Here is a 115,343-nt window from a genome sequence, read left to right as displayed (position 1 = left end):
GTACAGATTCAACAAAGCTTTCCGGTACACCTAACGCCATGATTTGTTTAGCGTTGTACACTTCAAACAGCGCCTTTCTAACCTCTGTCACGATAGCTTTCTGAACTGAAACTTCCTCGACGTGCTCTACATTAATAACCTGTATCGCACCTGTGGAGGGGTGAATCTGGCAATCATGCCTTCTGGCCCAATCATATGCATCATCATGATGCGCAACCCACATTAACATATACAAGTTGCCAGTTTCAGGTTTTAGAACAATACCTCTGTAAGTCTGATCAATTCGAACTGAATGGACATTCGCAGTTTTGGCGTCTCGGACTTTCTCATAGTTGATGCCAGAGCTCATTGGGTCTTGACGAAATTTACTAATAAACTCTTGAACTTTCTTTTGTTGCTTCTTGGGGATTTTTGCAAAAGCCGCTAAAAAATCACCGGCGATAGCCACTTTAGGCATTTCCATTACACTCATTCTCTACTTCCCCATTAAGTCTATTAAATTATTTATTGTCATTTCGTCTAGCTCACCAACTACAGTCTCCCAGCCTTGGCTTATAAACTCTGACTCAAAGCTATCCAACTCTGAAAGAATCAACGCCACTTTTCTATCCAGCCATGCAAATTCGGCTTCTGCGATGATCTCACCCATTGCATTTTTAATTTCCAAGCCTACTTCTGGAGCTGCTAAACCTTTAGATATCATTAACTCAACGAGTGTGTTCTCTACAAGCTCTAACTCAATAATTTCCTGCCAACCGTCAGAAATAGCACCCTCATCCCTCGTATTTTCTTTAAGTTTTGGCTTGGTTTTAACTACAGGTTCGTCAAGCAATGCTTTTCGCGAAGTGAAAGAGAAGTCAGACATAAACTGGCCAATATTCACTAACTTCCAATATCCGGCAAGCGCCTGCTCATAGCCGTCTTCATCGATGTAGCGATCATCGAAGCATAGGTGAAGCCTAGTAACTGACTCAGCATACTCCGCTGGTTCTAACCCTTTCACTTGCTGCTTCACTACAGAGATATAACACTGTGCTGGCATCACTGTTGCGACTTCAATCAGCCTTTGAGATGTGCTTGTTGCATCAAGTAAACCACCAAAAAAGAAAGGAGCATCCAAACACAGATCTTGCTGACGATATGTGTCACAGTTCTCTTTCATTTCATAAATGAACTTGTTTCTGGTAGCAGGATCTTTCGAACCTTTTATCGATAACCAGTAAAAGCTGTTCGCGAATGCGGCCTGCTTGAACAAAGTACCCATTTCTAATGGTTGGTGTATCCATTGTTTAAACAATAAAAAGTTGTTCTTACCATCATAAACATTACGTAACGTTTCGTAGTTTCGTTGATTGAACAGCGGATAGTGAGGCTCTTTTTGCTTAACTTCCATGCGATTCAGACCGAATACTTCCTTTAAGTGTTTCGAATCTGGGTTAACCAAATCATGCCAAGTAAGTGTCCAAACCTGATACTTCCCACTACTGATTACAGCAGTCCGTTTAAGTACGTCGTCATGCACACTATTTTGGTGGTGTTCGAAACCATCAAGATAAATCGCGGCAGGCTTTGCATTTAAGCTTTCTGATGCAGGATAAAGAACAAAATCAGGTCTTGTATCTACTGCAACTCCGTCTTTACTACTAAGGTGAACTTGCGGAACAAGATGCCAGCTCACTGTTTTGTTGAGTTTCGACAGTAACGACCAACCTGCCTTACCGTGAACGAAGTCTTTAGAAATAATGAACTCTGACGTCGATTGTTGCAGTGTATCGATAAACAGGCGTTCAAGCTCTGACTCCAACATTACATTAATCGAAATATCAGACAGCGATTTGATCGGTTTAAGTTCATTCTCATGATCCAAGATTGTAGTGAGCAGCTTTCTTGCATGATCACGAGAAATCGCCCTCATCTTTCCTCGATCACGATAGGCATAGACACACTTGTAACAGCCATCTTTCTCTTCAAAGTTACATTCACATTGATTGATGTGATCAAGTGCTTTCCTCAACAACTTCAGAAGGTTGCCTTCATCTTGCATCAGCTCTTTCAACGCACCTGTACCGCCCGGAACAGAATCATAGATCACCAAATAGTGACGATAGCTTTCGCCAGCATCTTCAGGTTCACGATAAATCGTACCTTTAATGTGATCTACACTACCCTTAAAGTATTCCTTCATGCCTAGCTGAAGCGCAGCACTTAACGATGCTTCAGTCACTTGGCCCATGCCATAATTACTCACAGGCAAGAGAATGCGAATGGCCTCTGACTCTAGTTGACGATAGAGATACAAGAAGTCTTCGAACTTTGTCTCTTTGGTACTACCTCTGTATTTACAACTAATGTCGTGCTTTTCTTCTGTGGTATATGGTTTTTGCACAAAACCACAATCCGAGCACACCTTAAATCCGGTTTTTTTCTTAATGTCACCCGCTACATAAAACTCTGTTGCGTCTTCCGCTACCGAACCAAAGTTAATATCCCTAAGAGATACTTTACTCAAATATTCAAATCCAAATGGTACTTCATCGTTGTCTACTTCATATGCGTATTGAACATCTTCAGGCTTATAGGAGACAAGCAGTTGACGCTGGAAGAACGATGGTGTGCGGCTGTCCGCATCATCGGTAATCCTTGCTTCTCGCGCATTGGAACGAGCATAAACCTGACGAAGCTTAAGCAACCTCATTTTTTGTTCTGCATCGCTCCAGCCTGGGTGACCACATTTAGGACAAGTTGAAAACTGATCAGCTTCTAGCAATTCACTGTGATTACAATGGCTACAAACACGCCAAGTTTCAGGCTCTGATACCTTCATATCAATTTGTTCGATCTCTACCTTATGTCCACCAGCATAGAAATGGTTTGTTGGTGCGAGCTCAGAGATCGCCGCAGCAGCTGGCCGCTCGTACTCAAAGGTTTTCGTAAGATACTGACTTTGACCGTCTTGTTGTTCTACATTTTCTTTCTTACGCCAAAGAACTGAGCGAAGAGTAATGCCAGCTTCGGGAAAAGAATAATTGGGCAGTAAACCCTCATCCGTCATAAAATTGAGGGCATCTTTACCGTTGATTTCACGAATCAGAGCAAGTAACGCATTCCTCTCATTCTCAAGTTCATTTAAATCATCCTGATAGTTCTTATCTTTTACCGGTGATTCTTTTAGCTTATTGATGCTTCTTTTGAGCTTCTCAGCACGGCCTTGCAAAGACTTACGATCCTTTACCAGCATTTCCAAGCTTTGCTGGATTTTTGCTGCTAACCCATATTGTTCGTCGCTACCTATAATAAATTCGCGCAACTTGGCCATCGAGTGCTCGGATATGCTGTTAAAAACCAATACAAACTCATTAAACAGGTTATCTTTATTGGATTCGACGTAATTAATGAAGTTAAAAGGATAACGCTCAGTCTGGTTTCCCTCACTGGCATCAAGCATTTGTTTTACGCGCTTCGATATTTGATCGCTACCAATCCCTGTCTGTATCCAACAGTCCATACAAAACGCAGTGAGTTGCCTTTCTAAAATAGCGGAAGCGTCAAGGAAACACCCCGGTGCTGAAACGCTACCCGACATCATATCTAATGGATCTTGGTAGAAATAGAGGTCATGTGGGTTACCCTCTGCTACCGTCATATTGAAAGCGTTGCCGTCTTTACGGCCAGCACGCCCGATACGCTGAAGATAGTTCGACTGCGCAGGAGGAACTGAACAAAGTAGTACTGATGAAAGATCACCAATATCAATCCCCATTTCCAAAGTCGGTGTTGCCGATAGCAAGTTCACCGACCAATTGGCCTCTCCTTTTATAAATGACTTCTCGGTATGTTCCCTAACGCTTCTCTCCAGAAGACCCGTATGTTCCTGTGCATTAACTCGATAAGCTTGGGAGTAAGACCACTCCTTGTCTTGCAAACGTTGTTCAACGACATAACGTCCTCTACAGTTTTCGTTGTGACAAGGCTGATTACGCCATACATTGACCGCCTCTTGTGCCACCGATACTGAGCTGGTGCAGCAATCGCAGCCAAGATTCGTAACTTGGTTAGTAATGAGGAGAGCACTGGGCTGAATACCCCATACCGATTGCCCCTTTGACTCAAATTCTTGAGTGACCCCCACTCTTCGCAGCGTCTTCATTAACAACGTGTATATGGTCACAGCGTGGCTACTAATCATGACATTACTGCCATTGTCGAAACAGCGTTCAACCCAGTTCTGATACCAGCTTTTTCTCGATTTTGAACCTATAAGTTCGTCGAAACGCTTATTTTTACCAAACGTCAAAAACGCCGGAGTGCGTGTTTTATTACTCCAGTTGGGCATGTACTTAGAAGTGTCTTTATCGATTTTAGTCAGGTAGTACGTTTCACCACCTTCTCGAATATAATGGCCCAGAGCTTCATGTGCAACTGCACCTTTGTGACGCATGCGATGCAATACGCCAAATGCGAAATGAATTACATCTGTATCCGTGACACCATGGAAATCCTCACCGAGCTCCTCGTGCAACTTGGTATGCAACTTAGATAGCTCGCTCATGAGATCACCAGAGCAGATATCAATGGTTGCCTCAGAGGTTTTTTCTAATGTTCGACCAATACTGGCACGCATCCCAAACTCCGCAAACACCTCCCAGCTGAGTCGCTTTCTGACCCAATCCGGTAGCTTGCTATTTGGTTTTAGCTTACCGTCATCACCCGCCTCTAACATGTCACGATATTCACCTAACCATTCCATATTAGGAGCGATGAAATTAGCAACAAATGACTCCAAAGAACCGGACTGCATCTCAGCATTTTTAATTACTAGATCTGCATACTCGCCAAGACTAAAGCCTTGGGCGTTTTGCGCCACGCTACCTAGATGGCTTCGCACCATAAGGGGCCAAGTTCTCGCTGCAAAGAATCCAGCACGATGAGCTGCATCTTGAACGGAATCTGAAAAAGTAATCAGTTTCTTGTTTTCGTTGTAACGACTACCGTATATTTGATTGATTGCGACACTCGATAAGGTTGCAGACTGTGCCCCGATGATCGATAGCCCATTTTTACTGTTGCAATAAGGGCAACTACTATCGAAATGGGGACCTTTCTTCTCACTTGTTTTAATGAGATCAGGAATAAACACGCGAATCGGCTTCTCATAGCCACACTGATTGCACTCATCTTTATCGCTGTCTTTATTTGTTGCTAAGCAGCGAGAACAAATACGTCGGATTATCCCTTTCGCAGGTGGATCTTGTTCCTCCTCCAATGGAATCGCAATGCGTACACTTTGATGACGGGCGAAAAAAAGGCGATAAAATACGTCTAGTTCAGTTTCTAATTGCTCACTGTACCCATGTACGTATGCTCCCCAGCCTGTCACATGACAATCACGACAGTTCACAACAGGGAGGTATTTTTCAGAGTGTTCTCCTGAAATATCATCACCAAAACTGAGTTTTGGCACAGCATCAACACTAGCGACCAAACGTCTCAACTCACGTAGCCAAAGTTGGTTTCTTACCTGAAGAAATGGCAATACTGGTCTTGGCTTCCCTCGATCTAAACGTTTCTGTGTCTGTTCTTCATCTTCAATGATTTCTCGACGTGCAATAGAGACAAGCGATACAAAGCTTTGCACCACTCGCTCTGCTTGTTGCTCAGAAATAGAGAATGCAGGGCTTATTTCGGCAACCAAAGACGATAGAGGTTTAATTTTCCCATCAAGCATTTGTAATAAAGAATGGAAAAAGCGATGAGACATTAATCTCTTACCAAGTTCAATACGACACAAGCGCCCATCATCAGACTCGATGTCATCGGGTAGCGAGTATTCAAACTCGGGAAACCAGCATCTTATTTGTTGGTTTAGAAAGCTAACTTCTGACTCAAAGCCACTCGGGTTCAGAGGCTCAACTTCATCAAACGGAGGATAAGAATATTCAGAGATATCCGCTTTGGACAGGTACTCTTCATACAAGTATCTATCTTCTTTAACAACAGATTCCTCAATGAATTCAGCATCAAAGATGTTCTCGGCGTAATTCAAAAGAGGATCAAGTTCGTCACCGACCGTCGCTGAGGTACCAATACATGCAAACTTGTCAGATTCAACTTGCAGGTGATACTTCAAACGGCGTATCAAACACGCGAGATCTGACCCTTGAGCACCATCAAAAGTATGCAGTTCATCTACAACCAAATAGCGCAGCATACCAGGCTGATTATACAACCATAGAGCTTGGTCCTCAGGGCGCATCATTAAATAGTCGAGCATTTTGTAGTTGGTGAGTAAGATATCTGGTGGGTTATTGCGTAGATGATGCTTGCACGTTATCACTTGCTCAGCGCTCATCGCAGTATTAGCGCCCTCTTTTTCTTGTCCTCCCACGAATAGTCCAACTGTCACCTTGCCTTTTAAGCCTTCGTTGGTATAGATGGTTTCAGCAAAACGCTTAGCTTGATCTGTGGCCAAGGCATTCATAGGATAGATGACTATAGCCTTAACACCAGGCATGGGTTCACCAGCACAATGGTTAAGTAGCGGGTATAGAAAACACTCTGTTTTGCCCGAGCCAGTTCCAGTCGCGATCAAGGTAGATTCTGGCTGCGGTTTACCTAAACGCTGATATGCAATGGACTGATGCGTATAAGGAGGAAAAGGTAACTCAAAGTGCTCAAAAAACTGTTGAGACAGGTTACTTTGTCGAAATGGCAGTTGCACCGACAGATAAGGTCCTTTGATAAGGTTTTTTGTATCAGACAGAAATACATCTATCATCGAATGGTTCTTATCTTCAAACCTCGGGCTATTCATGTTGAATGCCGCCTTAACGTATTTTTTAAGGCTCTTTACAACTTGATCACTCAATACTGACGGTAACATCGCAGAATTCCATACTTTTCTAATGTGTACTATTTTATGCAATCAGTGACGCAAGTTACACTCTAAAATCAAACTCTTGTTGAAAAATCAGATCATTAGGATGTTTTTTAGTCATACAGGATGCTTTAAAAGCATTTTTCGGCACCGTACGTTTACTGCGGCAGTATTTACAATGGCTCTGAATGCCCGTTGGATTGCAGCTATTGATGCGGGCCGTCGAACAACCAAACATCTCAGGTGCGGGATAGAAAACATGATAACCCGCGTCTTCTGAACAGCGTGGACACGACTTCATTAAGGACTCAGTTTCGTTGTCAAACTGGTATAGGCTTTGGTTTAGTGGCTTATCGCAAAATTGGCACATGATATTTACCTCACTTTAGTTATCTATACAGACTATTGCGAGACCTATGCCAATCACTAAGATACTGAAAATAAATGAATTTTACCATAAACAGCTTAGCTAAGCGTAATAATAATTACCAAATGTAATAAGTATTACCCAAACACCGAGAACAATAATATGTGCTCGGCGTTTGATAAATTACTAGGGCTAAAGATATTTAAGCATCCAACCAACTTAGATCTTCTAGCACCTCTTCAACAGTTTTGAACTCCCAACCTTGAAACCAAGGTTTGTCATCCCCTGTATAGACCCCTTTTTTGTGCTTCGGCCAAGCTAGTTCGAGTTCACATATGACTTCATGATAGGGATCTTGTAGTTCAAATCCCACATCTGGCATACCAACTCCAACCTCAGCACATTTGAAGTACAAATCTTTATGCTTTTGACAGTAGAAAAAGTCTTCATCAATCATTTCTTCCCCATCATCGCACTCTGCAGAACGTTGTCTGCCTTCACTCGATGAATTTTCAAAAACAACAACTTGTTCCGCTATGTGCTTCCAATTTGAGTCAAAACAATAAGCGTCTATTTTTTCTGCTGGGTTTATTAGTTGATAAAGTTTAGGTTCATTGACCACGTTTTCTACCACTATTAACCAATAGTTATCAGCGTAGTCTCGGCACTTCTCCATTTGAGTGTTTGAAAGTGCAAAACCCATCAGGCTCCAGGTTCCGAGCATACCTTTTACTTCAACAAAATAAGTCTCACCTGTTTTAGTATCTGTTGCTCGAATATCAAAGCCTGGATTATTGCCACCTAAATGCTCAACATCAAAACCCTCTCTCTGTAGCCATTTCACTACAATAACTTCGGCTTTGTCGCCTACTTTCTTGGCACGCGCCTTTTTGTCCTTATCACTTACTGATTGATGCTCATTTTTCTCCACATAGCTGACCATACGGTAGCTTGGTGACCGAGAAGACGTGCCATTTACCTCGTTATCATTTTGCCAACCCTCGCCGGACGATGCTCTTCGGCCATTAGAGTGCTTTCTTCCAGCTGTTGAACCTTGTGAGCTTTCTTCCCGATTGGGCTTCTCTGATGTGTTAGAACCCGCTCCTCTTGAACCTTCGTCAGTACCTTGAGAGTCAAATCGATTCGAACCGTCATTACTAAAAGCGCCACCACCCATAGAGGTACGCGAACCACCGTTGGGTTCCCCCTTATTTTCAGAGTCTTCGTTAGGATCTTCAGCGGAAAACTCATTGAAATCCGAATTCTCCCTTTCTTTACGAGTCCTTGTTTGATCATCAGAGCTATTGTCGCTGGAATTAGTATAATCGACCGTATCCTCGACTTCGGTCTCGTTGTCTTTCGCCTTAGATGGATCGTCATCTTCCGTTTGACGTCTAAGTGATTTGATTATCTGAACTTCTTTTTTAGTTAAAACATTCTCCCAATGCTTCTTCTCAATTCGTTTATCAAACCGCCTACGACTGGTCACATTTAACAGAGGCCGAATGTGGTCTTGTTCCTCAATGAATGCTTTTGTCACAATCAACTTGCTAATCTCTTCGGCTAAATCATCCACGAGATCTTCGGTATCTTTACCTGCGACGTTGTAAAGCAATACCGCTTGCTCATCATCGAATAGAACTTCTACGGAGTCATAAGCAACACGATCGATCAGCTCATAGGAAACCGAAATATCTTCTGAAATACAGTATTCGTTGACTGTTAGCAGATCAAAAATCTCTGGTTTGTTGTACCAATCTTCCACTACCGAGCCAGACTTGGATAAATACTGTTTATAATAGTAAGCAAGCAACAGTCGGCTATGGCTAGTCAAAATAGGCTGAGGGGGCGAAGTTAACTCTGCTGTGTCTAAGTCAACTTCTCGATACACTTCTTCACTTACGCCCTTAAGGCGCAGTGCACTATACAAAAGATCAAAATCAGCGTGTGTTTTGCCTCGAGTCCGCCAAAAGAACTCAACCCTGCCTTCAAAGAGCTTGGCAACTCTCCTGTCATCACTAATGTATGTAGTGAGTCTGCTTTCCCATCGATAGTTCTGTGTAAAACAGCGAGCTTGACTAACAAACTCTTCAAACCACGGTTCAAGATTATTAATACCTGTTACTTTTATATAAGAAATCAGACGTTCATAGATAGCAGCCAACTTGTTTCGAACATTTCTGCTTTTATCTTTATCAATAACTGGCAAGGTTTGAAGATGAAGCCACGCATCTGCAAAACTCCGAGGCTTAGGGTGCTGAGAGACTTTTACGGTGTTCAACCAAAACTGCGTTTTGTAGTCTGGATAGACATCTGACAGCCAATGAAACAGCTGTCCTAGCACCTCTTTTTGCGATTTCCAAATCGCCTTTCCTGACTTACACCAATTCCGCTCTCCTGAAGGGCAGTAAATCAATGCTTCTTTTGCAAACAAATTTTGAAGATCGGAGCCCGTGTCGGCAAGTCGGTCATAAAGCTTCATCACATCGTCAACATTGGCCTCATCATTATGGGCTGACCAGCTTCTCAACACTTTTAACACAGTTTTAGAGTTCACTTCAGAGGCCACTCCTAGCTTCTCGGCTAAGGGTTGGCTCAAGGTAAAGTCATCATCTAAAAAGTTGACAGCATTCCCATACAGCTCACGGCTCCCTTGAGTGGCGATGAAAGTTTCGTCCGGCCTTTTTAATCCATTTTGTGTCGGCAACCATTTACTATCTTTGAGCCATTGATAAAGCTCACCATCTGCTCTCTGCGCGTAGCTGGTTCGATAGAAATACCTAATTAAAATGGGGCTCAACAATTTGTTTTCTAATGCAACTAACCATTGAACAAAAGCCTTCCCTAACGCTTTACTTGAAAAGGCATCTGGAGATAAGCAAACTGCAGGTAGTTTGTAGCAATCGGCCCTAATCACACCCGTAGAGTCTAATCCATCAATCTTATTTCTTAAGTAAGTTTCATAGTTGTCACTGAAGATACCTTCAGGTAGTTGTGTACGACCATAGCGGGAGGATTTCGTTACCGTAAAAGTCTTTGGGAGCGGAGTCGCAGATACTCCAACAGCGCCATAAAAATCACCCTTGTTTACTTTTTCGAACTTATCGAACAGTTCCAAGTAGTCATTTGATAACACTAAAAAGTGCTCTTGCTCCTCTGAGTTAAAAAGAGTTTGCCAGACAAAAGAGCTTTCATCCCCCTCTGGCGTGACTAACTGCTTTTCTTCTTTTAACTCGAAGCTTCCTGCTCGGTTTTTGAAAGGTAAATTTTTATCAAGAGTTCTCTTGGTATGGTCATTGAGGCTAAACCAATGCTGAACAACAAAATAGTTCAAGTTCCAAAGAGATTCATGTTCTATTTCCTGCCAGTGATCCTCACAAAATGGCAACGCTACTTTTGCCAAGTACTCACTCTGGCTTAAAACTTCAATGTCGAAGTACTCTTTGACGAATGCCAACGTACCTGGTTGTTCTTGTAGTAACTTTTGGAAAGATGTCGAAATTAAACCGTGATTAGTCTTATGAGATGGTGTTGATAACACTGGATACTCGATATGAGTATTCGATGACAAAAATAGCGCTTGGTTATGGCTGGAAAACACTCCGTTTTCGGTAAGAAATAATGGTGCCTGATGCAAAAGCTCTAGCCCATTGTCATCGGTCTTGTAATGAAATTCGTCATCTTGACGTGATAACCAGTGGAGCATGGAAACAAACCAAGCTTCAGACAGAGCGGTTAATTCAACTTGAGCCGCGTTTAGATAGCTTAATATCTCTTCTGCATCGAGTTGAAGCTCATGAAATTGTCTCAACAACCACTCATAAGGTCTTACGGATTGAGACAAAACCCTAGCCGGTAATATGTCTTCGTTACTATTTAATCGTGACAGTAAGTCAGTCACTTCTTCATCAGCAAAGCAGATATCACTTGGTAGGTTTCTCACCCCTGTTAGTGAAGGAATGAAAGAAGTTTGTTCAAGGGACTCAAGAATTCTTTTGAAAATCGGCCGCAAAAAATCTTCAGTGCAATTGTCAAGATGTGGAATTTGAGAAAAGTAATCAACTGTCTTACTTTCTACCAATAATCTGGATATTGATTCTGAGGCAAAATCAGCCACCTCATCACGTATCCAATGGTTCCATTGCTTGTCTATCAAAACTGCTTCACGACTGGCGGGTAATAAAAAATCTGCGTTTACGAGAAATGGTAACCCTGTATGTAGCTCTGTTGGCAAATAGGCGTAGAGCTTATGATTTGGCTTATCCTCTGGCTTAAGATCCTTTCTAAACGCAATACAAAGGTCTCGCCTAACAACGCCGGCACGCTTCTCTTCCGTTAGAGTAGAAGGAACATCTATCGACTTCTTGACTACCAAATAGTCGGTTGATTCGATAGCCTCCCCCTGCTGGTTTATCAAGGTTGTAACTTCACCATCTAACTGCTTCGAGTAACGACGTAGCTTGCCATCGACTCTTACCGTTAACTCATCAAGCTTATTGAGAAAAAGTAATATCGACGCATCAAGATTGTTTAGTTCATGCTTGATCTTTTGCTGGATATCGCGCTCTTTATCTGCCCTTAGTGGTAATAGGATACAAGTGTTGTAATCCTGCAATTTCTTTCGCACCAAGGCAGGAACGTTATCAACCCAATATGGGATGATGTAGCCAAGTCCTGCGACATCGTCTTTATCTTTAAACAGAAAGTGATAGCCATTAGAAAAGATATGGGGACTTGGAGATACGCTAAAGACCGACTTAAAGCCGATGCCCTTCTCACCAATATAGCCCGCATCTTTATTGCCTGCCTTAGTTGATTTACCAATGGAAGAAACGGCCTTGATATTTTTAATATTGAAGCCAAGCTCATTGTTAAAGATAGCGAGACAACCGTTCGAACCATCAGTCTCTGTTGGATCCTGATCCAGTAATTCAAAATGGAGCTTTGGCGCTACTCCTTTCGCGTATTGGTTATCTTCGGCGTTTTGGATGAGCTCGAAAACAAAGTGAACATCTTTAGAGTAGAGCTGTTCGGAAATGATATTGACACTATTGTGCAGATCAGACTTCGCATCTTCTTGAAGCATGCTTTCGCCAGTCACCTCATTAAGCTGATACTTATCTTTTCTAAACTGTTGCAACTCTGCTTTTTGAGAACTCATAAAACTTTTTCCTTAAAAAACCTTTCACCCACCAAATAAAATTTGAGCCCAAAGATGGGCTCAAATTCACAGTGCAAAACTAAAATATCTAATTAGACAGCGCTTTTTCAGCAAACCGGCGCTCAAACTCCGCCCATACTACCTCGTAGTCCTGCTCTCGATCGCATTTATCGAATGGAGCCACATACTCGATAGTACGCTCGACTGGACCGCCTGGCTGAGTGTCATCCATGTAAGTTTTGTACACCTTGCCGGATTTCAGCTCGCGAATATCTTCCCAACCTAGTTGTAAGCTAGCGTCAGTCAGCGGTTCGTGTTCAGAGCCTACACCTTGAGATCGATCTGAGTAGACCCCTTCTTCGATAGCTGTAGTAAAGGTATTCTTCTTGTTGAACTTACGGTCTAGGCCAACACCAATTAAACCTTTGGATGAGGTAAACACAATACGTCCAGTTTGGTCGTACCAAGTATCCGCCTCATATTGGCGCATTACAGGGAATTGAACACGATAAATATTCTTTAATTCTTCAAGAGAGATTCCTAAGGACATTGCTGCCAATACATCAATCTCAACGAGTGCCTGTCGTCGAGTATAGTCTGTTCGAAGTGCAGATTTTCTTGTCCACTTTGAAGTTAAGTCTTGAAAGTAATCATTTGGTAAGCGAGCATCTTCTTTAGCCCACTTCTGATCATTAAAGCTACCCTTGAAAGATTCAGTCCAGAGAGAAGAAAAGCGGTTTGAAATACATGAAAGTGCCAGAACCCTTATCTCCTGAGAATCAGTTGATTTTCGATATGGTAAGATTTCCCAAATTGAGTTTAAATTTTCTTTACCAGTAGTTTTTACATAAAAATCAACTGGAATTGAAAACCACAAACTAGCAGCACTAAGTAACGAGTGAGTATCATTGAATGATATCGACCAAAGACCATTAATATGGCTAACCTCAGGCGGAATAATCGCACTAATAAAACTTCTCTCTCGGACTTGCTTAGTCATATTTCTAAATGCCAAGCGATAGTTATCTACATGCCTAGTACCGAATGGCGTGAGTTTAAGCCCACTATCAAAACGAGATTCATCCCACCTTCTATATTGACTTCGTGAAATATAGCCATCAGAAACTTGTTCCAAATCAATAATAGAAAAATCTGAGTTTTTATTACATGATCTATTTGGCGTCTTATAATTTGAGTTACCAACAAAAATCATTGAGCCACTTAAGATTAAGTCCTTTTCATTACCATGAAAACCAACATCACTCCTAATAACCTTGTCCTTTTTTTCTGCATTAGTTTGATCCCACATTCGACTGCCATATGCTCGATCGACATCAAGTGTTTGACCTGAATTACTTGTAATCTTATTGATTACATTTGAAAAACTTTTTAACTGAAGTGATGGCAATACTGTAGCATCATAATAATGAGCATCCGGACTGTATAGCTTTCGAAACGCTTCCAGCTCCGTTTTTCTGATTCTAATTAATCTTTCATTAAAGCCATTAATATTCCAATTATTATTGTTATCTTTCAGCCCCACGCCTGTATCTGGTGTACCTAGATTAGAAAAGCACTCATCGATAGTTTTAGGATGAAATAAATTTGAGATAGACAAAAAATCTGGAGTACTAACTTTCTTGCCAAAGATATTAATACAAAACTTTTTGTCATGTGCCACACCATTTGTATCAAACATTGGCCACTCGTTGAAAAACTGGAAATGACACTTTAATCTTTGGTATATATCCCTCCTAAAACCCCCACCTTCGGGGTCATCATACAATCCATTTTCATTTATTAACCCAACAGAACCAAGTTTGTTAGACACACTGAAGCTCTTTACTATAAAACATTTATATAAATTAGTTTGAATATTATTCAGCTCAGGGAAATTAGTGCACGAATTCAAATAATTTTGTGTACCAGTAGCTGCCTCATATTCACTCATATATGTAGCTTCCAACATAGAATTTTTCTTGAAAACTTCCATACGCAGGCTATTTAGCTTAGACGCAGTGAACTTTCTTAATACAAAAGATGGCTCAAAGTCGCCTAGTACTGAACCTTCCTGCCAACCAACTTTCAACCATGGAGGATTACCAAGAATCAGGTCAAAACCACCATTGTCTACAAACAGGTCAGAAAACTCGAGCTCCCAATGAAAAAACTTATAGCGTGATGCCAGCGCATCGACTTTGCGTAAGCGAGGAAATACATCATATAGGAACGCCTTATCCACTACACCTTTACTGTCAGTTTTGAATAGATCTTGCGTATTCTGGCTACCTTGCTCAAACATCGCCATTTGACCTGAGTTTTCTATGGTAACGGACTCTGTCTCGACATAACCTTCAAGGACTTGCTCCAACTCACCAAAGTACTCCGCACGACTTGGCAGGTCGTTGGCACTATCAATAGGCCAGAACCAAAGGGCACACCAGTAGTCCATCACCATTTTTAGACGTGGATAGACTGAGGCACTCGATTGCTGCGACTGAGATAGCAGCCTATCTTTATCGCTGGTCGAACTTTTTTGTGCAGAGTTGCTGGAATCTGGCCAAACTTTTAGCGCATCGGTAGTAATACCACGCTCTTTTCGACGTTGTTCTGTGTGCTGCTGCCATAAGTCATCAATCTTCGCTGAAATGCGCTTTAGTTGAGCCACTTCATCCAATGTTAATGACTTAACAAAGTCTTTGCGCCATTCATTAATGGTTTTGATTTCAGACTCTTTCAGCGCTTTGACGACTTTATCGTTGTAGTTCGCCATACCATTGTCTGGTAGAAGATAGTGATATATCTCCTGTTCATCACGCTGCTCACTATGAGCAAGACGTTTAGGTTCGCTATTGAGCCAACTTGGGTCTTTAGCTTTTTTGTAGCTTAGGTCACCCACCGAGAACACTTGACGACGCGCACCAATCAGTGAGTTACCGTTATACAGCTGATATCCAAACCAAGGTACGAACGCCTCATCACTGATGGCGTTCAGCCAAAGTGACACCTCTGCCAGCTCGACCGCGACTGGGTTTAAGTCGACACCGTAGACGTTGTTGTCAGCTATAAACATTTTCACTCGTTGCAGTTCACGAGTGTAGTTTTCTTGAGGGATCCGAACGTCTTCTGCAAGTTGTTTTAGTTCTAGATACTTTTCTGCCAGTTGGTTAATCGCTTCGTTCAAGAACGCTGCACTACCCATTGCGGGCTCGCAGACCCTTAGCGACAGAATTTTATCGGCCTTGGCATGCAAATCCTCAATCGGCTCTATCTGTTCTTTGTACAGCTCTTTGAGCGCATATTTTACTAACGATTGAGTCAGTACTTCCGGAGTATAGTAAGAGGCCGATTTCTCGCGATCTCGTCCTGCCATACGGTAGATAAAGCTGCCGCGAAGATGACGTTTGAGCACATCTCTTCTGCGACCATCCTCCCCATTAGTACTTTCTTCTTTAACGTACACTCTTTCATCTTCTGTGTACTCTTCTAGCTGATCCGCAGTGACGAAATAGCCTGTCTCAAGTTCATTGACTTCTTCTTTGGCCTTTTTGACTTCATAGAGGTCAGTTTTCGCAAAGAAACCACGGTAAGAAAGTAGCGCCTCGTAGACTGCACCTAATTGGTTAATACCCAATTGTGCGTAAGAGATTCGACCACGGCGTTTACCCCTGCCTTTTCCTTTGGCATTACTTGGGCGACTCAAGGACATGAGTTCAATGACACGCTGCAGTGTCTCGTTACGAAATACGACCTTACTCAAGTTAGGCATTCGTTTAGAGTCAAACAGATGACTCTCTAGTTTGCGAATTGAAAAGCTATGAGTAATTACGTGTTTTGCATCGCTATCAAAGAAGTCGGTATCTTGCTCACCATACTTTTTCGCCTGACGAGCGTCTTTCTTTTGCTTGCCGCTGAACCCTTCCGATACTAGACGGAAAAGCATTTGAAGGCTGTCATGAATGTAACGACCATTACGCGACTCTTCCGTGGTCAAATCAACCATTTCGAGTTCGCGAAGCGCTTCTAAGCTGTAGCCTTTCAAATAGGTTTCTGAGTCCGTAGGTGCGTACTGTAACTCGGGCCGGGCTTCGATATAGAAAAGAAACAACATACGATACATATAGCGCAAACACTCAAGACTGAGTTGATTTGGGTCTATATTGTTTTGGCCATCGTACGTAAAGCCCTTTTCGATGAGCTGCTTCGCGGCCTCGTCACCCAGTAATTCAATGGACTCACGTAGTGCATATTTCAGGTCTTCCGAAACAGCAAACGCATGCTTGTGTGAGTTCTCATCTAAGCTATCGAGGAGGTTCTGACCTTGTTCAGGGCAAATCGAATCTTTATGCAACAGAGCAGCCGTTGCCTTTAATGTCTCTACTTCTTTTCTGCCCAGGATTTCCTCAAAATCAAAGCGCAGGAGTCGGTTTTGCGCCCATTTTGTTCGGTCTAACAACAAGCATTGTCTGTTGCCCAGCAATAGGACCCACCTTGGTGGCTCTTCTGCGCTAAACACTTTCTTGGAAATAAGATCCTGCCACGTTAGCGCATCTTCGTTATTGCCTAGTGAAATTTGCTTACGGTGTTCTTCATTTATTTCAGCGAGCTGACTCGGTAACAGCGGCAACGATAGTGGATCGGCACAATCATCATTAGACAAATCGTGTGCTTCCACTATCCAAAGTAATGGTGACCCATTGGTATCTTGATACGCCGACAGTACTGGCAACTCCCCGCCCTCAATTAATACTTGAGTCGGTTTTAGTGCATAGCCTAAGGCTTCAAGAATCGGTGTCCAACGACTACGCTGGTTGCTTAGCCGCTTCTGCTCTGCCTTGATCTCTTTGTGCTTGTTTAGTTCGCGGAAGTACTCTGTTGAATAACTATTTAACGCCACATGTGGCGCACGATAGCCGGTACTAGGGTTTCCACCCTTGTCACGCTCTTGGCGCTCCGCTTCTCTAGCTTGCGTTTCTTTTTGTTGCCATACATCCAATACACCACGGATATCGGTGACGAAAATCTCACTTAGATAATGGTGTGAGTAGAAGTCATTTTCGTTGTAAATACCTACAAGTGCCATTTTAATAACCCTCTGTGCCGGTTAGAACTGCCACTACCTGGACGTATGGCGTTGTTTCCGTTGTCATGGTGTCTTCAATCCAATGTAGATATTCATCAAAGACTTGCTCAATCTCTCTTTCACGCTGTGCTTTGCGATCCTGAACAACTTTCTGAGCTTGTTTGCTATCGTCAAGATCCAGTTCAAGTTGACGCAGCTGCTTACCCTTCAATGCTTCAAGTTTCTCTATTTGATCACTCAACTTCTGGTTAAGTTGCTGGTCAACGTCATCGCGCATTGCCTTAAATTGCGGAAGCGCATAGTCAATAGCTTTAGGCAGCAACTGAGCCTGGCGTTCACTATTACGCTCGCCCCCTGGGTTAGCCAATGAGCTAACGTGGAACGGGTACTTTTCTACAAAGCGTTCGAACGTTTCAATACCGCAAAGCTCACCCTCTTCAAAACTGACCACCAGCCATGGGTTAACCATTGGATGAGACTTACGATTTGGGAACAAGCCGGACAAAATAAAGTGGTCTTCATACGATTCGAACATCTGTGTCATACGCAACACTGGGGCCTGATGACGACCAAACACACTCATCATTTTGTCACCGAGCCATTGAGCAACCGGGTTGATCTGCCACAAATATTGGATCGCTGGCCAAGCCGTTTGCTCGCTTCGGCAACGAACGATCTCTTGATTGATAATATCGAGTTTATTACTCAACCTAAGCGTATATTTATTCTCTTCACGCGGTTGAATTTCGGGTGGTAAGAATTTGAACCGCTGACGAAGATCGCGTGGCGCAAACAGCTCTAAAACACCATTTTTGTCCACATCAAAGATTAGATTTTTATTGGAATCTGTATGTTTCAGATATTTTAGAGCGTTTTGGCAATAATCAAGGTCATCCTGATACAGACTGAACTCTTCATATTGACCCGTTTCATCCTCAGATACTGGTGAGTCATCAAAAAAGTCGGCAAAAATATCATCGTCATCATCGCTAACATTGCTGTCATAAAAGCTGTCGAGGTAGGCTGCGGAGTCGAACTCTACGTCACTGTTTAACATGACGTTAGCAACTTGATATTCTTCGTCCTCTTGAGAATAGGCTCTGGTAAACTCAGAACTATCACCGATGTTCTTTTGTGCCTGGTCGTCTTTTTCAATCAGAACCTCTAAAACACGCATATCACCACGGATGCGTTGGTTAGCACTCTCTGTAAGCATGTAACGGATTTGTGGTTGATGCTGTTGGCCATAACGGTCAATACGGCCATTACGCTGCTGGAATACCATAAGTGACCATGGCACATCAAAGTGAATCATTTTGTGACTTTGGTGATGAAGGTTGATACCTTCAGAGGCCACATCAGAACACACTAACAGCCGAATCTTCGCGCTTTCTTTTCCGAAGTCTTCAACGACGTCCATGATTTCTGTATCTGACATACCACCATGAAGTTGCTGAATAGCATCTTCTTTCAATCCGAGATCTTGTTTAAGGTTTTGGTAAAGAAAATCCAACGTTTTCAGGCTTTCAGTAAAGATAACCAAGCGATCATCGGCTTTGTTTTTCTTCCACTTCAAGTCTTTGTTAATTGTAGATAGCAATGCTTGGTATTTACTGAAACTGTGTTTATCTATATTCCGTAATGAGCTTGCCAATATTTCTAGTTCTGAAATATCTTCTTGGAGCGCCAAATCGTTCTTGCTTTCCAAACGTTTGATTCGATTTTCAACCGTAGACAAACACGCCATAGGGCTAGAAAACAAGGTCTTTTCCAGTGTCACTTTGAAAAGGCGGCTGCTCTTGCGCTCGCCATCCATACCTTTCAAATGACTTTCAACCAATCGACGGTAAACTTCTTCCTCTTCGATACTTGCTTGCGCGTGAATGCGCTCGATATTTCGGTCAGGAAACTCACCCGCCATTTGATCTTTAACGTCTTTTTTAAAGCGACGAACGATAAGGTTTTTATCTTTGAAATCGTCATAGCTATATTCGCTCGGGTTCGCGATCGCCGTCGCATCGAGCATATTCATCAAGCTCGCGAAACTTTCTGGTTTACCATCGTGTGGTGTTGCAGAGAGCATAACCAAAGTATCGCTACGACGGGACAACAACTTCGCTAGTTTACTACGCTGAGATTGACTTCCGCGCTCCGCAACATTATGAGCTTCATCAATGATGATGATGTCCCAATAGGCACTCTCTAGATAGTGTCGGTATTCCACATCTTGCTTGATTGTATCGATGGATATAATCGACTTATCATAATAGTGGAACGGGTTGTGATTCGTTGGGATACGATTGCGAACCTTCTGCAAGCCAGCGGAATCTAAACGAGTTAGCGGAATCGAAAAACGGCTCCAAAATTCTTTCTGGAATTGAGTCAGCATTGATTTGACAGCAAGCACGAGTATACGTTTACCCTTACCGCGCCTGATGAGCTCAGACACCAAGATACCCGCTTCGAGTGTTTTACCTAAACCTACGGCATCGGCAATAAGAATACGTTGTCTCGGTTGGCTCAATGCCATTTTTACAGGGTCTAATTGAAATGGAAGTGGATCCATTGCGGCTTTATGACCAAGGTGTACATTTTCATCAGTCGGAACACGCTGCCTTAGCATGCTTTCAATGTACAGTTTGGAAGCACTATAGGCTGAAGAGTCATCTTCAACCAATTTAGTGCTTTTGGGATCAAGAATTTCGACATCACCTTCTAGCACGGTTAGAAATCGCCCTTCTTTACCACGAACTAATTCGGATATGCCCTCACAGGTGATCAAGTGACCACCATCCGAGCTGTGATCCACTTTTTGAATTACCCATTCTGCATCGCGAATGACAATTCGCATTCCCGGTGCATAATTAATTTGTTTTTGTGCCATTGCTTTCTCTTTTTAGGCTAGCCATAGACGCTACTGACGTTGTCGTCATATTATGAGATTTTGAACACTGCCTCTATGGCAGAGGCAGTGAAAACGAATCAAACGGTGATTAATGCAGCAGAATGTATTGAATTATCCGTTAACTCCGATCACCAAATAGCTTGAAAGAAAATTTGGCGCCACGAGTTTGTAGTTCATTGCCGCCAACCGCTCAGCTTGGGTCTCGGCGTCGACAAAGAAGTCAAACTTTGCATAGCCATCGATCTTCCAAAAACCCAACCCATAATCGAACAAAATATAGCCAACGGTTCCATCAATAAACTCAATCGAAAGCTCTCTGGCATGACCGATTTCCTTTTTACGAGGGTCACCTGCACGGAGTGTTACGGTTCCTTCCCAGCTAGCACCAAGATATCCTTCGGATAACAAGCTGCTAATCACACCTTTTCGATCGCTATCTTCACACCAATCATTGAACACTAGTTGCTGGTTGCTTGTACCGCTTTCGACGCTGTTTGCTGATACAAACAACTCAGCGTTGTAGCAACCTGTTATCTCGTTGAGTTTGGTGATGATTTCACCCAAGATTCGTACCGTAGATGGACTTTTCAAGAAACGGTCGTTATAGCTGACTTTTTTGATAGCCACACCACTTTTGATTTTGTGCATCAACGGTGGATGATTTTTTTCAATGAAGCCCCAAAATACAGTTCCGAATTCATCAATGTTACTGTCCAGTTGATCTTGAAAGTCGACACGCACATCTGCAGATCCATTCAAAATTTGAAATGATTCAAACTCAACCGATTGTCCAAGGTTTGCCATTGCACACTCTACCTGTCTTGCAGATACAACAATGCCTTGATGTGTGCTTCCCCAGCTCTCGTTGAGTGCTGTATAGGAGGTTTTATCGGTCGCCCAAACCTTGTATTCAGCCCCCTTGTCAAACCAAACAATACGTTTACCTTTATCAGTGTCTAGGTGTTTCTCATCAATGAGTTTTAACTCAATCGGGTTTCCCGGAAGATTCTGGTAGCTAGAGAGTTGAGCTTTAACTGTGTCATCTAAAGCCTTCATGTCTTTTTCCGTGAAGATGAGCTGCACCTTGCCATTAAAGTTCATTGCATAGCGAATAAGATCCTCTGCTAGCGACCATCGGTCAAGTTGCCATGCCTCTGTGTTACCGGAGATAAGAACACCACAGCGCTGTACATTCCCCTTACCCAATTCCAGTCTTACACGATCAACCAAAGGAAGCGTTTCGAACTGACTCTCATCACCTAGATACATGTGTTCATTCGAGAGTTCAAATCGATTGAGCATCAATGGACTTACCCACTTCTGCGCCGCACCATGGTCTAATTTATCAACGAAAAATTGAGTGTCATAGCTAAGGAGGCAATGGTGACAGGCTGCATCACAACCGCAAGAGAGAACATCTTTCGCTAAACCGAAGACTGATTTCCAACTCTCAGCCAATTGAATCGAATAACCTGCACCACCAGCTGTTTTATCAAAAATAAACAGTGAATAGGTAAATTCACCAAACTCATCTTGTGCTTGCTGAACAGACAAACCTAATTCTGAGGTTTCAACACCCAAATGTCTTGCCAATCCCTCACGAAGCGCTACGGCAAGAGACCAAGCTTCTGTCTCGTTTGTTAATGGCGTACCATCAATATCACGGAGCTGAACCTCCATAACATCAGTTTGAGCACTGTAACCCAACTGAAGATCGACCATTACCGAACCATGACACAGCTTGGCTTCTCTACCCTCGCCATCATTAACACTCTTACCACCACGGAGGCGATAATGTGTATTTTCTAACTCTGGCTTAACTAAAGACTTGGCTTTTCTACCTTTAATTGTTTGGGAATCGGCTCTACCACAGCTCAAACATACTGAGTATCCCTGACCAAACTCACCATCTGAATAATGGTAAAGCTCTCCTTTACTACTAAAGCGATAACGCCCCATAGTTGGATCAGGCAGCGGTAACCACTGGGAAGCAGGTAATAGCACTCGTGGCTGTTTGTAAGGCATTTGACGCGGTTGGTTCACATCATTATGGGATTGGTAACGAATGTCCGTTGCAAACCCAACCGGTTGTAAGTATCGGTGAATATCATCTTGCTTCAGCTTGGTACCACAATGGCTACACGCGGTAGGCCAGGTTTGCTGAGTTGAACCAGCACCACAACTTGAACAATGCCAAAAGTATGGTAGATGTTGCGAATCACCAGACAGCTCTTGTCCAGACGCTAATACCTTTCCTAGCATCACCCCACCACTTCGATATACCTTACCTCCAAGCACTACATCAGAGCCGGGAGCATACTCTCGCAATGCCGTCGGTAAATCTCGGCTAGGTAAACTGGCGAAAGTTCTTGATGATTTCTGTTCCGTGTCTTTACCAGAAATGTCTTTGGTGTCTTTGGCCGTAATTTTGCTCTTGCTAAACTCAAGGTCTTCGATGGTTTTGTAGTTAAAGTCGACAACGCCAACCGGGAATCCATGCCCAGGCAAGAACGCTTTCGTTGCCAGTGTAGAAATCAAGTACGCTCCACGGAAATCCCTCAACTGAAACAACACTGACTTACCTGCTGGCGACTTCTCCCAGTTTTTGTCATCATTTTTCAGCTGCTCTGCATTGTCTAGCATGATACTAAGTTGTTCTTCCCAGCTATTTTCTACGAAAGTAATCGCATCCAATACTCTGGAAATCAGCGCTTTTACAGACAGGTGTGCAAGAGATGTGCCCTTGATGATTCGTTTCACATCTTTTGCCCAACGACTTGAATCCCCTTGAACAGATAAGTCTTTTAACCACAAGATGAAGCGGTTGCACTGGCTGACATCACCTTCAAAGAACCACTCACAGTTAAGGCGCGTTGCATCTTTAGTTTTTTGATGTAAAAAACTCCCCAAGGCAAACGCATTCACATGGCGTTGTACAATAGACTCACTTTCCAGTCTCACTTGAGGAGGCTGACAACTCATAGTGAAAGGCCAAAGGGTATTGTGAAAGACCTCCATGCCATGAGCTGAATTTTTACACAAGGTCACCGCTGCTGCCGCTGTTTCCCCACGACGACCAGCCCGACCAGCTCTTTGAAGATAATTGGCAGGCGCAGGCGGAACATTATTCATCGCAACCAATGACATGCCACCAATATCAACCCCCATCTCCATCGTTGTAGAGCAGTTCAGTACGTTTACTTTTCCTTCTTTGAAAAGCCCTTCGTTATTTTTGTTTACCTCGGCATTTTGTTGAGCCGAATGTTCTTCCAGTCGATACCATGACTCTTTCATCGCGATACGGTCACTTCGGTTTGGCCACATATTCGCGCTGCGAGCCGAGAGCACCTTGCTATCACTCTCTAGCCAATCCTGACGAGCTGATTTGGGAACAAGAGAATCGTCGTCATTGCGCCAGTACTTTTTAGGCAGTAAAGGCATGTCTACTTGATGTGCTTTGAACACATCCCGTAAGTCTTTATTTGGTAGATATGGTGAATAGCCACACAGTGTTACATCCAGCGCTTTCCTAGTATATGGACAAATCCATACTTTTTTGGGTGCAGCGAAGGTCACTTGCGATTTCAAATCAAGTTGATAACCAGTTTCCAATGGATGCAGAAGTGGTTTGAGGTCGTTCCAGGCACTCTTCATTAGCGAGTTAACCAAGTCTTCCCAGTACTTGTCTCCCTTCTGAATTGCTGGAAATGCAGCCATTAACAGCTTAATGATGCGGTTTAAGGCAACAGCTCGAACCATAGGCCATAGTAGATCACGTTGTTGTTCTTTTGCTTCGACACCCGGCCCTTTAAGAATTTTCCGTGGGAATTTGGCGCCCATCCAGCGTTGATAGTGCTCGTTATCAAAAAACACTGCGCTATTTTCACGAATGTAAAAGTCCAAAATTATCTTGAGTAGGTTACGCCACTCAGAGACCTGCTCTTTTGGTTCTGTCACCAAAGCCTTCCATTCCGTTGGCACCTTCAAGACCTTTTCTAGTGCTGGATATTGCACAGATACTAGGCCTAAGCTTTCAAGCGACCAAGTTTTCTTCGGGCGTCGTCCAAATTCTGTATACAAACTAAAGTCTGCATACTGTTGTTTACTCAAGTTTAATCCCGACAAAGCATTTAGTTGCCCGCGCATGGTATCAACTTCTGCGCCGCTATTAGCTAACTGCTGTGCCATATTCTCCCATGAAAGCACCGCTGCTGATGTTTTCCCTGTTCCGGATAGTAGCCCTTGCAACGCATCAATGTACTCAGGTTTACCCATCATATTTAATATTGGGGCTAAGCCTTCTATAGCAGTTCGCTCTTCAGCTGGAAGATCTTCTCCAGATAATAACTTTCGAATAGGTGACGCAGTGGGTGCCATCATTGGATTAGCTTCAAGTTCCGCACATAACTGATCAACGAGGGTAGTATCTTCAGGAAATTGCCCAGCGTCACCATCTGTTAACTCATGATATGTCAGCGTTCTCATGGTATTTCTATCGGCATCTTGCTGTAACCGAGAAGAGATTCGCGCTGTACCTTGTCGAGAGTCAGTAAATGTCAATAAGCGCTTCCCATTGCTTGGATTCATTTGCTCAGCTTTTTTTGCGGGTGTTGGTGAAAACTCAAGCATTGTAGGTATCATGTCGCCGAGGAAAAAAGGCGCACCAAGCCGTGCATAGCGAAATAAGCCGCCGTTCTTTGACTCTTTCTCGCCACAGCAGCCACAACGAAAATGCGACCTGGTATCCCCATCTTTTTCGGATTGAACTGGCGCAATAAGAGAGATGCTGATCGCATCACCTTCATCTGGGTTTAACTTATTTAAGTTGCTCTGGCTAATTCCAAGATTCCAATGGTCGCCGCCTTCGCCGATTAGGCGTTCAAAGCCTGTGCCTCTGGTTTCTTCATCGTCGGCCTCATCCTCTGGCTGTTCGAGATCAAGTACAAACTCATCTTCATCCAAGTCCATAATTCTTGCACGAAGGTAGTTATTGCCATTGTGAAGGGTCTCCTCACACGCTAAATAAGAAGTGCCACAACCATGACAACTCACGAGCTCGAACACAGGAGCACCGCAAGCGCAGGTATTGCGATGTTCACTATAAACTTGACCAAAATACCAGTCCTCAGAATCGAGTGTCGGATGCTTTACGGAACAATGTTTATTGCTACAAGCCCAGAGCCCAGAGGTGGTTCTTTGGTAAGCGTGCATGCGCAATGGTACAAACGCATCTTCCGCCTTGGCAAAGGTCATCAGATCAAGCACTTTCAGTAACTGCGATATTGTTATTTCAGGTTCCAACGTTTTAGCAACACTATGTAATGTCGATAGTTGGTATGCTGGCATAGGCTTAATCGACATCTGGTCCAGCACCTTTTGATCATTAGCGAAAACCTGTCGCAGTAATCGAGTCAAAGAGTATTTGTTCAACTCTAGGTAGAGTTCTTCACGGCTTTTTGTCGCCAAGCTTTCCATATCATTCAAAGGAAACGTTGGGATGGCGATATCAATATCCGGCAACTGAGGAATATCTCGATATCCTCTGATGACTTTTACTTTTTCATCAAGCTGTGACTCCGATACGCCAGCCAAATCCCCCAGATAACGAGCTAGTTGTCGATTCCCTTTTTCTGTGTCTTCACCAATTGTCGCCGAAGTAGCGATAATTTGAACTTCATTTTCTGTGCCTGGGCCGACTCCAAATGCCTGCATTACGCGACGAAGTAAGAGTGCGAGCTCTGCGGCTTGAGAGCCAACGTAAGTATGCGCTTCGTCCAAGACTATGTACTTCAGCATACCTTTTGATTGCTGTAGGACAGGCTCATCTTCTTTCCTAACCAACATGTATTCCAGCATGGTAGCGTTTGTGACAAGAACAGAAGGCGGATTATCCCAAAGTTCTTCACGGCTGAAAATTTGCTCTGGATTTGTTTGTTGGTCCTCTTTTACCTTAGAGCGATAGCGTTCCGTTTCACTGTTAAACAATGCAAAACGAATATCCCCGCCGAACGCTTGTGTCCACTCAGATAGCCTCTCTTTTTGACTATTGATTAGGGCGTTTAATGGATACAAAAACAAAGCTTGCGTGCCCACCAACTTAGATTTTTTCTCATTACGTTGCCTAACCAAGTCTTCCAGAATCGGTACCATGAAACTTTCGGTTTTACCCGAACCGGTACCACTACTAACCAGCACGGATTTTGACTCATTCAAGACAGCATCCCACGCGGTTAACTGATGCTTAAACGGCGCTTCTATACCTTTCAGAACATCAACAAGGTGCTCTGAAAGCAAATCCCCTTTAAGACTAGACATCGACTTTGCAGCTTGCTGCCATGGAAACATGGCTTCAAACACAGGGTCAGCCATCAACGCGCCATCACTACCTGGCTCTGAAGACAAACTTTGGCGAAGAAATGATGTTAGCGCTTTGCTTCTAAATGCATATTGACTCACGACAGAGCGCTCAGCCCTTGTCTGAAGCTGTTCCAATAGCGGTGCGAATTCAAGATGTGTTCTTTGTTCCATTTACTTCACCAAGTTTTTTTGAAAATAGTTAAACAGCGGTCCAAGATGCTCAGGAGCCTGCTGATGGACCAAGTTTAAAAGTGGCTGTACGAGCTTAAAATTCTGTTCTGATTCTGAATCTAAAAGCGTCAATGCGGCAGCGACTAAGGTATGGTTGACCAAAAATTCTACTCGTTTGTCATAGTTCTTAGTTGACCAGTGCTTCATCACCGCCTGTTTAATTTCAGGAGTGCCATCAAAAGCACTGAAATAGGCCGACTTTGGAAACCCCTCCATACGCGGTAGCTTATCAACCAAACGAATTAAGTCCTGCCACGCTTGTTTTGCCTCTTGCTCTGATACCATATCGATACTTACAAGCGGGTGGTTGTTCGTTGATGATATATAACGTATTACTTTTTCTATGCCGATCCGGACTCTCCAATCCCTAACAGATAGGGCCCTCAATGGAGTGTCCATCATTAACAACATTTGCGGAGCGAGGCCAAGGCTATTAGTACAGTCCTTCTCGAACGCGACAATGGCTTTTGACCAAGCTTCTAGAGGAATACTTCCCCAGCAAAAACCAAGCTTATTTTCTAGATCCCAAATTCGATCTTGTATTCCCTTAAATATTGAATGGAAAAGAGTCCCTAACAACAGGTGGTCTTGTTTCGATAACACAGCCAAGATTGGGAAGCAGCGTGGATCAAATGTTGCGACTTCATTCAATAGACTCGCAAACTCCAACCAACTTTTGGAAGCCATTGAATTACCAAACTCTCGAATTAACTCTAATGCTGCACGCTTGTCAATAAAGGCTTTCTGCACAGGTGTGAGAGCTAACTGCTCATCACTACCGGATGAATGCAACAACTGATTTGTTACTATTTTTCCATCTCGTTCTCCACATACCAACCAAGCACCTGGTGCACGTCTTAAGACATCATTATCAATGACACCTTGTTGGCTTATTTCTAAAGAGAGTGGCTCTTTGCCGTGGTTAAACAACGCATATGCCTTAAAGGTAATACCATCTTCTAGTGAGTTAAGGCAGTCAGGTGAGAAACAAATCGTGTTTTCTTGGGCGTATATTTGAAGCGGGTATGGACAAGCTTTAACTACTAAATCACTGCACCCAACACCATAAACTCTCAAGTCTACAGATTCATTCTGCTCAACACTTGACAACAGCGTCTTTAATGGTTCTTGTAATGCACTTAGGTTGAATGATTTGATTGACTCACTCGGCTCGGCGAGCATCTCAAATTTCGCCTTAACGAGCTTCTGATTAGAGTGGATTAGCTTAGATGTCGGATCTTCGATCTCAACAAAAAACCGGTTATCTCCTCCTTCAATCTGCACGCCTTCAGCCCTTAATCCAAATAGCTCATTAACCGTAAGAGATTTTCTTAACCGATCCGCCATTCCTGTTATTCTGCAGCCTTGTGCAGGAAAAGGGATTGTCAAATCGGTAGGCTCCATGCCAGGCCAACTTAAACTAAGATTTAATGGCTGATGATTCGGCACTTTAGATGTAACCGATAACAACAACACGGAGTTGTCATATTCAGTTGAAGTAAACGCGAACTGTCCTGCATTTAAGTCAGCCACTGTTACATCGCCAAAGCCTAAAAATTTAACACACCCAGACTTTTCAGAGTTCGCAATCAGCTGAATTTGAGCTTGCTCGGGAAGTACCATACAACGAGTACTATGTAGTACTTCGTTATTTACAACTTGCCGGATCTCCAATTTCCCCATGGGCGTTGCTTCTGAAAAAGAAAGCCAGCTCGCTACTCCGCCACGTAATTTTCGCCAATATAGCTCTGCTTCATTTACACGAACATACTCATTGCCGCTTACCTTGTAGATTATTGGCGTTCCTCTAAAGATAGGGTATTTGCTTGTAATATTTTTGAACGACGCGCGACCAAATAGATAGTGAGGAGCATATTCTTGCTCCTGACCAGTTTTAATGACACAGCACTGACCATCCTCTAAACGAACGGTATAGTTTCCAGTTATCGGGACAAGAAAGCGGTCGCTTCCATCTAGTATCTCGGGTATGCCGAGCTCTCCATCAGGATCAAGCATTAACATGCTGTTGGACATTGGCATCGCTAGATAAACACTTTCAGCCGTAGTCGAAAGACTACCTACACCGATAAACCTAAGTTCATTAGCATACTCATTTGTCGCTTCTAGTACCCATGGTAACTCGTCTGATAACTCGACCCCTCCAGATGGAACATATGTGCCTACGTGGCTGGTGCCATCAAATAGTTCAAAACTTATTTGTTTTAGTGCACTAGTTCCCGTTAAGACGTTTCTCCACGCAGGGTATTTTTCAACAGTCCACTCTTGCTCTTTCCCTTTCGACAACAAAGCAATCACTTCACTATCTCGCTCAGAAACTCCTCGCAATGTCAGCCTTGTTGCCTTACTAGCAGGATCAAGATTAAAGAATTGCTCTAGTGAGCCATGTTTGAGATGTAGAGGTAGCTTATAGCTAGCTTCACAATACCAACATTCATCATCATCATTGAGCCATTCTCGCTGTACTTTTAATGTGGGCTGATGACTATGGCTGCGTTCAGACCCTGAATATACCGCACGAGCCAATACTTCAGCTCCCAGCTCATCCATCACAACTGGTAGCTGCTTAAACCAATCAGGCTTGAATTTTCTGATCTCGTTGACGGTATCTGTACGATAAGCGTCAGCTTCAGAAGCAAGCTCGTGAAGCGCACCACAGAATTCTCCTGCTAAAGCAAATACTGTTTTGTTTCTCAGAGACGTAGGCAACAGGTCTTCATAGTTTTCTGCAATCTCGTTACTCTGCACATAATGGTTTGTGTTTTGCCGGATACCCGTAAGTACTTTTTTAAAGTAATTGACTAGTGCGCCCTGGTTGTCTTCCATCATCCTTAGTGGAAGACCACCTTCCAAAACTAGGGTCAAAAGGTATGCAGGTTTGTTTCCTTTGGTTCGTAATGGACGGTTCCAATACTTAAGTCCGCTTTCAGTAAGGTAAGATAAAGTCGAATTGGTTAATTGAGGCCAGTTCAAAGAGTCTAAGACATCACACCAACGCACATGCCCTGTTTTATGGTTTCTACGAACCCACTCGGATACGTACAAGCAAAAGGCTTCATGTACAAAAACAGGCGCTTTTTTACCATGCCCCATTTCATCCGACTTTTGTCGTAGAAACGATTGAATTTTTTCATAATTTTCATTGCTACAGCGATAACTGTATAAGGGTCTACCTGGAGGTGTTTCAAAGCCCCCACCCCCGAATACATTCATCAGAACACTATGCAGTGAATTAACAGCCATTTAACTACCCTAACCTTATATTTCTAAACCGACTTTTTTTGCCCAATTCGACAATGTTTGGTGATTGCCTAGACCAAGTAACTCAGCTGCTTCTTTTTTTCTAAACTTAGTCTGAACTAGTGCTTGTTCGATATGCTTTTTCTTCACTTCAGCGAGATGATTGTTTAAATCAAACCCCTCAGCAATATATGAGACATCATCGCTAGTCGTATTGCTGTCTCTCCATATAATGGCCTGCCTTATGTGTTGATCCTCAATAAGGTCAATTTCAGACCATATTGACGCCCTTAACAGGGTGGTTCTCAACTCTCGCACATTTCCTGGCCAGTCATATGTATAAATAAGTTGCTTCGCCCCCTCAGATAAAGTCTTCGGGCTGAATCCAGGTTGCGTTGATGCATCTTGATTGATTTCCTTTAATAAGGCTTCTGACAAAGGCAGAATATCTTCTTTTCGCTCAGAGAGGCGCGGCACCTGCAATACACCTACAGCTAAGCGATAAAACAAATCTTCTCTAAAAAGACCATCGTCGACCATTGCCAACAAGTTTTTGTGGGTAGCGGCAATAATTCTGACATTCACTTTGGTCGAAGTATCGTCCCCTACACGTTGTATTTCGCCTTGCTGTATTGCCCTCAATAGCTGAACTTGAGCTGATAAAGAAAGCTCACCAACTTCATCCAGAAACAAAGTGCCACCATCAGCTTCCGCAAAAAATCCTTTTTTGTCGGACACTGCGCCAGTGAATGCACCTTTTTTGTGTCCAAACAACGCTGACTCGATAAGGCTTTCTGGTATAGAACCGCAGTTTACGATTACAAGCTTCTCTTGCGATCTGCTGCTTGCTTGGTGAATCGCATTTGCCAATACTTCTTTACCCGTTCCCGTTGGGCCCTGAATGACAACAGGTACATCTCTGATGGCGACTCGAGCGGCAAGTTGAATCAAGCTATTCATCTCTGAAGAGTGACTCGTAATCCCCGAAAATGAAGCCACTGTATTATCCGACATCAACTTGCTCAGATGACTATCTTGAGTTTGCAAATAGTGCAAAGATAGATCTACTGGTAAGCTTATCTCCTCAACGCCATTTTCTCGTGATGCTTGAATGCATTTGCAACCAAATACACCTTTTGCTAGTAGCATCCAAACCGTTGACATTGCGGGCGTTCCTGAACTCAACCCTATCGTGATCAGGCGCGTCTGCTGAGACAAGTACTCTAGAACCTCTCTTGCTTGTTCATAGATTGAATAATAATCGATAGGCGTTTTAACAGCTCTTTCAACCGTTTCGATAGAGGTATCGTTATAACGTTTTTGAGATGAAAGTGAACTTCTTAGCCACGACATGTAGTTGGAGACTTGAGATGACTTCTCCGTTGTAAGTAACACGACTGAGTCGTAGGCAACATCGGCTTCCAGAAGGCAAGTGAGTATTGCACCTTGCTGCTTATCATCTTTGGCTTTCAAATCGTTGAAGCCAATCCAACTTACGAAAATTCTGTTCATATAATTACATTCTTTAAACAATAACCAATTTATTACATCAATAGACGTGCCAATATCGATAACAAATAAAATCAATAAGTTACAGTATATCGATGAATTATTATGTGATTTAAATTACGAAATGTAATGAATCTTACGCACTTTAATTACTATTTTTCTAGTTGACAGTCACGATAACGCTTCTGGCAAGTAGACCATATAAAAATTTTATTACACGCTTTTGGTATTTGCTGTAACTAGATTGTTTACACATGGTAGGCCTCTCAAACTAAGTCGTTTCGTTGAGAAGCATAATATTTGAAGGGGTTTCGAAATGAGGTTTATTAGCTTGTGAAAAACGTGTCTACTAAAAGGAGGTTCATAAATGTGGCTAAAACCGAAGCCTTAGTTAGCTTTGATTATCGTGGTATTCAATATCCACGTTCATAACTAAACCTTTTACCATCGCATCCCATAACGCAGGAGCATATGTTTTAAGAATAACTACAGCTGAGTTTCGCTGATTACTGGAATCAGAGGCTCTATCAATTTCCAACCATTCTTCAATAGAATATACGTCTGCACCTTGATAAAGCCAATCTCCAACGTTGCGTCGAATAGAGTCTTCAGTTCCGATTTTTATATAGATATGTCGACCTTCTCCTGTCGCTATATAATCGATCACTCCAACTTTAAGCATATTAATCCCTTTAAAATCTCATTTATTTTTTAGTGACAACCGAAACGAACATTCGTGCAGAAGTAACAATAATATTTTAGCCCCTAGATTAACGCGAACATCGACGTTCTAGGAGCTATGAGCAATAAAGCTAAGCATTCAATTTACATATCGTTTTATTGACTTATCAATTGATGCTTCAATAACTTCAAGTACCCAATCAGAATCCCGCTTTAGAGGCTCATTCAAGCAGTGATGAAGCACCGTTACTACAACTTCCGCCACCTCACTCACAAACTTATGCTCTCTTACATAATGCATTGGGTGTAATGACGTTCTTTCTCTTACCAAACAATAGACTTCTTGATAGCTTTCATCGATATCCTGATGTGACATGGCTTTGAAATGTTGCCCTTGAATCACATCGAAGCACAAACTAGTGCAATGGATTGTCAAAGGAGAATACTTCATTTATCCCCTCCTAACCCACCACTATTAGCTTTTTTCAATAGACGTTCAAATGCACTTCCATCATTCCGCGTTAAATTAGGAACGAAACGGCTGTATGTCTGAAAAAGCATCTTGGTCGTCGTATACCCCATTTGCCTAGCTATCCACTCAGGGGCTTCACCAGCGGCCAGCATCAGAGTGGCATAAGTATGACGCGTTTCGTACGGACGACGATACTTTAACCCCATCTCTTTTAGCGCAGGCTTCCAAATTCGATCTCGGACATTCCCTTTATCCAAAGGGTTCCCTGAAGCATTAGTAAAAACGAACTCTCCTTTCCCTGTTAACTTGAATTGCTTTTCCAAAGCCTCATAAACATGAGAGTTCATTTGAATATCTCTAGCAGAACCTGTCGTCTTAACTGTATCCATTCGCCCATGCACATAAGTTTCACGAACAGAAATTGTTTTCAAATTAAAATCTACGTATTGCCACTTCAAACCATCAATCTCTGAAGTCCGCATACCAGTGAAGAAGCGTGTGGTGAAATACGTCTTGTAGTCATCCCTAATTTTGTCGAGAAAATGCATTACTTCCTCAAGACTAAACGGCTGAACGTCTCTTTTATCAATTCTCAACGCTTTAATATTTTCAAAAGGAGTTCTAAATTCATAACGATCTGCAGCTTCTGACAGCATCATCCTTAATGGCGTCATCACGTGATTAATAAACTCTGCTGATAGTTTCTTACCCGATTTTGGTTTAGCTAATTCGGCTCTGAACTTCAAAATATCTGGCCTAGAGATCTGATCAATAGAAGTACTTCCAAAGTGTGGAACAAGGTATCTGTAAAGGTATAAACGAATACTCTCCTTATAGCTTTCTTTCCATCGACTCTCGTTTTCTTCATACCACTCAACGGCAAAGTCTTCTAATGAAATAAGAGAAGTACCTTGTGCTTCGTGTATTGCACTTTTATAACTTCCCAACATTTCCTGCTTTACCTTTTCGGCCTTACAGTCCTCCTCAAGAAATCGAACAGCTCTGCTTGAGCTTGGAAAGTAATCTCTATAGACGAAAGACCCCAGTCTTATGTCGGCATCTATCTGATTGAGCAGCTTTTGCAACTTCCTGGTATTTTGAATGGTATTAGGTAAGGCTGTCTGTTCTCTGCATCGGATATCGTTGTACCTAAAATCCAAAAATAGTTTTCCATTTCGTTCTCGTACTTTACCCATAACAGATACGCCCTCCTGCCATTGGAATTATATTTTGATTTCGAGATGCAGATTGATACAAATCCCGCTCAATAGCTTCCCAAATGTAGAGAATTTTGCGACCATTGAAAGGTCGGATGTAATGCTTACCTTCGATGAAAAGAGAGTCTCGCAATGTCGCGTTAATATAGTTGGCGCTAAATTTGATACGACTTGCGAGCTCTTTTGCAGTCAATAATGTTTGGTCCATAATGACCTCCTTATTTGCTAGCCAAGAACAACCTTCGTCCTGACAAGACAAACTATAGAGTCATTAATTCGTCCTATCAAGACGATTTATATACCAAATAATTATATAGAAATGATTAAATATAAGATTAAAGAATTACTAGAGATTAAATCGTTACGCGAAAAACGTAAGATTACTTTATCTGAAGTTGCCGAAGCCGTTGGAGTTCAAAGCTCCGCAATGTCAAAGCTTGCTAATAACAAAGGTTATACAACCACAACGACCACTTTGAATGAATTGTGTAAATTCTTCGAATGCAAGATCGAAGAGCTTATAGAGTACATACCAGAATAAGAGCCAGTTAGATACGTATCTAGATCATAGCGATCTCTCAACTATCCCACTTCAATTTCCCCTTCCAGATGATCTATTGTTTGGAACAAGGACTTTATCTTAGGTTAATAAGCCCTCTCCTAATAGTACAGTTACTGCTAGTTTATTGAGCAAAGCAAGTCGCTAGCTTAGTTTTGCCCGTGCGACCTGAAGTCGTATGAAGCGTTGTTCACCACGACAAGAGTGAACCATCTGTATCACCAGATGACCCTAAGATCCTGAATAAAGTAGCGGATCTGACAATGTAACGAAACTTGGCCGTTAGGCTGAGTGGGAACAAAATCGTGAGAGGATGTTCCTCCTGAAAACCACAATTCGGGTAAGTGCTAGGGAGTCAATATGATGAACGTATGTGAATCCATTAAAGGTGCGTCATATGATGAAGCAGCGGAAGTGGTTAATACGCTGTGGCCAAAACGGCAACGAGAGTCGGAAAGGAGTTGGGTATTGGCCTTTCGTGATCAAAGTACTCTCCGCACTAGAGTGGGCATCTAAGTTGACATTTTACGTAACATACGGAACAGGGTAAGCCTGTATCGCTCCCTATGGGAAAGCCCTTGTGGCCGATAGTGATGCGGGTAAAGGAGGTCGGAGAAAGCGAAGGCTGCATTGTAACGATGCAGATACAGACTCGTGTCTGGTCACGAAAGTGAGCCCACTTCCGACTGGTCTTTCGTTGCGAGAGAGTTTGAAGAACTTTATTTAAGGAGAAACGCAAATGATGATTTCTAAAGAGATTAGTGCCTCTCCTGACAGTGCTCAATGGCAGTCTATCGACTGGAAACCTATTGAGTCGCATGTATTAAAGCTTCAGATGCGTATCGCAAAGGCAACTAGAGAAGGTAAACACGGTAAAGCGAAAGCCTTGCAGTGGATACTAACTCATTCTCGCTCAGCCAAGCTTCTTGCAGTAAGGCGAGTATCTCAAAATAAAGGTAGTAAAACGTCTGGAATAGATGGTGTCATCTGGAACACAGATGCACGCCGCATAAAAGCAGTTAATCAATTGAGTCGAAAGGCGTACAAAGCCCAACCGCTCAAGCGTATCTACATCCCTAAAAAGAACGGCAAGCTCAGACCATTAGGCATTCCATGCATGATTGACAGAGCGCAACAAGCCCTCCATCTTCTTGCATTAGAGCCTATATCGGAAATGCTTGCTGACCCTAATAGTTATGGATTTAGGCCAAATCGCAGTACTGCCGATGCAGTTGGGCAGTGTTTCAAATGTTTGGCATTAAAGAAATCAGCTAAATGGGTACTTGAAGGGGATATTAAAGCTTGTTTCGACAAGATCGGCCATCAATGGCTTCTTGATAACATCGTTATTGATAAGAGAATGTTGGAACAATGGCTAAAATCTGGCTTTATGGACAAAGGTCTGTTTTATCGCACCGATGAGGGAACACCGCAAGGTGGGATAATATCACCAACCTTGATGCTAATGACTCTTGCTGGACTTGAGCAGCATATTAAGTCTACGGCCCTCAAAAAGGGTAGTAGAGCCAATTTCATTGGATACGCCGACGATTTCGTCGTCACCTGCGCTTCAAAGGAAGTGTTGGAGAACGATATCAAACCGTTGATCGCTGAATTTTTAGCGGAAAGAGGCTTAACATTATCCGAAGAGAAAACGCACATTACACACATCGATAACGGCTTTAACTTTCTAGGGTTCAATCACAGAAAGTACAAAGGGAAATTGCTCATTAAACCGAGTAAATCTAATACATTGCTGTTCTTGAGTAATCTGCGCGAACTCATCAAAAAGCATGCAACAACCTCTGTAAACGATCTTATCAAACTGATAAATCCGAAATTAAGGGGTTGGGCTAATTATTATCGCCATTGCGTGGCTAAACAGGTATTCGGATATGTAGGTCATAAGCTATTTCTTGCATTATGGTACTGGGCAGTGAGGCGTCATCCGACAAAATCCAAAACTTGGGTGGCCCTTAAATACTTCGTCAACCGAAAAGGCCAATGGCATTTTCATGGTTGGCAGAAGATCATGGATATGGATTGCCAGTTCAATCTCTTCCAAATAGCCAAAGTACCGATCGAGAGACATGTAAAAATCCGAAGTGCAGCGACACCATATGACCCTCAACACCAAGAATACTTGGCTAAGAGAAAGTCAAAAAGGCAAGCTCGCAACTCTTGGAAGGAGCCTACTCTCGCTGCTTTATAAGCTGCTGGGTATCAAACGATGCCTTCGTGAAGGCTTGAGCCTAGTGCAGTGAAAGTTGCACGCTGGGTTCTTAGCAGGGCGCGAGCACACTTTGTTCAATTTATAACCCAAAGAAGACTCGTGCCCGATAATCATCGTTCCAAGCAGCCTTCTTCAACTTCACTTTTTGGCTTGGTGCACCACATTCGCATTGCTTCAGCATGTTCATCACAAAGCGTCTAAACAACGCTATATTTTCTACAGCACCATCTAGCGTGATCCGTGAGTAATCCTCTTTAAAAACAACATCTAATACGTAATGCTGGCTGTGGTGAGTAGACCGCAGGAACTCCCCCTGCAGCCTCTCGCAAAACGGTACGTGAACCTCTCAGTTCATACCGCTTCCATTAGGCAAACGATCCTCTCATTCCATGCCTCCAATGGGCAAACAACCACGGATTCTGCTTAGCTATCCTTTCCAAGAACAGCGTTGCTCGAGTCTTATGGCGACGAAGTTTTTTTGTATTTGCGTCTCGCCCACCTAATCAGAGCTTTGTTGATGTGTCTAAACACTGGGTATAGCGACGACCGATAGTACTTACCATAGTACCCAATCCAGCCATTTATCATTGGATTTAACCAACCTGATATCTGTGCGATGTTGAGATCTGTTCGGCTTCGTACCTTCAGCGTTTTAATTCTCCGCCTCATCGCTTTCAAAGCAACCTTACTCACCGCTGGCGTGAAGCTTACAAACATACTGTTTCGCTTGGTATTCTTCACTAATCGCCGCCTGAATGTATATCCAAGAAAGTCGAAGCTTGTGTGTTCATGGTTGCCTTTTCGGCTTCCGTCTTTGCAGTAAACTATTTTGGTCTTTTCTGGATGCAACTCTAGACCACACTCAGCAAAGCGCTCTCTCAGTACCTCTAGCAAGTGTTCGGCTTCTTCTTTGCTTTTGCAATGAACCAGCCCATCATCCGCATATCGACACCAAGGTATACCGCGGTAATGCTTGTGTAACCATTTATCGAAGACATAATGTAAAAAGAGATTGGCGAGAACAGGACTGATTACCCCTCCTTGAGGTGTTCCCATATCCCTTGCTTTCAACTCTCCATCTGGCATTTTCATCGGTGCTGTTAACCAACGTTTGATATATAACCTTACCCACTTTTCTGTGCAGTGTTTATCGACTGCTTTCATCAGTAGGCCGTGCGGTATTTTATCAAACAATGCCCTAATATCGAACTCAAGGCACCAGTCATAGTCCCAACACCGTCTTCGAGTTACACCTATAGCATCTAGAGCCGATTTCTTTGGTCTGTATCCATACGAATCTGGCAAGAAGTGCGGTTCTACTTGGGGTTCAAATGTCAGTTTGACCACCATCTGTGCGATGCGGTCACTGACGGTTGGTATACCAAGTATCCTCTCGCCTCCGGCTTTCTTTGGAATGGCTACAGCCAGTACTGGCGGAGGGAAGTAGGTTCCCGATGCCAATCGGTTCCAAATTTTATAGAGATTTCCTTTTAAGTTCCTGTCAAATTCGGCCAGTGTTTCATTATCAACCCCTGCCGCGCCTGCATTTGCTTTCACCAACTTGTATGCGTTGACTACTTGCCATTTTGAAATGTTGAATTGTTTTGTCTTAACCTCTGCCTCCTCCTGACTTATTGTCAGTTGGGCAGAACTTAACGACGGCCTAACGCTACCCCTTCGCTCCACAACCATTACAGCTGTTTCCTCACTACTACAGATAGCTCCGTCCCAGTGCTGTGCATCGGTACTCTAATACTCGCCAATTCAGTGGCTTGTATGTCTTCCTTAGGCATCACAACGACTGGTTCCCGCAGTTCCCAAAAAGAGCCTGATATAGATTCACGCCCACTATACGCCGGACACCGTCTATGCAGCATTCGGAGTTTACTCATAGACTTATCCCAAGAGATAGAAACGCCCTTGGTTTTGATGTCAATCTCTGGATTACGACGCGTCCACATGGGTTCGGGTTAACTCGTCTCTCTATATCGTACCTGCCGAACTTTCGTTCGCACTTTGACTCCAACGCTCATGACCATAGCTCTTAACTACAGCCACTTGGAGTGGTTTGAAGCCAGCTTCCGACAGCAGACTTCGGTGGGCCTACCACCATCTCTTCCTGAGCTTATGCCTTCAGTCATAGCATCTCCTTATGCTGCTAACTTCAGTGCCTGCGGCACACTTTCAATACGCCAATGCTGACGAATGTAGTGGCCTAGCATTTTGTGATTCGGCGACATAGAGCTTATGTAATATGAGGTGTCTACACTTCCTTTTCCGTTGATCACTCGATGCCGCTCCACCGCAATGATGCTTCGTACTGTCGGCCATTTCTCCGCAAGCTCTTTAGGTAACTTAGCCTTTAACTGAAATACATATCTTTCTTCACTGCGGCCATGGTGCTTCTCTTTGATTTCGGTAACTATTTTCTCTTTACCTGCTTCAAAGACAGCTTGAAATTGCTCCACAATAGCCACTCTCAATTTGGGCTGGTTGTTCTTCACTTGAACAACAACGTGAGCCTTTTTCTCTGCAATTTTCTCGAGCGTATCGCGCTGACAATGCAGGGCATCAATGGTGATGACACTGCCTTTTACGTTAATAACATCAAGCATTTGGCGTACAACGTTGATCTCGCCATTTTTGCTCTCAGTCGGCTTTTGACTCAAAACGAGGCCACGTTCAGTGTCGTAGGCGGTAACCAATTGTAACGCTGTTTTTTTGTCATTTCGGTATGAGCCACGCAGCACTTTTCCATCGAATGCGATTATCGGCTTGTGTTGACTAGTGCGTTGCTCGTTAATCCACAGGGCTAATGCCTCTAGCAAAGATTCTGCGACAACTGAACGTAAAATACGGGCTATTGTATGCCGACGTGGAATACCATGTTCAAATGTTCTGTATTTTCTCAGCCAATCTAGTTTGTCTTTCCCAAACAATTCAATATCTTGCCATCCTTCACATCCAGATGCGATGGCGCTAATTACAAGGAACATGACATCGATAAGATCATGCTTCTGATTAATGTCTGACCGAGTGTCTTGGACGACTGATAAGTGTTCGATTAAGTTCAAAATGGCTGTGTGATTGTGGATTTAGCACTATTAGATCATATTTGTTAACAAAGTGCGATCCCGCCCTGGGGTTCTTAGGGGGACGGCACTTGGTAACAAGTGTCGTCTACCCGACCATTGTTTGCTGATTGAGAACTTAATGTAAAACTTTGTTTCTGTTCATTGATCTATTTTTTCTAATCCCGGACTATCTTCCTTAAATAAGTACTAGGTGCTCGAAAACAGCTCACAAATAGAGAGCTAGGATGCAGCTGTACAACGGATTATGAGGTTTGGATATGAATAATTTTGTTTGGAATGATTTTGGTACATTAACTTCCGCTAGAAAGTCTGGCTCTATAGTGCTTATCGAAAATAGTACTGGTGATGTTCGTAAGATGAGTATTAACAAGTATAAAGAGACTGCTATTGAAGTCTTTGAGAAAGCACAAACGCTTATTGGTCAGACGGTATCAATCCGAACGAGCCAAAACACAAGTGATTGGAGTACAAACGAATGGTTTAGCGAGATTGAAGCTCGATGAGCTCTATGGAAATAGAATTGATCGCAGCGATCGTTTTAGGGTCATTAATCGCACCTGCTATTTATGCCTTCAAATCACATAAAAAGGTCTCGAAGAAGTTAGAGGCAGCAGAAAAAGAGGTTCAGCGTTTACGGCTCTTATATCAGAAACAAAATGGAGAGGTTATCCCACTTAAAGAAAATCTCGAAAATAGTGAAAAGAGTATTGATTTACTTGGTCACGTTATCAGGCAAAAAGATCGAGAGTTACTGAAACTTAAAACAAGTGAGCGTAGCAATGCTTCTGTTGCAGTAAAAGTTTCATCTCAACCTAGCGTAAAAAGCAAATCCAAACCAATAGGAAAACCTCAAAGTACTGTTGTTAAACGGATGTTAGAGCGTATGGATGATATTGATAACGGTAAGAGCATCCGACGAAAAGCCAGCTATGTCCCTAGCCCGTTAGAATTTAACGAAGAACCAACGCCTAGAACTGTGCCAACTTACAACAAAAATGTCTGGATAGAAGTAGATGGCAAGCTTGTTCTACGCGACAAGTCAAAAGAGGCAGAGACTCGTAGGAGAGACTCAGTTCGGAGTTCTCAAACTGATTCAAATGAGAAGCCGAAAGAGAGATTAACGTATCACCCGTTTGCGGTGAATAGTGACTAGTTCTAAATTAAAAAAACCATACGTATAGAAACACAAGCGGCACTAATGTAAGACCTGTCACAGCCCTCAGCTGAATCTATGCATTGACTCAAGGTGAATGATACAGCCCTTTAGTTATTTTCAATAGTAGACGTAGTCCGAAGACCATTAGTTGGAAGATTAAAAGTAAGCTGAGATTTAAGTTCTTAGTGGTGAGAGCGTAGCGACAGCCTAAACTTGCCGTGTTAGTTGAACGTGGGCACTGCATGGGCACGAAAGGAACTAATTGTGCCTAACCAGACAAGAGTCTGCTGAAACTAAACTATCGAGGCTGAAACGAAATGAATAACTATGTAAATATGACAGGCACAAAAAAGCCCACGCTAGGTGGGCTTTTTGCTTGTTCATAAAGAACGAATTTGGTGCCCGCTACTGGACTCGAACCAGTGACACCTTGCATGTCATGCAAGTACTCTAACCAACTGAGCTAAGCGGGCAATGTTCTAATTTCTTATTACTACCATTGTGACAAACTCAATAGTTATGCAATAAAAACTAAAGAAGGAATGGTGCGTCCGAGTGAACTCGAATCACCGACCCCCGCCATGTCAAGGCGGTACTCTAACCAACTGAGCTACGGACGCATTCCTTTAGAACGAGGAAGATATTAACGACTGATTTATTGCGGCGCAAGTAGAAATTACACTTGAATCAACCGTTTGCTCTTATTCGCACCAATACGTTGAATTTTTAGACGTGAAACGTAAATAAAGTTGAGTTACATCACACTAAGTATTGAGTGTTGCTTTACGTTATTCCTCATCCACATCGAACACAACATTGTAGTTCTCGGTGTAAGTACAATTAGGTTGACGGCTACATGTAAAGAAGCGTCGGCCTTTGTAATCGCCTTGGCTTGCCAGTTTGATGATCATCGGGCTACCACATTTCTTACAAAATCGAACTTCTTTGGATGGTTCGATTAAATCAATGTGCGCTGCCAGTAACCTCTTCAAACGGCTTACTTGGTAGCTGTGTTTAATCGAAGCACCAATCAAAGGTAAACCTGCCGATTTACAGACGTGAATCAGTAGCTTTTCGCGGTCGACCTTCCCTTTATTGAGCTCTTTACCGTTATCGAGTTCGATGATCACACGGGGTTCTAACGTTCGTGGGTCGCAGACGACAAAATCAAAGTAACTACGAGAGATCTTGTTGTTGGCGATAAACCAATTCTTCTTGTTGTTCGTCTTAGCAGGAACAAGTACGTTCGACATGCTGACTTTGGCAAACACTTCCCCATGGTTACCCACAGCGGATTTAAGCGCATTATAGAATGTCGCCTGTTGCGCCGACATCAACGCCCCTTTCTTCTGATAAGCATGGTCTTTGGTGTCATCATGTTTCACCACATACTTTTGAATAAAGTAAAAGAATACAACCAGAACAATTACAACGATAAAGATATTAGTCATTTTCCAACACAATCAAGTCTGTATAGGGATTAAGAGAGTGGCTAGCGTATGTAGAAAAGCATCACCTGGCAAGCAAAAGAGCGAGAGTTACCAACCAGAATCACGACCTTTGAGCGCTGCAATCACCGAGAGCTCGCTCCCACGCTAGACACATCTCTCCTATTTGATATTCAAATCATCAATTACACTCTAGATTGATTTAGATCAATTTACCTTAACTTGTGATCAACTAGTCTGAAAAACGTTAGGCAAATGTTAATAGGGAAATTGATATGGAACTCAAACAAGACCCAAGATGTTATACCGATGTATGTGTAGACGGTAAGTGGTTCCACTATGACCACTGCGGAACTCGAGCTTACATGTTAAAAGGTGGCGCTTCCGCTGTTATTGAACTAGCAAGAGAACCTTCTACAGAGGGCGAACTGGTTGAAATGCTGCAAGGCGTCGCAAAGTAAGTTAATACGTTCATCTATCACTGATACCAAAATTATCGCCTAGAAGTCATTCTTATCTAACCACGATCAGAATGGCTTTTTATTCCCAGATTAGAGATTAACTTTCAGCGATAACCACGCGGTTTCTACCTGCCTCTTTGGCTTGATACAGAGCATCGTCAGCAGCTTTAAGCGACTTCTTATAGGTTCCATTGTTAACTTGCTCTTGAGCGATGTTAACAGTGGCACCAATTGAACAGGTAAGACTCAACGTTCCAGCATGAGTATCAATGGGATGCTGGGCGATGGCTAGCCTGATGGTTTCTAGTTGTTGTTCTGGATCTTGAGAGCCTGAAAATAACAGAACGAACTCTTCCCCGCCCCAACGTGCAACAACATCATTTTTAAGTACTACCTGACCTAAACGCTTAGCCACTTCCACCAGCACTTGATCACCAACATCATGCCCGTAGGTGTCATTCACTTTCTTAAAGAAATCGAGGTCTAGAATCGCCAAACTCATTCCAAATTGGGTGTGACCGAATGGCATAGGTTGAGCTAGTAATTGTTCGAGATAACGCCTATTGAACAAGCCGGTAAGCTCACAAGTCGTTGATTGGGTTAACAAGGCGCTGTTCTTTTTTTGGATTGAACGCAATCGAATCATCAATAACAGTGCGCTAATACCCACCATAATGATCAATGCGACAACGATTCGATTCCTAAGTTGCTGCTTTTGCAGTAACAACTCATTCAGGTCTTTTTCCGTGTTGAGTAATTCGTTTTCCTTAGCGAGTGTCGCTGTTGCAAAGTCTTGTTCTAAAAGAAAGATATCACTCTGGCGCTTGTCAAAAAGCAGCGCTTTATTAGCTTTATAATATAGCTTGTAATAGTGTAATGCCTTATCAAGATTACCTTTCGATTCGTAATATTGAGCCAACCTTTTTAATCCGAGCACCTTCCAATTCCGGCTACCCACAACTTCAAAAATGTCGAACGCGCGTTGAAAATCTGCCAGGGTATCATCATCTTTATTCAGTCCGACTTTCGCCAACGCTCGGTTGAGGTAACACTGCCCATGTTGAAGCGTGTATTTCTCGACCCCAGGATAATGAATGCATCGATTCGTCACATTGAGTGCTGATTGGAATTCCCCTTCCGCAAGCAATACATCACTGTATGTTCTGAGCAATAGAACCTTGTATCGCGTACTTACTCTCTCACTATTCAGCTGCTTCGCTTTGTTATAAGCAATACGACCTTTTACGAGATCGCCACTGCTTAAATAGGTGAAGGCTTCGTTAATGTAGAGGATACCAATGGCCTCATCTTCGAGTAATCCGCTTTGATAATAGAGCTTTTTGGCTTTCTCAATGATCTTGAGTGCTTTCGGCCAATCTTCCAAATAGATGTAAAGCAATGCCATGTTAGACATGAGCTTGCTGTTATAAATATGCTTTGGGTACTTTTTCCCAAGTTGTATCCCTTGATGGAAAAAGTATTGAGCATCTTGTAGGTCGTTACGAACGTTATTGATGGCGCCCGCCGTATTATAGGCTTTGACCAACAGTTCTTCGTATCTTATGGACTCAGCTATATCGATTGCGGAACGAATTTGAACTTCAGAGGCAGCGAGTTCACCTTCTTTCAAATTCTCGATGGATAATTCAACAAGCGACTGGGCTTTCAACCACAACAAAGCTTTGTGGTCAGCCAATTCTTCAAGCTGTTGAATGTATCTCATGACGGCTTCTGTATCTTGCTGATGATGGGCGACATTTGACAGAATCATCAGACGGTAAGCTTGTTAAATAGCTGAAGGTTTTGTAGGTGAAGTTTCTGCAAGCTCAGTAAGCTTTTGTTGCGCGAGAAGTGGATCACCGCGAGATAGCTCAAGCAGTTTGATTAACTGGAGCCCATATGCGGACTTAGCCAGTTCGTTTTCTGGGGTGTAAGCATCAGTGTTCGTTGATTGCGCATGACTTAGGTCGTCGTCCTGCAATGGGTACAACAAATAAAGCCCGAGTACGGCACTCATTGTCACAACGAGTAGAAAGGATCCTAAAACGTTGTTTTTATTCATGTATCAAGGCCGTTCCAAATTGAATTCTCATATCACTGCTGTTTATCTATATTAGAAACGCATTATACCCGAGCCCTAGACAGATTAAAATGTTGCCAGCTCGACGATATAAATAAGATTTTTCTAATTAAATAGCATAATCAGGCAACTTTCTTGATTTAACACAGGCATTCATCTGGCACATTGGCGTTATAGTGATTTTCCTGTTCCTACCTCCGCGGCTTCTTTTCGAACAAGCGGAAGCATAATGAGAATTAACAATGACCCAAATTAATGAACAACGTCTAGTCGACCATTTCTGTGATCTTGTGAAAATCGATAGTGAATCACGCAACGAAAAAGCCATCGCTGAAGCGCTGGCTGAGCAGCTAGGCGAACTAGGCTTTGACGTACACAAACTGGCAGTTCCGGAAGAAGTATCGAACGGTTTCAACATCTACGCACGTTTAGATGGCACACTTCCAGGTAGCACAGTATTCAGCTGCCACATGGACACAGTAACGCCAGGTATCGGCATTGAGCCAATCATCGAAGACGGTATCATCCGTTCAAAAGGCAACACGATCCTAGGCGGTGACGATAAGTCTGGTATTGCGGCTATCATGGAAGCGGTTCGCGTAATCCAAGCTGAAGGCCAAGCACACAAAACGATTGAAATCGCATTCACCGTATTCGAAGAAGGCGGTCTATTCGGTTCTCTGAACTTCGATATGTCTTACATCCAATCTGAGCACGCTATTGTGCTAGATACAGGCGGTCCGATTGGTACTATCGTAAACGCAGCGCCTGGCCAACAAAAAATCGTTGCGAAGATCAAAGGTCGCCCTGCTCACGCTGGTTTAGCACCAGAAGAAGGCATCAGTGCGATTCAAGTGGCAGCAGACGCTATCACTAAGATGAACCTGCTTCGTATCGATGAAGAAACAACAGCAAACGTGGGTATTGTTGAAGGCGGTCAAGCAACTAACATCGTAATGCCAGAGCTTAAAGTCGTGGCTGAGGCTCGCTCTCTAAACGGTGAAAAACTAACAGCACAAGTTGAACACATGATCTCGACATTCGAAGAAAGCGCGAAACAGTTCGGCGCTGAAGTAGAAATCGAATCGACTCGTGCTTACGACGCATTCGTTATTGCAGATGATCACCCGCATATTCTTTCTATCAAATCAGCATTTGAGAAGCTTGGCGTAACAGCGAACACTAAACGCACTGGCGGCGGTAGTGATGCAAACAACTTCAACGCGAAAGGCCTAACAACAGTTAACCTTTCTACTGGTATGGCGAAAGTTCACACCACTGAAGAGTACATTGCAGTGAAAGACATGGTCGCTATAACTGAGTTTGTTGTGGCTTATGTAACGCAATAATCGAATCCATTAGTTAGGTAGTCACTTCTATCTAGCACAATGAAAAAAGCCGAGACATCATCACGATGCTCGGCTTTTTGCTGTTTAGGTGAACATAGAAGGTCGAACCTAAAACCCCCTACGCTTCCAGAATTGGCCTTCGTCTTTTGCTACTAGGTCGAATGTCTTGTCGGCGATGATGTTGCCTTTTAGCTCAACCGTCATACGCCATTTTCCTAGTTTGTTCGAGACAGGTGCCCAGATAGTGTCACCTAAGTAGAAATCCCAATCATTGTTGCCGACATACTCTTCACCATCAAACGGTTCGAGCACTTCACCTTTGTCTGTGGTGATGTTCGGGTGATAAATGCAGTAACGAATCTTCTCACCTTTGGCTTTTTTTATATTCAGGATATAGCCAAACTCCACGTCGATTTCAGCATCAACGATGGTGGTGAACTCTTGGATTTTTGGAAGATCTTTAGATTTGGAATCCCATGTGGAATAGATACCATAAGAAGTCATGTCGACCACAACAGAGCGCTTTGCCATTTCAATCGTTACCTTGGAGTTGTTCTATTAATTTAATTCTAGTTACCATACAGCCATGCAAGCAGAGGAAGAACGAGGCTATTCTTGCCAATCTTTCGCCATACGCTTAATCACCGATGGTTCGATGTCGTGAATAGTGCCATATTGCTCTCGGCAGACTTCGATAATCAATTCTGCTTTATATTTGCGTGCTAGTTGGCGGTAAACCTTCATTTCCCAGTGCTTAATAAAGGTATTTGAGACCACGACATCAAGACCTTGCTTTAGACCATTTTCAGCCGTGTTTTGGCACCACTCATGTGCCTGTTGCAGCTGTCTAGGGTCAAAGTGATATTCACCTTGCTCATTCACATAATACATATCGGCTTCAACATGCAATGCATCGTAGGTTTTTGCTTTTGTTGACTTGCCAGAACCAGGCAACCCTCGAATGAGTATTAACTTCATCTGTCACTTTACAGGCTAATTCGAAAGCTCAAGTTTATCTCAAATACCAACGAGTTTCTCTGATAACTGCCTTTGTTCAACATCGAAAACCAAGTACTTACACTCGACTCAGACAATCACTGAATGTTATGAGGCTCCCCTCTATGCCCGTGGATTGCTCCTGATAGAAAACACAAATAATTTACATCTATCCATTTTGCATATCGACAAGCGTATCAAACTACTATAGATTTAGATGTATAGACGTCTACATATCTAGCTTAGGGAGAAAGCTGTGCCTATTCGCATTCCAGACCAATTGCCAGCATCCGATGTTCTTCGTGAAGAAAACATCTTCGTTATGCCGTTATCAAGAGCATCGACACAGGAAATTCGTCCACTTCGAGTCTTGATCCTCAACCTAATGCCGAAGAAGATTGAAACCGAAACTCAATTCTTACGCCTACTATCAAACAGCCCATTACAAGTGGACGTAGAGCTGCTGCGCATTGATGACCGACCGAGCAAAAACACACCGACTGAACACCTTGATAACTTCTACCGCCAATTTGAAATGGTCAAAGGAAGAAACTTTGATGGATTGATCATCACTGGCGCGCCGCTTGGCTTGGTTCAATTTGAAGATGTTATCTACTGGGATCACCTGAAAACCATCATGGAATGGGCAAACAAGCACGTTACTTCAACGCTATACGTATGTTGGGCGGCTCAGGCTGGTTTGAAGTTATTGTATGATTTGCCAAAACGCACTCGTAAAGAGAAGCTGTCTGGTGTTTATAACCACGAGATACATAACCCATACCATCCTATTCTGCGTGGCTTCGACGATACATTTTTGGCACCGCACTCTCGCTATGCGGACTTCTCTCAAGAGTACTTAGCTGAACATACCGACCTTGATGTTCTTGCGACTTCTGATGTTGCGGGTGTATATCTAGCAGCAACCAAAGATAAGCGAAACGTGTTTGTAACGGGTCACCCTGAATACGACTCCCATACACTTCACAATGAATACATTCGTGATTTAGGTGAAGGCATGGAGCCTGTTATTCCAATCAACTATTACCCGAACAACAATCCAGACAACAAGCCTGTTGCAAGCTGGCGTAGTCATGGCCACTTGTTATTCTCTAACTGGCTAAACTACTGCGTTTACCAACAAACGCCTTACGATCTGGAGCATTTCAGCGAAGACAACTTTACCAAAGACGATTAAGTTCTCTCTTCCGATTCACAAACACATAAAGCCGTGTTCAATAGGTTGTTGATAAGACTCCAAATTGGACGCGGTTTTTTTATGGTGGTTGAGTCGCATTCCATAATAGATTTACCACTTCAATGGGTTTGATTTCATATGATGGGTTGGTGTTCATAAGGAGCTTCACATGCCTGCCAAGCCGTCATTCTCAAATCCGATTTCGTTGCACCGCCCCCTTTCGTTATCAAGTTTGGTACTACTCACCTCACTTTCGTTGGTCGGTTGCGTCTCTGTCACTGAAGGACCACCAAAAATTGAAAGCGATCCTATTGCGATGTCTGAATCTCGAATCGAATTAGGTTTGGGCTATATGGGACAAGGCAATATGGTAAGAGCGCGTGAAAATCTTGAGCTGGCTATCAAGCACGCACCTAGCTACTACCGTGCTCGACTTTCAATGGCGCATTACTACGAACAAGTGGGCGAAGTAGACGAAGCGAGAACCACTTACCGCAAAGCACTCAGTCTCGATTCTAGAAACGGTAATGTATTGAACAACTACGGTACATTTTTGTGTAAACAGGGCGAATACGAACAAGCCGACAAGTACTTCAATCGAGCCATCGACCAACCCTACTACTACTTGGTGTCTGCAAGTTATGAAAACGCGGCATTTTGCGCATTTAAGGCTGGCAATACTGACCAAGCGAAGTACTACTTCACTCGCGCCATTGACCATGACCCAAATCGAGTAAAGTCGATATTACAGCTTTCTAAAATCGAAGTAAGTGAAGCCGATTACAATGAGGCTCGACTTCGTTTATTCAAATTCCACCAGCGTTATGGCTATCAAATTCCATCACTTCAAATCTTGGTCGATCTCGAAAACAAAGCCGGGAACAGAGCCCTAGAGCAGAAATATCAGAGTAAGTTAGATGAGTTGCTTTCTGCTTAGCGAATATGCAAAACACAAAAAACGGGCTTGTTGCGTTAACAACAAGCCCGTTCATAATTTCGACTTAATATCTTAATTAAGTGCAGTCGTTACTTAAGCGCGATCCACTCTTGTCTTTGTTCATCGTCCATAAAGGTCCATGCGATAAAACGACTCACCTTCTGGCCTTGCGACATCTCGACAACTTTCACTTGTTTAGCTCGTAGCTTACCCAGCTCTGAACGAACCATATCGACGTTATCTTTCTTAGAGATCAATGTCGTAAACCACAAAACTTGAGTAGCAAAAAGCTGGCTCTCTCTCGCCATTTTCATGATGAAAGCAGCTTCGCCACCCGGGCACCAAAGCTCGGCTTTTTGACCACCAAAGTTTAAGGTTGGTTTATCTTGCTTAGTTGATTTATTTTGCTTGGCTGGCTTCTTGTTCATTTCTGGCTTAAATGACTGACCTGCCTTCTTAGCACGGTTCGCCGCTAGGTTATCCAGTTTACGTTGTGACCCCTTTTCCGCTTCTTCAAGGGAGCTATGGAATGGAGGGTTACAAATAGTGACATCGTAACGTTCATTACCCTTAATCACGCCCTTAAAGATAGATTCAGAGTCAGCTTGTAGGCGAGCTCGGATCTTACCTTTTAGATTAACGTTGCTTTCCGCAATGAAGTTCGCTGTTTTGATGGAAACAGGATCAACATCTGTACCTGTGCAACGCCATTTGTATTCCGTGGTGCCAATGATTGGGTAGATACAGTTTGCACCAACCCCAATATCTAATGCTTTCACAGACGCGTGGTTATAGGGTTCGCCTTGGCCATCGCTATTAAGGATGTCGGCCACTCTGTGAATGTAGTCTGCACGGCCAGGAATTGGCGGGCACAAGTAACCAGCAGGAATATCCCAATGTTTAACGCCGTAGTGGTGTGCTAACAGAGCTTTGTTGAGTAGCTTAACGGCCAATGGATCAGAGAAGTTAATGGTGTCTTCTCCTACTGGGTTCTTGATCAGGTGCTCTTTTAGCTCAGGCAACGAGGCAACCAACAACTCAAAGTCATAACGACCAGTGTGCTGGTTTCTTGGGTGTAATCCACCTTGAGGTTTTTCAGAAGAACGTCTTTTCTGAGCTGCGTTCTTGTTAAAAGCCGTTTTATTAAAAGAACCCTTATTTGATGATCCTTTATTCGCACCCTGCTTCCCTTTGCTATCTTTTGCAAAAGGTCGCTTTGCTTTGTTATTGCCCGTACCTTTCGGTGCACTACTCTTGCGGCTTTTATCTGATGTGTTCTTTGTAGAAATACGCTTGTCGCTGCTTGGCTTAGCTGTACTTGGCTTAACATCAGCTTGATTGTCTTTTGTTTTTGCTGATGAAGTGCTGTTTTTCGACAGGCTTAGCGTCTTTCTATTTTGTGATTGGCTCATTGGGCTACTTCTTTAAATCTAAATACATCATGAATAAACGGGCATCCAACTCAAGTTGATGATATTCCGGTTCCATGTGACAGCATAGTTGGTAAAAGGCTTTGTCGTGCTCTTTCTCTTTGATATGCGCCAGTTCGTGTACCACCAGCATTCTAAGTAAAGGTTCTGGTGCATTTTTAAAAACACTGGCAATACGAATTTCATTCTTTGATTTGATCTTTCCACCGTGATTCTTCGCAACGTAAGAATGAAGACCTAACGCATTATTGATTAGGTGTATCTTGCCGTCGTAAATCACTTTGCTGATCGGTGGTGTTTTTTTCATGTAGCGATTTTTTATCTCAATCGCATAGTCAAACAGGGCTTTCTCGCTTTTTATTTCATGATTCTTTGGGTAGCGAGCTTCAAACCAAGGCACCAATTTACCCGACTCGACAAGTTGAGTCACAGGATCAAGAATGTGCTTAGGATAGCCTTGAATATAGCGTAAAGAAGGATGCATGCTGAAAGACCGTACAAGTTACACCACGACAATACGTTGTGGTCTTGAAAATTGAGCCGCATAGTGTAACTGATCACACTTTTCTAATCACCTAGGATTCGTTACACTTTAACGAGATTCACCAAGAGAATGAAAAAATGAAACGTGTTGTATTGTACGTCGCAGACAAATGCCCGCACTGTAAAGATGCCCAAAGGTATTTAGACTCTAAGAAAATTGTTTACCGCCTGACGAATGCAAAGATGCAGCGTGGCCGTAAAGAGTTACAGGCGATGGGTGCTCGCTCTATACCAGTGCTTAAGATCGGCGATCAAGTGATGGTCGGTTGGAATCAGAAGAACTTCGATAAGATGTATAACTCTAAGAACACTTAACGTGATTTAAGAGACTTATATTTCTACAAACAAAGCCCGAATGTCCAACCTAGGATTTTCGGGCTTTGTTTATTTATATCTTACTAAATCATACATACCGCTTAACGAAATCAATAAAGGTTCTATCTGCCTTCGAAAGATATCCTTCCTTTCTCCAAGCCAAAGAGAGGTTCAGTTTCACAGGGTCTTTGAATGGCACGCCGACAACATCTTCCTCGTACTCTGTCACTAAGCTGAGTAGTGCGGTAATGGCGAACTCTCGCTTCACTATAGAAAGAATCATCGGGAGCAAGTTGGTTTCGAATGCGATGGTCATGTCTAGGTTGTACTTTTTGCAGGTCGCATCGATAAAGTCACGGTGGAAATAACCCGACTTGAACATGATCAGCTCTTGAGCGAAAAACTCTTCAAAGGTGATGGATGCTTGCGTTGCCAATGGGTGATCTTTACCAACGACGGCTAACATTTCAGAACTCAATAGATGATCAGTTTCGAGGTCGTCAGGCACGTTTTCATGATTAATCACGCCGATATCAAGCTCACCGTTTAATAACATTTCACGAATCGAAGCAGTACCAGCATCTATAATCGTCAGTTTTAGGTTCGGGTATTGGCTCTTGAATGCCATCACCACCTGTGGGAAAAAGTAACTCCCCATCATGCTTGGAGCGCCTAACCGCACTTCTCCTTTCTCCAACCCCTTTAACTCGTTCATTGCGAGTTGAGCATCATCGAACTGTTGAGTAATCCTCTTGGCGTGTTCGAACAATACTTTTCCCTCTTCCGTTAATGTTACGGATTTATCTCCTCGACGGAAGAGAATCAACTCAAGCGTCTGTTCGAGTTTTTTAACAGAAATACTCAATGCAGGCTGTGCGATATGCAGCGCTTTGGCGGCCTGGGTGAAGTTACCAAACTGCGCAACAGCCAGAAAATGTCGAAGTGGTTTTGATTCAAGCATGGCGATATATTAAATATATAGAGGTGATATTTTTAATATATTTCTTTAATCACACTTGTACTGATAACTTGTTCACAAATAGCTTACTAACTCGTGCAGGCACAACGTAAATGTTTGATAAAGGCAGTCCTCAATACAAACGCATCACCCAATCATTGGCGATTGGCTCGTTTATCATTTTCTGTAACCTTTACCTCTTTCAGCCAATCTTGCCGCACATGGCGGAGCACTTCCAAGTATCTGAAACTCAAATCAACTGGCTGTTTGCCGCGACAACACTTGGGCTTTCCATCAGCTTAGTGCCTTGGGCGATCGCTTCTGAAACCTTCGGTCGAAAACCCATCATTCTGTTCAGCTTATTTGCTATCCCGCTAATCGGGCTGAGCATGGTGTTCACAACCACTCTACTGCAACTTGTTATTGCCCGAGCATTCATGGGAATCGCAGTCGCTGCTTTTGCGGGCGTGGCGGTTGCCTATATGGTCGAAGAGTTATCACCCAAAGCATTCGCAGTCGCGATTGGAGGATATATTGCGGCTAATTCTTTAGGTGGCATCTTCGGGCGTGTATTGGGTGGCTTGATTACGGATTATTTCAACTGGCACGCAACGGTTTTGTTTTTCGTTGTCGGATCTTTGCTTGGCGCGCTCTATATCGCCTTTAGATTGCCTGATCAACAAAACTTCAAACCACAGAAAGGGTTGTTCTTTCAACATAACCGCTCGGTTGTGATGCACTTAAGAAACCGTACCTTGTGGCTCGCGATGTTGATTGGTGGTGCTAACTTCGCGTTGTTCGTTAACCTGTATTCGGTAATGGGCTTTAGGCTAGTATCTGCGCCTCACTCTGTGCCAGTGGGTTTAGCTTCGCTTATATTCCTATGTTACTTGGCCGGAACGGTAAGCTCTAAGCTCTCCAACAAATGGACACTTCGCTTTGATCCGTTAAACGGTATATTAATGGGCGTGTGTATTAGCCTGATTGGGATGCTAATTTCTGCGGTCGATAAAGTCCCGTTCATGTTAGCTGGCTTGTTATTAATTAGTGGCGGAGCATTCTTCGCCCACACTCTTGCCTACTCTTGGGTGAGCCAAAAAGCACCGAGCGCCAAAGCGACAGCAACGGCACTTTACTTAGTCCACTACTACATAGGTGGCAGTTTAGGAGGCTTCTTACTCCTTTATTACTGGCAACTGTTCGGTTGGAATGGCGTGATTGCAGGCGGCTCGATCTTCTATGTCGCGATATTTGCTTGGGTCTACCAGTTAAAACAGCGCCAAGTATCGGCGTCCAAACTCGCACAAGCATAAGTACGACTGAGGTTGTAACTCAATTATTGCTTTTGATTAACGTTCGTTCTGATATCCTACGCAAAATTTCATTTCGGAACCTGTTATGTCGAACACTCAAAGCTCAGATCTTCAAACCATCCACGACCAAGTAAAACAGTGGTTAGACGATGTCGTTATTGGCCTAAACCTGTGTCCATTTGCAGCCAAGCCACAACGTAATAAACAGATTAAGATCTTTGTGAGTGAAGCGAATACGGAAGAAGCGTTGTTGGAAGACATCATGACGCATTTCGTAGAGTTAGATAACACACCAGTCGCTGAACTAGAAACGACTCTGGTTGTGGTTCCTAACATGCTGCAAGATTTCTTCGATTACAACATGTTCATTGATTGGATTGAAGCGCTGATCAAGCAAGAAGATTGGGAAGGCGTTTACCAAGTGGCAACCTTCCACCCAGACTATTGCTTTGGCGGTGCAGATCCAGAAGACGATGAAAACCTAACGAACCGTTCTCCGTATCCGGTTTACCATTTGATTCGTGAAGCGAGTATGGAAAAGGTGTTGAAGCACTACCCTAACCCTGAAGCGATTCCTGATACCAACATCGCGAGAGTTGAGTCTTTAACGCCGGAAGAACGTCGTAAGCTATTCCCTTACCTGTTCAGTTAATCTCTAACATGCTGGCTCATATTCCTGAGCGCTCTTGATGATATGGACGAGAAAGAAACTGATCTCGTCCATTTTGTTTCGCAATGTACAGACATTCATCGGCAACTTTGATTAGCTTATCTAACGCCGACATCCTTTCCCCTTTGGTATCCCCTGTACTCAACTCAAAATGACACGCACCGATTGATATAGTAACAGGCTTTCTATCCAGCGTGATTTTCTTCATCTCTTGCAAAAGAGTCATGAGCTTATCTTCTACACAACTTGGTGTTTTATTTGGGTACCAAAGAATAAACTCTTCACCACCAAAACGCGCCACAAACTCACCCTCTTGAGTGTTATTACTTAGCACGTTCGCCACTTTCTTTAAGACAACATCACCCATTTGGTGGCCATAAGTGTCATTGACCTGTTTAAAGAAATCGATGTCGACAACTGCCAAGGTTCCTTTTCCTAAAGAGCCTTTTAACTGCTCGACTTCCGCATTCAACGTTTTGAACAAGCAACGTCTATTTGGTAAATGTGTCAAAGGATCGTACATAGCTTGGTACTCTAACTTCTCATTGAGCTCTTTGAGTTTTCGTTCTTGTTGTCTTCTAACCAGCTCTACTTCGATCCATGAGGCCATTAGCCTCATCACGTCGATATCGAACTCTTTGAACTCACGATGATAAGGCTCTGGGCTTGAAAAGTTTAAGGTGCCATAAAGCTCATCATTAACGAAAATGGGAATACCAATGTATGACTCCAAACCAAAAGACTGATAGGCAGGATGAGTCGCATACTTATCGTGTTTACCACAATGCTCAATGCAGATAGGACCAATCGATTTACAAGTAATTTCGCAATAAGTCGAACGATAATCGAAGGTGTCACCGCTATTGAGTTCTACCCCTTCAGGTGTAACGCAGTGCTCAACTAAATAAGAATTACCATCGACTTTCGATAAGATACCAATATCAAGGTTGAAGCGTTCAAGCCCCATAATAAGCAGCTGAGCGATCTGAATATCGAAGCCCTTTCGATAATCATTGGTGATTTGATACAAACGGCGTATAACAATTTCGCTTTCACTGGCTTGGTACATAACGGAGATCCCACTGCTGACGAGATAAATGACAACACCAATATTGAGGTTATTACTAATAAAGGGCAGAAAACATAATAATCAATCGGTTTGTATGCAAAATACCTCATTGGTCCAATGAATAAAAGTCGACTTCTTCGACTTTGCGTTAGCACCCTATTCCGAGCTTTGATAAAATAATCCATTAACGAAACAGAATGGATAGGAAAATGAACCTTTCTCAACTAAGCCAAGAAATCTACGATCACCTTTACCGCGACATTGAAGAGTTCCGCAGTACTTTTGATCTGCCTGTTGCTGCTCCTGAAACAATGGACGAAAAAGGCGATACGCTACATACCTCTCTAGCGATCGAAGAACTAACAGAACTTGCAGAAGCTGACTCTAAAATCGAACAAGCGGACGCTATTGTAGACAGCGTTTATGTTTTGATGGGACGTTTAGTCCACCTTGGTCAGTCGAAAGTAGAAGACAACCTAGCAATCAGCTACCTGATCGACCTACTGTTGAATGTTTCTAAAAACCGTTCAATCGACTTTCTACCTTGTTGGGACGAAGTACACTCAAGCAACATGAGCAAAGTATGTCGCAACGAAACAGAATACGCTGAAACGGAAGCTTTCTATGCTGAGCAGAGCATCAAACTGATGGCTGTTCAAAAAGGCGAATACATCATCGCGAAGTGTGCGGAAGATTTCGTATCTGAAGGCAAGACAGTTCGCCAAGGTAAAGTACTAAAATCAGTACACTACCGCCCTGCGAACCTTGAGCCTCTAACGGCTTAAGTAAGGCTACAACTGAAACACTTTAAAGCCTCAGTTGACTGAAATCGAAAACGCCACGTTATTTTAACGTGGCGTTTTATTATCTATTAGAAAACTCTAGCTGTGTTAATTGGAGCCTTGTATTAGAAGCAGAACACTATACCAGTCGAGCCATATGATAAGCCGCCACATATTCGCCATTTCTAAAAGCGAACCCTGCTGACTCACCTTCAATCACAAAACCAAACTTCTTATATAGGCTGATCGCTCTTTCGTTATCGGTATAGACAGTGAGCTCCAATCGCTTGATGTTAATCCAGTTATCACACAAGTCGATCGCGGTCGCGAGCAGTTGGCTACCGACACCTTTGCCTAATACATCATCTTTAACACCCATACCGAATGAAGCAACATGACGCCTTCTCGGGTTTACACACACTTCCATTCCCAAATTACCAACAATCTCATCGTCGATCATCGCGACATACGAGTACACGTTATCAGGTATATTGGAGATTCGTTTCTGCCAGCTTTCCAGAGATGGATTTGGGAGTTGCAGCGTACCGGTATAAGCATTAGTGCATTCGTAAACTTCTTTTATTCCCTTTGCATCTGACGGTTCAGACCGTCTCACTATAATACTCATCGCAACTCCTACTATTATTCTTCGCTAAATGTGATGCACATCCTCAATGTGCAACTAGACACATTACCAAATAGTAAATATTTAACAATAGGTTAGATGAAATTGTTTTTATTGGGGCTGACGTGAGGAATGTATCTGGATGTTCTGAAGAAGTAAATTCGTGGAATCAAGGTTAGTTAAACTCGAGGTCATTAGATATGGGCACCTCAGGTGTGCCCATATCGTGAAACCTATGGAGTTATTGAGCTGGACGCCAAACGCCCCATTTGTCATTTTCGTAGGTCGCTTTAGGGTTTGTACCACCTTGAACCCACCATTGCGCTTTCCATGACTGGTTCGAGTAAGTCACGACTTCGCCACCAAGGTAAGTCGCTGATGAGTCCCAAGTGCCATTGTCTGGGTCAGGAGTCGGATCAGGGTCTGGTGTCACGCCACTGCCATCAGCAATCACTTCGAACGTGAAGGTTTCAACACTGTCGTTTTCAATTGAGCTAGCCATAAACGATAGAGTTTCGTTTGCAGTGATGCCAGCGGTATCAACTACGATAGAAGCCGTGCCGTTATTCTGGATGCTTACTGAAGAACCTTGAGTTTGAGTCAATGTCGCCGCTTCGCTTGTTGCAATCACAACTTTATCGCCAGCATTCACAACATTGTCACTCTTCACTAGCTCGTAGATGTCACCTTTCAGTGGTTCAACACCACCGTCGCCACCATCAATCAGCGTTAACTGACCAGAAGCACGGCTATCTTTTGAGTTGAAGAAGTTACGTGAAGGATCGTTTTGGAAGTACATGTAGTGCTGCATTTCAGCGTGCCAGTCACCAATGAAGATCGCGCCATCTTTAAACTCTTCATGCCAACCATTGATTTCTGAAGCCAACAAACGAGCCCAATCGTTAATGTTTGAAGCATCGATGACGATGTCGAAGCTACGCGCTACTTCACCATACTTGTTGATGATGTCGTACTTAACTGTATCACCAACTTCTGGCGTTCCAAATTGGTCTGAAACAAACAGATCACCACGCACTAGATCGGGCTCTGGACCCGGCTCTGGTGGAGGGGTTGTGCCACCCGCGATAGTGATGTCTGAACAGTTGTAGAAGCCTTCGCCCGCAGCATCATCACGTTGCCAGCGAACGAATAGAATCGCATCGCCAGAACGGTCTGAAGGGATAGTGACGTTAATGCGGTACTTACCACCATTAACCGGAACGTTACCCTCTTCTTGGATAAGCTCTAAGTCTCCCCACGCTAAGCCTTTGCTTAGGTCTGCGTTTGGTTTCGTTAGGTAGAACTCCCAAAAAGAAGGGTTGTGTGGCGCAGTCGCATTGAATACATATTCAAACGTACCAGTATTTAGTTCAGTACGAGTCCAACCAGTATGAGGCGCACCCATACCGCGTTTTTGCGAATCATTGGCGTAACATAACGTACCGTCAGGAATCGCCGCTTTTACAGCATTGATATTATTGAAATCCTGAACATTTTTAGCGTATTCGTTACGTTGAACAAACGGATATGAACCAGAAATGTCTTTTGCTTGAGCACACGCAGCATTAGGTGGTGTACCCGACCAGATTCCGCCTTGCTCGTAACACGAGTTCTGACGCGCACTTGGAAATTCAGACCAACCATGAGCATTTGCCACTGAAGGCACACTCGATAGCATAGCCATACCTACTGCTACTTTTAGAATATTATTATTTATTGTTGTCACTTTCCCACTCTCTATTATTTTACCCTGCACATCACATCAATTGGTCACTTACCAATCAAAATTGCACTTCGAGGGTTTATAGTTTTTATTTGAAGAACAACGAAAAATATATACGTCAATTTTATCAATAACAGCGGGTTTTATATTGATAGGAATCAGAGTCACACAACTCAAAGAAATGCGTTGTCGATAGATGATGTTGCTTCGAATTATCGGATCTCAGTATTCCGTCTTGATTGACGCAACATTATTCAAAGTGAATAAAAAAGCGGCTTAATGATTAAGCCGCTTCCAATATATACATTAAGTATGCTGCACGAGTTGTACACAAGTTGAGTAATGAGAAGGTAATTAATAACGGCTATGCATGCCCATACGATGCGACATGTCATCGTCCATACGACCGCCCTTCCAACCACAGCCACCCAATAGATTGAGTACATCTCGCGCTGTGTACTCTTCTCCACCGAAGAAGTCATTAGACACATCTTTTCGCAGCAATTGAATGTTGGTCGCCAGTTCAGTGTTGAAATCTTGTGGATCAGCAAACAGCGCGAAAGCAATTTGTTGCTGACGCGTACTCAGGTCTTTAGAGCTAGTTTCTACTTGTCCGATAGAGAAGAAATCACGGCTTCCGTAGCTCTTTACCATCTTTGCTGACAAAGACTTAATCACCTTTTTGATTCTTCTTCTTTGGATGTATCTAAACATATTTGCTTCCTTTACTAACTCGTCTTGAACCCAAGAATCCGCTTAACCAAATAACCTTTTAGCAAATACTCTTTCTAGACAAACGCCCTATCTAACCAAACAGCAGATAGGTTTGATTATCGACTGAGATACTTTTGACTTCAGTGTTGAACACGGACTCTAGTTGTTCTGGAATAAGCACTGCTGTAGCGGTACCTGATGCTTGCAGTACGCCCTTATCGAGCAGCAACACTTGGTCTGCGTGTCTTAGGGTTCTGTTCAAATCATGGTTAGCCATGATAACTGCGATCCCCTTCTCTGCTACTCGTTCAATGAGCTTGTACAACAAGGCTTCTTGTGCAATATCCAACGGAGCGGCAGGTTCATCAAGGATCAGCAGCTTCGCGTAGGGGTTAAGTGTCGGCCAAATTTGCAGACACATGCCCGCCAAACGAACGCGTTGCCATTCACCACCAGACAGTGTCTGAATTGAACGATGAAGTTTGTCTGCAATGTCTAGCATCTGGCTAATTTCTTCCAAAGCTGCGTTGATTTCAGCCTCAAGGCCATGCGATGAACTTGGCAATGACAACGCAAGGTATTGGAATACTTCCAAGTTGAAGGCTGGCCTTGCGCTTTGGCATAAATAAGCACGATGTAATGATAAATCTTGTAGCGACAGTTGTGACAAATCCTGCCCGTCGAACTTTATATCACCTTTATAGCCATCACCAATGCCAGATATCGCTTCGAGTAAGGTACTTTTACCGCTGCCATTCGGGCCGATAACATGAGTCACCTGCCCTTGCTTGAGCTCAAATGATAGTGGTAATAAACGAGCGCCGACGCTCAGGCTCTTAATTTGAATCATGATTTTTAATTAACATCCAAATGAAGATAGGCGCACCAATACTGGTGGTCATCACACCCAAAGGCAGCTCTGCGGAATCTAATAAGGTTCTTGCACAGATATCAGCAAATACCAGCAATGCAGCACCAGCAACGGCAGACAAAGGAAGCAGATATTTGTTATCAGTACCAATCGCTAAACGCAATAAGTGTGGCACAACCAAGCCAACAAAGCTGATCACGCCACCTAAGGCAACCGCGCAGCCGACTAAAATTGAGACAGCGAAGATTAAACGCCAACGTAATCTCGGAACATTCACGCCTAACTGTGCGGCATGCGTTTCGCCTATCATCAGTTTGTCTAGTTTGCTGCCTTGCAAACACAACCAGATAATAACGGGGATCATCACTAACGTGAGCGAGTGTTGGTACCAAGTTACACCACCCAAGCTACCCATCAGCCAATACATCAACAAGCGTAGACTTAAGTCATCACTAAAATAGAACGCCCATGTCACCATCGCGCCAGAAAGAATGCCTAATGCAACACCCACCAGCAGTAATTTAGCCGTGGTGAGTCGCATCGTTTTTACCATGCTCACCAGTATCACGGTGAAACAGAGCGAGCCTAAAACCGCAGCAATCATGAACAGTTCTGGGGTCGGCGCAAACGGCAAGAAGAACAGCACAATCACCATGGCGAGGCTTGCGCCCCCAGAAATGCCGAGTACTCCTGGCTCTGCTAATACGTTGCCTAATAAGACTTGTAAGCTTGCGCCAGATACAGCTAGCCCTGCCCCGATCGCAATCGCTGCTAATAATCGAGGTAAGCGTAAATCAATCAGTAGTTTTTGTTCTAACGTGGACAAGGTGTCCAGAGGGGAAATGAAGAGATCGCCAACCATTAGGTAAATCGCACTCAGCGCGACAAGCAGTGCTGCCATCAGATAAATGGCTCGGGTCCATTTGCGCTGTTTCTGGTGAAGAAGTTGTTGGAAATCCATATCAAGCTACTTTGAAATTGTTCGCGTAACCTTACCTGTATCCCTAAATAAACTCAAGGCTCACACCGTAATGTGAACCTTGATATTTCAACCAGTTGAGCGGTTGTTTTCGTCGCTTTAACCCTGCTCGGTATTAATCGTACACAAGCTGACCATGGTCGAATCGTGTTTCAACTTCGCACACCATTAAGGCCGCTCGTTGACCGATAGCCACGTTGCGATTTGGGAACACTACTGCTTCGTTTTCATTCTTCGCCATCAATGGCTTATCGCCATCATGACCAAACACTTCACCGTGCTTGAATGCCGTAAAGTTCTCAACGTCATCAGAGAACATGAAATCAAAGTCATCGTGCAAACGAACTATGGTTCGGCTTACGCGATAAGTAATGGTTTTCTTTGGTAAATGCTCTGGTTCTATTTCAGCAATCAGATTGCGCATCGCCAAATCGAAAGCAGTAAGCTTATCAAGCCGGTTCTCACCAATTCTTGCTACCTGCCCTAACTCCATTGTCAGTGCTTGCGCTTCAAAGTTTTCAGCGCTGTACCAGCTGAAGGTGCTCGTTGGCGCATTCGACAACAACACAGCTTCAACGTGAGCACTGTTGATAAAATCGAACAAGGCCTTGCTACGTACTTCGTGGCGAACCTTCGGGCTCACGGCAAAAGAGTAATGCTTAGATAAACGGATTGCACAGTGCAGGTCTAAATGCCAGCGAGTGGCAGGTACCGTTTCTTTGTAAAACTCCGTAACCAAGTACTTTAGATTCTTCGCGATATCCACTTCTCGATTACTCTCGTGCTGCTTATCATCAAACAGACGATTCATATTCACATCAAGAAAACGAGTATGCGCGTTGGTCGCTTCAGGGTGTGCGATGATGAACAAACATCTTGCTGTCACCACTTGGAAGCCAGTTTCAATATCCTCAATGAGCTTATCAATCAGCTCCATTGGTGAGGTTTCGTCGCCATGAACACCGGTTGAAAAGATGATGTTCTTGGTTTCGGAATTATACTCCGCGGGAATCACTTCCAATACACCGCGTTGATGAAGCTTAATTTGAACACCGTTAGTCAGTACGGTCTGTCCTGCAACCACTTCTTGCTCAAGATCTAGGCTGTCAAAAAGAAATGATTGGCGAAAGAGGGTCTTCGTCATGCGCTACTCCTTAATTGCACGGCCGTATGTTAATAAATTGTACATAGAAATTGCGTTGCTAGGATCGCACTTATCAATAGAAACTCCGTTATCACTCACAAATACTACCCATATATTTTTATATTACCTGCTGACTTTACTAACCGACATCTGTTCCAAATAACTTTCTCTATTTAAAGCAACTTTTGGCTGTCTCAGCTTTTCTCAAGTCATGTCAGCAAGATAAGAGCCACGTAAGCTAACACAGCTCTTACCTGCTATGAACAGATTGAGATCAATTAATCTTCCTGATCGAGCAATCTTTCAAATTCATCGATTTGAACTTTGACCATGTCGATGCTTTGTTGCCAAAAATCCACTTGAGTCAGATCCATACCAAGGTGCTTTTGAACCACTTCTTCCGCCATCATGCTGCCCGTATCACGAAGCAACGAAACATAATCGCCATAGAATTGCTCACCTTTCGCATCGCGCTGAGCGTAAACACCTTTACTGAACAGGTAACCGAACAAGTATGGGTAGTTGTAGAAGCTTACTTGAGAGATGCTGAAGTGCAATTTACTCGCCCAGAAATAAGGGTCGGCTTCTGTCATTGCATCGCCGTACCACTCTTTCCAAGTGGTTTCCATCAGGTCACACAGCTGCTGAGCCGTGAGCTCACCTTTTTCACGCTGTTCGTAGAAGGCTTTTTCAAATTCGAAGCGAACGGGAATATTCACCATTAATGCCAAAGAAGAAGAAAGCTCTTCCCACAGCATTTCAAGTTTCTCATTACGTGTTTGTGCTTGCTTCAATAGATGGTCACGAACGATGTTTTCAGCAAAGATCGAAGCGGTTTCTGCTAGCGTCATTGGGTAGCGTGTTTGACACAACGGCATGTCTTTCATCACCCAGTTGTGGAACGCGTGGCCTAGCTCGTGCGCTAATGTCATTAAGTCTGAGCGGCTACCACTCCATGTCATGAACACAAGCGGGGTGCGTGTCGCAGCAAATTTAGTGCAGTACGCACCTAAACGTTTATTGGCAGCTGGAGCGGCATCAATCCAACCGTTCTCAACCATTAATGCGACGAAATCAGCCATCTCTGGATTTACTTCAGCGAAGGCGGTTTTGATCACTTCGATCGCTTCATCAAATGGATAAACCTTAGATTCGCTGTCACCCAGCGGTGGCATTGCTGCTAAATGGTTCCAAGGCTTCATTTCATCGAGCCCGTGAACTCTTGCCATTAACAGGCCTGCTTTCTGGCCTACTGCTCGATTAGCTTTGGCTACCGACATCATGGTGTCTAGCGTTTCTGGCACAATGCGGCTGCCGTGTAGGCTTGGATCTAGGAAGTGTACATCGCTAATCTTCGAGCGCTTTTTGTTTTCAGTCAGTCGCCAACCCGCCAATGCATTTAGGATCGAAGCAAAAGACTCTTGATGCGTTTTCATCGCGCCTTGAACGGCGCGCCATGCCGGTTCTTGTTTGTCGAATTCGCTACCGTACAACAGGCTCGCGGCTTGTGAAAAACCTAGAGCTTCGTCTTGACCGTCCAGCTTTAGCGACAGTTTTAAAGAACCGGTTAGGTTATCGTATAAACGACCCCATCCGTCACGCCCATCAACCTTCATAGCTGCCAATAACTGCTCTTCAGCAACACTGAGTCGACTGCTTGATAACTTACGTGAGCTTTCGATAGCAAAGCGTTGTCCTGCTACATCTGCGCTGTCATGCTCTAATACGGCATCAATAAATTCTGGTTCTGCGTGAATTAGCGTGTCTTCGTAAGGGCTGAACGCTTGAGACATTTCCGAGCTCAGCTTTGCGACACGGCCAAGCAGTGCTTTCGCTTCTGTGTGTGTCGCGTCTACCGATGCGTGGCAATTAGCGAAAGTGTTGATCGTGCTGAGTAGCGTGCCTGCCGCTTCTGAAGTCTGAATCGCGTTTTGCATCGCTAGAATGATGTGACGCTTTTCAACGTGTAAGTTCAACAGCTCAATACACTGCTGAATGAGTTCAATGTCCTGTTCGATTTTTGCATCATTAAGATCGCTGTAAGCAATGCTTAGATCCCAACTCGGTGTTGTCATGACTAAATTCCTTTCACGTAAGTAGTAATACCAATCAGGTATAACGGCTGTGAACGCCGCTTTATATTTCGATCTATTAGATCTGTGTCTATTTACAGATCTAATAGATTGTTAAGTCTTAAACTGTGTTTTTTGAACACTCAGAGAACAGGCAGCCCTATCGATTTAACGCTGATAAAACTCTGTGCAAACTGAGTGATTTGAATATGAGTTATCGACGCGTTTTCTATCGATAACTTCGAGTACAAACTCGGATTTTTCCAATCGATATCAAGGTAGTGCGCTAACAATATGCGAATCACACCACCATGGGTAACCAACAATATATTGTCACTTGAATCATGCAAAAGTTGCGACCAAGCTTGAGTTACTCTGTCGTGGAAGCCCTGTAAACTTTCTGCGCCAGTTAATTGATGATTAGCAGGATCTTGCCAAAAGGTTTCTAACATTCCCCACTTGTCTTTAAGTTCATCAAATGGGACACCATCTACTTCACCGAAGTTCATTTCCTGAAAGTCTGGTGCAATCGACAAAGGCACAGACATACGCTCTGCATACAAGCTCGCGAGATCACCACATCGTCTTAATGGCGAGGTAACCACGCTATCAAAGGTAATGTCTTGTGTAGCAAGCGCCTGACATATCTGTTCTTGAAGCTCAGGGCTCACCAATACATCAGATAAACCATTAAGTGCAGCTTTTCCTTCGACTTTGCCATGTCTTAGCAGATAGATGTTTTTGGTTGTTCCATTGACCATGTGCGTGACCTAGGCTTGAGTATCAAGCAAGTGATTGGATGGTTTTAAGCTCAGTGGTAACCCTGCTGCGACCAGAGTGACTCGTTCAACAACGCGAGCTAGCGCTTGGTTCATTCGCCCAGCATTGTCAACAAACAAGCGCGACACTTTACCCAGTGGCACCACACCTAAACCGACTTCGTTAGACACCATGATAATTTGCGCTGGGCTTTGCTCGACGCTTTTGACCAATACTTCAACCACGGCTTCAACCTGTTCATTGGTTGCGTCATCACCCAGTTCAAAGATGATGTTGTTCAGCCACAAGGTTAGGCAATCAATCAACACCACATCTTCTTTCTCAAAAGACTGCAGTTTTTCGGCCAATTCGACGGGAACTTCATGCTCAATCCACTGCTCGCCACGACGTTGTTGATGGTGCGCGATTCGTTCTCGCATTTCGTCGTCCAAATAAGTGGCCGTTGCAATATAGTTAAGGCGTCTATTTGAACATGCTTCAAGCGCACATAATGCTTGTTGCTCTGCAAAACTAGACTTACCAGAACGAGCTCCACCCAATACCAGATGACTGTTTCGCTGACTTGCTTGACTAATTTGATTCGTGTTTGTCATAGGAAACCGTTATAGAAAGCCATTGTAAAATGCAGTAATGAATACCAGGTAAATCAATAACTCCATCAATTGCTGTGCTGCCCCCAAACAGTCGCCAGTAAAGCCACCTATTAGAGCCGTTAACCACTTTTTGAAACCTGCTCTGAACAGATAGGCGACGACCGATAAAACCATAGCGAATTCAAGACCAAACCACAGGCTAGGCAGTACGCCCACAAACAATAAAAAGACAAGTTCACCTTTAGTTTGCTTGTTGGCCAATGGCTTACTCTTGCTCGTGTCCAAATCACTGACATAAGGCATGTCGTAAATCAGCGATGCTGCGATCGCTCGGCTAAAGGTGTAGCTCGTCACGATGACCATAAACAACCCAGTCAAGCTGACGAGTTCATTGAGCAGAGCCCACTTACCAAGCAATGCCATGATCAGCGCAGACGCACCATATGTACCAATTCGGCTGTCTTTCATGATGGTCAAGCGGCGTTCAAGTGTCATACCGCCACCGATGCCATCCGCCATGTCAGTCAAGCCGTCTTCATGGAAAGCGCCAGTGAGCATTAAGCTGAAACTCATCATCAAGAAGATGGCAATCGAACTCGGTAATACTGTATTAAGCAGCAAGAACACACCGCCACACAACAGACCAAGTAACAAACCAACCGTTGAAAAGTAGCGACCAGAACGATTCATTCGCTCTGTTGAATAAGGCGTGTTCTTTGGCATTGGCAATCGAGAAAAGAAACCCATCGCCAGAGCAAACAGCTCCCATTGATAAGTGACTCGATCTTTCAACGATCCTTCTGGAGTATCACTCATTAAACCGTGACTCCAGCGCTTTCGAAGCTCGCCATGTTGTTATAGAACTCGGCTGCCGCACGAATAATTGGCATCGCCAAAGCTGCACCAGTGCCCTCGCCCAATCTCAACCCAAGATCAAGCAACGGCTCAGCGTCTAGTAGCTCTAACAGAATTTTGTGCCCTGACTCTTCAGAGCGATGTGCAAAGATCATATAGTCACGGCAGTTCGGTTCAATTAAGGTCGCGACATACGCCGCAACCGACACGATAAAGCCATCGACTAATACTGGTGTTCTGTTTTGGTAAGCACCAAGGAAACCACCGACCATTTGAACGATTTCATAACCGCCGACTTGTGCTAGTACCTCTTTAATATCTTTAACATCAGTCGCATCTAAACCTTTGCAACGCGCAACACCTTGCTCAACCACAGCCACTTTACGTGCAAGCTGTTCATTGTTGATGCCAGTTCCGAGGCCAACACATTCATCTGCAGAGCGATTCGCTAACGCACTTAAAATCGCTGACGCGCTGCTGGTATTGCCGATGCCCATTTCACCAAACATGATGATATTGGTGCCATTCGAAATGGTTCTAGATACAAGCTCTGCGCCCAGTTCAATCCCACGTTCCACCGTTTCTAAATTCATTGCCGCTTCGTTGGCAAAGTTTTTGGTTCGCGTACCCAAGCGCTGAGAAATCAACATGCCACTATCAGATTCCACAGGCAACAATATCCCCGTGTCGACTACCGTGATATCGATATTATTCACCGCACAGAAGCAATTGATCGCTGCACCTCCATTTAGGAAGTTCAACACCATCTGCTGTGTTACCGCGCTTGGAGCAATACTCACACCTTCATCTGCTATGCCATGGTCGCCAGCAAATATAATGATACTTGGCGTATTCAATTCGATGTGTTCAACCGCAGCTTGTTTGCCTTGGCTCTGAATCAATGCCAGTTGATGCGCGACTTTTTCTAGTAAGCCAAGTGCGCCATGTGGCTTGGTTTTTTGGTCAATACGGTGTTGGATGTACTGCGAGTATTGGGTATCTAACATAGTTTTTATAAACGCTTATTCTGGGTACGGTTTAGTTAGGAAAGCTATTTAGGGCGTGCTACAGAGAACACATTAGAAAGCGTCGCGTATTCACCGCCGCCCAGTCGAGATAAAGGATCAAGTGCTAGTGCATCAATCTTCAAGCGATCGCTCTCTTTATCGATCACACCTTCAGAGATATACACCTGTTCAACTTGAGCAAAGATAAGGCTTTGCGGTACTTCACCGACTTCTTTAACTTCATACAATGTGCAGCCAAAAGCCACGGCGCACTCTTTCACTCTCGGTAAAGAAAAGCCCTCAAATTCAACCAGCTCAATATTATTCGCGGTTACTTCAGAATCACCATGATCGAGAGTGGCAGCTGTTGCCGTCATTATTTCTGCAGAACTTGAAGACGCGATATGGATCACCAGCTTACCCGTTTCAAGGGCGTTACGAGTGGTATCTTTGATTTCGCCCGTTGGCTTCTTCCCGACCGACAACATCAGTAGCGGTGGATTGCTGGAAACGGGTGTGAAATAAGAGAAAGGCGCTAGGTTGTACTCTTGGTCAGAAGATTCCGTCAATGCCCACGCAATAGGGCGAGGAACAACGGTTTGTGTCATCAGGTGATAAATCTGAGTGGGAGCAAGAGTATCAAGCTTGAAGTTCATAGCACGTCCTTGGTCTATGTGAATTACGACTCAGTTTACGTGTTAAGAAGAGTCGTATCTATGGCTAAGTACTAGAAACCGCAGAGAGTGTTCTTAATTTAGACAGATCACGTTGGTTTTTTCTCAAATTGACAATCAAATTGACGAACCCTATAACACCAACAATTCTGACAATAGATTTATCAATAACTTACATTTTGGCATCGTTTATGCTTTATCTAAAACACTTGTTAATCTCTCCATTGATAAGTACCCATACAGTGAATTCCCACAACACTGACGCTACACAAAGAAACACAAGCGATAGAAATACTCAACAGAACAGCGATTTAGGAGGTGTAATGATTCCGAACTCAAGTAAAAGAAAGCCAAATAAATCAAATAAGAAAACCAGCAAAAAGGTAAGGAAAATCCCACTGTCCTTCACCTAGTAAGCAGCAAAGCAAGTAACAAAGCCCGTCGCCCAGCGGGCTTTGTTATGTTTGAGACTCAACCAATACCGGATTCAGATCCCTACTATATTAAATACGTCATTAGCCACTCAGCATTCGCCCCTCATTTATCAAACTTTTATTCGCTTAAAATTCAAACACTGTTTATATTAAACAAGCACTTGTGAAGCGAGTAAGGGGTTAGGATGAGCATTTCTGGAGACAAAACATCGGTCGTAGTGGCTGGTGCTACTGGGCTAATTGGCCAACATGTGATGAAACTGCTCACCGACGAACCTGCCGTCGAGCATATCTATGCCCTATCTCGAAGAGCACTAAATTCACAGTTTGACTCCAACAAGCTCCACACGCTTATTCACAGCGACCTGCAAGTCACCAGTTGGGACGATAGCCAAGCCACGCCAAATCTTGGCGTTATCTGCTTAGGTACGACTAAGAAAAAGGCAGGATCAAAAGAAGCACTGCGCAAAATCGATGTGGAGCTGGTTAGCCAAGTCGCTCAGTCGATGAAATTTCTTGGGGTTCAACGCGTCGCGGTCGTTTCTAGCTATGGCGCTTCACCAGATTCCTATTCGCACTACCTTCGTTGCAAGGGGCAAATGGAGCAAAACTTAAAACGTATTGGCTTCAAGCAACTTTTCATCGCACGCCCCGGACCGCTGGTTGGTGAGCGTGATGAACCAAGAGCTGATGAAAAACTCCTGCAAAGTGTCTTTCCTCTGCTGTCTCCATTTATGTTTGGTAAGTTCAAAAACCTACGCCCTATTCAGTCGGAAGACGTAGCTAAAGCAATGTTGTTCCGATTATTCGAAAATAATTTCCAAAATATCGAAATTTACTCGTCAAGTGACATGCTCAATTTATTGGCAAAATATCGCTAAAAAGCTCACCTATTCATCACAATGTTGAATATCCACCCATCCTATTGAGTGGATATTACTAATCGTTCTATTAAATTACTTTTCCTTATTTTACGTTTTGTTACAGGTCGCTACTGTAGCTAACAGTATTTGCGCCCATATATCTAAGCGCCCTATCGATTTAAAGAAATTCATAAGGAAAACAAATGTCATTTTCAGCTATCGCTGCCTTAGCGGTATTCACTGGTATCCTCTTCTTTCTCTACGGACAGCAGAAAAAAGAAAACACGTTATCGCGCTTAGTTCTATTAGGTTTAGTTTTTGGTAGTGCTTTCGGCCTTGGTCTTCAGCTGCTATTTGGTGAAGGCAATCCTGTTATTAACGAAACGCTAGACTGGGTAAACATTGTTGGTCGTGGTTACGTTGGCTTACTGAAAATGGTCATCATGCCATTAGTACTAGTTTCAATGATTGCGGCGGTAGTTAAGCTTGAGAAAGGCGGTTCACTGGGCAAGATTTCTGGCATCACCATTTCTGTCCTGCTAGCAACCACAGCAATCTCTGCGATTGTTGGTATTGTTGTTACGCAAGCATTCGGCTTATCTGCGGAAGGCTTAACAGAAGGCGCTCGCGAAACAGCACGTATCGCAACACTAGAAAGCCGCATTGGCAGCGTTTCAGACCTAACAATTCCGCAGATGCTGATTAGCTTTATTCCGACTAACCCATTTGCAGACCTAACGGGCGCTCGCTCTACGTCTATTATCGCAGTGGTTATCTTTGGTGTGCTAACGGGTATCGCTGCTCGTAAAGTGATGGCAGAGAAAGAAGAACTAGAATCTCCAATCCGTACCTTCGTTGAAGCGGCTCAATCTATCGTGATGCGCTTAGTTAAGATGATCATGGCACTAACACCATATGGCATCGCAGCGTTAATGGCGAAAGTAGTGGCAACATCAAGCGCTTCTGACATCTTAAGCCTACTAGGTTTCATCGTAGCGTCTTACGTAGCGATTCTACTGATGTTCGTTGTACACGGTGTGTTGGTTTCTTTTGTTGGTGTGAACCCGAAAGAGTACTTCCAAAAGATCTGGCCAGTACTGACGTTCGCTTTCACGTCTCGTAGTTCTGCAGCAACGATTCCACTGAACGTTGAAGCTCAAATCACTAAGCTTAACGTACCACCAGCGATTGCTAACCTGTCTGCCTCTTTCGGTGCAACGATTGGTCAAAACGGTTGTGCGGGTATCTACCCTGCAATGCTTGCAGTTATGGTTGCACCTACGGTTGGTATTGACCCAATGGACATCAACTTCATTCTGTCTCTGATTGCTATTATCACAGTGAGCTCTTTCGGTATTGCTGGTGTGGGTGGCGGTGCAACATTCGCGGCGCTTATCGTACTGCCAGCGATGGGTCTTCCTGTAACGATTGCAGCACTGCTTATCTCTATCGAGCCTCTTATCGATATGGCACGTACAGCGCTTAACGTATCTGGTGCAATGACAGCTGGTACTATCACAAGTCGCCTATTGGGTAAGAAAGACAAGCAACAAGATCTGGAACAAGCGAACGCTTAATTCTGAATCAAACAGCTCGACCAACAAAAAAACCGATGCATGTGCATCGGTTTTTTATTATTACCGTTTTATATGGAGTGAATTAGATTTAAATAACCCTATTAATTTATATGCCAATATTTAGAAAGGTGTTATCGAACAATAAACAAGCGATTTTTAGAATGATCTCATTGATAATTGTGTTTAATAGAAAAAATCGTGCATTTGTTCAATAAAACAATGAGTTAGCTATGAACGATTAACATAACTGATATATCATGCACCGCTTCAGTATGTCACATCATTTTGGCACCAGTTCGATAACAGGATCCTCATGAGCTTTATTATACTTTTACTTCTTCTACTCTTCGTTTTCATAACACGCTTACTTCAATGGCGAGCAACTTCCACTTTTTTATCTCTTGTTCTTATATCGTCATTTGTGTTGATTGGTTCAGGTTTTATCCCTCGTTATTTATTAGATGACCTGCAAGCAAATTACGAAAGTAAGCCTGAGATCCAATGGTCGGATAATAATTCGATTGTTCTTCTGGGTGCAGGCACGCAGCTAATTAAAAGCAGACAAGAGTTCGAGCCTGCCTTTTTCTCTTATGGCCGAATCAGCGAAACAGCCAGCCAATATAAAGATTGTTCGGAAACGCAAGCCACTTGCAAAGTGATCATCAGTGGTGGCGATGCACAAAACAACGGTGTCACCGAAGCAGAAGTTTATCAACAACAATTGCTGAGACTTGGCGTTCCGATGGGTGACATCATTCAAGAGCCAAATAGCGTCAACACTTGGAAGAATGCACAGCTTACTAGTGACCTAATGAAGCATCATAAATTCGACAACATTGTACTGGTTTCATCTGGCCTACATATTCGTCGCAGCGAGCTCTACTTCAACCACTTCGGCTTGAATGTTGTTCCAGTGAGAGCCGATTATATGGCGGCTCAAATTTCATGGCTGCCATTGTGGTACAACTTTGCGGTCACAGATTTTGCTATGCATGAACAGATAGGATTTGCTCGTTACAACATCTACAACTTTATGGGCTGGAACAGCAAACGCGAAAAGCCAGGTGATGCGTAATAAGACACTTGCCGATTACCGAGGGCTGCTCTAAGTAAGGTAGTCAAATCACTATAAATGAAAATGCAGCGATAACCCTTGGGTTATCGCTGCATTTTTGTATCTGTTTTGTCTATGTTCTTTACCAACTATGCAAAACAATCAGTATCAACCTGTTTGTTGAACTCGCCACCTTTCATCATTTCATCGAAAGCTTTACACACACCTCAAAAGGTATCCCGTACCTGAGTACGCACCGCTCAATAAAAAAGACAGAGAATAAAGAGAAAAATCTTTATCAAATGATACTTTAATCATTAAATGAGCCTGAAATTAAAGAGAATTTCTTTTCAATTCAATTCAGTATTTTTGCGATCGTTTTATATGACAGAGTACACGCCGCTAGGAGCCCTCGGCTTCAAAATAACACATATAAATAATATCTAATAAAAAAGCCAAACAATGGCAATTAGGAACTCATTAATGTTCAACGTCAGTAAAACTGCGCTCTTTATCGCTGCCACATCATTAACGTCTTATTCTGTTAATGCCAAAATCTATTCAGACCAAGTCGTGTTGGATAACCTCGGTGAAGATATCTGCCGTTCCGATTATCGTCCGCTCAGCAATACAGAAGCTCAAGAACACAAAACCTCCCTACTATCTCGCATGAATGTATGGGACATTATTGGCCTTCAAAATGACTGGGTGATCATGGGGTCTGGCTACCACGGGCTCATCAAACATGGGCAACCAAGCGACAATACTTGGTGCTACCCCAACACCCCAGACGCAGGCCTGCCATACTACGAAGCGCAAGCCATTGAAACGAACAACAACCTTGATGTTCAAAACGCTTTAGTCAGCGACAACACGAACTTTATCAGACCACTGAGTTACTTAGCCCATAACCTGGGTTACGCTTGGGTTGGAGGCGATAGCGCGCGTTATGTGGGTCAAGATATGGCGATTAAACCGCTTAACAATGGTTGGGAGATTAAAGGCAATAACGATGGAAGCTGTGCCGGTGATCGCTGTAATGAGAAGGCAAGCATCACTGTTGATAACTTCGCTTACACGCTCGATAACACATCGTTTTTACACGGCTCTATCACAGAGACCGACCAAGAGCTGATTGAAACCGTCTCGGCTTATGCAATCAATGATGGAGATCAGCCTAAACAAATCATCGTTGACCTTCATTTTCAGCAATCCACACAATGGCGTAAAACACAGCGCTTCGACCTTGCTGATTCAGTCGTCATTGATGAAACTTTTCACTGGCCACAAGTTGGCAAAACAGAGGTAAAAGTCGCGCTAGAAGAAGGCCAACGTTTCTCTGATACCAATAGTGGCGCTCATTTTGAGCCGACGGATCTACAAGCCATCATTACCGTGCCTGCTCATTCCGTGCTGCCTTTTCAAGTCGAGTTCTTACGCTCTACCATCTCTTACCCATACCGTATCAAGACAAACATGAGTTACGACGTGAACTTTACAGGTTTCCTTCGTTATAGCGGCAACGCGCTAAGCTCACACCCAACCAACCGCCCTACTGTCTCACACACCTTCACCATGGGAACCACCAGCGAAGATCAAGCCAATATCCGTTACCAGTGGGATCACCGCTATATTCCTGGAGAGATGAAATGGTGGGATTGGAGCTGGGCAATCAACACCAATGGCTTGAATAGCATGCAGTACGCCGCAGGTGCCAGTGTGCGTCCTTTCTACACCTATGTTTCAGGCCAGTTTAGTGCGGAGTCACAATATTCTGGAATGATAGATATCGGCGCTGAGCACGCTGCTAATTCATTTGATGTCATAGAGGTATTAACTAACCACACAACCTACTACGCGGGTGATATTAAAGTGGTTACTGATTTCGACCCTGCGACTCTTGCTCGACTTGGGTATGAAGATGCTCATCTTGTGATAAACCCTTTACAGCAGTAAACAAACTCATATCTCCCCCCTTACCTAAGCTCATCACTCTGGTGGTGAGCTTTTTTTGTAATACCTCTATCAACACAACCAAACCTATCTTGAATCTCAGAAACCAAACAAGGCTCGTACCAGTTGGTGAGAAGCTATCTCGATAGATACAGCTAACTATCCAAAAAGAAATACTATGAAAAACAAAAACACGTTATGGCGGTTCGCTGCGATTATATATAGCCCCATATCTGTCGCATTTTGTCTTAGTGACGACGTCCAAGATACTCAATCATTAGATGCGATTAACCAGAATCGTATAACGTCATGGGCTCGGAACGAAGTTTATTCAGAGCCACAGTTTGGGATTGCACTAGGCGAACTCGAGCAAGATGCTCATACGAACTCTTTTTCGGCAGCTTGGCCACAAACAGAACAAGCACTAGCGAGCGTCCCTCAAACTTTTGAAAGTCCACTAAGCGAACAAAGTCTATTCAGTCGCCTCGGTAAAGCGGGCTCTTCTACGTTAGAAGTTTTAGGGCCAGTTGGAGATGCGGTCGCTGTGGGCTTTTGGCTAGACAACATGGTAAGTACATTCTCTCAGGAATCCTCTACCCGTCTTGATGAAGCCGCTTCTGTTTTTTCCATCATTCCTCTCGTTGGTGACGAGTTAAACCTATTGTCGAATGATATTAAGTACTTCGCAGCGAAAGAAAAAATTGAAGAGTTTGAAAGCCAATCACATTACGTGTTTAGTGATCACTCGTCAGAGTTTTATCGCTTCCATCACAAAAAAGAGGACGCAATTACTCTACTTAACAAATACGACAATCACGTATTACAGAGTGCCAAAATGTATGTCGACCACTTACTTCTTGAAGCTAACACAGAATATCGCCGACTGACCGCTGCATACGACAGGCAACTTTCTAAGCAAATGGCACGCATTGATTTAGAAATGTTGAAATCTATCGCGCATGTATCGCCTGAATCAAATCTGCACCAACCTCTATGCCACAACGTTCACTCCTCTTTAACAGAACTAGAACGCTGTATTCGCACTGAAGGGCCCTCACGTATTGGCAATTTAGTTAATAACCTAAACAAAGATGACTACCACGCGCTCGCTTTAAAATTACATAGCAAGAAAAGAGAGCTCGTTGAAATCGCTTTACGCCGACTATCCACGCACAGAATGAACATAGTTAAAAGGCTAATAGAAAGGTCAAAACCTCACGTCGCATCGATCATAACACACAGCAAAATCAACCGAAGTACATTGGAATTTCAAGTCAGGCAAAGTGGACTGAGAGAGTATGCAAACGAAGTTTGGGGGCTTGATTATCTCAGTGAAGAGCAACTTAAAACTGCTACCTTACTGATACGCCCAGCCAGAGAATGTTGGGGAGTTCCTGCCATTGTACCAGGAGGCATTAAAGCCTCTGTCGATGCGTGTAAAGACTCTGGTGCATTATACGATACTTACCACCCTAAAAAGGACCCAGAGTTATCAGAAGTGTTGCTAAGAAAGGTTGAACTTAATGTCGAACAGTATATTGCATCAAGAGTTATTGATGGTTGGCCAGCTGGCTTATTTAAAACTCACTTAATCAACACTGCTAACGCCTACATATCAGGCCAGTCGTCGAACAAACTATTTGAAGAGCTCCTGTCCAAGTTAGCAAACAAGGAGGCTCTCCCCTACCAAACGTCTTTCAATGATTACCTAGAGAGCAAAGGAGTTGACAGCTCTGACCCCAATAATCGCAACAGTTGGTATCAGATTAGCCGTTGGTACGAGTTGCTGCTAACAGAACGACCAAGTGGTGGGGTATTAGATCAAATCAAACAATATGAAATTTTTAAACACTTTATTCAGCCTCAATTCAAGATAGCTATTACCCTTTCTTACATACGCTCTCTCAATTACTCAGTACCCTACCCAAGCGTATACTCTGCAGCAAACCTTAGGTTTTATGCCCCTCAAATGGCAGACATACTCGATAACGTGATGTCGCAACCTGGCGCTCACTTTGAGCGAAACTTTCAAAGCGCCATTGACAGCATAACGGAAAAGGCGATGAAAGCGACAAATGCCAACCAACTTCAGTATTTATTGGGCGATCTTTCTCTCTATCTTCAAATCGCACAGCATCAACAGTCAGAATCAAATATATCAACCAACAGTAAACATCAACTGTTCAACAGCACGCTATCACCTCTTCATCTGAGCTACCTATCACAAGACCATCAAGACACCATTGCGTTTCAAATTGGGGAGATCTCTACCCACCAGCTTTGGTCACAACTTGCCGATATCAAGAGCACGTTAAGCCAAGGGGATATTCAAACGGCAGTTACACAACTAGGAGTCATCGTAAAGGAGGATGACTTTACTATGCTTCCACACATCAACCATCTGCTGCTTAGAGAGCTAGAAGATTGGATTGAAATCCAATTGGCACTAGAGGAATAAGTCTATGAAACATAACATTACACGAATCTTCTTGGTCTTGTTGCTGATCATTAATTCAAGCGGTGCATTTGCTGGAAAAGGTTCTGAATTTGGACTCTTTTATGATGATCCAGACGGCGTAAAAGTCATCGAAGGATACAATTCCACGGCTTATGGAAACCTCTATCGCATGTCCAGAAATCTATACGTGCAAACCAAGAGTGACGCCTACCTTGCAGACATGAGCGTGTTAATTCGCAACCTGCAACTATCGCCAACAGGGCGTGAGATTTTGCGACAAATCGCGACCTACGAACCAGTAAATGCACCCGATGATGCTGTTGAACCGTTAGTTGAACATACGGTTGGAGTCGATCAATCAAAGGCCACTGTTGTCACTGTGATCAGGGAGCCTGAAGGCCCAGGCCGACTATTCGAGACAGTACCTTCGATATTCGAAGATCAACAAAAAGCTTCACTGGCATGGCAACGACAATTCAATGGTAAAGGTGTATCGAATACAATACTCTTCTCCACCACAGAAATGGTTAACATTCCAGGAAAGAACACACCATTTGATCAAACTGTCGCTTTAGGACATGAGCTCATCCACGCTCGAGACCTTGCTTCTGGCGCTGTTCCACAAGGCAGTACACCTTTGTCTCATCGACATCCCGACACCAACCAAATCACAGAATATGTCATTCCGAATTATGAGTACCAAACGACAGGAATTACACACTACAACAATGCTGAAAATGGGCGAGATCCTGTAACGGAAATCAGTAGTGCCAGACAATCAATGATCACCCTTCGCGAAGAGATGTATTTCCATTGGAAAGCACTGGGACAAGAAAAGGCTAAGGCGTATTTAAAAAATGAAAAAGTAGTGAGCGAGTTTCATTTGGCTGATGATCTAGGAAAAACGAAGCGCAATACTTATTGGCCAAAAGAGCACTACGACTATCAACCCTATGCCCTTGAAACTAGACCATCTGCAACACCTCAGCATGCCCCTAAATGGGATACCGTAGAAGGAAAGCAAGCTCATATAGAAGTTAAACAAGCACTCCAAAAGTCATTAAGTGAAGGGAACAAGCCAGCGATTGTTATCGTTGACGCTACCGAACAGCGTCTTTCTCAAAGCCTGCAAAACTCGCCAGCGCTTACACGAAGAGGCCTTAGTAACCAAAGTTCCATTTTAAAATACGCAGCTCAGAACGACATTAAAGTGGTCAACCTATACAGTGCCGCGAATGAAACGCCACTGGGCTCGCTAAAGAAACGGAAAAAGAACCTGCTGTATCGAGCAATTTCCGGCCAAAGAACAGGCGAGACACAAGGTTATCGAGATGTTCAGTACAACGAAGGCAACCAAACAGCCCTAACCTCGGCACTGGAAGACAATGACGAAGTGTTAGTGATGGCCTACTCTGACGGCAAAGTAACAACCAATATTATCGACAATCTTTCAGAAAACATGCAAAAACAAGTAGTGGTATCGCGATACGCTAACTTGGATTACCAGCCATCAAACCTCAGCGCAGAAGAAAGCACTGCCTGGAAATCGCTAGGAAGAAAAGACAATGTAAGAATGCTTGGAGGTGGCAGTCGCTCTCGCTTCAATATATGTAGCATCCAATAAAAAAGGCTTAAAAAGCCAGTTTGCCATCAATAAACGTCGTATACAACTGGCCCTTTGTTAGTGATTAACCGCAATAGCAAAGGGCTGGTTTATGACAAATAAACCCGTTGCGTGACTTAAAAATGAAATCACAACGAAACAAAAGTTTGAGTTAATGGGGCCGGTTATACACTGGGATTCCATCAGGAGGATCTATGAAACACTGCCCATCTTGTTCAACTGAACTGGTCGCAAGAGACGATGTACAAATTTGCCCACGCAATGAAATCGGCGACTGCTATTTTGATGGTTATGAGCAATATCAGCTCGAATATCATCAGTTTAAAAACAACCAACAAGACTCAACGTTCGACATCGTAGACATTGTTGCCGATTAGCAGGCCAAAGCCTTAGTCGGTAACCTACTTGCTTACCTACTTACCTACTTACCTACTTACCAGTAAAGCGGTCGTAAGTGAGACACTGGCAATGAATTATTTCTCGAACATAGAGACACGACCGGTTCAAATGAACCCGCAAATAATTCTATGCAGTTGCCAACATTGAAAAAGCCCCGATGTGAGACACATCGGGGGCTTTTAATACTTCTTCACGCCACAAGTAATTGACGAATTAGATAGTGGTTTAGTCGAGGACTACCACATTAGATCATCTGGGATCACGAAGTCTTTGTACGGGTCATCTTCGTCAACTTCATCAGAGCTTGAAGCTTGAGTATCAACGATAGATTCTTCGTCACGCATGGCGATCTTGTTCGCTACCGCAGTAGGAATAACAACATAGCTTTCGCCTTGACGCGCGATACTTAGAATACCTTTACTTAGTTGCTTTTGAGTCAGATCTTCTACGTAAAGGTATTTAACTAGCGTACCGTCGGTGAAGTTGTATTTGATCTCACCATTCTTCTGTTCGATCTTGTTCATCTCAATCAGTTGCTTCACTTGAGCTTTAATTTCTTTGCTCAACTGCTGTTCTTTCAACTGTTGGTTTAACTCTTTGTCTTTCGCTTGCTGCGCCAGTTTAGTTTCTTCTGCTGCCGCTTTTGCTTCACGAGACTGAACGCGAGACTTTTTAGAGCCCTTCTTCGCCTTCTTTAATTTTTTCTCATTTACCAAGCCAGCTTTAAGCATTTGCTCTTGGAGTGTTAACTTTGCCATGACTTTCCCAGTTCAGGATTAAAAACGACACTATCATACCTGTTTTTGAGGAATCTGTTTACTGAACAATGGCAAAATTTATGCTGATAGAGCAAGGCGGTTAGCGTTTTCCCTTATCGTGATTCACAGCATCCATTTCTGGTTATTTACCGACCTATGATTTCCACAAAAACACACCACTAGTGACTTACCCTCAAGCCCAAATCGTTCCTCTATTTTTTAGCGTGCGCGCGTATCACTTATCATTCAGGCAAAGCAATATGTTAATTTTCAATGAGTAATCTAATTTATAAAACCATGGCATATATCTAATATTTGGATAATTCCCATAGAGTTATAACTCCAATGTCACAACTCTTTACTACGTTATTCTTTAAACCAATCAGTAAGGATAACGTGAAAATGAAAACTCAATGGACTTGCCTGAGTGCAATACTTGCATCAGCTTCATTCATTTCAACCTCGGCTATTGCAGATACCGATGTGTACCTGACCAATAACACGAGCCAAGTAATGACGATTCAAACCAATCACACGGGTACCGACCAGCTTCAATTCGGTGATGAGTGGCAGCAACATGTTGAACAAATTGGCCCGTGGGAAACCAAAAAGCTGATAAGTTTCAACCGCTGGACAGGCGTGAAGTCCGGTAAGACATACGAGTTTGACACAGTAGTCTCAAATTCTATTGGGGAGAGCGTCACACTTAATCAAATCATGGAAGGACATTGGTACAACTCAACACTGCAACACGGTTTGAGCGCAGCAGACGTCGACTTAACACTGCATGATGATCGTAATATTCACCGTAATTCAACCGATGCTTTTGATGTGAATACGGAGCTTGCCTCCAAAGCTGATAACACCGCTCGCTACGATGATATTTACTATACCATCACCCCAGAGAAAATCGATGAGCAACCAGAGCCAGATGCCAACATATTGAAAGTGATGACCTACAACATTTGGGCTCTACCCGCTATCGCTTCGCACATCGGTGATCGTTACGACCTCATCCCTCAATACGTTAAGGGCTACGACGTATTGGCGCTTCAAGAAGTGTTTGCCAACGGACGAGATGAGTTCCTGCGTGAACTGGCAAAAGAGTATCCTTACCAAACTAAAATGCTCGATAAAGAAGGCATCAACATCTACGACGGTGGCGTGATCATTGTGAGCCGCTATCCTATCGTCAACGAAGCACAATACGTATTCCCTGATTGTACGGGCACAGATTGTTTCGCAGACAAAGGCGTGAATTACGCTGAGGTCATCAAAAACGGTCAGGCTTACCACGTGTTCGGTACTCACACCGCTTCGTTCGATACGAACACAGCGCGTGACTATCGTCAGCGTCAATTTAGACAGATGCGTGAACTCGCTCAATCACTGAATATACCAACCTCAGAAACGGTGATTTACAGCGGCGATTTCAACGTGAACAAGCTGAAGTTCCCAAGCGACTACCAACAGATGTTCGCTAACCTACAAGCCGCTGAGCCGGAGTATTCAGGTTATACCGCTTCTACCTTTGACCCACGCATCAACAACTTTGCGGGTGCACCTATGTCGGGTGGTGAGAACGTCGAATACTTGGATTACGTGGTGGTGAGTTCAGAGTACGCACAAAAAACTCACAACAATAACCTCGTTGACGTTCCTCGCTCAACCAGCAGTGAATTATGGAAGCACTACAACCTTTCAGACCACTTCCCTGTTAGTGCTGTCATCAAGTAGCGCGGTGAACGGATAATGCATCGAGTTATATTAATCCTAATGCTCGTCGCGGTGACGAGCATTGTTGGCTACTCATGGTCATCAAAATCAATTGAAACACCGCAATCTTCTGTTCAACACACAGAAGCAAAAAAGCACGTTTCTAAAACAATTGAGGACAATAGTCCCACATCAAAGACGGCAAGCTTTTCAGACAATCCCGTTTCGCAAGGTAAACAAGTCCAAACTGAAAACCTGCACGGAAAAGTATATGCAGAAGACCTAATTGAACTTGAAGGTAAATCGCTGCTGAATGAACTCGATAAGTTTTGGACGCTTTGCCAACAAGTGGGCAATTGCACTGAACAACTCGCGCAGTTGAAATCTAAATTACCGATAGAATGGTTTGAACTATTAAGTGATTACCCCAAGCTATCTACTGATTGGCAAGTAATGGAAAGCACAATTCCACTTGAGTCCGTTGACTCTTTGGAAGCGCGTGTTGAGCTGTTTAAGCAGTCTGCACAAGAGGTTTGGGGAGAGTTAGCCCACCAGCTATTTGCCGATCAATTTGCGCATCTGAACTTTACGCTCAGAGCAAACACGCTTGAGGAAGTTGAGCCCACAGAATTTATCTCACACTACCAAGATTTACTCGCTGAGTGGGCAAACAAAACAGGGACATTAAATGCAGAGACTCCGGCTCAAAAATACGAGCTTGCTGTCTCACTGCTGCCAAACCGCTACAGTTCTGCCGAGCTAGCGACCATCAAAGTTGAACTTCAAGAGACATATTTAGATGCAGCACAGGCCGATAATATCGCCGCGCGTGAACAACAAGTGGTGCAACAACAGCAGACTGTGATGACGTATCACGAACAGCTGGATCAATTAAAATCGAGCTTAGACTCTCAACGCTCTGCAAGTCATGCCAATTGGGATACTCAGGAATGGAACAGTTACTATCAACAACAAGTAACTGAATTTCGTGAGCAGTTCTTCAGGAAATAAAGAGAGACAAAAGTTATAACCAGATTAAGTGAGGCCTTTACGAAACTGCGCCGGTGTTTTATTTAGCCAGCTTTTGAATGCTCGTCTAAAATTAGCGGGGTCGCTATACCCTAGCCTTTCACCGATGTCATCGATACTCATTGCTGTGCCGAGTAACAACTCTTTGGCTAATTCGACCCGGACTTCAGTAAGTAAGGCTTGATAACTGGAATTATGAGAAACCAGTTCTCGTCTGAGTGTGCGAGAACTGCAACCAAACTCTAGTGCGAGTTGCTCTATAGTCGGAAAGCTACCTGCGGTTTGATAAAAGATCGTTTTGATCTGATTCGTTAATAGATGTTCAGAGTCCAGAGTCTCCACTATCGACTGACAAGAAGCGAGATAGCGCTTCAGTGTCGCGGCATCATGAGTCAATAAGGTTTGCGACAAAACCGAGGCATCAAAACGTAGTTTACAATGGCTTTGTTCAAAAATCACCGGACACTGGAAACGCTCGTCATAGAGCTTGGCGTAATTGGGGCGAGCATAAGGCAAAGCCAAAGTGTGAATATCCAACTCATGACCAGTCAGTTCTTTGAACAAAGAGACGATTGAACTCAAGAAATACTCACTGCAAAAAGGCAGGAGATCGCCCACTTCCAGGGTGTTCTCAATCTGAATCACTGCTTGCTCGGAATCTAGAAACAATTTAACCGAGAAAATAGGCCCGTTTAAACGCAGGTACTTGAAGCCCGACTTGATGGCCTCCCCGACATTTTGACTGGTCGATAGCGCATAACCCAACACACCAAAGTGGCTCAGACTCGCGTGTTCTCCCAACCAAAGCCCTAAGCCATCGTGAGGAAAGTTCTGGTTGGCCGCACTGAAGATGGACAGTTTATCCGCGTAAGTCAGCTTCCCATTGGGGTTTTGCCAATCTAGGCTTTCTAACCCGGCACCAGCAAGTAGCGCTTCAATATCCACGCCTCTTTGCGCCAGTGTATGCAGCAATAACGCGACATCCAATGTGCCCAATTGGTGGCGATGCTCCGTTGGCATATACTCCGCGATAGTTTCCAATTAAATCCCCTTATACTGAGCCTATTCCCACGCTCATGACCATACAGATTCGATAACCCACACTGACAAAATCGTGATTGATAACCTGCTCTTGTCCGATTATGACCTCCCAATTTTACGTTACTCGTCGCACAATGCTGTTAATTGTTAAATTTATGTGAACCATCGCAATGATAAAAACAAATCCGGCTCCATACAGTTTGATTGATTCTAATGGTCAGCCGATCATTGGACATTTCGATGGCATCCCCAAACACCTGAACATCGAGAGCTTTGACTACCGAAACTCGATGGATTCAAAAGCAAACTCTTGGCAGAAGCACTTCCACTACAAACAATTCCAATTTGTCAGCATCGTCACCGACACACACATTATTGGTGTCGCTATCGCGGATATTCGCTACTTGGGCTCGGTATTTTGTTATCTGTACGATATTGAAAACAACCATCTAGAAGAGTCATCTTGGTTGAGGCCATTAGGGTTTTATAAACAAGTTACCGCTTCACCATTTGACGGCACGACAAACATTGCAGGCCAAAACATTACCTTTGAGATTGAAGGCGGACAATGGCAAGTTCGCTTGAATACCAAACTCATCAAGGCCGATATCGCTTTACAGCCTGAAGCCGACAGCTTGCCCTTGGCGATGTGCAGCCCAACCGGTTATTCAGGTTGGACTTACACCCAAAAGCACAATGCTTTGCGCATCAGCGGCGACATCCAAATCAAAGGAGAATCACTCGATCTCGAACAAGCTCGTGCCAGTTATGACTTTTCAGCGGGCTACATGAGGCGTGAAACCAGTTGGCGCTGGGCAAGCATTAACACGCAATCCAATGGCACAGATATTGGCCTAAACCTCGCGGCGGGCGTGAATGAAACCGGTACTTGTGAGAACGTATTGTGGGTTGATGGCTCTAGACACCTACTTAACCCTGTGCACTTTATGTTTAACCGAGATGATATCGACCAACCTTGGACAATCACATCGCAAGATGGGCGCATCAACCTGACGTTTACCCCTATTAACCAACGCAGTGAAAAGCTCAATTTATGGGTACTTAAAAGTAACTTCCGTCAGTTCATCGGCCACTTTTCAGGTTCAATTCAAGACAACGATGGGAGCATCCATCAGCTAGAGAATGTGCTTGGTCTTACCGAAGATCATTTCGCACGCTGGTAGCGCACCTAGTCACGAAGCAAAAACAAAAAAGGAACAGGAAATGGATATCGACTCACTGATCAATCACCCAGAATGGCTACTGCTTGTGTTAGCTCCGTTGTTCATAATCTGTATGTTGGCCGAGTATTTCATTGGTCAAAAGCAAGGTCGATTACCCGACAATTCGAGTTATAAATTGTCTGAAGTGCTCTGTAACTTTACGTTGGCGGGTATGCACCAGCTCTCCGATTTGTTAACCGGATTACTGATTGTTCAGCTGTATCTTTGGTTATTCGGCTGGCACTTAATGGATATCGAAATGGGCGTACTGAGTTTCATTGTTTTGATGGTTCTGCAGGATTTTTTCTATTATTGGTTCCACCGTGCAAGTCATAGAGTCCGTTGGATGTGGGCGGCACACGTGGCACACCATAGTTCAGAAAGCATGAACTTCAGTACGGCTTTCCGTCAGAGTTTAATGTACCCATTTGCAGGCATGTGGTTATTTTGGGTGCCTTTAGTCATCATAGGCTTTGACCCTAAATGGGTGATATTTGTGGTGCTTTTAAATCTCGGTTTACAGTTCTTTGTGCACACCCAATGGATAAGAAACCTAGGCCCATTCGAATACATTTTTAACACACCCTCTCACCACCGTGTACATCACGGCAGAAACCCGCAATACATAGATAAAAACTACGCTGGTGTTCTTATCATCTGGGATAAGCTATTCGGTACCTTCGAACCTGAAATCGAAATAGTGCGTTACGGTGTCACCAAGCCTGTAAACAGTTTTAACCCGATAACGGTGACCTTTCAAGAGTGGAGAGCTATATGGACAGACCTCAAGAATACACAGCTCTCGCGAATGCAGAAAATCAAACTGATGTTTTCCCCGCCTTCCGATTAACATCTGCAAGTTGATAGAATAAAAAAGCCCGCATAACGCGGGCCATCAATTCAGTTTATTTCCAACGCCACTGGCTACCGTTGATATCAGCACCCACCAGCCAAGTACGATCATTCCATTTCAGGGAGTTCGCCAAACCATTCTTCAGCTGGCCATTATCCCAACGCCATTGTTGAGTCTCGTGATTACGGCACTCCTCTAAACTGATATCTATGCCATTTTGGTCAAGGCAAATATCCGGTGCCGCTTTGTTGATCAACTTTCCATCCACATTCATTTTCCACTTTTGATTGTCCCCATCGTGACAACTCCAACCATAAATGAGTAAGCCTGAATTAGAGCCAGCAACTTCGGCATCCAGACATTTCAATCCATCTTCTGAATCAGTAACAATACCTCGCCATTCATCATCGGACTGAATACCGCTCGACGCTTCAAACAAAGCGTTTACGACCGATGTTAGTGGTTGAGTACTGCGCGATGCTCTGCGAGCGTTATCTTGCCAAGATTGAGGAACGGGCTGTGTAATATCCCACTGACCTTGGCCATCGTAGTAAGACTTAGCCACCGCTTGAGGAGTGGGTGTCCATAAAAAATCTGGATGTCGATTCTGGTACCATTCGCCACCGATTGCGTTGCCATTCTGATCAAGTTCCAGATCGTAGTAATAAGTGACGTTGGTAATGCCATCGAAACGAGGCGAATCACTATCTCTATGAGTTGGAGATGTCTCAACCACATAACTGACTACCATCTGAACCCCAACCACACTTTGAGCATTTGAAGAGCGGTAATTAGAAAACCTGTCTTTACGGTAATCCTGCAAATCAATGGTTACTGCTGATGGTTGAGAAGCTGTTTGGTTCGTTTCTGGGTTAAAATAGGTCACCTTGTAGCCAACAACGGGCTGATTCCAAACTTGATAATCATAGGTTGCGTCCATGATTAAGCTTCGCTTGGAAATGCCCAATTGATTTACGATAGATAGATGCCAACTTGCTGGATTTGTATCCGCGCAATTTGGATCAATAACACGCCCATTTTCGTCTCTCATTGGATCTTTTATGTTGCAGCGCCCACCAATAAAACGAGAATTAAACGGCGCTTCAGACCATAGCAATGTCCCGAGTGCTTTAATATCTGACGGGTAGAAAGTAAGGAGCTCACCATTTGCGTCAGGTACAATCAACGATTGCTTTGGTCGTGGAAGCATATATGCTGCGGGGGCCCATCCGTGACAAAGCCCCATCCAACGCTCCACATGTCCACGAGACTCATAATACCGCTTGCCAGAATCCCACGAACGTTGAGTCAGAGTGAAATCCCCATCTCCAACCAGAAGATCGTACTTTTCTGCTGGCGACAGGTCATCACGGTCTTGACCCTGATAGAACGCTAAGGGCTTTTGCGTATTACTAAAATCGAAATACGCATTCCAATTATTCGCTCTAAGTTCCTTATCTGCATAACGCCAAGCGAGTGCACCAGAATACAAAGGCCAATACGTATCTGACCACGGCTGAACATCGAGTCGTGTTTGATTTGGAGCCACTTGAGACAATTGGTTTAAATTGCGAATTAGACCATTCCCAGAGTCAACTAAACGAGCAGGGTTATCGTTTTGTTGAATCGGTGATAATAAAAATTCTGATATTCCCGAATTTATCTCTCCCCTTCTAATTATGGATTCTCTCATCAAGTCTCGGTGACTACTCATAAATTCAGAATTCTTGGAAAAGATAACATGGCCACTTTTTTCAGGAACAACATCCATAACCGCCTCGGGCGATCCATGAAACGCCTCCATGAAATCGGTTACTTGTGAATCACTAGCGGCTACAGCATATGGGAGCATCGCTGACAATAAAGTTACGATCGTTTTCATTAAAATTTCTACTCACTCAGTTACTATCATTAGTGATAATAATTACCATTAACAGGACAAGGTAAGCAGAATGGTTCGCTTTAAGGGATAAATCAATTTCACGATCGTGCCAGTAAATAAAACTGTGATTCGCTTTCAAATAACACGTCCAATTATCTTCTTTACTAATTAGAGCGTAAATTATCTATAAATAATCAGGTAGATACGGAATATTTATTATTAAACAGAGGGCATATCACATATAATAGAAAGCTATTAATACAACAATTATAATTACTAAAATGAAGAATTTGCACATTCGCTACTTACTTGCCCTTTGCCTTACGGCGATACCTTTTACTTCTCTTGCTGAACTCAAATATAACGCTGAGTTCTATAGTGCCGATAACATTGAAGCCATTATTGAAGATATGTCCGACCCAGGAATTGAATCGAATTATGGGGACTTTGCTAAGATTCGATCGCAGCTTTATCAGCAAGCAGGAATGCAAAATCAAGAGCTGAGCTATAGTGAGATCGAAGCCTTAGAAAGGTATCAATACGATGCTTACCAGCCAATAAGAAGGGGCTTAGCACAAGGTAGGATGGATGAGGAAACAGAATCGTTAGTGAAAGAAATCGATTCTGCGTTCAAAAATGGTATCAAATACCAAGGGACGGTTTTTCGCGGTGAGAGCTTACTCTCTCCTTATGGATCGAACGTAAAGGTTGGAGATATCGTCAGCCCCTCTTCCTACTTATCGACGTCTATCTCGAAAACATCCTCTTATACTTTTCATAATGGGCAACTTTCGCGCTTTGAGCTCAATCTTGGTCAACACGGTATCGTGATACCCACGGTGCGCGATGATGAACTAGAAGTACTCATTAATAGAAACTCTCTGTTTGAGGTCACTGCTATCAATACCACGCCGGAGGGAAATCAGGTGATCTATCGTGAAATGTCAGCAGAACAAGTCGGCATGCGCCCTATAAAAGATCTCCATTCAGGAGAAACCCTCACGGTAGCGGAAGCCTGCGTCTACTAGTGAGCGTTAAGATAAAGGCTGAGAACATCGATTCTCAGCCTCAACTAGCATTAATAGACCTTATGAAAGTCGATCAGCTGGAATGTTAAGTCGCTTACCCAAAAGTCCCCTTCTAGCTCGGCACCTTGCACGTATCTTTTGTCGCCCATCTCTAAGGTGATAATGTACTTTCCAGCGATCAGCCCTTCTACCATGTAAAAGCCATCGCTCTCGATTTCGCTCGAATACTCAGTCCCTTTCTGAATGTGTTTGAAGTGCAGATATGCATTGCTCTCGATAGCGCCCTCCACTATGCCATCTACCCCAAATGACACCACCATTTCGATATTCGCATGAGTTAATCCAACCTGTTTGGTATTCACAAACACAGGGTTTTGAATCGGTGTGAGGTTTAGGTCTAACGCCCCTTCATCGATATAGATGGGCAGATTGCTTCGAGCAGGAACACTCGAAAATTCAAAACGCCCTTTTGCATCGCTCACCGCACGTTGGTCCAGTATTTGTAAGCTTACACCCGCGATAGGCTGCTTGTGGTGGTCATAAACAATTCCAGTCAGCTTAGAATGGTTGTATCGGTTCCATTCGACAAACTCACCGAAGTCTTCATCAAAATAGGTTTTAGCGCCAAATTCAGTGGTCACCTCCACACCATAACGGTCTTCGTTTCCTTCCAATTTGAAGAGCAGATAAGGGTTCACCCGCGCTTCTAGAGAAGCCGAAAATGACACCTCTTGCTTTTGATATCTTGCGGATACATTAGTCGTAAGTTCTTGAAAAGCATTAAGTGGGTCCAATATGCACTCTTTGCACGCGTTCCTTAACGAAAACTCGGTTCGTTCATGGTGTCCAGAGCCATTCACTGTGCCCGAGACATTCCAAGATGTGTCTGAAAATCCGCTCTTGGCTAACCCTATTGTGTGTAGATAATCGTCTTTATGGGAGCTCTTGATATAACGATAGTCGCCAGCATAAGAAAGAAATAAGTTGGGAGATACCTTGGTGTTAAACTTGGGCTCGACACTCAATTCTTTCTCGTCATCTCTCACCGTCAAAAATGCGGTTAGGTTGGCTAGAGAAAGGTTATATTTGAAGACGTGGTACTCCATCGACTCCAAATCTAATTCATCAGTTTTATTGAGCTCTATCAAAGCGGATTGGTCGCTTCCCAACAAGATATCAAACTCCATTGGAAAGCGGTCGAAATCAGGTAACCAACCGATGTGACCTGCAAACCAATGGGTGGGCAAGTATCGCCCCTGAAAACCAATCAGGTCCTTACCGTCTTGTCTCATAAAGGCGCTGCCTACGGTGAAGTAATCCGCGAGTCCGTACTCCAAAGAGACGGCGCCCGCTCGATCTGCTCCTTCATTCCCGACGACTTGAACGCCCCATTCATTACTAGGAAGAAAGGCATCTTCTAAACCTGCTACCGTGATCTCTTCTTCTCTCCAAACTCCCTTTGATAGGTAGTAACGAAACTTGATGGTGTCACCGGGTGAGATGTTGTCTTCTTCAACAACAAAGCGTCCAAACTCATCAGAGCGATACGTGGTTTGATAGATGCCATTCACCAACACATCAATACTAATATTAGGCTGGGTGGTACGTTCTAATTGCAGGTTACCAAACTCAGGTTGTCGCTTTCGATTAGTGTAATAAAGGCCGTCTTCCAATGTTTGATTGACGGTAAAAACGCTGCCATCCAATAACACATGACCTATTTCTAAAGAGCCTTCACCTTCATGAGCTTCTACCGCAATGTTGTAGTAAACGATGGGGTTATCTTCTCGTGAGTCTATAGACAAGCGAGATAAGGAATGTTCGGTGCTTAGGATAGTGTCGGAAATGGCGTAAACATCGCCGCCGGTTTCACTATCGTGATAAACAGCAGCCGCCACTCTTGTTGCCAAACCCACGGTCGCAAGTGGCTCTATAACTGGAGTATTACTGGCACGCTTCAACTCTTCGGCTTTCTTACGGGATTCATTTTTGATCTTAGAGATCACTGCTTCCAACTCGGTTAACGAACTGAATTCCGGGGAAACGGTTAGCCGATAGTCATCAATGTCCCATCGGATTTTGGCAGGGATACAGGCTTGTAAGCTGTACCAGTGGATGTAGGTTTCTGAGTCAATCACTTCAAATTTGATCGACTGGATATTGTTGTCATCGCGATAACAAAGCGCTTGCTCAGAGTCAACAATATAAGGAGGTGACTCTCTGCCTACATCTTGTGGCAAGTAGATTTCGCAATAGCCGTTCTCATCGCACTGCCCATTCATCTCTAGCAGAGAAAACGCGGCATTTGATATCGAAATAAACGGCTCTTCGTAATCATCCATCATGACACGATAGAAACTATCACCGACTTGCCCTACTCGAACTTCGATATGAGCAGGATAAAGCTCAATCGCCTCACTTTCCCCTTCTGACTGCGAAAGAACGACAAATGGAAACAGTGAACAAAGCAAGGCAAATCGACAAGCCAAATGTTGAAACATGGATCTTGTCGTCACTCAGTTGAGCGCACAATCACTGGCAACACACAGTTCAAGCTACAGAACACATTCGTACAAAGGCTGGTCGTTCTGCACCAATGAAACTTTCGAGCCCTTTGGTAGCGGTTTGGTTAATTCTGCATTTCGAAGTAACACCACCTTTTCGCTGTGTTCGTCGACATTCAGTTTAGCGCTGAACTGGAAATTACCGTCATTCGTGATCTTGAGGTTCTGATCATCACATTGAAACTTCACATCTTGTACCTGCTCACCTTTTTGTACATAAACCGGGACATAACTGTTGATATGAAAGTTGAGTTGAAACGCAGAACCGTTGTTAGAACGAACCTTTCTGGATAAATCAGGCGGTGAGGCTTCAACAGCCTTCGCGATAGGCGAAAACCATAGGTAAGCTCGATATTCGCCATCTGGCATGTCGTCTGGCAATGCGTTCATGCGTAAGCGAACAGTGCGTCTTTGGTTGGGTTTCAATTCACGAATAATCGGCGGTGACACTTTAATCCAATCAGCGATATTTTCAGACTCAGCAATATTCGCGTCGGTACGAACTAACCCACTGGCCTTGACTGGTCGATAGATTGGTTTGATCTCCAATCGAATCGGTTCATCCGAATTGTTCTCCACCACGATTTTTTCCGTCACAGAGGTATCAGCATCTAAGACAAAACGAGTTGGAGCGATTAGGAGTTGAGCAGAGGCTTGTGCCGTGAAAAGTAAGCCGAGAACACATGAGATAAACAACTTCATTTATAATTAACCTCAAAAGGAATTGTACTGGTATAAACGCCAGCGGGATGATTAGCGCCGATTTTCACTCGTGCACCAATACACAGTAGTTTGCTTCTTCCATTGCCTTTGATTTTGGCTCTGCCTCGCTTTGATAAGCCGCAACCAAAATAGAACTTTTTAATACGAAGACGTTTGGATTTACGAGAATGGTTGAGGTACTGCTTAGAGGGGAGCGAAACCACGATCTTTTTACCAGGCTCGCCTTCAACATAAAATCGAACTACGTAAATCTGACTATTAGCCGGATTAGCATCAGCATTTTGCCCCGAGCCAGAGATATACATACCCGGAAATTTCACCTCCATATTTTCAGGAATGATTTCCAGAGCATGAAACGGGCTTGAATAAAACGTCAGACCGATATAAATCGCGTATTTGAATAGAAACTTCATCGTAAAAATGGCTGCTCTACAACAGCCACAATATTATACTGATTTCATTTGATTACTGGTAAGTTACATCTACTGCAACGTTTGCAGTATAAGTACCAGAAACTAATGTTGCACTTGAAGTACGTGCTGTGCCACCAATATTAAGATCCGCACTACCACCAGTAAGAGTAATAGCGTTATTAAAGTCGAATTCTGCTGCAATCGTATTTACACCGTTAACTAAGTTAGTATCAGAAATACTTACTGTTACTGCATCACCAGACTCTCCTGAAAGCGTAAATGCCGCAGCTCCTGCATCACCTTGAGCGATAACAACATCTGTTGTGTTATCTGAAGTGATGATACCAAAGTCAAGATCACTGGTTTTTGTCATCGTAATTGCTTGTTTTACTTCTAGTGTTGCATCAAAAGTGTCACTCACAGCGAAAACGTTCGCTGAAGAGATAGAAAGTGCAGAGACAGCAACAACCTTAAAAATTTTGTTCATTTCTTTAATCCTTTATATAAAATCGGCTTTATTATTAGGGTTACCTAATAGTTAATCAGAGTTAACAATTAAGTAACAGCAATCCTATTTAGAAAATATATACATTGACACTAATTTATAAAGAAATGAGGCGCAGTGAGAATAAGATCACGCAAATTGACACAAATAACACTAGCAAAAATAGTGGTATTTAGGTGTTTTTATTAATTATATATAAAACTGGTTTTACACTTAATCCCTTTAATTTTATACGTCATTATTTTTATAAAAAACGTTTTATTTAAAATGTCTGCACAATAAACAAAAGTAATAACCAAGCATTTTATTTAAATGAATCACTATATAGATCACCGTGTTGCAATATAGTCTCACAAATGAAACAAACCAGTATTAACATTGATCTGTAATAAAAATGAAATATTAAGTTTCTGTATTAGCCACTTTAAACATAAGTTTTAAACAGTATTAAAAATGAGACACGTAGAACTATCCAACATGATTACCCCTACACTCATAAATACTCAATAAATCGTCAAAGCTAAGTGAGTTATATTGCCGAAAGACAACTAAATTGGGGAGAGCATTAGGCATGAAGATGTAACGGTTTAAACGGTCGTCTGATAGCTTAAACATCTGTACCTTGATAGTGACCCTGACTCTCCACCACCGCCGCTCATCTAAACCGTAAACAGGCAGAACCGTTACGAAGAAATTGCCACAATTCGATTCAAAAGCTTCCCTGTTGACTCGATTGAATAGTAAAGCACCGTTTTCCGGCAATTTATTTGTGATCTGGGTTGCACGCGTACCGCATACTATCAGATACTGAACAAAACTAACCTTCAGCCACAGTAAACGTCGTCCGCTTACTGTTCAGGAAATTCAATGAGTTCAGATAATCAGCCAACCTACTTCTTTTTCGATTACGAAACATGGGGCGTGAGCCCAGCGAAAGATCGTCCGAGTCAATTCGCAGGTGTTCGTACCGACCAAGATTTCAATGTTATCGGAGAACCTTTGGTTATCTACTGCCAACCTCCTGCTGATTATCTTCCTGCACCTGAAGCTGCGCTGATCACTCGCATCACACCACAAAAAGCCATGTCTCAAGGCTTACCTGAGCCTGAGTTTATCGCCAAGATTCATGCAGAGCTTGCAAAACCAAACACCACAAGCCTTGGCTACAACAGCATTCGATTCGATGACGAAGTAACGCGTTACACCTGTTACCGTAACTTCATCGACCCATATGCGTGGAGCTGGCAGAACGGCAACTCACGTTGGGATCTACTGGATGTAATGCGCGCTGTTCACGCACTGCGCCCTGAAGGCATTGTTTGGCCAGAGAATGAAGAAGGTTACCCAAGTTTTAAACTGGAACACCTATCTGTGGCAAATGGCATTGAACATGAGAACGCGCACGATGCGATGGCCGATGTTATCGCAACTATCGAACTCGCGAAAAAGCTGAAAGCCGCACAACCTAAGATGTTTGATTACCTCTACAACATGCGCCACAAGCGTAAGTTGAATGAGCTTGTCGACATCGTCAACATGACACCGTTAATGCACGTGTCAGGCATGTTTGGTCGTGACTGCAACTACACAAGTTGGATTGTTCCTATGGCTTGGCACCCGACCAACCAAAATGCCGTTATCGTTGTGGATTTAGCGAAAGATCCTAGCCCTTTACTGGAAATGGATGCGGATGAACTAAGAGAAAGGCTTTATACCAAGCGCAGCGAGCTTGCTGAAGACGAACTGCCAGTACCAATCAAACTGGTACAACTCAACAAGTGCCCAATTCTCGCACCAGCAAAAACCCTGACAGCTGAAAACGCAGAAACGATCGGCATTGACCGTCAGCAGTGCTTGAAGAACCTAGCTCTATTACGTGAACATCCAGAGATTCGTGAAAAGCTGATTGGCTTGTACTCACAAGAACGTGAATACAAAAAAAGCGATGATGTAGACACACACCTTTACGATGGCTTCTTCTCTCCAGCAGATAAGACCGCGATGAACATCATTCGTGAAACTGACCCGAACAACTTGGCCGCTTTAGACATCACTTTCAGTGACGAGCGTATTAAGCCGTTGTTGTTCCGTTACCGCGCTCGTCATTTCCCATGGACACTTGATGAAGCTGAGCAGCTGAAATGGGCGAACCATTGTCGTGAGTTTTACGAGAGTCGCTTAGAAGAGTACATGCTGAATCTAGAAAACCTCGCGCATGAACATGAAAGCGACGAGAAGAAAATGGCTATCTTGAAAGCGGTTTATCAATACGTAGAAAAGCTAGCTAGTTAATTCATTATCAAGAGATGTGACACTTTGAAAGAAAGATTGATCAAACTCGTTTACTGCTTAATCTCCTTCACCTTAATCATAGGTGCTCTCACTGCAGGCAACGCGTTACAACAATATCTAGAGACCTCAATTCCAGGCAGTATTTTTGGCATGTTGATTCTGTTTACCGCCATGGTGATAGGTATTGTTCCATCACACTGGGTACAACCCGGTGCCAGTCTGATTATTCGTTTGATGATCTTATTGTTCGTCCCAATCAGTGTTGGGTTAATGGATCACTTCGACATGCTTATTGCCAATGCATTGCCAATCATGGCCAGTGCCGTTGGCGGTACGCTCATCGTATTGGTGTCTTTATCATGGTTCTTAGACCGCTTGCTTTCGAGAGGTAAATAATCATGTGGATTCTACTGACCATCGTGGTGTTCCTGTTTGCTCGCTGGGTAAGCCAAAAAGTGAACTCACCACTGTGTAACCCGTTATTGATCAGCATTGGCATCATTATTCCAATTCTGTTGTTCTTCAAAGTCCCTTTCGAGACCTACTACGCAGACAACACTTGGATTACTTACATGCTTCAGCCTGCGGTTGTGGCGCTTGCTTATCCGCTATATGAACAGTTACCTCAAATTCGAGCGAACTGGCGCATCATCACCTTTGCTTGCACGCTGGGCAGTGTGATGTCGATGACAACAACAGCACTGATTGCGGTCGCCTTTAAAGCAGATCTGAGCCTAATTGCCAGCCTACTAGGTAAATCGGTCACTACACCTATAGCAATGGAAGTCTCAAGTCATTTAGGTGGTGAAGCGGCTATTGCTGCGATTCTGGTTTTGATTGTTGGTCTGTTTGGGGCAATTTTTGCTTACCCAATCTATAACCTGATTGGTATTAAGAGCCCAATCGCCAGAGGGTTAACAATGGGAACGGTATCTCACGCATTAGGTACTGCGACATGTGCTGAAAAGAATCAAGAAGATGCGGCATTCAGTTCTCTAGCGCTTGTTCTCTGTGGCGTCATTACCTCGATTATCGCACCGAGTATATTTTCGCTTGTAGTTTGGTTCTACTCTTAATCGAAACAATCACTACGCGATTCAGCCCAACCAGAATGCTGTTACTTACAGTGTCTGTTTGGGCTTTTTATTCGCATTTATTCAGCAAGAGCAGTCAAGTCACGGTCTTTTACGAGCAATAAGTGCGATATCAACTGTATAAATGGCTCTTGTAATCGATTTCAAGTGTGACCTCACTCTAATTATGCAAACCAATGTAACAACAGCAATTCAATAGTGATCCTTGTCACAGAAAATTCCTGAGTATTGCATAAACTTAAAGCCTAAGGTCAATTAAGGATTCAACATGAACAGTCGTATTACCCTGGCGCTGGAAAGTGCTCCAACAGAAATCAAAGCACTTTTGAGTGACATCGTATTAGCAGACAACTTTGACGCGACATTGTCTCCAGAACAATTTGCTAGCTTACTGCAAGCAAGTGGTTTAGCGGATGACGAGCTACGTATTGCGCTACTTCCTTTTGCCGCAGCGTATTCTTACGCTCCGTTATCTGACTTTTATGTTGGTGCAATCGTGCGCGGTTTGTCTGGTACTCTGTATTTTGGTGCAAACCTTGAAATCGCCGGAGCTCAACTTGGTCAAACGGTTCACGCAGAGCAATCTGCAATCAGCCACGCTTGGATGAAAGGCGAACAAGGTATCTCAGATATCACGATCAACTTCAGTCCTTGTGGTCACTGTCGTCAATTCATGAACGAACTGACAACAGCAAAAGAACTTAAAGTTCAGCTTCCACAGCGTGATGAAATGTCTCTGCAGGAGTACCTGCCAGACTCGTTCGGCCCTGCAGACTTAGGTGTAACAACTGGCCTAATGACTAAGCTTGATCATAAGTACACGACCGAAGAAACAACGCCTATTGTTGTAGAAGCGCTAGCAGCACTAAACCGCAGCCATGCTCCTTACACCAAAAACCTAAGCGGTGTTTCACTACAACTAACGTCAGGTGAGATCTTCACGGGTGCTTACGCAGAAAATGCTGCGTTTAACCCGAGCCTGCCCCCTCTGCAAGTGGCACTGATTCAACTTAAACTGGCGGGCTTCGATTTTGAACAAATTGAAAGTGCTGCTTTGGTTGAAATCGCAGAAGGTAGCATCAGCCACCTAGCGGATACGCAATCTACATTAGAAGCGATTAATCCCGACATTCCAGTGACTTACTTAGCAATCTAAGTACATCTAATTAACAAAAATTTAAATAAGCAGCCCTATTTAACAGGGCTGCTTTTTTTATATCTGTAATTAACGGAACAACTTGCGCAAACGTTTGCTTTTGTCATTGAAATAAGTATGATCACCCCGTTTTCAATCAATCGTTCAAAAGATCGGAAGGAATTTCTATGTTTGGTACTGCTACTCGTGAAAATGCTACTCGTGTACTTCTATTAGGTTCAGGTGAACTCGGAAAAGAAGTTGCTATCGAGTGCCAACGTTTAGGTTTGGAAGTTATTGCTTGTGACCGTTATGCAGACGCACCAGCAATGCAAGTTGCGCATCGTAGCCATGTATTAGACATGTTAGACGGCGATGCACTTCAAGCTATCATCGAACGAGAAAAACCTGATTACGTGGTTCCTGAAATCGAAGCTATTGCCACCAGCAAGTTAGTTGAGCTAGAAGCACAAGGCTTAAATGTCGTTCCAACGGCCAATGCAACCAAGCTAACGATGAACCGAGAAGGTATCCGTCGCTTAGCTGCTGAAGAGTTGAAACTGAGCACTTCTCCTTACCGCTTTGCAGACACCTTTGAAGATTTCTCAGCCGCTGTTGAATTCGTAGGCATGCCTTGTGTTGTGAAACCAGTAATGAGTTCTTCAGGCAAAGGCCAAAGCGTTATCAAAACCGAAGAAGACATCCAAAAATCTTGGGACTACGCACAAGAAGGTGGTCGTACTGGCGCAGGTCGTGTGATCGTCGAAGGCTTCATCGACTTTGATTACGAAATCACACTGCTTACCGTTCGTGCAGTCGACGGTGTTCATTTCTGTGCGCCAATCGGTCACCGCCAAGAAGACGGTGATTACCGTGAATCATGGCAGCCACAGATCATGTCAGATAACGCTCTGAAAGCTGCGCAATACACGGCTGAACAAGTGGTTAACGCACTAGGTGGTCGCGGTATCTTTGGTGTCGAGCTGTTTGTTAAAGGCGATCACGTAATCTTCAACGAAGTATCCCCTCGCCCACACGATACTGGCTTAGTAACATTGATGTCTCAAGATTCATCGGAATTCGCACTGCACGTACGCGCCTTTACCGGTATGCCGATTAAATCCATCACGCAATACGGCCCGTGTGCTTCAGCGGTTATTCTGGGCCAAGGCACTTCAACTAACATTCGTTTTGAAGGTCTTACAGAGGCGTTAGACGCGCCACAAACGCAAGTTCGCCTGTTTGGTAAACCTGATATCGATGGTCGCCGTCGTCTCGGTGTAGCGCTTACTCGTCGCAACAGCACTGAGACAGCGATTGAAGATGCTATTGAGAGCGCGTCAAAAGTAAAAGTGATCTACTAGCTAGCTATTCAACTCTGAACAATCGCGACTTCAAATCTCAACAATAAAAAAGACGGGCTATCGAGCCCGTCTTTTTGTTGGTGTTATCTTATTTATTTGAGCGCTCTTTTCGCTTGAAAGCTTGCGGAATTTAAGCGTCTGACTCAATCAAATACACTTCTTCACTGAATCGAGATAAGCCTTTCTTTGCAATCTTAGGATGTTCATCGTCTGCGATGTCCTGATTCAACAATGTAATCTTGTAGCCCGCGAATAACTGATCGATCTCTAGTTTAGGTACGCTAAACGGAGGCCCCGCCATCTCGCTTTGGTCGTAATCCAGCGTCACCAGGAGGATCTTACCGCCCGGTTTCAGCAGTTGTTTCAAACGCTCTACATACTGCACTCGCATCTCTTCAGGCAATGCGACCAAAGACGCTCGATCATAAATGGTATCGACAGGCTGGATTGGCGCTGTGAAGTAGTCGCCTGTATAGATGTTCAATTCATCGAATTGGTACAGCTCGTGCTGACCGCTAATTTGAGTCACAGTCGGCGTGTAAAGGTGCTCGGCAAAAAATGCGCGAACCGCAATCTGGCTTAACTCGACACCTTGAACATCTTCATGCTTTGAAGCTAGCCAAATTAGATCTTCACTTTTGCCACAAAGTGGAACAAACACACTCTTCTCGTAGCTAGGCTCGGTCTTTTCCCAAAATTTAATCAGAAGTGGGTTTACATCTTCGAGGTGGAAACCAATTTGGTTGGCTGCCCATTTATTGTGCCAAAATTCAGGATTATTCATCTTTCGTTCATGTTAAACAGTCATAATGCAAGGGTACAGTATAGAGAGGTAAGAGCAACCTTAGCGTGATTTAAAGTACCACATTGGTTTCGATAAAATCAGAAACTGGCTAAGTTCAAAGTTCTGATAATTGCGGAACTAACGGTTGGATTATTTGTCTATATCTTCACATTTTAAAGCAATATTAAACGTTAGAGTTGGTTTCTGTCTTAGCTAGCCCCATTTAATATCTAGTGAGTTTAGTTAAGCTGTTTTTACTCTTATGCGTTACTGGTTACCCCTTTTGACTACCCGTTTTTTGTAACCTTGTATTTTGGAGTTTGAATGAGTGTATTTCTCCGTACGACGGCCCTAATGCTTCTGGTATTGAGCCGAGCGCCTGCATTCGCAGCAGCACCTGTTTCAACAAGTTCAACTGATCAATCACGCACAGCGTCATCGCAAAACCAAGTTTCATCAAATGTATTCCGCCATAGCCTAAGCGGCTTGTATGGCATTAAAGCATTCGACTCACGTCCGACTCAACCTTATACCGACTTCGATATTCTGTACAGCAAAGCGCATCAAGGCCAAGCTGAACTAGAAACTATCTGTAAAAGCACAGCCCTACTCACCAATTCTGAAGCGCTCTTTGCTGGCGTTAAATCTCAAGCTCGTGCAGAAGAAAAAATCGCTCTTGAGCTTGATGGTGACGTAACAAAAATTACCGACTTAGCCCGTGCAACTATCATCGCGAACGATGTAGAGAGCTTGGTTGAAGTTTACGAAGCGCTGAGCCGCGAAGCAGACGTTGTTAAGCTGAAGAACAAGTTTAAATCACCGGCTGATTCTGGATACCGTGACCTTAACTTATTGGTTCGTTTGCCAAAAACCAACATCATTGCGGAGGTTCAACTTCACTTAAAAGCGATTGCTGATGTGAAAAGCGGCCCTGAGCACGAGCTATATGAAATAATCCAAGGCATTGAGCGTCACGCGATTGCAGAAAAACGCCCAATCAACGATATCGAAGCGGCGCAAATCAATAGCCTAAGACGCCAATCTTTAGAGCTTTACCAACAAGCATGGCAACCGTACATTACAACGCACATCAAAGCAGCTTAGTCACTGGCTAAGCAATTATCATAAACAAGAACGACAAAGGGCTGCATAATCGCAGCCCTTTCTTGTTATTGGTGTTCTCGATTTGCTTTCCTTACTCCATTCCTATCAGACAGCAAAATATAGAGATGTCACTAATGGTAATTAACGAGGAGAGCAACGAAAAAAAGAGAATAAGGTCATGCTACTAAGGGGAACTAGCGACAAAAAAGTCAACAGACGATGTATGAACCGCAAAAACAAAAAGACCACGCTTGGCGTGGTCTATTGCTTGGCTACTTCTCGATTTTAATATTCTCGACTCGGGCCTTTAATTTTTGTCCCGGTCTAAAAGTAACAACACGTCGAGCAGAAATTGGAATGTCTTCACCAGTTTTCGGGTTACGACCAGGTCGCTCGTTTTTCTCGCGAAGATCAAAGTTACCAAAACCAGACAGTTTTACCTGTTCGCCATTTTCGAGTGCTTTACGAACTTCTTCGAAAAACACTTCCACCGTTTCCTTGGCATCCCGCTTGCTGTATCCGAGTGTCTCAAACAGGTTCTCAGCCAAATCGGCCTTCGTGAGTGCCATAAAACTTTCCTCAAAGCTATGTTAAACATTGCTACTATCGCCAGTAGCGCCAAAGCATTTACCCTATTCAATCAATGAGATAAGGTCATTTACAAGGAAAGTGTATGCCAAGCTTCTGATTTTCGCCAACTTTTTTATCTGAACTATTGAATTATTCTTTCAAATCAGAAAGATAACTCGCTCCTAAATTCACACATATAGCTGAAAAACCTCTACTTCTCGGCCATCAAACAGAGTTATACTCCAACCAAACTAAATTAGCCAATATTTAAAACTTTAGTTTTCTAAATATTAATTTCTGAGACTTTTCTCCGATACCCAATAAAATCAGCCACTTGATTTGATATCGAACTCAACAGAGGTTACTAAATAAGCGTTATTAAATATGAGATTCGTATCATTTCAGCATTTAATTCGATTGTGTCAATATCGGAATGCAGATATGCGTCACGCTCGTTGACGTTTTAAAACGGTATTACCCAACGGAAACTCCGTATCCAACCTAAAAACGTCGCATTTCCTTACTTCATTTAAAACTAATAATAGTCACACTTAGTACTAACAAAACCAAAAGTACGTTTCACCACTCAAATTGTTATGTTATAACATCTCTATATTATTTTTAATTTAGTGGATTGAATGCGAGACGTCGAAGCGATCATTAAGCATGTAAAACACGGCTGCAAAACCAATGGCAAACAGTTTACGGCAAAGAGACTGTTGATATTGCGTGCGTTGGTACACGCTGACAAAGCGCTGTCTGCCTATGAAATTGTCGATTACTGTAAAGAGCACTTTGATCAGAATGTTCAGGCGATGTCGGTTTATCGAGTGTTGGAGTTCTTAGAAGAGCACCACTTGGCGCATAAACTGAAAGTCTCCAATAAATTCATACTTTGCGACCATATTCTTTGTGAACATGAACATGGCATCCCCCAATTTTTGATCTGCTCCAAATGCGACAAGATCAGCGAGCAAACCATCCACCCTGCCATTATTCGCGACCTTCAATCTCACGCTAAGCAAGAAGGCTTCACTGTTGTTAGCCCTCAGTTAGAGATAAGTTGTGTGTGCGATGAATGCGCTAACCAAGATGCGACCGCTTCCACTTAATGATGCTCCTACTCTCTTAACCATTCCCAATAGTATTTGCCCCATCAACAAGGAGAAAGTGAAACGTTATGTCTGCAACGCTCATAAAGAATGCCCGCGTGGTTAACGAAGGCATCGTCACCGAAACGGATGTATTGGTCGTCGACCAGCGAATCGAAAAGATCGCAAACCACATTTCACCGAGCCCAAACGATGAGGTCATTGATGCTCAAGGCTGTTACTTAATCCCTGGAATGATTGACGACCAAGTTCACTTTCGTGAGCCGGGTTTAACACACAAAGGCTCAATCGCCACTGAGTCACGAGCTGCGGTTGCAGGCGGTATTACCAGCTATATGGAGATGCCAAACGTAAACCCTGCCACAACGACCATTGAAGCCTTAGAAAAAAAATTCGATATTGCAGCACAAAGCTCGCTGGCAAATTACTCGTTTTATCTCGGAGCAACCGAAGACAACCTAGAACAAATCAAGCAACTCGCCCCAACCAAACACTGTGGTGTAAAGGTGTTTATGGGCGCTTCAACGGGTAACCTGTTGGTTGAAGATCCTCAAGCACTCGATGCCATATTTCGTGATTCTCCCGTCCTGATTGTCACCCATTGTGAAAGCGGGCCTGTTATCGCTAATAACCAAGAAGAATTGAGAAAAGAGAAAACGGTTTTCACGATTGAAGATCACCCTATTCTAAGAGACGACAACGCCTGCTATGCCTCTTCTTCTTATGCGATTGAGCTAGCTACAAAACACAATAGCCAACTTCATGTGTTGCATATCACGACAGAAAAAGAACTCGCTCAGTTTGAAGCCGGATCCATTCAGGGAAAACGTATTACCGCAGAAGCTTGTGTCCATCACTTATGGTTTAGCAATAAAGATTACACAACGCTCGGTAACCAAATTAAGTGTAATCCAGCCGTCAAATACCCTAGTGATAGAGACGCTCTATTAACAGCGTTGAGCACGGGCCAAATCGACATCATCGCAACAGACCACGCGCCACATACATGGGAAGAGAAACAAGTTCCTTACGAACAAGCACCAGCAGGGTTACCTCTGGTACAGCACGCCTTGTTGAGCCTATTTGACCACGTACATGCTGGAACCTTGACTGTTGATCAGGTGGTCGAGAAAACCGCACATAACCCAGCGACCCGTTATGCGATACAGGAACGCGGCTATATCCGTGAGGGCTACTTCGCCGATTTAGTGTTAGTCGACCCACAGACACCAACTCTAGTCAGCAATGAAAATAGTTTGTATCAATGTGGATGGTCACCGTTCGCAGGGCACGAATTCTCAGCTCAGATCAAGCACACCTGGGTCAATGGCGCCAAGGTATATAGCAATCCAGAATCCCCTGAGAACCAAGATATGCATACCGCTGATACATCAAAAGAAATATCGAGTGACATGGTCACTCCTGCAATGAGGCTCTCATTTGAGCGTTAGTTCAGCAGTTATTACCATCAATAAAAAGAAATCAATATGTTAAGAAGAAATCCAAGCGGTCACATGCCAGAAGTATCGGAGACCGCTTTCATTGACCCGACTGCCATTATTTGTGGCAAGGTAATCATTGAAGACAACGTGTTTATTGGCCCTTACGCTGTGATTCGAGCTGACGAGGTCAACGAACAAGGTGACATGGAAGCCATCGTGATTAAGCGCGACACCAACATTCAAGATGGTGTGGTTATTCATTCAAAAGCTGGCGCAGCCGTCACTATTGGTGAACGCTCATCCATCGCTCACCGATCGATCATTCATGGTCCTTGTCAGGTCTGTGACGACGTATTTATTGGCTTCAACTCAGTCGTCTTTAATGCGGTGATTGGCAAAGGTTGTGTAATTCGCCATAACTGTGTGGTGGACGGGAACGACTTACCTGAAAGCTTCCATGTACCACCAATGACCAACATCGGTTCAGGGTTTGATTTGAACAATATCTCAAAGGTACCACCTGAGTATTCTGCGTTTTCAGAGTCTGTTGTTTCGGCCAACCATACCCTTGTGCAAGGTTATAGGAGAATTGCCAATGAGCTCTGATAACAAACCTCTCTTGGGTATTCCAACCAATATCATTACCGGTTTTCTCGGCGTAGGTAAAACTACCGCGATTCTCAACCTAATGAAGAACAAACCCGAAGATGAAAACTGGGCTATTTTGGTAAATGAATTTGGAGAAATTGGCGTCGATGGAAGCTTATTCGAAGGCAATCAAACCAAACAGCAGCGAGTTTTTATTCGTGAAGTACCCGGTGGCTGCATGTGTTGTGCCGCAGGGCTACCGATGCAGATAGCACTCAATCAATTGCTTTCAGAGGCGAAACCAGACCGCTTACTGATTGAACCTACTGGACTCGGCCACCCAAAAGAAGTGTTAGAAGTATTGTCTTCAGAGTATTATCGTAAAGTGCTGTCACTACAAAAGAATATCACCTTGGTCGATGCTCGCAAACTGTCTGATACAAGTTATTCAGAGAATGATACTTTCAACCAACAAATTACCATTGCCGATACGATTGTCGGTAATAAAGTAGACCTATATAACAATGGCGATGCAGAAAAGCTGGCCGAGTACATTGCTCAGGTTTGTCACCCTGACACTAAGCTGATCTTTGCTCATCATGGTAAGATCCCATACGACGAGTTTGATGGAAACAGTAATTTCTATCACCACCAAGCTCATGGGCACCATCACCACCATCATAAGCAAGATAAGCCACTCGCTTCAGAATTACCGATGCCAGAGAGCGGTATGATAAAGGCGAGCAACCAAGGTGAAGGGTTTGAAAGTATTGGTTGGCGATTCGCGGCTGACAAACTGTTCGACCACCAGCGTTTACGACGATTTCTAGTCGGCTTGAAAGTAGAACGCATGAAAGCAGTGTTCATTACTCCAAATGGTATCTTTGGCTACAACTTAACAGAGGATGGTTTGACCGAATCAGAACTCGATGAGTGTGCCGAAACTAGAATTGAAGTGATCGGGCACCAAATGGATGAAGAACTAGAGTGCCAATTACTCAAGTGTATGGTGACTTGATCGCTTAGTTAATAGAGTTATTAATTAAGAGCTAGTTCATTGAGAGCAAGTGAATAGAGTGCTGTTAATTAATTCTTTAAATAACTTCACTTCTTCGACATAGAGTAAGACCTCGCAAGTGCGAGGCCTTATTGTTATTCAAAGCATTTGAACTCTATCCGTTTCATTGAATACTGTCCGATTATCAATCACTTTTGTTCTGCGAGTTTCGTTGTAGCTTGAGAATTAGAAGCCTTCGCAGGCTTCACTATCAAACCAATCCCGACTAAAAACAGCACCGATGCAACCACTTGAGCGACTGACAATACTTCGTCATACATAAAGTAACCGCTGATCAATGCAAAGATTGGTACTAGTAGGGTTAACGGTGCCGTTGTGCTTAACGGATATTGGATTAACAACTTATTCCACACCCAGTAACCAAACAATGTGGTTGGGTAAGCCTGAAACAGAACAGCAATCGTCGTATTCCAATCCCATTGTTCGATGCCCTGCCAGATAATTTGATCACCGTGTAGCATCACTGCAAATAACACCAATGGAACCGGCGCAAACAACATTCCCCAGACATTGAACGCAAAAGCTTGAGTGGTTTTAGATGCCTTAACAATCACGCCCATTAGAGTCCAACTGCACGCTGCTATCATAATCAAGATCACGCCATTAACGGTGATATTACCCTGTGCCGCCGAGACTAAGACTGCGAGTGCAAACATGGCTAACATCGCACCAATTAACTTACGAACCGACGCACTTTCTTTGAAAACCCATACCCCAACGGCCATACCAATTAATACGTTGGTAGAAAGCAATACCGACGACAACCCTGATGAGAGCCCCGCTGTGATTGACCATGAAGCCATACCCCAAATACCCACACCGAACACAAAGCCATAACTGACTAAATAGCGCCAAGCGACATTCGGTCTCGCCACAAAAAATATCACTGGAATCACCGCTAGCGAGAAACGCGCAGCCGTTGCCAACAAAGGGTGCACATTGGTCACGCCCATTTTGATCATCGAGAAATTGAATCCCCAAATTGCCATGACGAACACCGCTAACAACAAATCATTTCTTTTCATACTGACCCCTCCTTTGTTTTAAAAGAGTATCCCTTGAACAATAAAACCGGTACAGATACAATTTTTACAATAAAAACCAGTACAGTTAATAACGGTCGTGACAATGAGCATCTACAGAAAGCTAGCCAATCAGTTTATCGATGAGATAGAAACAGGCAAAAGACCCGAAGGGGGGCGCATGCCTTCACTGCGCCAATTAGCTAAGCAACAGGCGATCAGCATGTCGACCGTAGTAAGCTGTTACCAAGAGTTAGAATCACAGGGTTGGATTCATTCTCGCCCGCAAGCGGGGTATTTTGTCTCGCCTCACAAGCCTGTTCATTCAACACCTGAATGGGCGCAGTTTGAAAGTAAGATTTCCAAAGTTAAGCAAACTTCATCGACTCACAACTCAATCAATGGGCCTTTAGGGGTCTCTAGCACCATTAATGATGAACAATCGATTGTTGAACTAGAACGCAGTTTCCGCCGTTCTATCAAACGTATGGGCGACAGGCTTAATCACTACCCTGATACGCAGGGCGAGCCGATGTTAAGACAAGCTTTGTCCACCCACTTTTCCAAGCTTGATGTCCACTTTGGACCTGACGAAATGGTGATCACGGCAGGCTGTATGTCGGCGATTAAAGCCGCTCTCGAATCCTGCACCAAAGAAGGTGACACCATTGCCATCAGCTCTCCTTGCTTCAACGGTATTCTGGAGTTGCTCGGCAAGATGTCACGCCAGATCATCGAGATCCCGTCTTTGGATGACGGTGTCGACCTAAAACAGCTAGAAACACATCTGAAAAACAAACGTGTGGATGCAGCAATCTTCTGTACCTCCCATATGAATCCTCAGGGGATCAATATGTCTGCCAGTCAAAAGCAAAAACTGGCTGAATTAGCGAACCACTATCGAGTACCCATCATTGAAGACGATGTGTATTTGGAGCTGTCATACTCATCACACACGCCTGTGCCAGCAAAATACTATGACAAAGGCGGATACGTGATGTGGTGTGGGTCGGTATCGAAAAGCCTTTCACCCAGTTATCGTTTAGGCTGGTGTTTGCCTGGCAGATACATAGACGAGTACAAGGCTCAGTTTTCTGCTGCTAGCTATGGCGTCGCCCTGCCGACTCAACTCGCGGTTGCTGACTTTATCGAATCAGGCCAATACGCCAAACACGTTAGAAGAAGATGCTCTCAAATCCTCTCTTTGCGCCAACAATACCTCAGCTATTTAACTCAACACCTTCCTCAAGATGTGAAGATCAGTAACCCACAAGGTGGCATGGTACTTTGGTTACAAATACCCAATCTAAATCAACAAGCATTTACTCAAGCGGTCGCCGAACAAAACCTTGATATCAGGCTTGGGCATCTGTTCAGCACTCTTGATCTCTACAGCAACTGTCTACGCATCAATTTTGGTTATTCGTTAGAGGGAGAAGCCAAACAGCAGTTGGATGACTTGATTAAACTTATCCATCAATGTGTCAGTGGTTAGCCTTTTCTAAGAGCTTTCTCTCACGGCTTTGACTCTTAGTCCCTTCATCGCTATTTGTTATAAAAGAGGCGGTTATTATTCTGATTGGAATTGGGTTAAAGCTCGTTACCGTAAGGAAATCCATTCGCCTCAAAACCCTTAAATGCTGAGTTTGCAAGCACCCACAAAATTATGCAACTTGGCTAATGACACACCACTTTTTATCTTCAATATACAGCCGTCAGCGCTGGCGTTTTCCTATATTTGAAGAGAACTATTATGAGTGATAAAACCAAAAACAAAACATTACCTTCCTTTATTGAAGAACGCTTGAGCTTCTATATTCAAGACCTAATCACCCAGAACCAAAGCCAAAAACACTTGGTTTTGGGTAAACGTCCATCGCGCGACTCCGTTGTCATGCAGAGCAATGATTATTTGTCTTTGTCACATAACAAAGCAATCCAACAAGCTCACCAAGCGGCGATCAGCGACCACGACGACAATGTGGTAATGTCTGCGATTTTCTTACAAGATGCAGAGTCTAAACCTGCGTTTGAAACCAAACTCGCCAACTATGTTGGAATGGAAAGCTGCCTGCTTTCTCAGTCTGGTTGGGCAGCCAATATTGGGTTGCTTCAAACGATCTGTCCGCCAAATACGCCGGTGTATATCGACTTCTTTGCACATATGTCGCTATGGGAAGGTATTCGCGCAGCAGGCGCGGCAGCTCATCCATTTATGCATAACAATATGAGTCACTTACGTAAGCAACTGGAACGTCATGGTTCTGGTGTGATTGTTGTCGACTCGATTTACAGCACCATTGGTACCATTGCCCCGCTCCGCGACATCTACGAAATGGCGCAAGAGTTTGATTGCGCTGTTATCGTCGATGAATCGCACTCTCTGGGGACTCATGGCACCAAAGGTGCTGGACTCGTTGAAGCACTTGGGCTCACTAACCAAGTCGATTTCATTACTGTCAGCTTGGCCAAAACTTTTGCGTACCGTGCTGGCGCGATCCTAGGCCCCAAACAATTGTCTGAGACACTGCCCTTTGTTGCGTACCCTGCGATATTTAGCTCAACCGTATTACCACAAGAAGTGATTCGTTTAGAGAAAACATTGGAGGTGATTAAAGGTGCAGATGACAAACGAGAAGCCCTGTTTAAGCGAGCACAGTCGCTCATTACGGGTCTAAAACGGATTGGCTTTAACATCCGTAGTGAATCTCAAATCGTCTCGCTAGAGTGTAGTAATGAAAGAAATACAGAGCGAGTGCGCGATTTCCTTGAAGAACGTGATGTGTTCGGTGCAGTATTCTGCCGCCCAGCGACAGGGAAGAATAAGAACATCATCCGATTTTCAGTGAATGCCGACATGACTCCACGAGACATTGACCATGTGCTCACGGTTTGTCATGAGGCGTACCATCACCCAGAGTTAGAATTCGTATAGCTCTGAACACACTAATTCTTTAACTAAAAACGGCAGGACTGAATGGACGCTACCATGTCGCTAAACAAAAAGAGCCCAGCAATTCGCTGAGCTCTTTCTTGTATTTGAGTCGCCGACACGATGGTCGTGTAGTTCAACCTATAACATTCACTAGATCCAGTGAGCAATCTTATCGAACAGTCGGTTTTTATCTGCGGGTTTGACGATGAAATCAGACATGCCTGATGATTCCATTTTCTCCAAAGTGACGGGCGAACTGTCACCGGTATGGGCAATAATCGGCACTGAAGAGTATGCCTTGTTGGCACTTCGAATTCGGCGAGACGCTTCCACACCATCCATGAATGGCATTTCGATATCCATGAGAATCAGGTCAATATCGTCGCAATCCAACGCATCTAACGCTTGCTGACCATCTTCTTTCTGCACCACATCAAAGCCCTGCTTTTCCAATAACATCGCAGTAAAACGGCGCAAAGATTCATTGTCATCCACCACCATAATCGTACGTTTGTTCGCAGCCTCTAACGGTTTTACTGGCACAGGCGGCATCACGTAATTGGAATCGAACATTAAACGATCGATGGTCGCTTTGGTATTGAGTAGCCAAACCTGCGTTTCCACCCAAATAGGCTCGAAAGAGACGTTACGTACACGCCTAATCGGATGATGTTCATAGAGATAAATGATTCGAGCTTCAGTAAACGAAAGCAGTGATTCAATCCTCTCCAAGCAGCTAGCTCGTAGATCCAAGCTCTCCATATCAACGAGAACCAAATCAAATTCGAACTGATATTCCTTATTTTTAAGCGCAGAAGCGACATCCATAATAGTGAGGTCAAAGCCCATAAAACGCGACATCTCGGTCATTTTACTGGTCAGAACCTTCTGATCACTGATCATCACCACACCCTTTAACTTAGTCAGTTCGCTCTTAATCTCTTTCACTGAGTTGGATGTCAGAGCTGGGAACGTCATCGTGAATTGCGTCCATTGCTCCACTTCCGACTGACATTTGATTTCGCCACCAAACGAGCGCATTACCTTCTGACAAAATGGCAAGCCTAAACCGTAGTTACCCGATTGGCCTGTGGTGTAGAAGTCTTGGAAGATACGGCGAATCACATCACTTGATATGCCAGAGCCGTTATCCGTCACCATGATTTGATTGGTTACTTCATCACTGCACATCGTGACATGAATATGGAAATCTTCAGGGCTGCGATGATGGAATGCGTTCTTGAACAGGTTATACATCACGTACTTCAACAAGGTATCGCTTCCTAAGAAGTCAAAGTCGCTTTGTACGTCTAAAGAAATGGCAGATTTATCGGCTGCGCGCTTGTAATTAAAGCTGGCAATCGAACCCTCCACGACCGCTTGCGCCGAATGCTTTTTAAAGGTCGAGCGAGAGACTCGGTTTTCGTCAATTGAAGTCAATAACAGATCAATCGTTTCGTTACCTGAGTGAATGATCTCCATCGCTTCATCACCCACTTCTCGCAACTGGATAACGTCTTCATTACTCAGCGCATATTGCCCTTTGTGGTCGCCACTTTTTGGGTCCGGCAATATGGATTGCATGACATCAATAGAGGTCAACAAACCACTTAATGGGTTTCGCATTTCGTGGGCAATACCAGCACCAAAAGACTTCGCCAGTGATACCTTGTTCTCGTGTTCCACCTGATTACGGAAGTAGAACAAGTTGCCGAACAGGTAGATAAACAAGAAGATGGGTACATGCGTCCAATCCATTGTGATTTCGAGGTAGAAGCCTTGTGCCACCCAAGCACATAACGTCGCAATTCCAATTCCGACAAAAGTTTGAGCGAACATGACTTTAGTGACGTGCACCAACAAAATATGCAGAAATATAGCCGACATAAAAGACATGACCCAAACGTTGGACCAATTGTTCATCAGCAGCATGTAAAAGAAGAAACACGGCAAACAGAGGGTTACCGCAACTTGGTAATAAGCCGGAAGGTATTTGCGCCATTCAAATGGCACACGATTACGGGAAATGATGCCTAAAAATAATACCGAACACGCTAGACGCAGCGGTAGGTTTTCATATGGTTGAGGGAACAAAAACTCCCATATAATGTAGTAAATGGGAAAGCCGACAAAGCCCATCCAACCTACAAGGGTGAGATTAGGTTCTGCGTATTGATAAACTTTGCGAATAGCGTTCATACGAAATACTTTGTTCTCTAAGCCCTAACGTTTACTGGTTCTATGGTTTAATTTTTATTCTTATATTTAGGCGCCGATTATATTACACATCACCTCCGAGCAGTGAGGTTTGAATCAAATATATATCAAGGTTTTTGCTTTTAAACTTGAATTTGGAGTCAGTATAAATACTGACAAAAGTAACAAAAGCCTTTAGCGGATTCAGAATAACTAAAGAACCTTTGGTCATGCGTGCTCAGCGATCACAGCCGAGCACACACAACTCATCAATGTTATATCGAGTCAACTGGCGAGCGCAGCTAACCAAGATTTTTAGCAAACTAACACGCGCAGCTAATTGAAATTTACAACTAATTGAAATTTACAACTAACTGATATGTAAAGCTAACTAAGCTCCAATTTCATATTGATAGTTTCTATTTCTTGCTGCCATTTATGTTGAAGATCTGGCTTTTGATGTTTTGCTTTTCGAGACTGGTCTTGTGTCAGTAACTCTTCCAACTCCAACAGCCTTTCCAAAAGCAACTCTTCATCGTTTTGTGCCGTATTTGAGTGGTGATTTTCGATAAACTCAGATTTGGATAACAACACCGAGCTTGGCGCTGTGTCATTCGCCTCTAAGCTAACGACCGGATTACCGACAGACATCGCCTCATACACCGCATCTAAGTAAGTCATTTCCACAAGTGGACCATCATTGATGTACCAGAATCGATTGCATGATTTTTCAATCAACTCTCGATCATGGCTGACCAACAGTAGCCCCCCTTCAAATTGAGTTAAGCAATTCACCAGCTCTTCCTTACCTTCAATATCAAGGTGGTTAGTGGGCTCATCCAACAACAGGAAGTGATACTTCGCTAGCGATAGCCCAACAAACAGCAGTCGAGAACGCTCGCCACCGCTAAGCTCTGCGATCTTTTGCTCGTGTCTTTCATAGGAAAAACCCGCGCTAATCAAAGCCATTTTTCTAGCTTCCTCCGAAACAGGATAAAATGAGTAAAGTGAATCTATTAGTGAATGGTCATCACGTAATTGGTGAAGGCTTTGGTCGTAATACCCGACTTCAGCATTTGGGTGAAAATAACCATTATCTCCAAGTTGAGACGCCTGATAATTCGCCCACAATACTTTCAGAAGCGATGACTTACCCGCCCCATTTTTGCCTAGCACAGCAACACGGTCACCGCTCTTTATCTGTTGGAACAGCACTTCAAACAGTGGCGCTTGGTCGTCAGCGGCGGTAATTGGCACCTCCGACAATTCAAGTAGTCGATTGGCCTTCATGGATTCACCGGACAAGCTTAGTGTCCATGGTTCAACGGAATCTAAACGAGTCATGGTCGAGCGTAACCCTTCAGCGCGCTTTTCCATGCTTTTTGCTTTTCGTGACAGACCTTCATTGTCAAAGTCACGCCCCCAAATCGCTAAACGATGAGCGCTCTTTTCGATGCGGTCGATCTCTTTCTTTTCTGCTTGTTGCCTTTCAGCATCCGTTCGATCTTTATCTTCCAGTGCTTTTCTAGCTTCGGTGCATTTTTGGCTAAAGCTAAGTATCCTTTTGTCACGTAACACCCAAGTAGAATCGGTGACGTGGTCGAGTAATCGTTGATCATGCGAAACCATGACAAACGTCCCTCTCCAATCTTTCAGAAACTGCTCTAACCAAAGTAACGTCGGTAGATCTAAGTGGTTACTTGGTTCATCTAGCAACAGGACATCTGGCTCAAGAATCAATGCTCTCGCGACTAACACTCGCGCGTATTGACCGCCACTTAAAGTGCCTACCGGCTGGTTCCAATAGCTTTCATCAAACCCTAAATTAGAAAGAGTAATTTGTGCACGCCATTGCTCTGTTTGCTGCATGTTTAAAGTAAGGTTGTCGGTCACAGCATCGAGCATTGTTAGGCTTAACAGTCGCTTAGGTAAGTGTTGCTCAATCAAGGCAACTACGGCATTCGAGGCGAAGGAAACATTCCCTACACAGTCAGGTAAATCTTTGTTTAACAGACGTAATAAGGTGCTTTTGCCACAGCCATTACTGCCAATAAGGCCAATGCGGTCACCTTTCTTAATGGTAAAGGAAAGCCCATCAAATAATCGGCATGATGTTAGATCGTAAGAAATGGATGATGTAGATATTAATGTAGTCATTTGTTTACTCAAGTTTCAAGCGCAAAAAAGCGCTGTCGTCATTCGCTGACAACAACCAAGTAAACTAGAGTGAAGAAACTCTATTGAAGGTTATATTGAAATGCTTCGCTCAAGTTTTGGTTATCGCAGCACGATAGTGTTAAAACTTGAGTTTTGGTCGTACCAAAAAATAGGCGCGAAGTTAAATTCACACACTTTCATAAAAATCCTCCTTATGTTTGTCTTGAGTTGAACATTAGCGCTAAAAATAAATCACATTAACCGATGAGTCAAAATATTTAGGCGCTTCGACTTGTACTTGATTTACAACCTTAGGTCACTGTTACTCGGTGCATTTTTCTTGGCGTATCACCGTAATCAATCACAGCATAATGCTGAGTGACCCTGTTGTCCCATATCGCCATTGAGCCCCTGTTCCATTTGAAACGCACTTGATACTCTGGTCGTCGTGCAATTTCAAAAAGCTGGCGAAGTAGTGAATCACTCTCTTCACGTTTGAGTTCATTGATGTAACGGGTAAATTGCTCGTTGATATATAGCGTCTCTTTGCCCGTTTCTGGATGAACTTGTACTAAAGGATGTTCTACTGGAGGATTTTCTTGCGCGGTTTTCAGCAACGACTTATGCCAATCTAGCTCAATTTGGTCCGATTCAATACCCTCAAACGCGACTAACGAATGCGTTGCCGATAAGCCTCTTAGCTTTTCTTTCATGCTTTCATCTAATGAATCGAACACTGAGGTCATCGAACACCAAATCGTGTCGCCACCGACATCCGGTACATGTTGAGCATGCAATAGAGAGGCTTTAGATGGTAGCTCCCGCCAGGTTAAGTCGGTATGCCAATAACTCTCCATTGGCGCATTACCTCGAGTAGTTTCTATCACACTGACTTGCGGGACTTGTTCTACACGCGGAAAGAAGGGATGAGCGGGTTCGAGCTCTCCGAAACGCTTGGCAAGCGCTAAGTGTTGTTCAGGCGAGAGGCTTTGTTCATCCAAGAAAATGACTTGATAAGTAATAAGCGCCTTGTACACATCATCAAGTTCATACTCACTGCAATCCGAAAGATTTAATCCATGAATACGAGCGCCAATGTGAGGGGTAATAGGTTCAATTTTCAACATACTTTCGCTTATCGGTTAAGAGATATTAATAGGGAGTCATTTAGCTACTCGTTATTAAACCGGACAAAACCGATTTTTCTTTCCTTACCATGCAAAATAAAACCGGTTTATTCGAAAAACAAAAGAAAAGAGCCCCTACACTGGAGCTCTTTTTGTTTGTTGTGTACCGTCCTAAATATGGTTGACACATTTCCAACATGGAATTGGAGAGTGTCATGAAAACAACAAGTAGACGTACTCAACGAGATTATTCTCTTGCCTTTAAATTGGCAGTCGTAAGCCAAGTTGAAAAAGGCGAAATGACTTATAAGCAAGCTCAAGAACGTTATGGGATCCAAGGTCGCTCTACCGTTTTAGTTTGGCTTCGCAAACATGGTCAACTAGATTGGTCTAAAGGAACAGAACAATCGAGAGCATTAGGAGCGACTATGTCAAACTCTTCCTCAACTCAAACCCCAGAGCAACGAATCAAAGAACTCGAGCAGCAATTAGAAGAGACTCA

At 43.6% G+C, this 115,343-nt stretch carries 81 protein-coding genes, 2 tRNA genes and 4 pseudogenes (1 of these 87 running past the window's edge); 37 read left to right on the top strand and 50 right to left on the bottom strand.

The features are described 5' to 3' along the window. The 12 genes from CWO08_RS11545 to CWO08_RS11485 all read right to left on the bottom strand — a co-directional run. Window positions 1-463, bottom strand: the beginning of a protein-coding gene (locus CWO08_RS11545) for a UvrD-helicase domain-containing protein (RefSeq protein WP_108020471.1). 1,670 nt of this gene lie to the left of the window's left edge; only the first 463 of its 2,133 coding nucleotides appear in the window; the start codon lies at window positions 461-463; the stop codon falls past the left edge of the window. Between the two features lie 12 nt (window positions 464-475). Then, a complete protein-coding gene (locus tag CWO08_RS11540; RefSeq protein WP_258185324.1) occupies window positions 476-6,775 on the bottom strand; it encodes a DEAD/DEAH box helicase in 6,300 nt (2,099 codons plus the stop codon). 668 nt (window positions 6,776-7,443) lie between these two features. Then, window positions 7,444-12,402 (bottom strand): sacsin N-terminal ATP-binding-like domain-containing protein, encoded by a 4,959-nt coding sequence (locus tag CWO08_RS11535; protein ID WP_108020469.1) that lies wholly within the window; start codon window positions 12,400-12,402, stop codon window positions 7,444-7,446. A gap of 88 nt (window positions 12,403-12,490) precedes the next feature. After that, window positions 12,491-17,485, bottom strand: a complete 4,995-nt coding sequence (locus CWO08_RS11530) for an Eco57I restriction-modification methylase domain-containing protein (RefSeq protein WP_108020468.1) — start codon at window positions 17,483-17,485, stop codon at window positions 12,491-12,493. A gap of 1 nt (window position 17,486) precedes the next feature. Next, the gene (locus tag CWO08_RS11525; protein ID WP_258185322.1) at window positions 17,487-20,369 is read right to left on the bottom strand and encodes a DEAD/DEAH box helicase; all 2,883 of its coding nucleotides are present in this window, start codon (window positions 20,367-20,369) and stop codon (window positions 17,487-17,489) included. Between the two features lie 132 nt (window positions 20,370-20,501). Next, complete coding sequence (locus tag CWO08_RS11520; protein WP_108020467.1) at window positions 20,502-26,918, bottom strand: DEAD/DEAH box helicase; 6,417 nt, start codon at window positions 26,916-26,918, stop codon at window positions 20,502-20,504. After that, entirely contained in the window at window positions 26,919-30,239 is a 3,321-nt protein-coding gene (locus CWO08_RS11515; protein WP_146161762.1) for an STY4851/ECs_5259 family protein, read from the bottom strand. Between the two features lie 15 nt (window positions 30,240-30,254). Then, window positions 30,255-31,748 carry a sigma-54 dependent transcriptional regulator gene (locus CWO08_RS11505; RefSeq protein WP_108020464.1) on the bottom strand — a complete coding sequence of 498 codons (1,494 nt, stop codon included), beginning with the start codon at window positions 31,746-31,748 and terminating at the stop codon, window positions 30,255-30,257. A 388-nt stretch (window positions 31,749-32,136) separates the two neighbouring features. After that, entirely contained in the window at window positions 32,137-32,427 is a 291-nt protein-coding gene (locus CWO08_RS11500) for a hypothetical protein (RefSeq protein WP_108020463.1), read from the bottom strand. Window positions 32,428-32,565: 138 nt separating this feature from the next. Continuing rightward, the gene (locus CWO08_RS11495) at window positions 32,566-32,877 is read right to left on the bottom strand and encodes a hypothetical protein (protein WP_108020462.1); all 312 of its coding nucleotides are present in this window, start codon (window positions 32,875-32,877) and stop codon (window positions 32,566-32,568) included. Continuing rightward, the gene (locus CWO08_RS11490) at window positions 32,874-34,094 is read right to left on the bottom strand and encodes an Arm DNA-binding domain-containing protein (RefSeq protein ID WP_108020461.1); all 1,221 of its coding nucleotides are present in this window, start codon (window positions 34,092-34,094) and stop codon (window positions 32,874-32,876) included. The genes CWO08_RS11495 and CWO08_RS11490 overlap by 4 nt, the downstream gene beginning before the upstream one ends. Next, window positions 34,087-34,323, bottom strand: coding sequence for a hypothetical protein (locus CWO08_RS11485; RefSeq protein ID WP_017070423.1), 237 nt, complete (start codon window positions 34,321-34,323; stop codon window positions 34,087-34,089). The genes CWO08_RS11490 and CWO08_RS11485 overlap by 8 nt, the downstream gene beginning before the upstream one ends. A 111-nt stretch (window positions 34,324-34,434) precedes the next feature. Here CWO08_RS11485 and CWO08_RS11480 point away from each other — a divergent pair, with 111 nt between their 5' ends. Together CWO08_RS11480 and ltrA (CWO08_RS11475) are read left to right on the top strand one after the other, a co-directional pair. Continuing rightward, complete coding sequence (locus CWO08_RS11480; protein WP_108020460.1) at window positions 34,435-34,656, top strand: helix-turn-helix transcriptional regulator; 222 nt, start codon at window positions 34,435-34,437, stop codon at window positions 34,654-34,656. 757 nt (window positions 34,657-35,413) lie between these two features. Next, window positions 35,414-36,886: a group II intron reverse transcriptase/maturase gene (gene ltrA / locus CWO08_RS11475; protein ID WP_108020459.1), complete on the top strand. Its 1,473-nt coding sequence runs from the start codon at window positions 35,414-35,416 to the stop codon at window positions 36,884-36,886. Between the two features lie 100 nt (window positions 36,887-36,986). Here the strand turns inward: ltrA (CWO08_RS11475) and CWO08_RS11470 are convergent. The 3 genes and pseudogenes from CWO08_RS11470 to CWO08_RS11455 form a co-directional block, all read right to left on the bottom strand. Next, window positions 36,987-37,196 (bottom strand): annotated as a pseudogene (locus tag CWO08_RS11470) (transposase); the annotation flags it as partial. 170 nt (window positions 37,197-37,366) lie between these two features. After that, a complete protein-coding gene (gene ltrA / locus CWO08_RS11465) occupies window positions 37,367-38,599 on the bottom strand; it encodes a group II intron reverse transcriptase/maturase (protein WP_258185321.1) in 1,233 nt (410 codons plus the stop codon). 488 nt (window positions 38,600-39,087) lie between these two features. Beyond that, window positions 39,088-39,981, bottom strand: a pseudogene (locus tag CWO08_RS11455) (ISAs1 family transposase); the annotation flags it as partial. Between the two features lie 278 nt (window positions 39,982-40,259). Between CWO08_RS11455 and CWO08_RS11450 the strand changes: the two are divergent. Further along, window positions 40,260-40,505, top strand: coding sequence for a hypothetical protein (locus CWO08_RS11450; RefSeq protein WP_258185320.1), 246 nt, complete (start codon window positions 40,260-40,262; stop codon window positions 40,503-40,505). 5 nt (window positions 40,506-40,510) lie between these two features. Then, entirely contained in the window at window positions 40,511-41,155 is a 645-nt protein-coding gene (locus CWO08_RS11445) for a hypothetical protein (RefSeq protein ID WP_146161761.1), read from the top strand. 399 nt (window positions 41,156-41,554) lie between these two features. Here CWO08_RS11445 and CWO08_RS11440 read toward each other — a convergent pair. The 3 genes from CWO08_RS11440 to CWO08_RS11430 form a co-directional block, all read right to left on the bottom strand. Then, window positions 41,555-41,631 (bottom strand) — tRNA-Val (locus CWO08_RS11440). A 70-nt stretch (window positions 41,632-41,701) separates the two neighbouring features. Next, a tRNA-Val gene (locus CWO08_RS11435) sits at window positions 41,702-41,778 on the bottom strand. Window positions 41,779-41,946: 168 nt separating this feature from the next. Further along, window positions 41,947-42,609: a DUF2726 domain-containing protein gene (locus CWO08_RS11430; RefSeq protein WP_048658548.1), complete on the bottom strand. Its 663-nt coding sequence runs from the start codon at window positions 42,607-42,609 to the stop codon at window positions 41,947-41,949. 272 nt (window positions 42,610-42,881) lie between these two features. On the opposite strand from CWO08_RS11430, the gene CWO08_RS11425 reads away from it, so the two are divergent. Then, entirely contained in the window at window positions 42,882-43,067 is a 186-nt protein-coding gene (locus CWO08_RS11425; RefSeq protein WP_048658547.1) for a hypothetical protein, read from the top strand. 97 nt (window positions 43,068-43,164) lie between these two features. Here the strand turns inward: CWO08_RS11425 and CWO08_RS11420 are convergent. Continuing rightward, window positions 43,165-45,129 (bottom strand): annotated as a pseudogene (locus tag CWO08_RS11420) (diguanylate cyclase). A 260-nt stretch (window positions 45,130-45,389) separates the two neighbouring features. Here CWO08_RS11420 and CWO08_RS11415 point away from each other — a divergent pair. After that, entirely contained in the window at window positions 45,390-46,496 is a 1,107-nt protein-coding gene (locus CWO08_RS11415; protein ID WP_019824125.1) for a M20/M25/M40 family metallo-hydrolase, read from the top strand. 108 nt (window positions 46,497-46,604) lie between these two features. Here CWO08_RS11415 and CWO08_RS11410 read toward each other — a convergent pair whose 3' ends face one another. Both CWO08_RS11410 and CWO08_RS11405 read right to left on the bottom strand, forming a co-directional pair. Beyond that, window positions 46,605-47,027: a DUF3859 domain-containing protein gene (locus tag CWO08_RS11410; protein ID WP_048611912.1), complete on the bottom strand. Its 423-nt coding sequence runs from the start codon at window positions 47,025-47,027 to the stop codon at window positions 46,605-46,607. Between the two features lie 78 nt (window positions 47,028-47,105). Continuing rightward, entirely contained in the window at window positions 47,106-47,474 is a 369-nt protein-coding gene (locus CWO08_RS11405; RefSeq protein ID WP_108020457.1) for an ATP-binding protein, read from the bottom strand. A gap of 274 nt (window positions 47,475-47,748) precedes the next feature. Between CWO08_RS11405 and metA the strand changes: the two genes are divergently transcribed. Together metA and pilW are read left to right on the top strand one after the other, a co-directional pair. After that, window positions 47,749-48,690 (top strand): homoserine O-succinyltransferase, encoded by a 942-nt coding sequence (metA, locus tag CWO08_RS11400; protein ID WP_048658543.1) that lies wholly within the window; start codon window positions 47,749-47,751, stop codon window positions 48,688-48,690. A gap of 169 nt (window positions 48,691-48,859) precedes the next feature. Continuing rightward, complete coding sequence (gene pilW / locus CWO08_RS11395) at window positions 48,860-49,627, top strand: type IV pilus biogenesis/stability protein PilW (RefSeq protein WP_048658542.1); 768 nt, start codon at window positions 48,860-48,862, stop codon at window positions 49,625-49,627. A gap of 89 nt (window positions 49,628-49,716) precedes the next feature. Here pilW and rlmF read toward each other — a convergent pair whose 3' ends face one another. After that, a complete protein-coding gene (rlmF, locus tag CWO08_RS11390) occupies window positions 49,717-51,039 on the bottom strand; it encodes a 23S rRNA (adenine(1618)-N(6))-methyltransferase RlmF (protein WP_048668595.1) in 1,323 nt (440 codons plus the stop codon). Between the two features lie 4 nt (window positions 51,040-51,043). Beyond that, the gene (locus CWO08_RS11385) at window positions 51,044-51,541 is read right to left on the bottom strand and encodes a YgjP-like metallopeptidase domain-containing protein (protein WP_004734935.1); all 498 of its coding nucleotides are present in this window, start codon (window positions 51,539-51,541) and stop codon (window positions 51,044-51,046) included. 137 nt (window positions 51,542-51,678) lie between these two features. On the opposite strand from CWO08_RS11385, the gene CWO08_RS11380 reads away from it, so the two are divergent. Beyond that, window positions 51,679-51,915 (top strand): glutaredoxin family protein, encoded by a 237-nt coding sequence (locus CWO08_RS11380; protein ID WP_016786183.1) that lies wholly within the window; start codon window positions 51,679-51,681, stop codon window positions 51,913-51,915. Window positions 51,916-52,003: 88 nt separating this feature from the next. Here the strand turns inward: CWO08_RS11380 and CWO08_RS11375 are convergent, their stop codons facing one another. Then, entirely contained in the window at window positions 52,004-52,876 is an 873-nt protein-coding gene (locus CWO08_RS11375) for a LysR family transcriptional regulator (RefSeq protein ID WP_102479101.1), read from the bottom strand. 110 nt (window positions 52,877-52,986) lie between these two features. Between CWO08_RS11375 and CWO08_RS11370 the strand changes: the two genes are divergently transcribed. Next, window positions 52,987-54,186 (top strand): MFS transporter, encoded by a 1,200-nt coding sequence (locus tag CWO08_RS11370; protein WP_102530321.1) that lies wholly within the window; start codon window positions 52,987-52,989, stop codon window positions 54,184-54,186. An 85-nt stretch (window positions 54,187-54,271) separates the two neighbouring features. Further along, window positions 54,272-54,838: a DUF1415 domain-containing protein gene (locus tag CWO08_RS11365; RefSeq protein ID WP_081228582.1), complete on the top strand. Its 567-nt coding sequence runs from the start codon at window positions 54,272-54,274 to the stop codon at window positions 54,836-54,838. A 16-nt stretch (window positions 54,839-54,854) separates the two neighbouring features. On the opposite strand, the gene CWO08_RS11360 is transcribed toward CWO08_RS11365, so the two are convergent. Continuing rightward, window positions 54,855-55,925 (bottom strand): diguanylate cyclase domain-containing protein, encoded by a 1,071-nt coding sequence (locus CWO08_RS11360; RefSeq protein WP_108020456.1) that lies wholly within the window; start codon window positions 55,923-55,925, stop codon window positions 54,855-54,857. Between the two features lie 209 nt (window positions 55,926-56,134). Between CWO08_RS11360 and CWO08_RS11355 the strand changes: the two genes are divergently transcribed. Further along, window positions 56,135-56,710 carry a nucleoside triphosphate pyrophosphohydrolase family protein gene (locus CWO08_RS11355; RefSeq protein WP_048664881.1) on the top strand — a complete coding sequence of 192 codons (576 nt, stop codon included), beginning with the start codon at window positions 56,135-56,137 and terminating at the stop codon, window positions 56,708-56,710. Between the two features lie 136 nt (window positions 56,711-56,846). Here CWO08_RS11355 and CWO08_RS11350 read toward each other — a convergent pair whose 3' ends face one another. From CWO08_RS11350 to CWO08_RS11295, 12 genes are all read right to left on the bottom strand, one after another. Next, window positions 56,847-57,335 carry a GNAT family N-acetyltransferase gene (locus tag CWO08_RS11350; RefSeq protein WP_065103620.1) on the bottom strand — a complete coding sequence of 163 codons (489 nt, stop codon included), beginning with the start codon at window positions 57,333-57,335 and terminating at the stop codon, window positions 56,847-56,849. 238 nt (window positions 57,336-57,573) lie between these two features. Next, the gene (locus CWO08_RS11345) at window positions 57,574-59,010 is read right to left on the bottom strand and encodes a lytic polysaccharide monooxygenase (protein WP_102530319.1); all 1,437 of its coding nucleotides are present in this window, start codon (window positions 59,008-59,010) and stop codon (window positions 57,574-57,576) included. A gap of 399 nt (window positions 59,011-59,409) precedes the next feature. Continuing rightward, window positions 59,410-59,769: a DUF6559 family protein gene (locus tag CWO08_RS11340; RefSeq protein ID WP_048658532.1), complete on the bottom strand. Its 360-nt coding sequence runs from the start codon at window positions 59,767-59,769 to the stop codon at window positions 59,410-59,412. 91 nt (window positions 59,770-59,860) lie between these two features. Continuing rightward, a complete protein-coding gene (gene btuD, locus CWO08_RS11335; RefSeq protein ID WP_108020455.1) occupies window positions 59,861-60,619 on the bottom strand; it encodes a vitamin B12 ABC transporter ATP-binding protein BtuD in 759 nt (252 codons plus the stop codon). Further along, window positions 60,606-61,601: a vitamin B12 ABC transporter permease BtuC gene (gene btuC, locus CWO08_RS11330; protein WP_017070911.1), complete on the bottom strand. Its 996-nt coding sequence runs from the start codon at window positions 61,599-61,601 to the stop codon at window positions 60,606-60,608. The genes btuD and btuC overlap by 14 nt, the downstream gene beginning before the upstream one ends. 133 nt (window positions 61,602-61,734) lie before the next feature. Next, the gene (locus tag CWO08_RS11325) at window positions 61,735-62,763 is read right to left on the bottom strand and encodes a succinylglutamate desuccinylase (protein ID WP_108020454.1); all 1,029 of its coding nucleotides are present in this window, start codon (window positions 62,761-62,763) and stop codon (window positions 61,735-61,737) included. 278 nt (window positions 62,764-63,041) lie between these two features. Then, entirely contained in the window at window positions 63,042-64,838 is a 1,797-nt protein-coding gene (locus CWO08_RS11320; RefSeq protein WP_108020453.1) for a M3 family oligoendopeptidase, read from the bottom strand. 140 nt (window positions 64,839-64,978) lie between these two features. Beyond that, window positions 64,979-65,596: an alpha-ribazole phosphatase family protein gene (cobC, locus tag CWO08_RS11315; RefSeq protein ID WP_108020452.1), complete on the bottom strand. Its 618-nt coding sequence runs from the start codon at window positions 65,594-65,596 to the stop codon at window positions 64,979-64,981. 9 nt (window positions 65,597-65,605) lie between these two features. Beyond that, window positions 65,606-66,208, bottom strand: a complete 603-nt coding sequence (gene cobU / locus CWO08_RS11310; protein ID WP_108020451.1) for a bifunctional adenosylcobinamide kinase/adenosylcobinamide-phosphate guanylyltransferase — start codon at window positions 66,206-66,208, stop codon at window positions 65,606-65,608. Between the two features lie 9 nt (window positions 66,209-66,217). After that, the gene (locus CWO08_RS11305) at window positions 66,218-67,024 is read right to left on the bottom strand and encodes an adenosylcobinamide-GDP ribazoletransferase (protein ID WP_108020450.1); all 807 of its coding nucleotides are present in this window, start codon (window positions 67,022-67,024) and stop codon (window positions 66,218-66,220) included. Then, entirely contained in the window at window positions 67,024-68,070 is a 1,047-nt protein-coding gene (gene cobT / locus CWO08_RS11300) for a nicotinate-nucleotide--dimethylbenzimidazole phosphoribosyltransferase (protein WP_108020449.1), read from the bottom strand. The genes CWO08_RS11305 and cobT overlap by 1 nt, the downstream gene beginning before the upstream one ends. A 44-nt stretch (window positions 68,071-68,114) precedes the next feature. After that, complete coding sequence (locus CWO08_RS11295) at window positions 68,115-68,726, bottom strand: flavin reductase family protein (RefSeq protein ID WP_102433227.1); 612 nt, start codon at window positions 68,724-68,726, stop codon at window positions 68,115-68,117. 637 nt (window positions 68,727-69,363) lie between these two features. Here CWO08_RS11295 and CWO08_RS11290 point away from each other — a divergent pair. The 7 genes from CWO08_RS11290 (at window position 69,364) to CWO08_RS11260 (ending at window position 79,084) form a co-directional block, all read left to right on the top strand. Beyond that, entirely contained in the window at window positions 69,364-70,059 is a 696-nt protein-coding gene (locus CWO08_RS11290) for an NAD-dependent epimerase/dehydratase family protein (protein ID WP_107899393.1), read from the top strand. Between the two features lie 185 nt (window positions 70,060-70,244). Then, the gene (locus CWO08_RS11285) at window positions 70,245-71,618 is read left to right on the top strand and encodes an L-cystine transporter (RefSeq protein ID WP_048611859.1); all 1,374 of its coding nucleotides are present in this window, start codon (window positions 70,245-70,247) and stop codon (window positions 71,616-71,618) included. Between the two features lie 313 nt (window positions 71,619-71,931). Then, entirely contained in the window at window positions 71,932-72,693 is a 762-nt protein-coding gene (locus tag CWO08_RS11280) for a YdcF family protein (protein ID WP_107899394.1), read from the top strand. A 462-nt stretch (window positions 72,694-73,155) separates the two neighbouring features. Then, window positions 73,156-74,628: an aerolysin family beta-barrel pore-forming toxin gene (locus CWO08_RS11275; RefSeq protein WP_108020448.1), complete on the top strand. Its 1,473-nt coding sequence runs from the start codon at window positions 73,156-73,158 to the stop codon at window positions 74,626-74,628. Window positions 74,629-74,803: 175 nt separating this feature from the next. Continuing rightward, window positions 74,804-77,083 carry a hypothetical protein gene (locus CWO08_RS11270; RefSeq protein ID WP_108020447.1) on the top strand — a complete coding sequence of 760 codons (2,280 nt, stop codon included), beginning with the start codon at window positions 74,804-74,806 and terminating at the stop codon, window positions 77,081-77,083. Between the two features lie 4 nt (window positions 77,084-77,087). Next, on the top strand, window positions 77,088-78,707 hold the full coding sequence (locus CWO08_RS11265; RefSeq protein ID WP_108020446.1) for a M91 family zinc metallopeptidase: 1,620 nt from the start codon (window positions 77,088-77,090) through the stop codon (window positions 78,705-78,707). Window positions 78,708-78,901: 194 nt separating this feature from the next. Further along, window positions 78,902-79,084, top strand: a complete 183-nt coding sequence (locus CWO08_RS11260) for a hypothetical protein (RefSeq protein ID WP_102433221.1) — start codon at window positions 78,902-78,904, stop codon at window positions 79,082-79,084. Between the two features lie 258 nt (window positions 79,085-79,342). On the opposite strand, the gene CWO08_RS11255 is transcribed toward CWO08_RS11260, so the two are convergent. Further along, the gene (locus tag CWO08_RS11255; RefSeq protein ID WP_004734880.1) at window positions 79,343-79,864 is read right to left on the bottom strand and encodes a DUF2058 domain-containing protein; all 522 of its coding nucleotides are present in this window, start codon (window positions 79,862-79,864) and stop codon (window positions 79,343-79,345) included. Between the two features lie 402 nt (window positions 79,865-80,266). On the opposite strand from CWO08_RS11255, the gene CWO08_RS11250 reads away from it, so the two are divergent. Beyond that, window positions 80,267-81,601, top strand: a complete 1,335-nt coding sequence (locus CWO08_RS11250; protein ID WP_108020445.1) for a sphingomyelin phosphodiesterase — start codon at window positions 80,267-80,269, stop codon at window positions 81,599-81,601. A 39-nt stretch (window positions 81,602-81,640) separates the two neighbouring features. Continuing rightward, window positions 81,641-82,591, top strand: a complete 951-nt coding sequence (locus tag CWO08_RS11245) for a chromosome partitioning protein ParA (RefSeq protein WP_108020444.1) — start codon at window positions 81,641-81,643, stop codon at window positions 82,589-82,591. Window positions 82,592-82,615: 24 nt separating this feature from the next. Here CWO08_RS11245 and CWO08_RS11240 read toward each other — a convergent pair whose 3' ends face one another. Then, window positions 82,616-83,650 carry an AraC family transcriptional regulator gene (locus CWO08_RS11240; RefSeq protein ID WP_102480597.1) on the bottom strand — a complete coding sequence of 345 codons (1,035 nt, stop codon included), beginning with the start codon at window positions 83,648-83,650 and terminating at the stop codon, window positions 82,616-82,618. 170 nt (window positions 83,651-83,820) lie between these two features. Between CWO08_RS11240 and CWO08_RS11235 the strand changes: the two genes are divergently transcribed. Then, window positions 83,821-84,834 carry a DUF2804 domain-containing protein gene (locus CWO08_RS11235; RefSeq protein ID WP_102530314.1) on the top strand — a complete coding sequence of 338 codons (1,014 nt, stop codon included), beginning with the start codon at window positions 83,821-83,823 and terminating at the stop codon, window positions 84,832-84,834. Window positions 84,835-84,874: 40 nt separating this feature from the next. Further along, a complete protein-coding gene (locus tag CWO08_RS11230) occupies window positions 84,875-85,723 on the top strand; it encodes a sterol desaturase family protein (RefSeq protein ID WP_108020443.1) in 849 nt (282 codons plus the stop codon). Window positions 85,724-85,778: 55 nt separating this feature from the next. Here the strand turns inward: CWO08_RS11230 and CWO08_RS11225 are convergent, their stop codons facing one another. Then, window positions 85,779-87,608 (bottom strand): ricin-type beta-trefoil lectin domain protein, encoded by a 1,830-nt coding sequence (locus tag CWO08_RS11225; RefSeq protein WP_102480600.1) that lies wholly within the window; start codon window positions 87,606-87,608, stop codon window positions 85,779-85,781. 281 nt (window positions 87,609-87,889) lie between these two features. Between CWO08_RS11225 and CWO08_RS11220 the strand changes: the two genes are divergently transcribed. Then, entirely contained in the window at window positions 87,890-88,636 is a 747-nt protein-coding gene (locus tag CWO08_RS11220) for an ADP-ribosyltransferase (protein WP_102433214.1), read from the top strand. A 50-nt stretch (window positions 88,637-88,686) separates the two neighbouring features. Here the strand turns inward: CWO08_RS11220 and CWO08_RS11215 are convergent, their stop codons facing one another. Genes CWO08_RS11215 through CWO08_RS11200 form a run of 4 tightly spaced genes read right to left on the bottom strand, consistent with a single transcriptional unit; the run spans window position 88,687 to window position 92,823 of the window. Next, window positions 88,687-91,137 (bottom strand): carboxypeptidase-like regulatory domain-containing protein, encoded by a 2,451-nt coding sequence (locus tag CWO08_RS11215; RefSeq protein ID WP_108020442.1) that lies wholly within the window; start codon window positions 91,135-91,137, stop codon window positions 88,687-88,689. Between the two features lie 54 nt (window positions 91,138-91,191). Further along, complete coding sequence (locus CWO08_RS11210) at window positions 91,192-91,902, bottom strand: molecular chaperone (protein WP_102479078.1); 711 nt, start codon at window positions 91,900-91,902, stop codon at window positions 91,192-91,194. Then, window positions 91,899-92,336 (bottom strand): DUF4402 domain-containing protein, encoded by a 438-nt coding sequence (locus CWO08_RS11205; RefSeq protein WP_102433211.1) that lies wholly within the window; start codon window positions 92,334-92,336, stop codon window positions 91,899-91,901. The genes CWO08_RS11210 and CWO08_RS11205 overlap by 4 nt, the downstream gene beginning before the upstream one ends. A gap of 52 nt (window positions 92,337-92,388) precedes the next feature. Then, window positions 92,389-92,823, bottom strand: a complete 435-nt coding sequence (locus CWO08_RS11200) for a DUF4402 domain-containing protein (RefSeq protein ID WP_108020441.1) — start codon at window positions 92,821-92,823, stop codon at window positions 92,389-92,391. Between the two features lie 885 nt (window positions 92,824-93,708). Here CWO08_RS11200 and sbcB point away from each other — a divergent pair. The 5 genes from sbcB to purT all read left to right on the top strand — a co-directional run bounded on the left by sbcB (window position 93,709) and on the right by purT (window position 98,726). Further along, window positions 93,709-95,133 carry an exodeoxyribonuclease I gene (gene sbcB / locus CWO08_RS11195; RefSeq protein ID WP_108020440.1) on the top strand — a complete coding sequence of 475 codons (1,425 nt, stop codon included), beginning with the start codon at window positions 93,709-93,711 and terminating at the stop codon, window positions 95,131-95,133. Between the two features lie 24 nt (window positions 95,134-95,157). Continuing rightward, on the top strand, window positions 95,158-95,529 hold the full coding sequence (locus tag CWO08_RS11190; protein ID WP_017080643.1) for a CidA/LrgA family protein: 372 nt from the start codon (window positions 95,158-95,160) through the stop codon (window positions 95,527-95,529). 2 nt (window positions 95,530-95,531) lie between these two features. Then, on the top strand, window positions 95,532-96,209 hold the full coding sequence (locus CWO08_RS11185; RefSeq protein WP_017104495.1) for an LrgB family protein: 678 nt from the start codon (window positions 95,532-95,534) through the stop codon (window positions 96,207-96,209). 286 nt (window positions 96,210-96,495) lie between these two features. Further along, a complete protein-coding gene (gene cdd, locus CWO08_RS11180) occupies window positions 96,496-97,383 on the top strand; it encodes a cytidine deaminase (RefSeq protein ID WP_048664862.1) in 888 nt (295 codons plus the stop codon). 167 nt (window positions 97,384-97,550) lie between these two features. Continuing rightward, window positions 97,551-98,726 (top strand): formate-dependent phosphoribosylglycinamide formyltransferase, encoded by a 1,176-nt coding sequence (purT, locus tag CWO08_RS11175; protein ID WP_108020439.1) that lies wholly within the window; start codon window positions 97,551-97,553, stop codon window positions 98,724-98,726. A gap of 130 nt (window positions 98,727-98,856) precedes the next feature. On the opposite strand, the gene CWO08_RS11170 is transcribed toward purT, so the two are convergent. Next, window positions 98,857-99,510, bottom strand: a complete 654-nt coding sequence (locus tag CWO08_RS11170; RefSeq protein WP_048658502.1) for a thiopurine S-methyltransferase — start codon at window positions 99,508-99,510, stop codon at window positions 98,857-98,859. Between the two features lie 324 nt (window positions 99,511-99,834). Between CWO08_RS11170 and CWO08_RS11165 the strand changes: the two genes are divergently transcribed. Then, window positions 99,835-100,614: a RelA/SpoT domain-containing protein gene (locus CWO08_RS11165; protein ID WP_102431769.1), complete on the top strand. Its 780-nt coding sequence runs from the start codon at window positions 99,835-99,837 to the stop codon at window positions 100,612-100,614. Window positions 100,615-100,886: 272 nt separating this feature from the next. Here the strand turns inward: CWO08_RS11165 and ihfA are convergent, their stop codons facing one another. Beyond that, the gene (gene ihfA / locus CWO08_RS11160) at window positions 100,887-101,183 is read right to left on the bottom strand and encodes an integration host factor subunit alpha (protein WP_004734853.1); all 297 of its coding nucleotides are present in this window, start codon (window positions 101,181-101,183) and stop codon (window positions 100,887-100,889) included. A gap of 639 nt (window positions 101,184-101,822) precedes the next feature. Between ihfA and CWO08_RS11155 the strand changes: the two genes are divergently transcribed. The 4 genes from CWO08_RS11155 (at window position 101,823) to CWO08_RS11140 (ending at window position 105,344) form a co-directional block, all read left to right on the top strand. After that, entirely contained in the window at window positions 101,823-102,296 is a 474-nt protein-coding gene (locus CWO08_RS11155; RefSeq protein WP_048664859.1) for a Fur family transcriptional regulator, read from the top strand. 68 nt (window positions 102,297-102,364) lie between these two features. Further along, the gene (locus CWO08_RS11150; RefSeq protein WP_108020438.1) at window positions 102,365-103,747 is read left to right on the top strand and encodes a dihydroorotase; all 1,383 of its coding nucleotides are present in this window, start codon (window positions 102,365-102,367) and stop codon (window positions 103,745-103,747) included. Between the two features lie 36 nt (window positions 103,748-103,783). Further along, the gene (locus CWO08_RS11145) at window positions 103,784-104,344 is read left to right on the top strand and encodes a carbonate dehydratase (RefSeq protein ID WP_048658498.1); all 561 of its coding nucleotides are present in this window, start codon (window positions 103,784-103,786) and stop codon (window positions 104,342-104,344) included. Next, window positions 104,334-105,344: a GTP-binding protein gene (locus tag CWO08_RS11140; protein WP_108020437.1), complete on the top strand. Its 1,011-nt coding sequence runs from the start codon at window positions 104,334-104,336 to the stop codon at window positions 105,342-105,344. Before CWO08_RS11145 ends, CWO08_RS11140 begins: the two co-directional genes overlap by 11 nt. A gap of 188 nt (window positions 105,345-105,532) precedes the next feature. Here CWO08_RS11140 and CWO08_RS11135 read toward each other — a convergent pair whose 3' ends face one another. After that, entirely contained in the window at window positions 105,533-106,429 is an 897-nt protein-coding gene (locus CWO08_RS11135; RefSeq protein WP_102431765.1) for an EamA family transporter, read from the bottom strand. Between the two features lie 103 nt (window positions 106,430-106,532). On the opposite strand from CWO08_RS11135, the gene CWO08_RS11130 reads away from it, so the two are divergent. Then, complete coding sequence (locus CWO08_RS11130) at window positions 106,533-107,921, top strand: PLP-dependent aminotransferase family protein (protein WP_108020436.1); 1,389 nt, start codon at window positions 106,533-106,535, stop codon at window positions 107,919-107,921. Window positions 107,922-108,179: 258 nt separating this feature from the next. Then, entirely contained in the window at window positions 108,180-109,361 is a 1,182-nt protein-coding gene (cqsA, locus tag CWO08_RS11125; RefSeq protein ID WP_108020435.1) for an alpha-hydroxyketone-type quorum-sensing autoinducer synthase, read from the top strand. Window positions 109,362-109,511: 150 nt separating this feature from the next. Here cqsA and CWO08_RS11120 read toward each other — a convergent pair whose 3' ends face one another. The 3 genes from CWO08_RS11120 to CWO08_RS11110 form a co-directional block, all read right to left on the bottom strand. Continuing rightward, window positions 109,512-111,560, bottom strand: a complete 2,049-nt coding sequence (locus CWO08_RS11120) for a response regulator (RefSeq protein ID WP_108020434.1) — start codon at window positions 111,558-111,560, stop codon at window positions 109,512-109,514. A 384-nt stretch (window positions 111,561-111,944) separates the two neighbouring features. Further along, the gene (locus tag CWO08_RS11115) at window positions 111,945-113,714 is read right to left on the bottom strand and encodes an ABC-F family ATP-binding cassette domain-containing protein (RefSeq protein WP_108020433.1); all 1,770 of its coding nucleotides are present in this window, start codon (window positions 113,712-113,714) and stop codon (window positions 111,945-111,947) included. 311 nt (window positions 113,715-114,025) lie between these two features. Then, window positions 114,026-114,841: a TauD/TfdA family dioxygenase gene (locus CWO08_RS11110; RefSeq protein WP_102431760.1), complete on the bottom strand. Its 816-nt coding sequence runs from the start codon at window positions 114,839-114,841 to the stop codon at window positions 114,026-114,028. Between the two features lie 215 nt (window positions 114,842-115,056). Between CWO08_RS11110 and CWO08_RS11105 the strand changes: the two are divergent. Further along, window positions 115,057-115,343 (top strand): annotated as a pseudogene (locus CWO08_RS11105) (helix-turn-helix domain-containing protein); the annotation flags it as partial.

The organism is Vibrio sp. 10N.286.48.B8 (assembly GCF_003050085.1).
Lineage (GTDB): Bacteria > Pseudomonadota > Gammaproteobacteria > Enterobacterales > Vibrionaceae > Vibrio > Vibrio crassostreae.
The sequence above is the reverse complement of the archived record's forward strand: the minus strand, read 5'-3'. Positions and strand labels throughout refer to the sequence as shown.

What these genes read in the sequence shown, in the direction of transcription:
- CWO08_RS11540 (WP_258185324.1), bottom strand. Translation starts at nt 6,775, where the DNA reads ATGATAGATGTATTTCTGTCTGATACAAAAAACCTTATCAAAGGACCT.
- CWO08_RS11535 (WP_108020469.1), bottom strand. Translation starts at nt 12,402, where the DNA reads ATGAGTTCTCAAAAAGCAGAGTTGCAACAGTTTAGAAAAGATAAGTAT.
- CWO08_RS11530 (WP_108020468.1), bottom strand. Translation starts at nt 17,485, where the DNA reads ATGGCACTTGTAGGTATTTACAACGAAAATGACTTCTACTCACACCAT.
- CWO08_RS11525 (WP_258185322.1), bottom strand. Translation starts at nt 20,369, where the DNA reads ATGGCACAAAAACAAATTAATTATGCACCGGGAATGCGAATTGTCATT.
- CWO08_RS11520 (WP_108020467.1), bottom strand. Translation starts at nt 26,918, where the DNA reads ATGGAACAAAGAACACATCTTGAATTCGCACCGCTATTGGAACAGCTT.
- CWO08_RS11515 (WP_146161762.1), bottom strand. Translation starts at nt 30,239, where the DNA reads ATGGCTGTTAATTCACTGCATAGTGTTCTGATGAATGTATTCGGGGGT.
- CWO08_RS11505 (WP_108020464.1), bottom strand. Translation starts at nt 31,748, where the DNA reads ATGAACAGAATTTTCGTAAGTTGGATTGGCTTCAACGATTTGAAAGCC.
- CWO08_RS11500 (WP_108020463.1), bottom strand. Translation starts at nt 32,427, where the DNA reads ATGCTTAAAGTTGGAGTGATCGATTATATAGCGACAGGAGAAGGTCGA.
- CWO08_RS11495 (WP_108020462.1), bottom strand. Translation starts at nt 32,877, where the DNA reads ATGAAGTATTCTCCTTTGACAATCCATTGCACTAGTTTGTGCTTCGAT.
- CWO08_RS11490 (WP_108020461.1), bottom strand. Translation starts at nt 34,094, where the DNA reads ATGGGTAAAGTACGAGAACGAAATGGAAAACTATTTTTGGATTTTAGG.
- CWO08_RS11485 (WP_017070423.1), bottom strand. Translation starts at nt 34,323, where the DNA reads ATGGACCAAACATTATTGACTGCAAAAGAGCTCGCAAGTCGTATCAAA.
- CWO08_RS11480 (WP_108020460.1), top strand. Translation starts at nt 34,435, where the DNA reads ATGATTAAATATAAGATTAAAGAATTACTAGAGATTAAATCGTTACGC.
- ltrA (WP_108020459.1), top strand. Translation starts at nt 35,414, where the DNA reads ATGATGATTTCTAAAGAGATTAGTGCCTCTCCTGACAGTGCTCAATGG.
- ltrA (WP_258185321.1), bottom strand. Translation starts at nt 38,599, where the DNA reads ATGGTTGTGGAGCGAAGGGGTAGCGTTAGGCCGTCGTTAAGTTCTGCC.
- CWO08_RS11450 (WP_258185320.1), top strand. Translation starts at nt 40,260, where the DNA reads ATGAATAATTTTGTTTGGAATGATTTTGGTACATTAACTTCCGCTAGA.
- CWO08_RS11445 (WP_146161761.1), top strand. Translation starts at nt 40,511, where the DNA reads ATGGAAATAGAATTGATCGCAGCGATCGTTTTAGGGTCATTAATCGCA.
- CWO08_RS11430 (WP_048658548.1), bottom strand. Translation starts at nt 42,609, where the DNA reads ATGACTAATATCTTTATCGTTGTAATTGTTCTGGTTGTATTCTTTTAC.
- CWO08_RS11425 (WP_048658547.1), top strand. Translation starts at nt 42,882, where the DNA reads ATGGAACTCAAACAAGACCCAAGATGTTATACCGATGTATGTGTAGAC.
- CWO08_RS11415 (WP_019824125.1), top strand. Translation starts at nt 45,390, where the DNA reads ATGACCCAAATTAATGAACAACGTCTAGTCGACCATTTCTGTGATCTT.
- CWO08_RS11410 (WP_048611912.1), bottom strand. Translation starts at nt 47,027, where the DNA reads ATGGCAAAGCGCTCTGTTGTGGTCGACATGACTTCTTATGGTATCTAT.
- CWO08_RS11405 (WP_108020457.1), bottom strand. Translation starts at nt 47,474, where the DNA reads ATGAAGTTAATACTCATTCGAGGGTTGCCTGGTTCTGGCAAGTCAACA.
- pilW (WP_048658542.1), top strand. Translation starts at nt 48,860, where the DNA reads ATGCCTGCCAAGCCGTCATTCTCAAATCCGATTTCGTTGCACCGCCCC.
- rlmF (WP_048668595.1), bottom strand. Translation starts at nt 51,039, where the DNA reads ATGAGCCAATCACAAAATAGAAAGACGCTAAGCCTGTCGAAAAACAGC.
- CWO08_RS11385 (WP_004734935.1), bottom strand. Translation starts at nt 51,541, where the DNA reads ATGCATCCTTCTTTACGCTATATTCAAGGCTATCCTAAGCACATTCTT.
- CWO08_RS11380 (WP_016786183.1), top strand. Translation starts at nt 51,679, where the DNA reads ATGAAACGTGTTGTATTGTACGTCGCAGACAAATGCCCGCACTGTAAA.
- CWO08_RS11375 (WP_102479101.1), bottom strand. Translation starts at nt 52,876, where the DNA reads ATGCTTGAATCAAAACCACTTCGACATTTTCTGGCTGTTGCGCAGTTT.
- CWO08_RS11370 (WP_102530321.1), top strand. Translation starts at nt 52,987, where the DNA reads ATGTTTGATAAAGGCAGTCCTCAATACAAACGCATCACCCAATCATTG.
- CWO08_RS11365 (WP_081228582.1), top strand. Translation starts at nt 54,272, where the DNA reads ATGTCGAACACTCAAAGCTCAGATCTTCAAACCATCCACGACCAAGTA.
- CWO08_RS11360 (WP_108020456.1), bottom strand. Translation starts at nt 55,925, where the DNA reads ATGTACCAAGCCAGTGAAAGCGAAATTGTTATACGCCGTTTGTATCAA.
- CWO08_RS11355 (WP_048664881.1), top strand. Translation starts at nt 56,135, where the DNA reads ATGAACCTTTCTCAACTAAGCCAAGAAATCTACGATCACCTTTACCGC.
- CWO08_RS11350 (WP_065103620.1), bottom strand. Translation starts at nt 57,335, where the DNA reads ATGAGTATTATAGTGAGACGGTCTGAACCGTCAGATGCAAAGGGAATA.
- CWO08_RS11345 (WP_102530319.1), bottom strand. Translation starts at nt 59,010, where the DNA reads ATGCTATCGAGTGTGCCTTCAGTGGCAAATGCTCATGGTTGGTCTGAA.
- CWO08_RS11340 (WP_048658532.1), bottom strand. Translation starts at nt 59,769, where the DNA reads ATGTTTAGATACATCCAAAGAAGAAGAATCAAAAAGGTGATTAAGTCT.
- btuD (WP_108020455.1), bottom strand. Translation starts at nt 60,619, where the DNA reads ATGATTCAAATTAAGAGCCTGAGCGTCGGCGCTCGTTTATTACCACTA.
- btuC (WP_017070911.1), bottom strand. Translation starts at nt 61,601, where the DNA reads ATGGATTTCCAACAACTTCTTCACCAGAAACAGCGCAAATGGACCCGA.
- CWO08_RS11325 (WP_108020454.1), bottom strand. Translation starts at nt 62,763, where the DNA reads ATGACGAAGACCCTCTTTCGCCAATCATTTCTTTTTGACAGCCTAGAT.
- CWO08_RS11320 (WP_108020453.1), bottom strand. Translation starts at nt 64,838, where the DNA reads ATGACAACACCGAGTTGGGATCTAAGCATTGCTTACAGCGATCTTAAT.
- cobC (WP_108020452.1), bottom strand. Translation starts at nt 65,596, where the DNA reads ATGGTCAATGGAACAACCAAAAACATCTATCTGCTAAGACATGGCAAA.
- cobU (WP_108020451.1), bottom strand. Translation starts at nt 66,208, where the DNA reads ATGACAAACACGAATCAAATTAGTCAAGCAAGTCAGCGAAACAGTCAT.
- CWO08_RS11305 (WP_108020450.1), bottom strand. Translation starts at nt 67,024, where the DNA reads ATGAGTGATACTCCAGAAGGATCGTTGAAAGATCGAGTCACTTATCAA.
- cobT (WP_108020449.1), bottom strand. Translation starts at nt 68,070, where the DNA reads ATGTTAGATACCCAATACTCGCAGTACATCCAACACCGTATTGACCAA.
- CWO08_RS11295 (WP_102433227.1), bottom strand. Translation starts at nt 68,726, where the DNA reads ATGAACTTCAAGCTTGATACTCTTGCTCCCACTCAGATTTATCACCTG.
- CWO08_RS11290 (WP_107899393.1), top strand. Translation starts at nt 69,364, where the DNA reads ATGAGCATTTCTGGAGACAAAACATCGGTCGTAGTGGCTGGTGCTACT.
- CWO08_RS11285 (WP_048611859.1), top strand. Translation starts at nt 70,245, where the DNA reads ATGTCATTTTCAGCTATCGCTGCCTTAGCGGTATTCACTGGTATCCTC.
- CWO08_RS11280 (WP_107899394.1), top strand. Translation starts at nt 71,932, where the DNA reads ATGAGCTTTATTATACTTTTACTTCTTCTACTCTTCGTTTTCATAACA.
- CWO08_RS11275 (WP_108020448.1), top strand. Translation starts at nt 73,156, where the DNA reads ATGTTCAACGTCAGTAAAACTGCGCTCTTTATCGCTGCCACATCATTA.
- CWO08_RS11270 (WP_108020447.1), top strand. Translation starts at nt 74,804, where the DNA reads ATGAAAAACAAAAACACGTTATGGCGGTTCGCTGCGATTATATATAGC.
- CWO08_RS11265 (WP_108020446.1), top strand. Translation starts at nt 77,088, where the DNA reads ATGAAACATAACATTACACGAATCTTCTTGGTCTTGTTGCTGATCATT.
- CWO08_RS11260 (WP_102433221.1), top strand. Translation starts at nt 78,902, where the DNA reads ATGAAACACTGCCCATCTTGTTCAACTGAACTGGTCGCAAGAGACGAT.
- CWO08_RS11255 (WP_004734880.1), bottom strand. Translation starts at nt 79,864, where the DNA reads ATGGCAAAGTTAACACTCCAAGAGCAAATGCTTAAAGCTGGCTTGGTA.
- CWO08_RS11250 (WP_108020445.1), top strand. Translation starts at nt 80,267, where the DNA reads ATGAAAACTCAATGGACTTGCCTGAGTGCAATACTTGCATCAGCTTCA.
- CWO08_RS11245 (WP_108020444.1), top strand. Translation starts at nt 81,641, where the DNA reads ATGCTCGTCGCGGTGACGAGCATTGTTGGCTACTCATGGTCATCAAAA.
- CWO08_RS11235 (WP_102530314.1), top strand. Translation starts at nt 83,821, where the DNA reads ATGATAAAAACAAATCCGGCTCCATACAGTTTGATTGATTCTAATGGT.
- CWO08_RS11230 (WP_108020443.1), top strand. Translation starts at nt 84,875, where the DNA reads ATGGATATCGACTCACTGATCAATCACCCAGAATGGCTACTGCTTGTG.
- CWO08_RS11225 (WP_102480600.1), bottom strand. Translation starts at nt 87,608, where the DNA reads ATGAAAACGATCGTAACTTTATTGTCAGCGATGCTCCCATATGCTGTA.
- CWO08_RS11220 (WP_102433214.1), top strand. Translation starts at nt 87,890, where the DNA reads ATGAAGAATTTGCACATTCGCTACTTACTTGCCCTTTGCCTTACGGCG.
- CWO08_RS11215 (WP_108020442.1), bottom strand. Translation starts at nt 91,137, where the DNA reads ATGTTTCAACATTTGGCTTGTCGATTTGCCTTGCTTTGTTCACTGTTT.
- CWO08_RS11210 (WP_102479078.1), bottom strand. Translation starts at nt 91,902, where the DNA reads ATGAAGTTGTTTATCTCATGTGTTCTCGGCTTACTTTTCACGGCACAA.
- CWO08_RS11205 (WP_102433211.1), bottom strand. Translation starts at nt 92,336, where the DNA reads ATGAAGTTTCTATTCAAATACGCGATTTATATCGGTCTGACGTTTTAT.
- CWO08_RS11200 (WP_108020441.1), bottom strand. Translation starts at nt 92,823, where the DNA reads ATGAACAAAATTTTTAAGGTTGTTGCTGTCTCTGCACTTTCTATCTCT.
- sbcB (WP_108020440.1), top strand. Translation starts at nt 93,709, where the DNA reads ATGAGTTCAGATAATCAGCCAACCTACTTCTTTTTCGATTACGAAACA.
- CWO08_RS11185 (WP_017104495.1), top strand. Translation starts at nt 95,532, where the DNA reads ATGTGGATTCTACTGACCATCGTGGTGTTCCTGTTTGCTCGCTGGGTA.
- cdd (WP_048664862.1), top strand. Translation starts at nt 96,496, where the DNA reads ATGAACAGTCGTATTACCCTGGCGCTGGAAAGTGCTCCAACAGAAATC.
- purT (WP_108020439.1), top strand. Translation starts at nt 97,551, where the DNA reads ATGTTTGGTACTGCTACTCGTGAAAATGCTACTCGTGTACTTCTATTA.
- CWO08_RS11170 (WP_048658502.1), bottom strand. Translation starts at nt 99,510, where the DNA reads ATGAATAATCCTGAATTTTGGCACAATAAATGGGCAGCCAACCAAATT.
- CWO08_RS11165 (WP_102431769.1), top strand. Translation starts at nt 99,835, where the DNA reads ATGAGTGTATTTCTCCGTACGACGGCCCTAATGCTTCTGGTATTGAGC.
- ihfA (WP_004734853.1), bottom strand. Translation starts at nt 101,183, where the DNA reads ATGGCACTCACGAAGGCCGATTTGGCTGAGAACCTGTTTGAGACACTC.
- CWO08_RS11155 (WP_048664859.1), top strand. Translation starts at nt 101,823, where the DNA reads ATGCGAGACGTCGAAGCGATCATTAAGCATGTAAAACACGGCTGCAAA.
- CWO08_RS11150 (WP_108020438.1), top strand. Translation starts at nt 102,365, where the DNA reads ATGTCTGCAACGCTCATAAAGAATGCCCGCGTGGTTAACGAAGGCATC.
- CWO08_RS11145 (WP_048658498.1), top strand. Translation starts at nt 103,784, where the DNA reads ATGTTAAGAAGAAATCCAAGCGGTCACATGCCAGAAGTATCGGAGACC.
- CWO08_RS11140 (WP_108020437.1), top strand. Translation starts at nt 104,334, where the DNA reads ATGAGCTCTGATAACAAACCTCTCTTGGGTATTCCAACCAATATCATT.
- CWO08_RS11135 (WP_102431765.1), bottom strand. Translation starts at nt 106,429, where the DNA reads ATGAAAAGAAATGATTTGTTGTTAGCGGTGTTCGTCATGGCAATTTGG.
- CWO08_RS11130 (WP_108020436.1), top strand. Translation starts at nt 106,533, where the DNA reads ATGAGCATCTACAGAAAGCTAGCCAATCAGTTTATCGATGAGATAGAA.
- cqsA (WP_108020435.1), top strand. Translation starts at nt 108,180, where the DNA reads ATGAGTGATAAAACCAAAAACAAAACATTACCTTCCTTTATTGAAGAA.
- CWO08_RS11120 (WP_108020434.1), bottom strand. Translation starts at nt 111,560, where the DNA reads ATGAACGCTATTCGCAAAGTTTATCAATACGCAGAACCTAATCTCACC.
- CWO08_RS11115 (WP_108020433.1), bottom strand. Translation starts at nt 113,714, where the DNA reads ATGACTACATTAATATCTACATCATCCATTTCTTACGATCTAACATCA.
- CWO08_RS11110 (WP_102431760.1), bottom strand. Translation starts at nt 114,841, where the DNA reads ATGTTGAAAATTGAACCTATTACCCCTCACATTGGCGCTCGTATTCAT.